Source organism: Xenorhabdus aichiensis, assembly GCF_028598775.1.
Lineage (GTDB): Bacteria > Pseudomonadota > Gammaproteobacteria > Enterobacterales > Enterobacteriaceae > Xenorhabdus > Xenorhabdus bovienii.
In genome coordinates this window covers 1-99,635 of sequence record NZ_JAQRFO010000014.1, presented here as the reverse complement: position 1 = coordinate 99,635, position 99,635 = coordinate 1, and the positions used below count along the sequence as shown (strand labels likewise).

The 99,635-nt window shown below is 42.9% G+C and carries 73 protein-coding genes and 1 pseudogene; 46 read left to right on the top strand and 28 right to left on the bottom strand.

All coding sequences use genetic code 11. The features are described from left to right. From PSI22_RS08685 to serS, 4 genes are all read left to right on the top strand, one after another. Positions 1–1,539: DNA translocase FtsK (locus PSI22_RS08685; protein ID WP_273579400.1), on the top strand; the 1,539-nt coding region annotated here is incomplete at its 5' end. A gap of 69 nt (positions 1,540–1,608) precedes the next feature. After that, positions 1,609–2,217: an outer membrane lipoprotein periplasmic chaperone LolA gene (gene lolA / locus PSI22_RS08680; protein ID WP_038201018.1), complete on the top strand. Its 609-nt coding sequence runs from the start codon at positions 1,609–1,611 to the stop codon at positions 2,215–2,217. A gap of 10 nt (positions 2,218–2,227) precedes the next feature. Continuing rightward, entirely contained in the window at positions 2,228–3,571 is a 1,344-nt protein-coding gene (locus tag PSI22_RS08675) for a replication-associated recombination protein A (protein ID WP_273579399.1), read from the top strand. Between the two features lie 119 nt (positions 3,572–3,690). Next, entirely contained in the window at positions 3,691–4,980 is a 1,290-nt protein-coding gene (serS, locus tag PSI22_RS08670) for a serine--tRNA ligase (protein ID WP_273579398.1), read from the top strand. 117 nt (positions 4,981–5,097) lie between these two features. Here serS and PSI22_RS08665 read toward each other — a convergent pair whose 3' ends face one another. From PSI22_RS08665 to ycaO, 6 genes are all read right to left on the bottom strand, one after another. After that, positions 5,098–5,904, bottom strand: a complete 807-nt coding sequence (locus tag PSI22_RS08665) for a BPSS1780 family membrane protein (RefSeq protein ID WP_273579397.1) — start codon at positions 5,902–5,904, stop codon at positions 5,098–5,100. Between the two features lie 183 nt (positions 5,905–6,087). Continuing rightward, complete coding sequence (locus PSI22_RS08660) at positions 6,088–6,909, bottom strand: BPSS1780 family membrane protein (protein ID WP_273579396.1); 822 nt, start codon at positions 6,907–6,909, stop codon at positions 6,088–6,090. 632 nt (positions 6,910–7,541) lie between these two features. After that, positions 7,542–8,282: a pyruvate formate lyase 1-activating protein gene (gene pflA, locus PSI22_RS08655; protein WP_273579395.1), complete on the bottom strand. Its 741-nt coding sequence runs from the start codon at positions 8,280–8,282 to the stop codon at positions 7,542–7,544. Positions 8,283–8,404: 122 nt separating this feature from the next. Further along, on the bottom strand, positions 8,405–10,687 hold the full coding sequence (gene pflB / locus PSI22_RS08650; RefSeq protein ID WP_273579394.1) for a formate C-acetyltransferase: 2,283 nt from the start codon (positions 10,685–10,687) through the stop codon (positions 8,405–8,407). Between the two features lie 54 nt (positions 10,688–10,741). Next, entirely contained in the window at positions 10,742–11,599 is an 858-nt protein-coding gene (focA, locus tag PSI22_RS08645) for a formate transporter FocA (RefSeq protein ID WP_273579393.1), read from the bottom strand. A gap of 322 nt (positions 11,600–11,921) precedes the next feature. Further along, positions 11,922–13,685 carry a 30S ribosomal protein S12 methylthiotransferase accessory factor YcaO gene (gene ycaO, locus PSI22_RS08640; protein WP_273579392.1) on the bottom strand — a complete coding sequence of 588 codons (1,764 nt, stop codon included), beginning with the start codon at positions 13,683–13,685 and terminating at the stop codon, positions 11,922–11,924. Positions 13,686–13,836: 151 nt separating this feature from the next. Between ycaO and ansB the strand changes: the two genes are divergently transcribed. Next, positions 13,837–14,883, top strand: a complete 1,047-nt coding sequence (gene ansB, locus PSI22_RS08635; RefSeq protein WP_254851855.1) for an L-asparaginase 2 — start codon at positions 13,837–13,839, stop codon at positions 14,881–14,883. Positions 14,884–15,397: 514 nt separating this feature from the next. On the opposite strand, the gene PSI22_RS08630 is transcribed toward ansB, so the two are convergent. Next, positions 15,398–18,457, bottom strand: a complete 3,060-nt coding sequence (locus PSI22_RS08630) for a non-ribosomal peptide synthetase (RefSeq protein WP_273579391.1) — start codon at positions 18,455–18,457, stop codon at positions 15,398–15,400. An 839-nt stretch (positions 18,458–19,296) separates the two neighbouring features. Between PSI22_RS08630 and serC the strand changes: the two genes are divergently transcribed. From serC to kdsB, 10 genes are all read left to right on the top strand, one after another. Next, positions 19,297–20,385: a 3-phosphoserine/phosphohydroxythreonine transaminase gene (gene serC, locus PSI22_RS08625; protein ID WP_273579390.1), complete on the top strand. Its 1,089-nt coding sequence runs from the start codon at positions 19,297–19,299 to the stop codon at positions 20,383–20,385. Between the two features lie 119 nt (positions 20,386–20,504). After that, positions 20,505–21,794, top strand: coding sequence for a 3-phosphoshikimate 1-carboxyvinyltransferase (aroA, locus tag PSI22_RS08620; protein WP_273579389.1), 1,290 nt, complete (start codon positions 20,505–20,507; stop codon positions 21,792–21,794). 192 nt (positions 21,795–21,986) lie between these two features. Continuing rightward, on the top strand, positions 21,987–22,673 hold the full coding sequence (gene cmk / locus PSI22_RS08615) for a (d)CMP kinase (RefSeq protein WP_038180049.1): 687 nt from the start codon (positions 21,987–21,989) through the stop codon (positions 22,671–22,673). Between the two features lie 193 nt (positions 22,674–22,866). Continuing rightward, entirely contained in the window at positions 22,867–24,540 is a 1,674-nt protein-coding gene (rpsA, locus tag PSI22_RS08610) for a 30S ribosomal protein S1 (protein ID WP_038180045.1), read from the top strand. A 72-nt stretch (positions 24,541–24,612) separates the two neighbouring features. Then, positions 24,613–24,903 carry an integration host factor subunit beta gene (ihfB, locus tag PSI22_RS08605; RefSeq protein ID WP_012987387.1) on the top strand — a complete coding sequence of 97 codons (291 nt, stop codon included), beginning with the start codon at positions 24,613–24,615 and terminating at the stop codon, positions 24,901–24,903. Between the two features lie 204 nt (positions 24,904–25,107). Beyond that, positions 25,108–27,453, top strand: a complete 2,346-nt coding sequence (locus tag PSI22_RS08600; RefSeq protein WP_273579388.1) for a ComEC family protein — start codon at positions 25,108–25,110, stop codon at positions 27,451–27,453. 35 nt (positions 27,454–27,488) lie between these two features. Beyond that, entirely contained in the window at positions 27,489–29,237 is a 1,749-nt protein-coding gene (gene msbA, locus PSI22_RS08595) for a lipid A ABC transporter ATP-binding protein/permease MsbA (RefSeq protein WP_273579401.1), read from the top strand. Then, complete coding sequence (gene lpxK, locus PSI22_RS08590; RefSeq protein ID WP_273579387.1) at positions 29,234–30,229, top strand: tetraacyldisaccharide 4'-kinase; 996 nt, start codon at positions 29,234–29,236, stop codon at positions 30,227–30,229. Before msbA ends, lpxK begins: the two co-directional genes overlap by 4 nt. A 108-nt stretch (positions 30,230–30,337) precedes the next feature. Then, the gene (locus PSI22_RS08585) at positions 30,338–30,517 is read left to right on the top strand and encodes a Trm112 family protein (RefSeq protein WP_038180020.1); all 180 of its coding nucleotides are present in this window, start codon (positions 30,338–30,340) and stop codon (positions 30,515–30,517) included. A 3-nt stretch (positions 30,518–30,520) separates the two neighbouring features. Continuing rightward, complete coding sequence (gene kdsB / locus PSI22_RS08580) at positions 30,521–31,270, top strand: 3-deoxy-manno-octulosonate cytidylyltransferase (RefSeq protein ID WP_273579386.1); 750 nt, start codon at positions 30,521–30,523, stop codon at positions 31,268–31,270. Positions 31,271–31,359: 89 nt separating this feature from the next. Here the strand turns inward: kdsB and elyC are convergent, their stop codons facing one another. After that, positions 31,360–32,166 carry an envelope biogenesis factor ElyC gene (gene elyC / locus PSI22_RS08575; protein WP_273579385.1) on the bottom strand — a complete coding sequence of 269 codons (807 nt, stop codon included), beginning with the start codon at positions 32,164–32,166 and terminating at the stop codon, positions 31,360–31,362. 153 nt (positions 32,167–32,319) lie between these two features. Between elyC and cmoM the strand changes: the two genes are divergently transcribed. The 12 genes from cmoM to PSI22_RS08515 all read left to right on the top strand — a co-directional run bounded on the left by cmoM (position 32,320) and on the right by PSI22_RS08515 (position 48,195). Then, a complete protein-coding gene (gene cmoM / locus PSI22_RS08570; protein WP_038206312.1) occupies positions 32,320–33,105 on the top strand; it encodes a tRNA uridine 5-oxyacetic acid(34) methyltransferase CmoM in 786 nt (261 codons plus the stop codon). Continuing rightward, on the top strand, positions 33,102–34,424 hold the full coding sequence (gene mukF, locus PSI22_RS08565) for a chromosome partition protein MukF (protein WP_273579384.1): 1,323 nt from the start codon (positions 33,102–33,104) through the stop codon (positions 34,422–34,424). Before cmoM ends, mukF begins: the two co-directional genes overlap by 4 nt. Next, on the top strand, positions 34,405–35,127 hold the full coding sequence (gene mukE / locus PSI22_RS08560) for a chromosome partition protein MukE (RefSeq protein WP_038180004.1): 723 nt from the start codon (positions 34,405–34,407) through the stop codon (positions 35,125–35,127). The genes mukF and mukE overlap by 20 nt, the downstream gene beginning before the upstream one ends. Beyond that, positions 35,124–39,575 (top strand): chromosome partition protein MukB, encoded by a 4,452-nt coding sequence (gene mukB, locus PSI22_RS08555; RefSeq protein ID WP_273579382.1) that lies wholly within the window; start codon positions 35,124–35,126, stop codon positions 39,573–39,575. Before mukE ends, mukB begins: the two co-directional genes overlap by 4 nt. A gap of 99 nt (positions 39,576–39,674) precedes the next feature. Further along, positions 39,675–40,265 carry a GrpB family protein gene (locus PSI22_RS08550; protein WP_238125554.1) on the top strand — a complete coding sequence of 197 codons (591 nt, stop codon included), beginning with the start codon at positions 39,675–39,677 and terminating at the stop codon, positions 40,263–40,265. A 300-nt stretch (positions 40,266–40,565) separates the two neighbouring features. Beyond that, complete coding sequence (locus PSI22_RS08545; RefSeq protein WP_273579381.1) at positions 40,566–41,201, top strand: CatB-related O-acetyltransferase; 636 nt, start codon at positions 40,566–40,568, stop codon at positions 41,199–41,201. Between the two features lie 517 nt (positions 41,202–41,718). Next, complete coding sequence (locus tag PSI22_RS08540) at positions 41,719–41,934, top strand: hypothetical protein (protein ID WP_273579380.1); 216 nt, start codon at positions 41,719–41,721, stop codon at positions 41,932–41,934. After that, positions 41,934–42,869 (top strand): aldo/keto reductase, encoded by a 936-nt coding sequence (locus tag PSI22_RS08535; RefSeq protein WP_051863150.1) that lies wholly within the window; start codon positions 41,934–41,936, stop codon positions 42,867–42,869. The genes PSI22_RS08540 and PSI22_RS08535 overlap by 1 nt, the downstream gene beginning before the upstream one ends. Before the next feature lie 44 nt (positions 42,870–42,913). Next, on the top strand, positions 42,914–43,579 hold the full coding sequence (locus PSI22_RS08530) for a 2OG-Fe(II) oxygenase (RefSeq protein ID WP_273579379.1): 666 nt from the start codon (positions 42,914–42,916) through the stop codon (positions 43,577–43,579). A gap of 60 nt (positions 43,580–43,639) precedes the next feature. Beyond that, on the top strand, positions 43,640–45,529 hold the full coding sequence (locus PSI22_RS08525) for a hypothetical protein (RefSeq protein ID WP_273579378.1): 1,890 nt from the start codon (positions 43,640–43,642) through the stop codon (positions 45,527–45,529). A gap of 43 nt (positions 45,530–45,572) precedes the next feature. After that, complete coding sequence (locus PSI22_RS08520; protein ID WP_046337188.1) at positions 45,573–46,790, top strand: ATP-grasp domain-containing protein; 1,218 nt, start codon at positions 45,573–45,575, stop codon at positions 46,788–46,790. 76 nt (positions 46,791–46,866) lie between these two features. Next, the gene (locus PSI22_RS08515; protein ID WP_155272407.1) at positions 46,867–48,195 is read left to right on the top strand and encodes a hypothetical protein; all 1,329 of its coding nucleotides are present in this window, start codon (positions 46,867–46,869) and stop codon (positions 48,193–48,195) included. Between the two features lie 47 nt (positions 48,196–48,242). On the opposite strand, the gene PSI22_RS08510 is transcribed toward PSI22_RS08515, so the two are convergent. The 10 genes from PSI22_RS08510 to PSI22_RS08465 all read right to left on the bottom strand — a co-directional run bounded on the left by PSI22_RS08510 (position 48,243) and on the right by PSI22_RS08465 (position 58,181). Further along, entirely contained in the window at positions 48,243–49,472 is a 1,230-nt protein-coding gene (locus PSI22_RS08510; RefSeq protein WP_273579377.1) for an MFS transporter, read from the bottom strand. Between the two features lie 63 nt (positions 49,473–49,535). Beyond that, positions 49,536–50,069 (bottom strand): P-loop NTPase family protein, encoded by a 534-nt coding sequence (locus PSI22_RS08505; RefSeq protein ID WP_273579376.1) that lies wholly within the window; start codon positions 50,067–50,069, stop codon positions 49,536–49,538. Continuing rightward, entirely contained in the window at positions 50,062–50,757 is a 696-nt protein-coding gene (locus PSI22_RS08500; RefSeq protein ID WP_038218472.1) for a tyrosine-protein phosphatase, read from the bottom strand. Before PSI22_RS08500 ends, PSI22_RS08505 begins: the two co-directional genes overlap by 8 nt. 2 nt (positions 50,758–50,759) lie before the next feature. Beyond that, positions 50,760–51,854 (bottom strand): aminotransferase class I/II-fold pyridoxal phosphate-dependent enzyme, encoded by a 1,095-nt coding sequence (locus PSI22_RS08495; RefSeq protein ID WP_273579375.1) that lies wholly within the window; start codon positions 51,852–51,854, stop codon positions 50,760–50,762. A gap of 23 nt (positions 51,855–51,877) precedes the next feature. After that, a complete protein-coding gene (locus PSI22_RS08490) occupies positions 51,878–53,188 on the bottom strand; it encodes a UDP-N-acetylglucosamine 1-carboxyvinyltransferase (protein ID WP_038218469.1) in 1,311 nt (436 codons plus the stop codon). A 27-nt stretch (positions 53,189–53,215) separates the two neighbouring features. Then, positions 53,216–53,827 carry a 2OG-Fe(II) oxygenase family protein gene (locus PSI22_RS08485; protein ID WP_052726082.1) on the bottom strand — a complete coding sequence of 204 codons (612 nt, stop codon included), beginning with the start codon at positions 53,825–53,827 and terminating at the stop codon, positions 53,216–53,218. Positions 53,828–53,841: 14 nt separating this feature from the next. After that, positions 53,842–54,471, bottom strand: coding sequence for a 2OG-Fe(II) oxygenase (locus PSI22_RS08480; protein ID WP_038218467.1), 630 nt, complete (start codon positions 54,469–54,471; stop codon positions 53,842–53,844). After that, positions 54,468–55,811 carry a B12-binding domain-containing radical SAM protein gene (locus PSI22_RS08475; RefSeq protein ID WP_273579374.1) on the bottom strand — a complete coding sequence of 448 codons (1,344 nt, stop codon included), beginning with the start codon at positions 55,809–55,811 and terminating at the stop codon, positions 54,468–54,470. The genes PSI22_RS08480 and PSI22_RS08475 overlap by 4 nt, the downstream gene beginning before the upstream one ends. Before the next feature lie 16 nt (positions 55,812–55,827). After that, on the bottom strand, positions 55,828–56,925 hold the full coding sequence (gene truD / locus PSI22_RS08470) for a tRNA pseudouridine(13) synthase TruD (protein ID WP_273579373.1): 1,098 nt from the start codon (positions 56,923–56,925) through the stop codon (positions 55,828–55,830). Between the two features lie 92 nt (positions 56,926–57,017). After that, positions 57,018–58,181, bottom strand: coding sequence for a serine/threonine protein kinase (locus PSI22_RS08465; RefSeq protein WP_273579372.1), 1,164 nt, complete (start codon positions 58,179–58,181; stop codon positions 57,018–57,020). Between the two features lie 439 nt (positions 58,182–58,620). On the opposite strand from PSI22_RS08465, the gene PSI22_RS08460 reads away from it, so the two are divergent. The 5 genes from PSI22_RS08460 (at position 58,621) to PSI22_RS08440 (ending at position 63,968) form a co-directional block, all read left to right on the top strand. Continuing rightward, positions 58,621–59,484: a LysR family transcriptional regulator gene (locus tag PSI22_RS08460; protein WP_273579371.1), complete on the top strand. Its 864-nt coding sequence runs from the start codon at positions 58,621–58,623 to the stop codon at positions 59,482–59,484. 161 nt (positions 59,485–59,645) lie between these two features. Beyond that, positions 59,646–60,359, top strand: a complete 714-nt coding sequence (aphA, locus tag PSI22_RS08455; RefSeq protein WP_273579370.1) for an acid phosphatase AphA — start codon at positions 59,646–59,648, stop codon at positions 60,357–60,359. Positions 60,360–60,614: 255 nt separating this feature from the next. Further along, positions 60,615–62,333: a L,D-transpeptidase gene (ldtD, locus tag PSI22_RS08450; RefSeq protein WP_273579369.1), complete on the top strand. Its 1,719-nt coding sequence runs from the start codon at positions 60,615–60,617 to the stop codon at positions 62,331–62,333. Positions 62,334–62,741: 408 nt separating this feature from the next. Then, positions 62,742–63,290 (top strand): peptidoglycan L,D-endopeptidase MepK, encoded by a 549-nt coding sequence (mepK, locus tag PSI22_RS08445; protein WP_273579368.1) that lies wholly within the window; start codon positions 62,742–62,744, stop codon positions 63,288–63,290. A gap of 45 nt (positions 63,291–63,335) precedes the next feature. Then, entirely contained in the window at positions 63,336–63,968 is a 633-nt protein-coding gene (locus PSI22_RS08440; protein ID WP_254851838.1) for an MBL fold metallo-hydrolase, read from the top strand. Between the two features lie 84 nt (positions 63,969–64,052). Here PSI22_RS08440 and PSI22_RS08435 read toward each other — a convergent pair whose 3' ends face one another. The 4 genes from PSI22_RS08435 to pncB form a co-directional block, all read right to left on the bottom strand. Next, a complete protein-coding gene (locus tag PSI22_RS08435; protein ID WP_273579367.1) occupies positions 64,053–65,243 on the bottom strand; it encodes an amino acid aminotransferase in 1,191 nt (396 codons plus the stop codon). A 244-nt stretch (positions 65,244–65,487) separates the two neighbouring features. Beyond that, entirely contained in the window at positions 65,488–66,636 is a 1,149-nt protein-coding gene (locus PSI22_RS08430; RefSeq protein ID WP_273579366.1) for a porin, read from the bottom strand. Between the two features lie 307 nt (positions 66,637–66,943). Continuing rightward, positions 66,944–68,344, bottom strand: coding sequence for an asparagine--tRNA ligase (gene asnS, locus PSI22_RS08425; RefSeq protein ID WP_038249729.1), 1,401 nt, complete (start codon positions 68,342–68,344; stop codon positions 66,944–66,946). A 206-nt stretch (positions 68,345–68,550) separates the two neighbouring features. After that, positions 68,551–69,765 (bottom strand): nicotinate phosphoribosyltransferase, encoded by a 1,215-nt coding sequence (gene pncB, locus PSI22_RS08420; RefSeq protein WP_273579365.1) that lies wholly within the window; start codon positions 69,763–69,765, stop codon positions 68,551–68,553. Positions 69,766–70,167: 402 nt separating this feature from the next. Here pncB and pepN point away from each other — a divergent pair, with 402 nt between their 5' ends. Further along, positions 70,168–72,786 carry an aminopeptidase N gene (pepN, locus tag PSI22_RS08415; RefSeq protein WP_273579364.1) on the top strand — a complete coding sequence of 873 codons (2,619 nt, stop codon included), beginning with the start codon at positions 70,168–70,170 and terminating at the stop codon, positions 72,784–72,786. Here the strand turns inward: pepN and PSI22_RS08410 are convergent. Continuing rightward, the gene (locus PSI22_RS08410) at positions 72,764–72,949 is read right to left on the bottom strand and encodes a hypothetical protein (RefSeq protein WP_273579363.1); all 186 of its coding nucleotides are present in this window, start codon (positions 72,947–72,949) and stop codon (positions 72,764–72,766) included. The genes pepN and PSI22_RS08410 overlap by 23 nt on opposite strands. Here PSI22_RS08410 and pyrD point away from each other — a divergent pair. Further along, on the top strand, positions 72,948–73,958 hold the full coding sequence (gene pyrD, locus PSI22_RS08405) for a quinone-dependent dihydroorotate dehydrogenase (RefSeq protein WP_273579362.1): 1,011 nt from the start codon (positions 72,948–72,950) through the stop codon (positions 73,956–73,958). The two genes, PSI22_RS08410 and pyrD, sit on opposite strands and share 2 nt — an antisense overlap. A 160-nt stretch (positions 73,959–74,118) precedes the next feature. Next, positions 74,119–74,670 carry a cell division protein ZapC gene (locus PSI22_RS08400; protein ID WP_273579361.1) on the top strand — a complete coding sequence of 184 codons (552 nt, stop codon included), beginning with the start codon at positions 74,119–74,121 and terminating at the stop codon, positions 74,668–74,670. Between the two features lie 253 nt (positions 74,671–74,923). Here PSI22_RS08400 and PSI22_RS08395 read toward each other — a convergent pair whose 3' ends face one another. Beyond that, entirely contained in the window at positions 74,924–76,036 is a 1,113-nt protein-coding gene (locus tag PSI22_RS08395) for a YcbX family protein (protein ID WP_273579360.1), read from the bottom strand. A 124-nt stretch (positions 76,037–76,160) separates the two neighbouring features. Here PSI22_RS08395 and rlmKL point away from each other — a divergent pair, with 124 nt between their 5' ends. The 6 genes from rlmKL (at position 76,161) to rmf (ending at position 84,169) form a co-directional block, all read left to right on the top strand. Further along, positions 76,161–78,278, top strand: a complete 2,118-nt coding sequence (gene rlmKL, locus PSI22_RS08390) for a bifunctional 23S rRNA (guanine(2069)-N(7))-methyltransferase RlmK/23S rRNA (guanine(2445)-N(2))-methyltransferase RlmL (protein WP_273579359.1) — start codon at positions 76,161–76,163, stop codon at positions 78,276–78,278. Between the two features lie 4 nt (positions 78,279–78,282). Continuing rightward, positions 78,283–80,193 carry an ABC transporter ATP-binding protein gene (locus tag PSI22_RS08385; protein WP_273579358.1) on the top strand — a complete coding sequence of 637 codons (1,911 nt, stop codon included), beginning with the start codon at positions 78,283–78,285 and terminating at the stop codon, positions 80,191–80,193. Positions 80,194–80,353: 160 nt separating this feature from the next. Beyond that, positions 80,354–81,622 (top strand): membrane integrity-associated transporter subunit PqiA, encoded by a 1,269-nt coding sequence (gene pqiA, locus PSI22_RS08380; protein WP_370689013.1) that lies wholly within the window; start codon positions 80,354–80,356, stop codon positions 81,620–81,622. Then, positions 81,609–83,273: an intermembrane transport protein PqiB gene (pqiB, locus tag PSI22_RS08375; RefSeq protein ID WP_273579356.1), complete on the top strand. Its 1,665-nt coding sequence runs from the start codon at positions 81,609–81,611 to the stop codon at positions 83,271–83,273. Before pqiA ends, pqiB begins: the two co-directional genes overlap by 14 nt. After that, positions 83,273–83,875 (top strand): membrane integrity-associated transporter subunit PqiC, encoded by a 603-nt coding sequence (pqiC, locus tag PSI22_RS08370; RefSeq protein WP_273579355.1) that lies wholly within the window; start codon positions 83,273–83,275, stop codon positions 83,873–83,875. The genes pqiB and pqiC overlap by 1 nt, the downstream gene beginning before the upstream one ends. A 135-nt stretch (positions 83,876–84,010) precedes the next feature. Then, on the top strand, positions 84,011–84,169 hold the full coding sequence (gene rmf, locus PSI22_RS08365; RefSeq protein ID WP_012987356.1) for a ribosome modulation factor: 159 nt from the start codon (positions 84,011–84,013) through the stop codon (positions 84,167–84,169). A gap of 108 nt (positions 84,170–84,277) precedes the next feature. On the opposite strand, the gene fabA is transcribed toward rmf, so the two are convergent. Both fabA and PSI22_RS08355 read right to left on the bottom strand, forming a co-directional pair. Next, the gene (gene fabA / locus PSI22_RS08360) at positions 84,278–84,796 is read right to left on the bottom strand and encodes a bifunctional 3-hydroxydecanoyl-ACP dehydratase/trans-2-decenoyl-ACP isomerase (protein WP_038249749.1); all 519 of its coding nucleotides are present in this window, start codon (positions 84,794–84,796) and stop codon (positions 84,278–84,280) included. Between the two features lie 84 nt (positions 84,797–84,880). After that, the gene (locus PSI22_RS08355) at positions 84,881–86,611 is read right to left on the bottom strand and encodes an AAA family ATPase (RefSeq protein ID WP_273579354.1); all 1,731 of its coding nucleotides are present in this window, start codon (positions 86,609–86,611) and stop codon (positions 84,881–84,883) included. A 205-nt stretch (positions 86,612–86,816) separates the two neighbouring features. Between PSI22_RS08355 and matP the strand changes: the two genes are divergently transcribed. Then, on the top strand, positions 86,817–87,266 hold the full coding sequence (gene matP / locus PSI22_RS08350; protein WP_273579353.1) for a macrodomain Ter protein MatP: 450 nt from the start codon (positions 86,817–86,819) through the stop codon (positions 87,264–87,266). Positions 87,267–87,340: 74 nt separating this feature from the next. On the opposite strand, the gene ompA is transcribed toward matP, so the two are convergent. Then, entirely contained in the window at positions 87,341–88,474 is a 1,134-nt protein-coding gene (gene ompA, locus PSI22_RS08345) for a porin OmpA (RefSeq protein WP_273579352.1), read from the bottom strand. Positions 88,475–88,896: 422 nt separating this feature from the next. Beyond that, a pseudogene (gene sulA, locus PSI22_RS08340) lies at positions 88,897–89,421 on the bottom strand (SOS-induced cell division inhibitor SulA); the annotation flags it as partial. A gap of 240 nt (positions 89,422–89,661) precedes the next feature. Between sulA and PSI22_RS08335 the strand changes: the two are divergent. The 4 genes from PSI22_RS08335 to PSI22_RS08320 form a co-directional block, all read left to right on the top strand. Continuing rightward, positions 89,662–90,285, top strand: a complete 624-nt coding sequence (locus PSI22_RS08335) for a TfoX/Sxy family DNA transformation protein (protein ID WP_273579351.1) — start codon at positions 89,662–89,664, stop codon at positions 90,283–90,285. Positions 90,286–91,015: 730 nt separating this feature from the next. After that, positions 91,016–92,227 (top strand): L-tyrosine/L-tryptophan isonitrile synthase family protein, encoded by a 1,212-nt coding sequence (locus PSI22_RS08330; RefSeq protein ID WP_273579350.1) that lies wholly within the window; start codon positions 91,016–91,018, stop codon positions 92,225–92,227. A 125-nt stretch (positions 92,228–92,352) separates the two neighbouring features. Further along, the gene (locus PSI22_RS08325) at positions 92,353–93,522 is read left to right on the top strand and encodes an MFS transporter (RefSeq protein ID WP_273579349.1); all 1,170 of its coding nucleotides are present in this window, start codon (positions 92,353–92,355) and stop codon (positions 93,520–93,522) included. 879 nt (positions 93,523–94,401) lie between these two features. Continuing rightward, on the top strand, positions 94,402–99,635 hold a 5,234-nt coding region (locus PSI22_RS08320; RefSeq protein WP_273579348.1), incomplete at its 3' end, for a non-ribosomal peptide synthetase.

Below are 99,635 nucleotides of genomic sequence, written 5' to 3'. Positions count from 1 at the left end.
TCGAGCCTGTTCCATCCATTCTTGATGCGTAATGATCAACCATTGCCAAAGCCAACAACACCGATGCCTTCTCTAGATCTTCTGACGAAACCGCCAGCAGAAGAAGAGCCCGTCGATATGTTTGCCCTTGAACAGATTTCACGTCTGATTGAAGCGCGCCTGAATGATTATCGCGTCAAAGCGGATGTTGTTGGGTTCTCACCAGGCCCGGTTATTACACGATTTGAATTGGATTTGGCTCCAGGAGTTAAAGCTTCCCGTATCTCCAACTTGTCGCGTGACCTTGCCCGCTCACTTTCTGCGGTGGCGGTTCGTATCGTGGAAGTGATTCCGGGGAAACCTTACGTAGGTTTGGAATTACCGAATAAAAAACGCCATACAGTTTATCTGCGTGAAGTCTTGGACTGTGAAAAATTCCGCGATAACCCATCGCCATTAACTATCGTTTTGGGGAAAGATATCGCAGGTCAGCCAGTAGTTGCTGATTTGGGTAAAATGCCTCACTTACTGGTCGCAGGGACAACGGGATCGGGGAAATCAGTGGGGGTCAACGCAATGATCCTCAGCATTTTGTATAAAGCGAAACCGGAAGATGTCCGCTTTATCATGATCGATCCGAAAATGCTCGAATTGTCGGTTTATGAAGGCATTCCGCACTTATTGACGGAAGTCGTCACTGATATGAAAGATGCGGCGAATGCGCTGCGTTGGTGTGTGAACGAAATGGAACGTCGTTATAAGTTGATGTCAGCTTTGGGCGTGCGTAATCTCGCCGGCTATAACGATAAGATCAAACAAGCGGAAAATATGGGGCGCCCGATCCCCGATCCTTTCTGGAAACCGGGTGACAGTATGGATGTAACTCATCCTATGCTGAAAAAAGAGCCTTATATCGTTGTCATGGTTGATGAATTTGCTGATTTGATAATGACGGTAGGGAAAAAAGTGGAGGAGTTGATTGCGCGTTTGGCTCAGAAAGCACGCGCCGCAGGTATTCATTTGGTGCTGGCAACACAGCGTCCTTCTGTTGATATCATTACAGGGCTGATTAAAGCAAATATCCCGACGCGCATCGCATTTACCGTTTCCAGTAAAATTGATTCTCGTACTATTCTTGACCAAGGTGGGGCAGAATCATTACTTGGCATGGGGGATATGCTTTATCTGGCCCCAAACTCTTCCATTCCTGTACGTGTTCATGGCGCATTTGTTCGCGATCAGGAAGTTCATGAAGTTGTCAACGACTGGAAAGCCCGTGGCCGTCCTCAATATATTGATAGTATTATCAAGGGTGGAGAAGACGGTGAAGGTGGTCTGGGATTGGATAGCGATGAAGAATTGGATCCTCTGTTTGATCAGGCGGTTCAATTTGTGACCGAAAAACGTCGGGTTTCCATTTCCGGTGTACAACGACAGTTCCGCATCGGATATAACCGAGCAGCCAGAATTGTCGAACAGATGGAAGCACAGCAGATTGTCAGTACCCCTGGTCACAATGGTAATCGTGAAGTTTTGGCGCCTCCGCCGCATGAACATTGATAAGTCACTTTTAAATGCGGTATCGGCTATTAATGCTGATCATAAATATGAATTGAAGGTATCTCGCACATGAAAAAACTGATGTTGATTGGTTGTCTGATGATGGGTGTGAGTGTGGGTACTGCATGGGCTGATGCCTCGCAGGATCTACAAGGTCGCTTGGGTAAGGTGAATAGCTTTCACGCCAGTTTTACCCAAACCGTCACTAGTAGTGATGGTTCAGCGATCCAAAACGGTGAAGGGCAACTTTGGGTCAAACGTCCTAATTTGTTCAACTGGCACATGACATCGCCTGATGAGAGTGTCTTGGTTTCTGATGGCAAAACACTGTGGTTCTATAACCCATTTGTTGAACAAGTGACCGCTAATTGGTTAAAAGATGCTGCAGGCAATACACCATTTATGTTGATTGCACGTAATGATTCTGCTGACTGGAAGCAATATAACGTTGTACAAAGTGGCAATAATTTCGAGTTGACACCCAGTAACGCAAATGGAAATTTGAAACATTTTTCAATCACTGTAACGCCGGAGGGGACTATTCAGAAATTTACAGCGGTTGAACAGGATGGACAAAAAAGTGCTTATCAATTAAAAGGGCAGCAAAATACCCGTGTTGATGAATCAAAATTCAAATTCACCATGCCAGAGGGCGTCACGTTGGATGATCAGCGTTAGTGAGGTTTAAGTGAACAATCTTTCACTCGATTTTTCACAAAATGAATTTCAGCCACTGGCCGCGAGAATGCGGCCAGTCACATTAGATCATTATATCGGTCAGCAACATTTGCTGGCGGAAGGCAAGCCTTTGCCAAGAGCAATCCGCGCGGGTCATCTTCACTCCATGATTCTGTGGGGGCCACCAGGAACGGGGAAAACAACGCTGGCTGAAATTATTGGCCATTACGCGCAAGCCGATATCGAGCGTATTTCTGCGGTTACATCTGGTATCAAAGAAATTCGTGAATCCATAGAGAAAGCGAGTCAAAATCGTAATGCAGGTCGCAGGACTATCTTATTTGTTGATGAAGTCCATCGATTTAATAAAAGTCAGCAAGATGCCTTTTTACCGCATATTGAGGATGGCACGATCACGTTTATTGGTGCGACAACCGAAAATCCTTCCTTTGAATTAAATTCAGCCTTGTTGTCACGAGCTCGTGTCTACTTACTGAAATCACTGTCGGCAGCCGAAATTGAGCAAGTGCTTTTTCAGGCTATGAATGATAAAGAACGTGGCTTCGGTGGGCAAAATATTGTGTTGCAGGACGACACCCGTCAGATGGCCGCAGAATTGGTCGCAGGTGATGCTCGTCGTTCATTGAACTTGCTGGAAATGATGTCAGATATGGCGGAAGCCAATGCACAGGGGCAACGAGTTCTGACACCGGAGTTACTGAAAGAGGTCAGCGGGGAACGGAGTGCGAGGTTTGATAATAAAGGTGATCGGTATTACGATTTAATCTCAGCCCTGCATAAATCAATACGTGGTTCAGCGCCGGATGCTGCGCTTTATTGGTACGCCAGAATCATTACAGCAGGCGGTGATCCGCTTTATGTTGCCCGTCGTTTATTAGCCATTGCATCTGAAGATGTGGGTAATGCTGACCCGCGAGGTATGCAGGTAGCCATTGCCGCGTGGGATTGTTTTGCACGAGTAGGCGCGGCAGAAGGGGAACGGGCGATTGCACAGGCCATTGTTTATCTCGCATGCGCTCCGAAAAGCAACGCGGTTTATATGGCATTCAAGGCCGCGATGGTGGATGCGCAAGATAAGCCGGATTATGACGTTCCTGCACATTTGCGCAATGCGCCTACCAAACTCATGAAGGAAATGGGATTTGGTGAGGCATACCGCTATGCCCATGATGAACCGAATGCTTATGCTGCTGGTGAAGTTTATTTCCCACCAGAAATGCGAGAGACTCGCTATTATCATCCGACAGCCAGAGGGCTGGAAGGTAAGATCGGTGATAAATTAAACTGGCTAATTGAACAGGATCAAAATAGCCAGATAAAACGCTACCGCTGATGCGATTGATACGGTAAGGTTTATGCGGTAAGGGTATATGTGTCGGCTTGGTCAATCCGAGCTGATTTCACCACTTTTTTCTCAATAACAATTTTTTCAATAACAAGCACAGGAATAGCATGCTCGATCCAAATATGCTGCGTAATGAGCTAGACGCAGTCGCCGAAAAACTGGCTCGCAGGGGTTATACCCTTGATGTGGAGACGCTGTGTAAACAAGAAGAGCGTCGTAAAGTTTTACAAGTTGAAACTGAAACCCTGCAAGCAGAACGTAATTCCCGATCGAAGGCTATTGGTGCAGCGAAAGCCCGTGGTGAAGATATTGAACCACTGCGTCAGGAAGTGAATCAGTTGGGAGAAAAACTTGATTTAGCGAAAGCTGAATTGGAAATATTGCAGGCAGAGATCCGTGAGCTTGCATTAAGAATGCCTAATATTCCCGATGATTCTTCTCCTTATGGAAAAGATGACAGTGATAATCAGGAAATTAGCCGCTGGGGCGAGCCACGCCAATATGATTTTGAAGTTAAAGATCATGTATCACTGGGTGAATTAACCAACGGTCTTGATTTTGCCGCTGCGGTAAAATTAACGGGTTCGCGTTTCGTGGTAATGAAAGGTCAGATTGCTCGTCTGCACCGTGCACTGGCACAGTTTATGCTGGATCTGCATACCGAACAGCATGGTTATCTGGAAACTTATGTACCTTATCTGGTTAACCATGAAACGCTGTATGGCACTGGTCAGCTGCCTAAATTTGGTGAAGATCTGTTCCACACCAATCCATTGGAAGAAGAAACCGGCAGCAACTATGCCTTGATTCCAACTGCGGAAGTGCCGGTTACCAACCTTGTCCGTGGTGATATTCTGGATGAAAGTGCATTGCCACTGAAAATGACGGCGCATACACCTTGTTTCCGCTCTGAAGCGGGTTCTTATGGCCGCGATACTCGTGGCCTGATCCGTATGCACCAGTTTGATAAAATTGAATTGGTTCAGATTGCCCATCCTGAAAAATCAATGGATGCTCTGGAAGAACTGACCGGACATGCAGAAAAAGTATTGCAGTTATTGAAACTGCCTTACCGCAAGATGTTGCTATGTACGGGTGATATGGGCGCAAGCGCAAGAAAAACTTACGATCTGGAAGTTTGGCTGCCAGCGCAGAATACTTATCGTGAAATCTCATCATGCTCTAATATGTGGGATTTTCAGGCTCGTCGTATGCAAGCACGTTTCCGCAGCAAAGATGACAAGAAAACCCAGTTGGTGCATACACTGAATGGTTCTGGTCTGGCTGTGGGCCGTACTCTGGTTGCAGTGATGGAAAACTATCAGCAGGCAGATGGCCGTATCGAAATTCCAGAAGTATTGCGTCCTTATATGAAAGGGCTGGAATATATTGGTTAATTACCTATTATTCTAAATAATAAAAAAAGCGCCGTGTTGGGCGCTTTTTTTATCGGTAATGATTTATATCCATCCTCTTTAAGTTCCTTTTGTAAAAAATATTTTATATTGAACCTATCAGTTTTCAGATTCTTTTGATTCTGCATAAAAGATACTACGATAAGACGTATAGTAAGCTGCCAAATAAATAGGTATGGTAATAAATAGCCCTAAGCCTAATGGGATTATGGAAAGAGTGATGGTCATATTCATTAATAAGAAAAAGATAAAACCACCAAGAAGATTTTTTTTCACTGCATTGAAACTCATTGATATAGCATCACTGAATTTTAAGCCATTAATGACAATCAGTGCAGGAGCAAACCAAGTATAAGCCAGCCCAAGGATAGAAAAAAACATTATGGCAATATAGGTCAAAATAAATATAAAGAAAATGAGAAGAACCATGGCTATATCAATCTCACTACCTTGTCCGATAAGGTAAAATTGATATATTCCTACGCTACCGATAACTATGGCTGCGAGTACTCCAACAGTTAAAATAAGAATAGTGAATATGCCGACAGCTAGTAGTGAGCCAAAATTTTTTTTGAATCCATGGAAAAATAATCCTATATTAAAACTACCCTTTTTTCTATATTCCTCACAGATAGCCATAAAACCACCCATGAATACAGGTGCAATAAATAAAGCAATGAGGTTGATAAATGGGACCAATAGGATAATGGTAAAGCAGATAAGATAAAGGAAAAGCAATAGTATCCAATTACCAAGATTGGGTTTAACTATTTCCCATGAGTTGCTAACCCATTCTATTGCGGCATTGGCTCCTACTGCACGCCCATTAAGAATAAATGTCTCCTTATCTTTGGTTAAGGAAACATTTCTCGCCCTTGAACTGAAATCAATATTTTTATTGTTCATTTTTTATTCTTCTAAAGGGTGTTATTTATTGATTTTGAGTTAAAATTAAGGTGGTTATCTTTCATTATTATTCCTTGTTATTGGTTTATTTTTTTATCTATTCAAATAGATAATAATGTTACAAGATAGAAAAAAAGCGCCGAAATAGCGCCTTTTTGCTTATCGATACTTATTAAAAATTCATTAGCTGATTAAACTAGACTTCTGTTCTTTCACTTCTTCCGTATAAAAAATACTGCGATAAGTCGTATAAAAAGTTGCCATATAGATGGGTATAGTAATAATCAGACCTAAAAAGAATGGGATCATGGAAATACCAACCAGAATGCCCACCAGTAAGAAAAACAGGAAGCCACCGAACAGGTTTTTCTTCACTGCACTCAGGCTCATTGACACCGCTTCACCGAATTTCAGATCATTAATGATAATCAGGGCAGGTGCGAACCAGCTAAATGCAAGAGCAACCATGCTAAAGATAGTTAAAACAAGGATTGCCAGCATTATAGAAGAAAGGCTACCTAGTAACAGTGCTGGATCTGGATCGGCATACTGGCTGGCTAAAATCAGTTGATATATGCTTGTACCACCAATAATGACAGCAGCGATAACACCAAGCAGGTATATACCAAAGACTAGCCCACCAACAGCAACTAGTGAACCAAATTTATTTTTGAAACCGTGGAAGAGTAACTCTATCTCAAAGTTACCTGTTGTTCTCTGTTTTTCAGCGGCAGCGATGAAACCAGCAATAAACACAGAACCAAGTAAGGCAGTAAAAAAACTGAGGAATGGAATAAATTGCAAGCCTGCAATGATAACCATATAGATGAAGGTCAGCAGTATCCACATCATTGGGTTTGCTTTAACCATTTGCCATGCATTGCCAATCCATTCTATTGCTGCTCCAGCCCCTACTGCTCGACCACCAGGAATGAATGTGTTCTTTTCTTTGGTTAGGGAAACGCTTTTTTCCCCAGAATTGAAATTGATATCTTGATTGTTCATTTTTTTCCGATTTATCTTATTGAACGATAATTGCCAAATTAATTTTCTCTACAATTATCCCATTAACACATTTTGTTAGAGAAACTGATGAATTATCATATAAAAATTACTGTTCAACAAGCATTAATTGTGATTCTGATCGGGGGATTAATATACTAATTTTGCCTGTTTTGCAGAATATACAGAATTTTTTATTTCTTTTGGTTATGCTGATTATGTATAACCAATTGATTTATTTAAAAATAAAACAAATCACTTATGTTTCGGTATGAAATATTGTATATTTTTAGATGAAAATGTTTTTGTCGGGGTAAATCTAAGTTTTAGTTTATGTATTCCTATTTAACATATGGATAATGAAAATCTCATTCTATATTTGAATGATAGAATAGTCATTTATATGTATTATTGGTTATAGTTAGTCTATGTAACTAAAAACATGACTGAAAATACCTAAATTCCATTATCTATTTTAGATAATACCAGTCTGTCGGCAGCCTGATATTATGGTGTTTTATTATATTTAATAAAAAATTAATTAATTGGTTTCTATCTGGTTATTTTTTAGAAAAATCTGGCTGCAACTCAGTGTTGAGCCAGGTTATATTAAATAAAGAAAGTAGGAAGGGGATTTAATAGATTACATGGTGCCCATAACTCACTAAAATTTCTTTTACTCGTTCCATTATTGCTTTTGAAGGAGGCTTTACTCCTTCTAATTTATATTCTTCACCCATGGCAATCCATTTATGTTTGCCAAGTTCGTGATAAGGTAATAATTCAATTTTTTCAATATTATTCATATCCTGAGTAAATTCACCAAGCATATGGACAGATTTATCATCGTCTGACCACCCCGGAACCACGACATAGCGAATCCAGGTCTTTTGATTGCGTTTTGCCAGATAGTGGGCAAATTCGAGCGTGCGATGATTGGAAACCCCGATTAGTTTTTGGTGAATTTCATCATCAAGCTGTTTTAAATCCAACATAACCAGATCGGTATCGTCCAGCAGCTCGTCAATGATGAGATCATAACGACGAACAAAGCCATTGGTATCTAAACAGGTGTGAATGCCTTCTGCATGACAGGCTCTGAACCAGTCACGGACAAACTCAGCCTGAAGAATAGCTTCTCCACCAGAAGCGGTAACGCCACCACCGGAGGCATTCATAAAATGACGATAAGTTGTCGCTTCTTTTATAAGTTCTTCAACAGTGACGGTTGTACCACCGTGGGTATTCCATGTATCGCGGTTATGGCAATAAAGGCAACGCATCAGGCAACCCTGGAAAAACACGATAAAACGGATACCTGGGCCATCAACGGTTCCGCAAGATTCAAAAGAGTGGATGTGACCAAGTACAGACATGAAGGCGTTTCTCCAAAAACTGACAGGATAATAAAGGCCCCAATTGTGAAGGGGCCTTTAGTGTATGTCATTTTATTTCAATAGAAAATAATGACATTTTTGGACAATGCTATTTTTCTTAATCATATTGTCTGGGTAAATGTACGTGTGATGACATCTCGTTGTTGTTCTTTTGTCAGCGAGTTGAACCGCACGGCGTAACCAGATACACGAATAGTCAATTGAGGATATTTCTCCGGGTTTTCCATCGCATCCAGTAGCATTTCACGGTTCATCACGTTGACGTTCAGATGCTGGCCTCCTTCGATATCTGCTTCATGATGGAAGTAACCATCCATCAGACCAGCCAGATTTGCCTTGCGTACCTCATCGTCTTTACCCAGTGCATTAGGCACGATAGAGAAAGTATAGGAAACCCCATCTTTCGCATAGGCAAATGGCAGTTTGGCGACAGAAGTTAGTGAGGCAACCGCACCTTTTTGATCACGTCCGTGCATTGGATTAGCACCAGGGCCGAATGGTGCACCCGCACGACGTCCATCAGGCGTGTTACCGGTTTTCTTACCATAAACCACATTAGAAGTAATGGTCAGTACAGACTGAGTGGGTACTGCGTTGCGATAGGTTTGTAACTTTTGAATTTTCTTCATAAAGCGTTCAACCAGATCACAGGCGATATCATCGACACGCGGATCGTTATTACCGAATTGTGGATATTCGCCCTCAATATTGAAATCAGTAGCCAAGCCATCTTCATCACGGATTGGAGAAACTTTCGCATACTTGATTGCAGACAGTGAGTCGGCCGCTACGGAAAGACCCGCGATACCACATGCCATGGTACGGTAAACATCACGGTCATGCAGTGCCATCAGTGCCGCTTCATAGCTGTATCTGTCATGCATATAGTGGATGATATTTAAAGCAGTGACATACTGTTTTGCCAGCCAATCCATGAAATGATCCATGCGAGCCATGACTTTGTCATAATCCAGCACTTCGTCTCTCATTGGCTCTTCTTTCGGGCCAACCTGTATTTTCATTTTTTCGTCCACACCGCCGTTGATTGCGTACAGCATGGTTTTTGCCAGATTGGCACGGGCGCCGAAGAATTGCATTTGCTTACCAACAATCATTGGGCTGACACAACATGCGATAGCATAGTCATCGCTGTTGAAATCAGGGCGCATCAGATCATCGTTTTCATATTGCAGGGATGAGGTATCGATAGACACTTTCGCTGCGAATTTTTTGAAGTTGATTGGTAGTTTTTCAGACCACAGGATGGTCATGTTAGGCTCTGGTGATGGCCCCATAGTATAAAGTGTGTTCAGGAAACGGAAACTGTTTTTGGTAACGAGAGTACGGCCGTCCAAGCTCATGCCTGCTAGTGATTCCGTTGCCCAGATGGGATCGCCAGAGAATAACTCATCGTATTCTGGAGTACGCAGAAAACGAACCATGCGCAGTTTCATGACCAGATGGTCAATCAGTTCTTGAGCTTCTTGTTCTGTCAGTCTGCCTGCTTGCAGATCGCGTTCGATGTAGATATCCAGGAAGCTGGACACACGACCGAAAGACATCGCTGCACCATTTTGCGATTTAACCGCTGCCAAATAAGCGAAGTAAGTCCATTGCACGGCTTCTTTCGCTGTGATCGCCGGGTAGGAAATATCACAGCCATATTTAGCCGCCATTTCTTTAATCTGACTAAGAGCGCGGTGCTGTTCAGCGATTTCTTCACGCAGACGGATAGTGGCTTCCAGATCTTCACCGTTTTCCAGTTTTTCCTGTAATGAGGTGAATTGAGCATATTTTTCATCACGCAGGAGGTCGATACCGTACAGAGCAACGCGGCGGTAGTCACCGATGATGCGGCCACGGCCATAGGCATCAGGCAAACCTGTCAGTACACCGGATTTACGGCATTTCAGGATATCAGGTGTATAAACATCGAATACTCCCTGATTGTGGGTTTTGCGATAGTCAGTAAAAATTTGTTTCAGTTTTGGGTCTAGTTCACGGTTGTAAGCTTGACAGGAACTCTCAACCATTTTGATTCCACCGAATGGAATAATGGCGCGTTTCAGCGGTGCTTCGGTTTGCAGGCCTACGATTTGTTCTAGGTCTTTGGCAATATAACCCGCATCATGAGAAATAATTGTAGACGCAACATCAGTATCAAAATCAACCGGCGCATGGGTGCGGTTTTCGATTTTGATACCTTCCATGACTTTTTCCCACAAAATATCAGTCGCTTTTGTGGCGCCTGCAAGGAATGTTTCATCACCTTCATACGGAGTATAGTTCTGCTGGATGAAGTCACGAACGTTGACTTCATTTTTCCAGCTACCCTCGTTAAAGCCTTGCCATGCTACAGAGAATTTTTCATTTAACTCGGACATGATATTTCTACCTTTTAACAGTGGAACTTTTAAGAAACCTGACGTGGAGGCGAATTAATATTTTTGGCCGCCACGTAAATACATGAACCAATAAATCAACCCAACCAATACCGCACCGCCAATAATATTACCTATCGTTACAGGGATCAGGTTATCAGTAATAAAGTGTGAAACGGTGAGTTGAGGAAATTGTTCGGGAGTGGCTCCTACTTTTGCCCAGAATTCCGTTGGGGCAAAATTTTTGATAATGATCCCGAACGGAATTAAAAACATATTGGCGATACTGTGTTCAAAGCCACTGGCGACAAACATGGCAACTGGCAGGATCAAGGCAAACAATTTATCGCTCAGGCTGCGCCCGGCATAGCTCATCCAGACCGCGAGGCATACCATCAGATTGGCCAAAATGCCTAAACATACTGCTTCAATAAAGGTATGGTGCATTTTATGATCGGCAGTCTGTAATACGTTCAGCCCCCAAGAACCATTAGCGACTGCATATTGGCCTGATTGCCACATTAAAATGACAAAAAATAGTGCGCCAATCAGATTACCGATATAAACGTTAATCCAATTTTTGAGCATTTGTGACCAGGTGATACGGCCTGTGGCTTTTGAAACTATAGTCAATACTGTGGAGGTGAAAAGATCGGCACCAAATATAACCACCAGCATTAAACCAAGAGAAAAGCCAATCCCGCCAGTTAATTTTGCCAACCCATAAGGAATAGAAGATGTTCCTGTGGTAGCTGTAATATAAAAAACAAAAGCAATGGAAATAAACACACCTGCCATGATTGCCGATAAATAAGTCACTGCGGGATGTTTATTAATTTTATATACACCACTATCATCAGCGATTTGTGCCATTACAGCAGGTGGAAATAAATTAAAAGGGTTGTCAGTTTTCATACTAACACTCTCTTTATCCTTAATTAATTTTAGCACGTAATGATAGTAACAAACGGGCATTGACCTGAATTTGACATGGATCATGTTACGCAGAAAGTCTGGGGAATTATGGGAGTCTAAATGCGACCATTGTGTTTTAATATATTGATTTTTAATGGAAAAATATTTTTTAAAATTTATAAAAATATTTTATATGAAAGATTTTTGAGAATATTAAAAACATAAAATAACAGGTTAAATTGTCATTTATTTGTTATTTTAAAATAAACTTAATTTAACCTGAATTTTACTTTTTATAATAAATAAACTTTAATGTAACAATTTATTTATTTGACCAAAACTCGCGTTTGGCTTTTTGCAGTTTTTCATAAGTATTAAGTAATGCCTGATGTGCTGGCAATGTTTTTAGCTCTGAATCTATAGACCATAGGCCGTAAAAGCCGTTTTTGCCGTCAATGGCGGCGGAGGCAGCATCGACTGTTTCCTGACCGTACATTTTGACAAAAGCCTGATGGTATTGGCTTGGGTCACGATCTTCTTCTTGGGTCAGCAGCAGCAGTGTTTGCAAACAGCGATAATAATTGGCTCGTTCAGCGGTGAAGACCGAAGCATTGAAGTCCTGTGTCCACTCAACCCAGATCAATGCCTGTTCCAGATCGTTGCCAGCCAATGCCAGCATGGATTTCAATTCACCAATACGCAGGTTACTCCAACCGTTGTCTTTACCTGCGGCGATCCCCAGTAATTCACGGACGCGGGTGAAATCATCCAGCCCTTCATCATCCAATTGTTCAAGGAAAGCAAGATATTCTGCTGGCTGCCACTGGCTATTTGGCAACGCCAGAATAGTATCACGCAGATGAGTTCCCATTGTATTATTGGCGATGTGCAAATCTTCAACCGGATAAATATCTGACATGCCAGGTACCAGAATACGGCAGGCATAAACGCCCAGATGCTCGTAATCAGCAATATAAGCTTCAGCACCCAGCGTATTGAAGATCCCCATCAGTGTGGCAAACTCTTCTTCTGTCGTGCCTTTGAAACTCCAATCAGCAAACGTATAGTCGGCATCCTGTTTGAACAGATCCCAGCTAATCGCACCGCTTGAATCGATGAAGTGAGTTTCCAGATTGGTATGTTCAGACACTTCTTCATCGTCGAAGCTTGGTGGTGTGAAGACATCCAGATCTTTCAAGCTGCGGCCTTGCAGAAGCTCGGTTACGGTACGTTCCAACGCAACACCAAAATCAGGATGAGCGCCAAAAGAGGCGAAGCAAGTGCCATTATTCGGATTGAACAGCACAACGCAAATTACCGGGAATTGACCGCCCAGCGAGGCATCGTAGCAATAAAGTGGGAAGCCTTCTGCCTGCAATTTATTGACGGATTCAACTACGCCAGGATAGCGATTCATTACGCTTTCTGGGATTTCAGGCAGGCTGATGCACTCCGCAATAATGCGGTTTTTTACATAGCGCTCAAACACTTCTGATAATCCCTGAACGCGCGCTTCGTTCATGGTATTGCCTGCGGACATGCCGTTTGAGACATACAGATTGCCGATAATATTCATCGGAATATAAACGGTTTGATTATCGGATTGGCGAGTGAAAGGCAGGGCACAGATCCCGCGTTCTTCATTGCCGGATTGCAAATCAATCAATTGACTGGCGTAGAGTTCGTTGTCAGGGTTGTAGAAATGGTGAAGGCGCTCGTCTAAAATGCCCTCTGGCAGAGAGCCATCTTCCGGCAATGGAAACCATTTTTCGTTTGGATAATGGACAAATTCCCCGTTAGCAACGGCATTCCCAAGGTAAAAATCAGCGAAAAAATAGTTTGTCGATAGACGCTCAAAATATTCCCCTAATGCAGAGGCCAATGCTGCTTTTTTGCTGGCTCCTTTGCCATTGGTAAAGCACAGTGGGCAGTCGCGATCGCGGATATGTACCGACCAGACATTGGGTACGGGATTCAGCCATGAGGCTTCTTCGATATTAAAACCAAGAGATGTCAGCTTGGATTGGAAGTGGTTAATGGAATCTTCCAACGCGGCGTCTTTGCCTGGGATATAGGTTTGCGTCATCGTTATTCACTTCAATTTTTGTTAAAGGCGGCCGCATATCATACGGCGTTTTTTTTGTCTGCTCTATCAATTCCCAAAAATTATTGTTAATTGGAGTTTATTTATTTCCAGTTTACATAATAAAATGGCTTTTTTTACAAGAGGTTAAATCATGAAAAAGACTAAAAAAACAGCAATAGCCGGCTTTCTGACGTTAGTTAGTGGTTCTGCGCTTGCTCTGCCAAACATTACCGTTTTGGCAACTGGTGGCACAATTGCCGGTGGTGGCGAGTCAGCAACTCAATCTAGCTATACTGCGGGTAAAGTTGGTATTGATTCACTGTTGAATGCTGTACCCGCGATTAAAAACATCGCTGATCTGAAAGGTGAGCAGGTTGTCAGCATCGGTTCTCAAGACATGAATGATCAGGTTTGGTTGACTCTGGCAAAAAAAATCAACGCAGATTGTGATAAGACCGATGGTTTCGTGGTTACCCACGGTACTGACACTATGGAAGAAACCGCTTACTTCCTTGATTTGACCACTCAGTGCCAGAAGCCAATCGTGATGGTTGGTGCAATGCGCCCATCAACAGCTCTGGGTGCTGATGGCCCATTAAACCTGTACAATGCTGTAGTTGTAGCGGCAGATAAAAGCTCTGCAAACCGTGGTGTTTTGCTTGCTATGAATGATTCTGTGATTCACGGTCGTCATATTGGCAAACTGAGCACAACTGAAGTTCAGGCGTTCCAGGCTATCAATAGCGGAGCAGAAGGTTTTGTTCACAATGGCAAAGTGAGTTACTACTCTGCTGCTGCACCAGAAAAAGCGCATAAAGCCGCTTTTGATGTCAGCAAACTGGATAAACTGCCAAAAGTGGGTATTGTTTATAACTACTCTAATGCTTCCGAATTGCCAGCAAAAGCATTCGTGGAAAATGGCTATCAGGGTATTGTCAGCGCAGGGGTAGGTAACGGTAATATCTATAAATCCATTTTTGATACCCTGGCTCAAGCCGCTAAAGATGGTGTGGTTGTTGTCAGATCCAGCCGTATTCCTTTTGGTTATACAACCAAGAATGCTGAAGTTAACGACAGCAAATATGGTTTTGTCGCATCAGAGCGTTTGAACCCACAGAAAGCTCGTGTTCTTCTGCAACTGGCTCTGACTCAAACTTCTGATCCAGCAAAAATTCAGGAAATGTTTACTCAATATTAATTCCTGATTTATACCCAATAGATTTCAATTTGTAGCCAACGAAGCTGTAATTTGAAAGATGAAGGATATAAAAAAGCAGAAAGACGCCTTTAATGCGTCTTTCTGTATTTAAGTTCAACATCTGATTATAATATATTTTTAATAGTTTAATGATTGATAAAAGGTCATTTATTTCCCAAAAATTATTTAAAATTCCTTATGTTTTTTGGAGGCGTCCATATCATTCATTGCTTGTATATATTCTGATGTTTTATATTCCATTAACCTGGCTTTTTATAGGAAACATTAGAAAGAACAATGTAAAACATTTTAATTCATCCATGTAATATATGATAATACTTATATGTGTGCAGAATAATATCATTAAGATAAATAAAATTATACGAAAGTGAATTTTATTTTTTGTTACTTTATATATTTAGAAAATTCTGTAACTTTGCTACTGAATAAATACTTAATTATATTTTTTGGTAATTAAAAATGATTCACTATTTCGACATTATTACTATTTGTCTTATGACAGAAAGCCTATACGTCTCCAATAAGAAAGGTAGAGTTCCAACAGATGACTGTCCATTGGTGCATATAACTTATGTATTCTCTTTAATGCTATATTTGTATTTTTTGCATCATACGCCGGCATATTTTCATACACCTCCCATCGGGTAAGCTGCCCATAAATCTTTTCAGATAGTATGGGTATCAATGGCATTAATGGATTATCCACCAGTGCGGGATCTGCTTCCAACTTCTCTAGCCACTCAGAATAATCTAACCCGTTGAGCTGATAACCACACTGATTGAGTAACTCAAAAAATTGATTAAAATCGACAGAGTGCTTATTGTCAGGAGTAACCAGATGATAAGCTCTGCCTAATCGATTGTTGTCACGAGAGATATTCAGTAAGGCTGAACTGACATAATTTACCGGAACGAATTCTCTCCGCTGGTTAACTAACAGGGGATAGGCACCTATTTCTATACATCCCTTGAGTAACCGGGCGATAGAATCGTTGGGGTTACCTGCCCCTGTCTGGCTGTCACCCATGATAAAACCAGGACGATATACAGAAAGCGGTATCCCTCTGTCTCTGGCCTGCCATATTATCCGTTCAACAACCCATTCGCTTTGTGAATATCCTGAATCATATCTCATGGCGTCTAAGTAAGGCATGATGTCGTCATCTTCATAGATTGTGGATATAGGCGACAGCAGTCCGGCAGGGCCAAACACCGCAATGGTGGAGACATAATGAAAAGATTTGACTTTTTCGCTGACCGCGAAGCGTAATAGATTCAGCGTCCCTACAACGTTTCCGGCGCGATGGGCTGAATAAGGCTGAATATAATTGACATGTGCCGCCAAATGGAAAATGACATCACATTCTACAGATAAGCGCTTATAAGTCTGTGGGTCCATTGCGAGCAGAGGCTCAGTAATATCGCCGGCAATAACCTGCAACCGGGGGAGAAATTCGTCCTGCCACACCCCGTATTGATTCAGGTTTTTCTTGACCCGAAGCAACGCTGCATCATTATCATGTGCACGTACCAGACAAGTCACCTGATTAATTTCGGGTTGTAACAACAGATCACGCAGGAAAAAAGCGCCCAGAAACCCAGTGGCTCCGGTTAATAATACTCGCCCCGTGTTTGGGGTAAGCCACGGCTGGAGGGGTTGAGACAAGGGCTGAATATCTAATGGCAGCACACCGTCCTTGAGCATAACAGTGCATATATCAATGTCTTCCTGATGATTTTGTTGGAGACTTTCCACGAGTTTTCTCGGTGTAGGGGCATCGTATAAATTCTGGACTGATAAACTGCGCTGCATTTTGCGTCTGATTTCAACGACGAGTCTGGCGGCCTGCAACGAGCTGCCCCCGGACTGGAAGAAATCACTATCCAGTGTCAGATCATAGGAATCCAGAACCTGTTGCCAAATATTTAAGATGGCAGACTCTTCTTCACTCATTTGTGTACTTGATTGGGGTAATAATTGTTGTTCTTGATTTTCTAAACATTCCTCCAGTAAGCGTGCTCTATCAATTTTACCATTGTGGGTGACTGGTATATGCCCGATAACGACCAGCTGAGGCAGCATATAGTTGGGTAAGCGGGTATTAATCCATTGAATTAATTCTTGTTTTGAAAATGAGTCTGGATCTTTAGGGACAATAAAACCGGTCAGATAAGGTTCTATGTTTTCTTTTTTGATCACACATACCGCCGCTGATTTCAAAAATTGACTTTCCAGCAACTGAGCTTCAATCTTTTCAATTTCAATGCGATGTCCGCGTAGTTTTATCTGGTTATCTGCCCGTCCCGCATACATAAAAACGCCATCAGAACGTTGCCAGCCTAAATCTCCCGTGTTATAGACTCTCCTTAATGTATTATTCTTATTAACATCCGCCACAATAAAACGTTGCGCATTAATTTCCGGACGGTTCCAGTAACCCCGCGCTAAACCAGTTCCTCCAATGTATATTCCACCTAATTGGCTTGGTGCAACAAGTTGTTGCTGGTCATCCAAAATGTAAACCTCCGTATTATTAATGGGTTTTCCAATAGGTATACTTTCTCCGGTTAGTTGGTCCAGGGTAATTTCATGGGTTGTAGCAAAAATGGTGCTTTCAGTCGGTCCATAACCGTTTATCAGATGTTGCGGAGGAGAGGATTGTAAAACCTGCCGCAGCGAATAAGGGTTGAGTGCTTCTCCACCGACCAGAAGATAACGCAGACCACGGAATGCCCAAGGACACGTACTGGCAACTAAGTTAAATAAGGTAGTGGTAATAAACATGGTGTTAACAGAAAATCGTTTTAATGCGGCCTCAAACAGATAAGGATCGATAACTGTTTTTCTGGGAATAATGACTATTGTAGCCCCATTTAATAACGCGCCCCAGATTTCAAATAAAGAGGCATCAAATGTGGGGTTGGCAATGCAAGCTATTTTGTCGGTGGCTACGAAATTAATATAATTTGTATTAACAACGAAACGGAGGATACCCTGAGCTTCAATTTCAACTGCTTTGGGTTTTCCTGTTGTTCCTGATGTGAATAAAATATGAGTCCGATGCGTTTTTCCACTATGGATATCGAGTAAGTGAACCGCATCCGTCGGTTTCAGTAAACTTTCATTCATAGTGATGAAATTTGTGGGCAGGGGGCGCTCTTGCGATTTGATATCTGTCAATGTCAGGTTGACTTGCAAATCCTGCAGCATAAAACCTAGCCTCTCATCAGGCATGGCGGGGTCGAGTGGAACGCAGCTCCCGCCAGCCAGTAAGATGGCTACTTGACAAATGATTTGCTCAATCCCAGGCTCCAACAAAATGGCAACAGGGGATTCATATTTTACTCCCTGTTGGCGTAAATAAACTGCCAGAGATTGTGCCTGCTGAGCCAGTTCACGATAACTCACAGTTCGCTCTGCGGTAATGATTGCTTTATTTTCAGGATATTCCACGGCTTTTTGTATAAAGATGTCAATCACGCTGTTATCAGTGACGTGTGTTAATCTTTCCGCGAAACTACTGGTAGCAATATTCATAACTTCTTGAATCATAATGATGTCCTCGATAAATTAGTGGCAGATTGTCTCTGTCTATAATATCACCTATAGGAAAAATCCTAATTTGTAATTTTTTTGGATAATTAGGATTAATCCTAGTGACTTCGAGAGAGAATCGCATTTACCTTTATGATGTCAATGTTATTTTTTATGGGTATTTGAACAAAAAATCAACAACCCGAGAAAGCATGCAGGAGACGAAGCCGATTGTTCATCCACTTTACAAATCAGTTCAATGTTTTGTTTATCTACATCAGTGTGGTCATAAATAATGGAAAGTCTGGATTGGGCTATTTAATATATATCTCGGAACGTCATTAAATAGCCGCAAATAGAATCAATAAAATACAACTAACCAGATGGAATATACGAAAAAATTAATTATTAATATCCAGATTATGAATCAAGATATATATTTTTGATATTAACCTTGCTCCCGCTCTGCAATTTGAAACCTATTGAGTATATATAATATTTTAGGAAAAATATGAGCGCGATAATAGCTAATTATTCTAAAATAAAATAAAATGAAAATTGAAAACTACAGAGTGTGAATTTAATACCCAATATACTTATATGAAAAGTAATCTATTTATCTTAATTTATATATTTAGCTTGTTATTTAAATGTATTTTAATCCTTAAGGTAGCTTGAAAGCGGTACCATTCTGGCTATTTTATTGGTTTTTTTATATCCATATTATTAATAACGCAGTCTATCAACCAGTTATACAATAGGTTGCAACAATCTTTTAATAACCATTGCAGCGACAGGGCGGGAATGATAAAACCAATACATCCGATTTTATTGTATCCGTTGATAGGGTGAAGTTAATGAGTCAGGTATATAATTTCAGCGCTGGTCCAGCCATGTTGCCAGCAGAAGTATTACGCCGTGCAGAACAAGAGCTTTGCAATTGGCATGGTCTGGGAACATCTGTTATGGAGATCAGCCACCGTAGCAAAGAGTTTATGGATGTTGCGGCTGAAGCAGAAAAAGATCTTCGGGATTTATTAGCAATACCTGAGAATTACAAAGTTCTGTTCTGCCATGGTGGTGCCCGTGGTCAGTTTTCGGCTTTGCCACAGAATCTACTTGGTAACAAAACGACAGCCGATTATATCGTCAGTGGTTATTGGGCTGAGAGTGCAGCGAAAGAAGCAGAAAAATATTGCACACCAAACGTCATAAATATTACGACAGAAGTTGATGGCATCAGAAGCGTGAAGCCAATGAATGAATGGGCGTTGAGCAGTGATGCCGCCTATGTGCATTATTGCCCTAATGAAACTATTGAAGGTATTGCAATTTTTGAAGAGCCTGATTTTGGCGATGATAAGATTGTGGTTGCTGATTACTCTTCAGCTATTCTTTCAGCTCCGATCGATGTGAGTCGTTACGGCATGATTTATGCGGGAGCTCAGAAGAACATCGGGCCAGCGGGAATTACAGTGGTGATTGTCCGTGAGGACTTATTGGGTAAAGCACATCAACATACCCCGTCAATTCTGGATTACACTGTGCAGGCTAAATCAGACTCTATGTTCAATACTCCGCCAACATTTGCCTGGTATCTCTCAGGCATGGTATTCAAGTGGCTGAAAGAGCAGGGGGGCTTACAGGAAATCAGCAAACGCAATCATGCGAAATCAGAACTCCTCTATCGTGCTATTGATAACAGTAATCTGTATATCAACCGTGTTGCACCACAGAACCGTTCCATCATGAACATACCATTCCAACTGGCCAGCCCAATGCTGGATGGTAAATTCCTGGAAGAAGCCTATGCACATGGGTTACACGCTTTGAAAGGGCATAAAGTTGCTGGTGGTGCGCGAGCTTCCATTTATAACGCCATGTCTTATGAAGGTGTTCAGGCATTGGTTGAGTTTATGGCTGATTTTGAACGCCGTAACGCATAATGCGCTTATCATCGGGAGGAATGAAACCTCCCGATGTGAATATTCCTCATTTATTATTCCAAAAAATTAAACCGAACATTACAAATACAACGTATTAAAAACCGGAGATCCCGCGATTTATGCAATCCCTGACGTTAAAACCTATTTCTTGTATCAATGGAACTATTAACCTGCCCGGCTCCAAAAGTGTTTCCAACCGTGCGTTGCTGCTCGCAGCCTTCGCTAAGGGAACAACTCGCCTGACCAATTTGTTGGACAGTGATGATATCCGCCATATGCTTAATGCTCTGACAGCACTCGAAATTCCCTACCGTCTGTCAGACGATCGTACTTGCTGTGAAGTTGATGGTATTGGGGGAACTCTCACAGGAAAAGGTGCGCTGGAGCTGTTTTTGGGCAATGCAGGAACGGCCATGCGTCCGTTGGCTGCGGCATTGTGTCTGGGAGACAGTAACAATGTAGTGCTGACAGGGGAACCTCGGATGAAAGAGCGTCCAATTGGTCACTTGGTGGATGCATTGCGTCAAGGCGGAGCAAAAATTGATTATCTTGAACAGGAAAATTATCCGCCACTGCATATCAAAGGTGGGTTTTCGGGGGGAAAAGTTGTCGTTGATGGCAGTGTTTCCAGCCAATTTCTGACAGCTTTGCTGATGGCCGCACCATTGGCGGCGAATGATACAGAAATTCATATTCAGGGTGATCTGGTTTCTAAACCTTATATTGATATTACTCTGGCGCTGATGAAAAGTTTCGGTGTGACGGTAGAAAATCACCAATATCAAATTTTTCATGTTAAAGGGCAGCAGCAATACCAATCACCGGGGCATTATCTGGTGGAAGGGGATGCTTCGTCTGCTTCTTATTTTCTGGCAGCCGCTGCGATAAAAGGTGGCACGGTTCGCGTGACAGGCATCGGTAAGAATAGCCTGCAAGGCGATACAAAATTTGCTGATGTGCTGGAAAAGATGGGAGCGACGATTCGTTGGGGTAATGATTTTGTGGAATGTGAACGTGGCACATTGATGGGTGTCGATATGGACATGAACGCTATTCCTGATGCCGCTATGACTATTGCGACAACAGCGCTGTTTGCTCTGGGTGAAACTGTCATTCGCAATATTTATAACTGGCGGGTAAAGGAAACGGATCGTCTCAATGCAATGGCGACTGAATTACGCAAGATTGGGGCTGAGGTGGAAGAAGGGCATGATTACATTCGTATCGTTCCGCCACAAAAGCTCAATCATGCTGAAATTGAAACCTATAATGATCATCGAATGGCGATGTGTTTCTCGCTGGTTGCACTTTCGGATACACCAGTGACGATCCTTGATCCAGGCTGTACGGCTAAAACATTCCCAGATTATTTCAATCAGCTTGAAAAACTGAGTCAATACATAATGTAATCAGGGATTGAATCCATTTCAATGGTTTACTCATGGTGAAAATCGTCAGGTAATCATGATGTGCTTATTCCACTCATCTGCGGAGTGCGTATAATAAGAGATATTTTACTGTTCATTAATTGAGCAGTTTTCTGCAATCGGTAGATGACCCGTTTGTTGTGCGGAAAGCGCTATGCGAAAAGGAGGAAAATAATGGTGGCGATAGCCTCAGTAATAACCGTTGATGGGCCAAGTGGTGCTGGCAAAGGAACACTCTGTCAGGCACTGGCTGAAGCACTGGGTTGGCAATTACTTGATTCAGGTGCCATTTATCGTGTATTAGCACTGGCAGCCATTCACCATCAGGTGGATATCCAATCCGAAGACTCACTGGTTCCTCTGGCTGCAAATTTAGATGTTCGTTTTATGCCTGCCAATGGCAAACTCAGGGTCATCCTGGAAGGCGAAGATGTCAGCAATGAAATCCGTACTGAAGCCGTTGGCAATACGGCTTCACAGGCGGCAACATTTCCTCGTGTCCGTGAAGCACTGCTTCGTCGGCAGCGGGCTTTTCGTATCGCACCGGGGTTGATCGCTGATGGGCGTGATATGGGGACGGTGGTATTTCCTGATGCGCCAGTGAAAATTTTTCTCGATGCCAGCGCGGAAGAACGCGCCCGCAGGCGCATGTTACAGTTGCAGGAGAAGGGTTTTAGTGTTAACTTTGACCGCCTTTTGTCCGAGATACAGGAGCGGGATTTCCGTGACCGTAATCGGGCCGTTGCGCCGTTAGTGCCTGCACATGATGCATTGCTCTTGGATTCGACCAGCATGTCTATCGAAGAAGTGATTGATAAGGCCCTGACTTATGCGAAAAACGCGCTGGCACTGCCTGCGTAATTGTTGTTTTCGCATGTTGCACTCTTGCAACAGTGCACCAAGAAGATGTATATAGAATCCTGGTATGTGGGCAGTCAAATATGCTGGCATACCAAAGCACCTTGTAACAGGGAATAGTTGCGAGGCATGTAAAACAACCCCATTCGGCCGGATGCTAGATGGACGTTAATTTAAAACCTTGAAGATCATTAACATGACAGAATCTTTTGCTCAACTCTTTGAAGAATCCCTACAGGTTATCGAAACTCGTCCAGGTGCCATTGTTCGTGGTGTCGTCGTTTCTATCGATAAAGACGTTGTATTGGTTGATGCAGGTCTGAAATCAGAATCTGCAATTCCTGTAGAACAATTCAAAAATGCTCAGGGTGAGCTGGAAATCCAAGTTGGCGATGAAATCGACGTTGCTCTGGATGCGGTAGAAGATGGTTTCGGTGAAACTATCCTGTCCCGTGAAAAAGCAAAACGTCATGAAGCATGGCTGATGCTGGAAAAAGCATACGAAGAAGCTGAAACTGTTACCGGTGTTATCAACGGTAAAGTCAAAGGTGGCTTCACTGTAGAACTGAACGGTATCCGTGCATTCCTGCCAGGTTCACTGGTTGACGTTCGCCCAGTTCGTGATACTGCTCACCTTGAAGGCAAAGAGCTTGAGTTCAAAGTCATCAAGCTGGATCAGAAACGCAACAACGTAGTTGTTTCCCGTCGTGCCGTTATCGAATCTGAAAACAGCGCAGAGCGTGATCAGCTGTTGGAAAATCTGCAAGAAGGCATGGAAGTTAAAGGTATCGTTAAGAACCTGACTGACTACGGTGCATTCGTTGATCTGGGCGGCGTTGATGGCTTGCTGCACATTACTGATATGGCTTGGAAACGTGTTAAACACCCAAGCGAAATCGTCAATGTGGGCGATGAAATCACAGTTAAAGTACTGAAATTCGACCGTGAGCGTACTCGCGTATCTCTGGGTCTGAAACAACTGGGTGAAGATCCATGGGTAGCAATCGCTAAGCGTTACCCAGAAAGTACTAGACTGACTGGTCGCGTAACTAACCTGACTGACTACGGCTGCTTCGTTGAAATCGAAGAAGGTGTTGAAGGTCTGGTACACGTTTCAGAAATGGATTGGACTAACAAAAACATCCACCCATCCAAAGTTGTTAACGTTGGTGACGTTGTGGAAGTTATGGTTCTGGATATCGATGAAGAACGTCGTCGTATCTCCCTGGGTCTGAAACAGTGTAAATCTAATCCTTGGCAGCAATTTGCTGAAACTCACAACAAAAACGACCGCGTTGAAGGTAAAATCAAGTCAATCACTGACTTCGGTATCTTCATCGGTCTGGACGGCGGCATCGACGGCCTGGTTCACCTGTCTGACATCTCCTGGAACGTTGCAGGCGAAGAAGCAGTTCGTGAATACAAGAAAGGCGACGAAATTGCTGCTGTAGTTCTGCAGGTTGATGCAGAGCGTGAGCGTATCTCTCTGGGCATCAAGCAACTGGCAGAAGACCCATTCAACAATTACCTGTCTGTAAATAAGAAAGGTACGATTGTTAATGGTAAAGTGACTGCAGTTGACGCAAAAGGTGCTACAGTTGAATTAGCTGACGGCGTTGAAGGTTACCTGCGTGCATCAGAAGCTTCTCGTGACCGCATTGAAGATGCAACTCAAGTTCTGAACGTTGGCGATGAAGTTGAAGCTAAATATGTTGGTGTTGATCGCAAAAATCGCATAGTCAACCTGTCTGTTCGTGCGAAAGACGAAGCTGATGAAAAAGACGCTATCGCTTCTGTGAACAAACAAGAAGATACGAGCTTTGCTAACAACGCAATGGCTGAAGCTTTCAAAGCAGCTAAAGGCGAATAATCTAAGTCAATAACATTGGGTGATACCTCGGAAACGGTGGTATTACCCGATACGGTAGTTTAGGGAGGTATTATGACCAAGTCTGAATTAATCGAAAGACTTACTGAGCAACAATCTCACATGCCCGCTAAAGCCGTTGAAGATGCAGTGAAAGAAATGCTTGATCATATGGCAGAAACATTGGCCGCAGGTGAACGAATTGAAGTTCGTGGATTCGGCAGCTTTTCTCTTCACTACCGGGCTCCGCGTGTGGGTCGTAACCCCAAAACTGGCGATAAAGTTGAATTGGAAGGTAAGTACGTTCCTCACTTTAAACCAGGTAAAGAGTTACGCGATCGCGTGAATATCTATAGCGACAGCTAAGATAGAAGTTATTACTTAATTGCTAACGGCACCTTAGGGTGCCGTTTTTTTGTGATTATTTTCGCATTATTTTGTCGTCTTTTCTTGACCGACGAACTAATTTGCGAAGTGATTCTATATTAGTACTTATCTGTCTGGTCGCAGCATAAATAATGGAATAGGCTTGTCTGTCTGAATGGAATATCAGCGCAGAGGCGTAACCGGATGTGGCCTATCATTTTTTTCCCCTTTACTTGTATTCTCTCCATTTGGCGAAAGCAGCTGTTTATTATCAGTCTGAATCAGGCTGCTATAGCAATTATTCTGGGAATGATCCCCTTATTATTGCTTGCTGAATTACCTCAGCAGAGGGAAATTTATTTCCTGATTGGGCTGGCATTTTGTTTATGGTTTGTTCCCTGTAAATCCGCTCGAATAACTTCGCTGATGCTATGGGCATTTATTTTTGGGTGTTGGCATGGTCATCTGATATTGAACCAAATCACTTATTTCAGCGAAACCTCCCGTTCTGCAACGGTCATGATTGAGAGCGTATCTTTAGGTGCTGAGAAGAATAATGCGGAAGAAAAAGAACGTTATCGGATCCGATTAATTGAAAGTGATGGAAAATATATTTTCCCTGCTTTATTTGCATCGGTACTATGGAATTCTCCTGAATCGCTGTGTGCTGGCCAGATATGGCAGGTCACAATGAAACTCAGGCCGGTTCATGCTCAATTGAACCATGGAAGCTATGATAGCCAGAGATATGCACTTTCTATTCGTCAGCCACTTAATGGCAAAATAACTAAGGCGAGGTTACTGAATGGTCAGTGCAGTTTTAGGCAAGATCTGATAAATAAACTGGTGCCAGAAATCCAACCATTGAAACATGCAGGTATCGCTCTGGCTCTGACCTTTGGTGAAAGGAAGTGGCTGGATCAACAAACCAGACTGCTGTTGCAGCAAACGGGCATTGCGCATCTTATGGCGATTTCAGGGTTACATATCGCAATGGCCAGTTTATTCGGCTGGAGCCTTGCCAGGGGCATTCAGTTTTTCTTTCCGGCAAGGTGGGTGAGTTTTCGTTTCCCGCTCCTCATGGGTTGGTTGACCGCGGTGTTATATGCTTGGCTGTCAGGCTGGGGGATTCCGGCTGTTCGGGCAATATTAGGATTAACACTTTGGATTTATCTACGGTGTAGAAACCGGTTTTGTTTTTCATGGCAGTGGGCTTTATGGAGTGCTGCCCTGATTTTACTGTTTGATCCGCTGGCAATCCTTTCTGACAGCTTTTGGCTCTCATTTACTGCGGTGATGGCGTTGTTATTCTGGTTTCACTGGATGCCCTTACCCGAGGGTATCCGTTATGGCTGGCGGTGGGGTTGGCTACGTGGGCTGCATATGCAATTGGGAATGATGCTAATGTTGTTGCCGTTGCAGCTTTTGTTGTTTCAGGGGCTGAATATTGCATCATTGGTTGCTAACTTATGGGCTGTACCGATAGTCTCTTTCTTGTCTGTGCCTCTGGTGATGTTGGCGTTATCCTGTTTCTTTCTTCCTGTTATTCAGCCAATTTTGTGGCAGTTGGTTGATTACAGTATTGTACTCGCTTTGGCGCCTTTGCAGGTTTTAACACATTCATGGTTTGAAACAGGGCATTTCCCTATCTTTATAACGCTTGTGGGGTGGTTTTTTGTCATTTTTTGGCGTTTGGGCTGGTGGAAGTCTTATAAATGGCTGTTAGGTGTCGCGATTGGAATTATTGTCTGTTATTTAAAACGCGATGATGAATACCAATGGCGTTTTTCGATGCTGGATGTTGGACATGGTTTGGCAGTGGTCATTGATAAGGGAGGAAAGGCAATCATTTTTGATACAGGAAACCGTTGGGAAACGGGGAGTATGGCAGAAAAAGTCATTGCACCTTATTTGCGTTGGCATCGTTTGACACCAGAACAGATTATTCTCAGCCACGATCATTTGGATCATACAGGTGGAGTGGAGTATCTGAGAGGAAAATATCCTGATATTCAAATCAGGAGTTCTTTGATCGAGCAATCACATTTGCCTTGTATTCGTGGTGAGCAATGGACCTGGCAGGAATTAACGTTTCGGGTCATCTGGCCGCAAGAAAAAACAGCGGTTGTCGGTAATAATCAATCTTGTGTGATCCGCATTGATGATGGTAAACACAGTCTATTATTAACAGGTGATTTGGAAAAACAGAGTGAATACCGCTTAGTCAGTCTTGAGCGAGAACAGCTGAATGCAACAATATTGCAAGTTCCTCATCATGGGAGCAATACTTCGTCCACAGCGGTATTTATACGCACAGTCATGCCTAAATATGCATTAACTTCGGTTGCCCGTTATAGCCCGTGGAAGTTGCCTTCAGTGAAAGTACAGGAACGTTATAAAAATGCTGAAATTCAATGGCATAGCACTGCGGTTTCCGGCCAGATTACCGGTTATTTCTATCGTGATCACATTAAATTAGCAGGTTATAGACAACACATAATGTCACGGTGGTATCATCAGTGGTTTGGTATTCATCGCGATCATGAGTAGAATGACCCGCTATTTCTTTTGGTTTTGGTAACTCAATAATGAATGATAAAGACCTTTCTACCTGGCAGACCTTCCGCCGATTGTGGCCGCTCATCACACCATTTAAGTTAGGGTTGGCAGTGGCGGCGATTGCACTGGTTATAAATGCTGCTGGTGATACATTGATGCTTTCTTTGTTGAAACCTTTACTTGATGAGGGTTTTGGCAAGGCAGACATGAGCGTATTGGAGTGGATGCCACTGGTTGTTATCGGGCTGATGCTTTTGCGTGGCATATCGGGTTTTATATCAAGTTATTGTATATCTTGGGTATCTGGCAAAGTTGTCATGCAGATGCGCCGTCGTCTGTTCACCCATATGATGGGAATGCCAGTTTCCTTTTTTGACCAGCAATCTACGGGGACATTGCTTTCCCGCATTACATACGATTCAGAACAGGTTGCTTCTTCTTCTTCCGGCGCGTTGGTGACAGTTGTCAGGGAAGGAGCATCAATTATCGGCCTGTTCATTCTGATGTTTTATTACAGTTGGGAGCTTTCTCTGATCTTGATTGTCATTGCTCCGATTGTCGCTCTTGTTATTCGTCTTGTTTCGGTACGTTTTCGTAATATCAGCAAAAATATGCAGAACAGCATGGGAATGGTGACAACCAGCGCAGAACAGATGCTGAAAGGGCACAAAGAAGTTTTGATCTTTGGTGGTCAGAAGATTGAGACTAAACGTTTTAACAAAGTCAGTAACCATATGCGTCAGCAAGGCATGAAAATGGTGTCGGCGTCGTCTATTTCTGACCCCATTATTCAGTTAATTGCCTCTTTTGCTTTAGCGTTTGTCCTGTATGCTGCCAGTTTCCCGGAAATTATGGGCGCACTGACTGCGGGTAAAATCACCGTGGTATTTTCATCCATGATCGCCCTGATGCGCCCACTGAAATCGCTGACTAATGTTAACGCACAATTCCAGCGTGGTATGGCCGCTTGCCAAACATTATTTGCGATTCTGGATATGGAGCAGGAAAAAGATGAAGGTAAGCTGGAGCTGAAAAAAGCAAAAGGTGATCTTGAATTCCGTAATGTCACATTCTGCTATCCAACCAAAGATCATCCTGCGCTGAAAAGCATCTCAATGACCATTCCTAAAGGTAAAACTGTCGCATTGGTGGGGCGTTCTGGTTCAGGAAAATCGACGATTGCCAATCTTCTCACTCGTTTTTACGATATCAATGAAGGCGGCATCATATTGGATGGGCATGATCTGCGTGAATACTCATTGTCTTCACTGCGCAGCCAGATAGCGCTGGTATCGCAGAATGTCCATTTGTTCAATGATACGGTCGCTAATAACATCGCTTACGCCAGCGAAGGAAAATTTAGCCGTGAAGAAATTGAACGAGCCGCGGAAATGGCCTATGCGATGGACTTTATCAAGAAACTGGATCAGGGTCTTGATACCATGATTGGTGAAAATGGTGTCCTGCTTTCAGGCGGGCAACGTCAGCGTATTGCCATTGCCCGTGCGTTGCTGCGTGATTCCCCGATTCTTATTCTGGATGAGGCAACCTCAGCACTGGATACTGAATCTGAGCGCGCCATACAAGCGGCGCTGGATGAATTGCAGAAAAACAGGACTGCTTTGGTCATTGCCCATCGCCTTTCTACCATTGAAAATGCGGATGAAATTATCGTCGTTGAAGACGGTTTTATCGTCGAAAAAGGTAATCATTCGGTTCTGTTGGAAAAAGATGGCGCGTATGCCCAATTACATCGGATGCAATTTGGTCAATGATTGAACGCATATGGTTCGGCCGTTCATGGCTTTACATCTTGCTATTGCCACTGTCAGCCCTTTATGGGCTGATAAGCGGTCTGCGTCGTTTAGGCTATAAACTGGGATTGATCCGTTCTTGGAAAGCGCCTGTACCTGTTGTTGTCGTGGGTAACTTGACGGCAGGAGGGAATGGCAAAACACCAGTCGTCATTTGGCTGGTTGAACAATTGCAGCGAACAGGCTATCAGGTTGGTGTTGTTTCTCGCGGTTATGGCGGGAAAGCGGAACATTACCCACTGTTGGTAACAGGCGAAGTGACAACGGCACAAACGGGAGATGAGCCAGTTTTGATTCATCGCCGTACTGGTGCACCTGTTGCGGTCGCACCGAAACGCACCGATGCTATCAAGGCGTTATTAACGAATTTTCCCATCGATATCATCATCACCGATGATGGTCTCCAACATTATGCCTTACAGCGTGATTATGAAATTGTGGTTATTGATGGTATCCGTCGCTTCGGTAATGGCTGCTGGCTACCGGCAGGGCCGATGCGGGAACTCGCTGGTCGTCTAAATACGGTCAATACCATTATTGTTAATGGAGGAACACCGGAAGCAGGCGAATTGCCCATGACGCTAAAAGGTGAACTGGCGATTAACCTGCTGACGGGAGAATCGCGTCAGGTCAGTAATATTCCCAATGGGGTGGCAATGGCAGGTATTGGTCATCCACCGCGTTTTTTTGCAACTTTGCAGCAGTTGGGAGCTGTTTTGCAGGAAACACACGCTTTTGCTGATCATCAATCTTATGATAAAACTCAATTGTCGGCTTTGACCGATGATGGGCAGAATTTGCTGATGACAGAAAAAGATGCAGTTAAATGTTTCGAATTCGCGCAGCCTAATTGGTGGTATTTACCGGTTTCTGCACATTTTCCAGAAGAAAAAGAGCAAAAAATACTGGATGAAATTTGTGCTTTACTCCCTAAAGTGAACATGCGTAGATAATCTTGGTAAATCATCACAACATTCAACAAAATAACAGAGTTAACGGTGATACATTGCTTGTGGTATTCTGAACCGCATTAAATTCGAAGCCCGTCATTTGGGGGATATATGGATCACCGTTTACTCGAAATCATTGCTTGTCCGGTATGTCACGGTAAGCTTAATTACGATAAAGAAAACTTTGAACTGATTTGCAAACTTGACCGCCTCGCTTTTCCCGTCCGTGATGGCATTCCTGTGCTGTTAGAAAATGAAGCACGCGCCCTGCCAGCAGAGGAAGAAAAATAATTCATGTTTACCGTTATCATTCCAGCGCGTTTTGCTTCAACTCGCCTGCCCGGAAAACCGCTGGCTGATATTCATGGCAAGCCAATGATTGTGCGTGTTATGGAACGGGCCATCCGCTCCGGTGCCAATCGGGTGATTGTGGCGACAGATAACCAAGCCGTTTTTGATGCAGTCACTGCCGCAGGCGGTGAAGCTTGCATGACAAGTGCGCATCACCATTCAGGTACAGAGCGTTTAGCTGAAGTCATTGAGCAATACCAATTTGCTGATGACGAGATCATCGTGAATGTTCAAGGTGATGAGCCACTTATCCCAGAACAAATCATTAAGCAGGTCGCCGATAATCTGGCAGAAAGTGATGCTGGAATGGCAACACTTGCAGTGCAGATCCAAGATGCAGAAGAAGCATTCAACCCTAACGCTGTAAAAGTTGTGATGGATGCGCAGGGCTATGCGCTCTATTTCTCACGCGCCACGATTCCGTGGGAACGTGATCGCTTTATGCAGTCAAAAGAAACAGTTGGGGATAACTTCTTGCGTCATATCGGGCTTTATGCATATCGGGCAGGATTTATCCGTCGCTACGTGCAATGGGCGCCAAGCCCATTGGAAAGCATTGAGATGCTCGAACAACTGCGGGTGCTTTGGTACGGTGAGAAAATTCATGTCGCGAAAGCGCTACAAGCGCCAGGTGCAGGGGTAGATACACCTGAAGATTTGGAAGCGGTCAGAAAAGCCTTTGCTGAGTGTTGAACACGTTATCCGGTATAACAGTCAAAAGAGAATGCCGCGGAAGCGGCATTCTCTTTTTTCAGTATGATTTTGGCTCTCACTGTTTTCTATTAAGAGTTCTCTGATTTCTCGGTTGTTGCCTCTTTATTTACTGGCTTTATTGCCTGCCAGATTTTACCCAGCGTTTCATACCAAGCTCGTTCCGTATGTGAAAAATAATAGGCGGATGGAATGTATTTTTCCCATGCATACAGTGGAGTTGTCACAGCCAGTTGATTGGCAGGGCCTGCGATAGGGTGCATACCACGCCGTTCGAAGAACTTGAGCGACCGTTCCATATGATTGGCGGAAGTGACCAGAATAAAAGGTTGTTGCCCAAGCACTTTTTCAACTTCAGCAGCTTCTTCTTCCGTATCTAAAGGTTCTCTTAATGCAATCGTGTCTTCTACAGGAATTCCCAAAGATTGTGCTACCATAGCAGCGATTTCGGCACTACTGATTGAATTAACGCCTTTACCACCCGTGAAAATCATTTTAGTGCCAGGATTAAGGTGATATAACCGAATACCTTCGGTGACTCTGGGCAGACTATTACTGATAAGGTTGGCACTGGGCGCCCATTGTGAGTTGTAAGTGAAACCGCCACCGAGAACAACAATGTATTTTACGGGGGCAGTATATGCTTTGTCAGGCTCATAGCGTTGAACATACTTCCCTTCGACAGGAAGTAAAAGTTTGTCAGCAATCGGCTGTAAACTAAATAAAAGTAGCGCAAGCCAACTCAGTGACAGTATGGCTTTACCCGTTTTTTGCCAGCGGGTGAACCACAGTAATAGCAGGGCTGTCAAAGAAACAAGAATAATCAAAGGCAAAGGCATTAATAGCGCGCCAACATATTTTTTAAGCAGAAATAACATTGATTGGCCTTGGTTTGGTGGAATTATAGCCGCCTAGGGTCGAATTTAGGGCTAAAAGTAGTGAATTCAATGATTACTGTGCCAAAATAACAGTAGCCAGCATTATTACTCAATAAATAAATTAAACTTAGCTTATCAGTGAGGCAGTTTTTCATGCGGGATCGCAATTTCGATGATATTGCAGACAAATTTTCACGTAATATTTACGGCACAACCAAGGGTAAAATCAGGCAGGCCGTTGTCTGGCAGGATATCAACGAATTGCTGAATCATTTACCTCAGCGCCCTCTGCGCATTTTGGATGCGGGAGGCGGTGAAGGAAACATGGCTTGCCAATTGGCTGAATTAGGCCATCAGGTCATATTATGTGACCTCTCTGAAGAAATGATCCTGCGGGCGAAATGTAATGCACAAGAGCGGGGTGTTCTCCATCAGATGCAATTTATCCAAAGCCCGGTACAGGATATTGGTCAACACATTAAACAACCCGTCGATTTAATTCTATTTCATGCCGTATTGGAATGGATCACTGACCAAAAAGATGCGATAGAAACATTGGGGGAGATAATAACACCCGGTGGAGCACTTTCATTAATGTTTTATAATGCTAATGGACTGGTCATGCGTAATGCCATATTGGGTAACTTTCATTTGGCAACGCCAAATATTCAGCGTCGCCGAAAGCGTTCTTTATCGCCACAGAATCCATTAGTACCCGAACAGGTATATCAGTGGCTTATTGAACTCAATATGGAAATAACAGGCAAAACAGGCGTCAGGGTTTTTCACGACTACCTACAAAGCCGCCAATTACAGAATACAGATTTTCCGGCGTTGCTTGAACTTGAACAACGTTATTGCAGACAGGAGCCCTATATCAGCCTGGGGCGTTACATTCATGTGATGGCACGCAAGCCGACTTTAAAGAGTGAATTATGAGTGAATATTCCCAGACTGTTCCTGAACTTGTGTCCTGGGCCAGAAAGAATGATTTTTCGATTTCGTTGCCACCGGAACGCTTGGCTTTTTTGATGGCAATCTCAGTGCTGAACAGCGAACGTTTTGATGGCGAAATGAGCGAGGGAGAGTTGGTTGATGCGTTCCGTGAAGTTTGCAAAGGTTTTGAACAAACGTCAGAGGCGGTTGCTGTCCGGGCGAATAATGCCATTAACGATATGGTACGCCAAAAGCTGATTAACCGCTTTACCAGTGAATTAGCGGATGGTAATGCTATCTATCGGTTGACGCCATTGGGTATTGGTATCAGTGACTATTATATTCGCCAGCGCGAATTTTCCACGTTGCGTCTTTCCATGCAGTTATCCATTGTTGCCAACGAACTGCATCGGGCGGCTGAATCTGCTGAAGAAGGCGGCGATGAGTTCCATTGGCACCGTAATGTTTTTGCGCCGCTCAAATATTCTGTCGCTGAAATTTTTGACAGCATCGATATGTCACAGCGTACTATGGATGAACAGCAAAACAGCGTAAAAACAGACATTGCTGCACTCCTCAACCAAGATTGGCAGGCTGCTATCGCTAATTGCGAGCATTTACTGTCTGAAACGTCAGGCACATTGAGAGAGCTCCAGGATACACTGGAAGCTGCTGGTGATAAATTACAGGCCAATCTACTGCGTATTCAGGATGCTAATATGGGCAGCGGTGGCTCAGAATTGGTAGATAAACTGGTTTTTGATCTGCAAAGTAAACTCGACCGCATTATTAGTTGGGGGCAACAGGCTATCGATCTCTGGATTGGCTATGATCGCCATGTTCACAAATTTATCCGTACCGCTATCGATATGGATAAGAACCGCATATTTGCTCAACGTCTCCGCCAATCTATCCAACACTATTTTGATCATCCGTGGGCGCTGACCATCGCCAATGCAGAGCGTTTGCTGGATATGCGCGACGAAGAACTGACATTGCGCAATGAAGAGGTAATGGGAGAATTACCGCCAGACATGGAATATGAAGAATTTAGTGAAATCAACGAACAATTGGCCGAGATAGTGGAGCAGGCGCTGGCGGTTTATCAACAGGCCAAGCTTCCATTAGATTTGGGGGCAGTACTGCGCGATTACCTTGCTCAATATCCACGCAACCGCCATTTCGATGTGGCGCGTATTCTGGTGGATCAGGCAGTACGGCTGGGCGTTGCAGAAGCGGATTTCTCTGGGTTGCCAGCGGAATGGTTAGCGATTAATGATTACGGAGCCAAGGTGCAGGCACATGTCATCGACACATATTGAACAATTTATGCCAGTCAAACTGGCTCAGGCATTATCCAACACACTTTTTCCTGAATTAGACAGCCAGCTTCGTTCAGGGCGTCACATTGGGATGGATGATCTTGATAATCATGCTTTCCTGATGGATTTTCAGGAGGAGCTGGAAACGTTTTATGCTCGCTATAATGTTGAGTTAATCCGTGCACCAGAAGGTTTTTTCTACCTGCGTCCGCGCTCAACGACGCTGATCCCTCGATCTGTCCTGTCTGAAATGGACATGATGGTAGGTAAAATCCTGTGTTACCTCTATCTCAGCCCAGAACGTCTGTCCAATCAGGGAATATTTACCTTTCAGGAACTGTATGACGAGCTATTGTCGCTCGCTGACGAAAGTAAGTTGATGAAATTGGTGAACCAACGTTCGACAGGTTCCGATCTGGATAAACAAAAACTACAGGAAAAAGCACGGACTTCCCTAAACCGCCTGCGCCGTTTGGGGATGGCCTATTTCCTGCAAAATGACAGCAATAAATTTACGATTACTGAAACGGTATTCCGCTTTGGTGCAGATGTACGCAGTGGTGACGACCCACGCGAAGCACAATTACGAATGATCCGTGATGGTGAAGCGATGCCGGTGGAAGGCAATTTATCGCAGGAAGATAATGAACACGAAGAAGTATCAGAGCATTCAGCAGAAGGTGCGGAGGATAAACAGTCATGATTGAACGCGGTAAATTTCGCTCACTGACGCTAGTTAACTGGAACGGTTTTTTTGCCAGAACGTTTGATCTTGACGAACTCGTGACCACCTTATCCGGTGGTAATGGTGCAGGTAAATCCACCACGATGGCAGCGTTTGTGACAGCGTTGATCCCTGACTTGACGCTGCTTCATTTCCGAAACACCACGGAAGCGGGCGCAACCAGTGGCTCCCGTGATAAAGGTTTGCACGGTAAACTGCGTGCCGGGGTCTGTTATTCCACGCTGGATGTCGTTAACTCTCGCCACCAGCGGATCATTGCGGGGGTTCGCTTACAGCAGGTTGCCGGGCGTGACCGCAAGGTTGATATCAAACCATTCATGATTCAGGGTGTCCCTGCATCGGTACAGCCAACGCAGTTATTGACCGAAAATATCGGCGAACGTCAGGCGCGAGTTCTGCCATTAAATGAGCTGAAAGAGCGCCTTGATGAGATGGAAGGCGTTCAGTTCAAACAATTTAACTCTATCACCGATTACCATTCCCTGATGTTTGATTTGGGAGTGATTCCAAAACGCCTGCGTTCAGCCAGTGACCGTAGTAAGTTTTACCGTCTGATAGAAGCATCGCTATATGGTGGTATTTCCAGCGCTATTACTCGCTCATTGCGTGATTACTTACTGCCAGAAAACAGTGGCGTTAGAAAAGCGTTTCAGGACATGGAGGCGGCACTGCGTGAAAACCGCATCACGCTGGAAGCAATCCGCGTTACCCAATCTGATCGCGATCTGTTTAAGCATCTCATCACGGAAGCGACAGCTTATGTTTCTGCTGACTACATGCGTCATACCAATGAGCGACGTACCCATCTGGATGAAGCCTTGGCCTTGCGCAGTGAATTGTTTGGTAGCCGCCGTCAATTAGTGGCTGAACAGTATCGCCATGTTGAAATAGCACGGGAGCTTACGGAACAGAGTGGTGCGTCTTCTGATTTGGAGATGGATTATCAGGCGGCTAGCGATCATCTGAATTTAGTTCAGACGGCCATGCGTCAGCAGGAGAAAATAGATCGTTATCAAGGCGATATTGAAGAGCTGACTTATCGGCTGGAAGAACAGACTGAAGTTGTCGAAGAAGCGAAAGAGTTACAGGCAGAATATGACGCCGTGTCTGAGGCGGCTGAACAGGAAGTTGATGAATTAAAAAGCCAGCTTGCTGATTACCAGCAGGCGTTGGATGTTCAACAAACTCGCTCGATCCAATATCAACAGGCGCTGCAAGCACTGGAACGTGCCCGTGAGCTTTGTCAGCTCCCTGATTTATTGATAGAGAATGCTGATGAGTGGCAGGAAACCTATCAGGCCAAAGAACAACAAGCGACTGAAACCTTGCTGGCGCTGGAGCAGAAGCTAAGTGTGGCAGATGCTGCCCATAGTCAGTTTGAGCAGGCTTATCAACTGGTGAAAAATATTGTTGGTGAGGTGAGCCGTAGCGGAGCATGGCAAAGTGCCCGTGAAGTACTGCGCGAATGGCCATCCCAACGCCATCTGGCGGATCGTGTTCAGCCTCTGCGTATTCAATTAGCTGAATTGGAACAGCGCCTGAACAGCCAGCAAAATGCAGAGCGCTTACTGGGGGAATTCTGTAAGCGCCACAACCAGCAATATCAGCCGGAAGATTTAGAAGCGTTGCAGGGCGAATTGGAAGCCCAGTTGGAAGAGTTAAGCCTGAATGCCAGTGAAAGCGGCGAGCGCCGTATGCAGATGCGTCAGCAACTGGAACAACTTAAGCAGAAAATTCAGGGATTGACAACACGTGCACCCGTTTGGCTGACGGCACAGGATGCATTGAACCAACTTTGTGAACAGAGCGACGAAACGTTCGAAAGTGCCAATGATGTCACTGAATACATGCAACAATTGCTGGAGCAAGAACGCGAAACTACCGTCGAACGTGACGATGTAGCAGCACAGAAACGTGAGCTTGAAAAGCATATTGAGCGTTTGAGCCAGCCAAGTGGTGCCGAAGACAGCAGATTGCTTGTATTAGCGGAACGTTTTGGTGGTGTTTTGCTGTCAGAAATTTATGATGACATCACCATTGATGATGCACCTTATTTCTCCGCATTGTACGGGCCAGCCCGTCATGCCATAGTTGTGCCGGATCTTTCGTTGGTAAGTCCACATCTGGAAGCACTGGAAGATTGCCCGGAAGATCTCTACCTGATCGAAGGTGATCCGCAATCCTTCGATGATAGCGTTTTAGATTTCGAAGAGCGGAAAAATGCTGTTTTGGTGAAATCATCAGATCGTCAGTGGCGTTATTCCCGTTATCCTGACGTTCCGCTGTTTGGAAGGGCTGCAAGGGAAAATCGTCTGGAAATACTGAACTTTGAACGTGATACGCTGGCAGAACGCTATGCAACGCTTTCGTTTGACGTCCAGAAAATCCAGCGTGCTTATCAGGCTTTCAGCCGTTTTGTAGGCAAACATCTGTCAGTTGCATTTGATGACGATCCAGAAGCTGATATTCGTAGTTTGAATCAGCAGCGAACTGAACTGGAGCGCGAACTCTCTCAATTTGAAGCGCAGACTCAACAGCATCACCAGAAACTGGCTCAGGTAAAAGAGAGTCTGTCAGCGCTGAACCGCCTGATCCCACAAATTACCCTCTTGCTGGATGAAACGCTGATTGACCGTGTGGAAACGGCGCGTGAAGAAATGAGTGAAGCACAAGATTCGGCTCGTTTTCTGCAACAACATAGTCATGCACTGAACAAACTCGAACCGCTGGTTTCTGTCCTGCAAAGCGATCCACAGCAGCATGAGCAGTTGAAGCAGGATTATGAGACGGCGAAGCACACCCAGAATAAAGCGAAACAGCAAGCTTTTGCTTTGACGGAAGTGGTGCAGCGTCGCGCACATTTCAGCTATAGCGATTCTGTAGGAATGCTCAGTGACAACGCTGATCTGAATGATAAATTGCGCCAGCGCCTTGAACATGCGGAGTCTGATCGCAGCCGTGCCCGTGAACAATTGCGTCAGCAGCAATCACAATACGCCCAATTTAATCAAGTATTGGCCTCATTGAAGAGTTCCTATGACACTAAGCAGGATATGTTGAAGGAACTTGAGCAGGAGATGAGAGACATCGGTGTTCAGGCCGATCCGAATGCAGAAAGTCGTGCCCGTGAACGCCGCGATCAGCTTCACGCTGCCTTGAGCACCAATCGTTCCCGCATCAACCAGCTTGAGAAACAGATCGCATTCTGTGAAGCCGAAATGGAAAACCTTCAGAAGAAATTGCGTAAATCTGAGCGTGACTATTATCAGAAACGTGAGCAGGTAGTTTCTTCGAAAGCCGGCTGGTGTGCTGTTATGCGGATGGTGAAAGACAATGGTGTCGAACGTCGCCTCCATCGCCGCGAACTAGCCTATATGAATGGAGATGAACTGCGTTCAATGTCGGATAAAGCGCTGGGGGCATTGCGTCTGGCGGTGGCAGATAATGAACACCTGCGTGATGCACTGCGTTTGTCTGAAGATCCCAAACGTCCAGAACGTAAAATTCAATTTTTCGTTGCTGTTTATCAACATCTGCGTGAGCGTATCCGCCAAGATATTATCCGTACCGATGATCCGGTTGATGCCATTGAACAGATGGAAATTGAACTGGCTCGTTTGACGGAAGAATTGACGGCGCGTGAACAAAAACTGGCGATCAGTTCCAAGAGTGTGGCCAATATCATTCGCAAGACGATTCAGCGCGAGCAGAACCGTATTCGCATGTTGAATCAGGGATTGCAGGCTGTTTCTTTTGGTCAGGTAGGAGGAGTGCGTTTGAACGTCAATGTACGTGAAAGCCATTCAATCTTGCTGGATGTGCTTTCCGAACAGCAGGAGCAACATCAGGATTTGTTCAAGAGCCAGCGTCTGACTTTCTCGGAAGCGATGGCGAAACTTTACCAGCGTCTGAACCCACAAATTGACATGGGGCAGCGTTTACCGCAGACCATTGGTGAAGAATTACTGGATTACCGTAACTACCTCGAATTGGACGTTGAAGTCAACCGTGGCTCTGATGGTTGGCTCAAAGCTGAAAGTGGAGCATTGTCTACGGGTGAAGCCATTGGTACAGGGATGTCAATTCTGGTTATGGTCGTGCAGAGTTGGGAAGAGGAATCACGGCGTCTGCGTGGTAAAGACATATCACCATGCCGTCTGTTGTTCCTTGATGAAGCGGCGCGTTTGGATGCGAAATCAATCGCTACGCTGTTTGAACTGTGCGAACGTTTGCAGATGCAGTTAATTATCGCAGCGCCGGAAAACATCAGCCCAGAAAAAGGTACAACGTATAAATTAGTACGTAAAATATTTAATAATCATGAACATGTACATGTCGTTGGTCTGCGTGGTTTTGGACAGGATGCTCCGGCCATTGAACAGCCTCAACCCATCTTGGAAGAGTAATTCTGGCGTTGGGTGATGTTTCTATCGTGCAAAGAGGTCATATTGGATATGATCTCTTTTAATCCATTGGGTATAGATAGAAAAATAAGGAGTGAATTAATGATAAATCCTAAAGACATTATCTTTTTTCCAGAGCCAGATCCTAATGAAAATCCTTGGGTGCATGGTAAACCTGCTGAAGAGGTGATAGGTGTTGTGGCATATAATCCTGAATGGGTAGTTACATGGCAGCAACTCTCTGCATCTATCAAGAAAGCACTGGGAAACATTGTCTTGCATATTGAGCACGTTGGTTCAACCGCAGTTCCTGGTCTTGCAGCCAAGCCGGTTATTGATATCGATCTGATTGTGCTAGATCCAATTCAGGAACAAACTTATGTTCCGGCGCTGGAGCAGCTTGGTTATGACTTAACGGTGCGTGAACCGAGTTTTTATCAACATCGCTGCCTACGGTTGGCAAAACCACGAGTCAACCTTCATGTTTTTGGTCCAGATTGTCCTGAACACATTCGCCATATTTTGTTTCGCGATTGGCTCAGAGAACATCCTGAAGATTGTCAACGATATATGGCTGCGAAGATAAACGCCAAAGATAATGTCAGTCAGGTAATGCACTATAATCAGAGAAAAGAACAGGTTGTACGTGAGATTTACCAGCGTATATTTCAAAGCCAGGGATTATTGTCATAATTTCTGACTGTTATGCTGACATTGTTATATTTTGTTAGTGCTCATTCGGGTAAAACAAACAGCCATATTGCTTTGGAAAAATTGACGTATTTATTGTCATTCTAAAACCATCTCCTACGGAGATGGTGATCGTTCCTGTGGAGTTATGTCAGTAGGTTGTTCAATCATGGGGAATAAATATTATAAATCTCTATCATAATATAATCTGGTAAAATTCAGCATGAATATGACTTTAAGAGAAATTTCTCTTAAAGTGGATAAACTGAGCTATCCTTTTACTATTTTTTTGGATAATTATTTATGAGTGGAAACCAAAAACATTGGTCACAAGTTGAGTATTTACATTCAACAGTAACCAACCCCAATATAAATATTAAAGGCACGCACAGTTATTATAGTCACTGTTGGAGTGATAGTTTTGAGAAGAGTGTTGTTCGTTATCTTTATGGTGATGAAATCAGTCTTGGGTGGGAACCTTTAGGTGTCGTTGATAAGCTTTACATAGGAAATTATGTCTGTATCGCATCAGAAGCTGTCATTCTGATGGGAGGCAATCATACTCATAGAATGGACTGGTTTTCTGTCTATCCTTTTTTGGAAGGTATTAAAGAATCCTACCAACATTCCGGTGATACGATTTTGTCTGATGGGTGTTGGATTGGTATGCGTTCAATGATCATGCCTGGCGTCACGATTGGAGAGGGAGCGGTTGTTGCTGCGGGGAGTATTGTCACGAAAGATGTTTCTCCGTATACCGTAGTGGGTGGAAATCCTGCCCGATTCATTAAATATCGTTTTGAACCCTCTGTTATATCGAGATTGTTGGCGTTAAAAATCTATGATCTGGATGAAGAGATGGTGGAAAAATTACTTCCTTATTTGAAAGGAGATGATATAGACTCCCTTGAATCAGCTTATTATTCTATTAATCAATAACAGATTGTTTGTTGACATATTTTTACCCTAAACGAAAAATCGTCAAGAAAGGCGGTTTTTCGCAGATCAAGTTGCTGCTTTGTTGGTTGCGTTCATTCACACCAATCATAGAGTTATCTATACTCCTGAGGATTTCCTCACTTGCCGTCACGCTGCAATTTGAAATCTACTGGCTATAACACCTATCTTGCCTATTAAACTCTTAGTTAATGACCATCAAAAAAATCTAATTGCTTTTGTTGAAATTAAACGTCATTGTTAATTGAAAATATATTTTACATGATTCATGTTAAGTAAGTAAGTAAGTAAGTAAGTAAGTAAGTAAGTAAGTAAGTAAGTAAGTAAGTAAGTAAGTAATAAGTAATAAGTAATATTATTATTGACTTGATTCGTTTCTAATTAATTTTAATTCAATAAATATCATTAATGAAAAATATTACCTATTTATCTGGCATAAATGGGAAGTGAAAATTGGATATTGAAAAAATTTTATATTAACGAGAATGAGAGTTGATTTATGAAAAATACAACGAAAGATGTGAATGATCTTCTGGATGATTTAGTTTCTAAACCTGAAGTGCAAGCTCGCTGGGAAGATGTCCCTGAGCAAGTAATGCAAGAATATCAACTGACACCTGCACAATATCGAGCGCTTTCTGAAGGAAATATAGATGCCCTGATCAATGAAGGATTGGCTGATAGACATGTCCAGCAAATGAGGGTTAGTTGGTAATGATCGACTATAGTTCACGTTTCCTGAAAACCTCTGGCTTGTGGGTATCCCGATTGGCTGTCGGGAGCAGTCATTTTGGTTTGGGAGTCAGTAGAAAAGAAGTCATGCATATTGTTTCCACGGCGTTGGATATTGGTGTGAATTTCTTTGATACAGCAGACGTTTACGGAAAAGGTGAAAGTGAAATAGCGCTGGGTAGGGCGTTATATGGGTATCGGCATGATGTTGTTATCGCAACAAAATTTGGTCATGATGAAACGGCAAGGGGGGCAAGCCAGACCGTAATGACACAATCCCTGAACAACAGCTTGAAGCGGTTGAATACAGATTATATCGACTTATATCAGTTACATGCACCGGATTTATCAACTCCTATCGAAGAAACTATCTCAACTCTTCAAGCATGGGTAAAAGAAGGAAAAATTCGAAGTTACGGTATTTGCAATGTGAAGTCATCAGAAATCAAACATTACTGCTGTACCGCACAGACAATGGGAGGCGCTTTACTGACTAGCGTACAAAATCCCTTGAATATACTGAACTACCCAGATTATGAAGAAATAAAGCCTTCTCTTAAGGAATTTCAGCTTGGCTTGTTGGCCTCACTTCCTTTGGCTCGTGGGCTGCTGGGAGGACATTATCGTACTGTGCTGGATGTTCCCTGTACGCATCCATTGTCTGGTTATAAAGGTCTTGGTTATCGCAATATTCGGACAAAAAATGCAATCGGCCGACTGATGCATGCTGCAAAACAATTAAATCGTCCCCCGTCCGTATTGGCACTGGAAGTGATACTGGCAAGCGAAGATCTAGTTTCCGTTCTGGTTGGGATCAGTAATTCCAATCAGCTACTTTCCCTGATTGATCTTAATCCATCATTGATTCAGCAAGAAACGATTGATTATCTCCTTGGGCGACGCCCAGAGCTGGGTTAAAGGTGTACCAAAAATTAATTCATTATTTATTGGAGGTCTATTAAATGGCTGAAGTGCTTAATCTAAACGCTTTAAAGAGAATGAAACTCAACCATGATCCTTCACCGTGGGCAATGTGTGATAACACATTTCAGAAAACGATCTCGGCTGATATGTTTCCGGTAAGCCACTGGACTTACCATTCACAGCGCAAACTCGCAGAGGCTCTTGGCAAGACAGGATCAGATGAATGGTATCAACATAACGTAAAAACCCGTCCTCTTTTGGAATTAGGTGAAACAGAGCCTTACGCACCCGATGAACTGGCAGATATCTGGTTGGTGGTGGCGGAGGATCTTCTGTCAGATGATTATCGTGAATGCATCAGTGATGTCAGCGAATATGATGTTAGTAAATTACAGTTTCAAGCACATTTTTGGGAGTTTGGCCCTGGTTCTTTCTTTCAACCTCATGTGGATAAACCCCATAAAATAGTTACCCATTTGATGTATCTGACGGACGATTGGGTTCCAGAAATGGGCGGATGTCTGCAATTGCTACGCTCTGCTGATCCAAAAGATGTTGTTGTTGAAATTGCTCCGAAAAAGAACACCTCAGCGATTATTCGCAGAACAGATTCAGCTTGGCATGCTGTCACATCAATTCCCAAAGAAATGCAGTCAGTGAGAAAGGTCTTACAAGTATGGTTCTGGGATAAGCCGGTTGTCTGATAAAAATTACCAGTATGGTCGTTGGGCTAACAACGACTCTAATCAGTTTGGAATAGTCACATGATAAATTGGCTGAATACACTTTCTGAATATGATGATGCGGTAGCTTCTGGCTCAGGAATCCCAATTATAAGGCCAGAAAAACCCTCGCAAGAAGCGCGCTGGCATCAGGTGATGGCTGAAATGTATGCAGAGGAATTTCGCATAAGCCACAACAAGGATGTCGCAATATTGAACATTGGCGAAAATACGGACTCTATGGCCTTATTATATACAAAAGTCATGGGCTATCGTGTTATCCCAGTTAACGACATTCATAACATAAAATTGCTGATACAGGAGATTAGCGAAAAAGATATTCTTATCATAGCAATGGCGTATGAACTGAAAGTAGGTTTGGTTGCCAGCATATTGGAAACGGTCGCTCAGGCTGGAAAAAACATAGGTTTTCTGTGTGGAAGAGATCTATCCAGCCTTAGCTATTTAGTGGCTAAATCATTGCTTCAACCTTCACTTTCAGAACAGCGTGAATGCTTGATCGATGCCCCAAAACACAAATATACAAATGATGAAAACGATCTTGAGCAACTCATTCTTTTGCTTTCCCAGCCATCAATGCTGAAAACAATCAGAAGCCATGGTGAAGGGAGTCATGCAAAATTGCCTTCACTGACCGTTTGTGGGCTGTTGGAAGAAACAGAATTTCCTCTGATGCCTTCGTGTGGATGCTCAAGAATGGCGCGGCGGTGTAAACGTGCTCATGGAAAAACACACGTATTTTATGGTCTGGATATTCGGGCTTATGTCATTAACTATATTTGTTGTAATGGCTTCAATATTGCAGAGGAACTTTATCCCTCCCCAGTATCAATGACACTGGCATTGACAGAAGGATGGTCAGCCGCTGTTTTGGCACCTATCCGCCCATTGATCGCTCCTGATTATCTTTTGACGCTATTTAGACAGATGGCACAAGAAAAAGTACCGCTTGGGCAAATCGCGGCTGCACTTAATGACGCTTGTGCTGCATTAGGACAGCCTTTTACCTTTGTGCTTCTTGGTGATCCGGCTTTACAGTTGGCGTTACAAGATGTAAGCCAGCATCAACCGGCAGATAAATGTGACCGTGTGGAAACAGAAACAACCTGCGGAGCTATTGGATGGATTAAGGCTGTATTGGAAGAAGGCATTCATGGGCATCGTTTGCTGCGATCCATTGATGCGTGGTTAGGCCGCACTGTGGTTGACAAGTTATCCAGCCTGCGCGAGAAGCTGACAAATATTGAACGGATGGCACTATTTACCCTGAAAAAACAAGAAGTTGTTTATAATCCAGATGATTATAAACAACTCTTGCGAAATAATGCACTTATCCAAATCTTAATTAGCCAGTGGGAAAAAATACTAGTTTCTTTATTGCATGAAGGCCGTGAAAGTTTTGATGCTTTTGATTTGCTTCATTATGATCAACTGCTCAATGTGGTGAGAACAGCCGAACCATGCCAGCGGTGTGGGACACCGATAGAAATTTCTTTATTCGGTAATTCAGAGGCAACGACGGGAAGCAGTGAAACTTATCTATGTCGGGTGTGTGGCCCGCTTTCCGCTCATCGTCACGGAGGCATTTACCTGGAGAATCTGACGGAAATCTTGAGCGCCCGGCAAGGAGAGAAGGTGGCGGCTAAAATACGGCTCTATGTTCCTCATTCTGACAATCCGGTCTCTCATCGAATACATCTCGAACTGCGTGGATATGATAAATCCACGGGGCAATGTTTTGCTTCTGAAATAAAAACAACGGAATTACGGCATGACGATGTCGTAATATTTGATATTAAATTGGATGAAAATCAGGGATGTGATTTGCACAGTATTCGGGTTATCGCTGTATCTGGTTTTAATATCGCTTTTCTCCGTATTCGTTTGGCTTGTTTACCCAAGCAGCCATAGGAAGAATATTTTTTATATCATCAAATTACGGCAGGGAAATATTATGAGAGTACTTGTTCTCAATCGTCGCCCTATTGTAGAAAAAATCGCATTATGGTTTGCCCAGACAAATGCCGAGGTTTTTCTTGTAACACCGAAAGTATTGATGCCGACATCGGCAAATTCATCTGATAGGGGGCATCAATATTTCAAGGAAATTTATTCTGTTGATAATTACGATTCACCTGCTGTAAATGAATTGATTATGAAGGTAGTCGAAGAAAAACATATTGACCGCATTGTTTCCGCAACAGAAATTGACGTATTACGCGCAGCGCAGGTGCGCCGAAAAATGGGTTTAATTGGGCAGGATGAAGTCTCGGCACTCTCTTACCGTAACAAATGGATCATGAAATCTCGGCTCCAAAAACATGGGATACCGGTTGCTAGAATGCAGCAAGTCGTTGATCGGCAGTGGGTTGAGGAGTTTGCCCATAAATACGGTTTTCCTATCGTGATTAAACCTGTAGAGGGGGGTGGATCGGTTGGTGTTCAGATCATTCACCATATCGGGCAGTTACAGCACATCGATTTCGAGCAATTGAAACAAGGTTACCTTGTTGAAGAATGGATTGAAGGAGAATTTTTCACCATTGACGGGTTAATGAGAAATGGCATGATGCTTCACTGCTGGCCTTCGCGTACGACTGCCAATTTTTCGGCCGTCAGTGGGAATTCCACGCTGCTGAGTTGGATGTTATTAGCGGATGATCCTCTGACAGCGCAGTTATCCACTCTGGTGTCACGAGTTATCATGGCTCTTCCGCCTACACCTGATACTACGGCATTTCATGCTGAAGCCTTCTTTTGTGAAAAGACACAGCGTCTTGTTTTGTGTGAAATTGCATGTCGCCCAGGAGGAGCAGGGCATGTGCCTGTCTATGAAATGGCATTTGGCTTGAATTTGTATAAAGAAACTTTGCTGGGCCAAGCGGGATTGTGCTCACAGGAAACCTATCGAGATGTTTATCCTCACGCTATGGCGGGATTTGCTTGGTTTCCTCCCAAAGAGGCGATTTTTGGCTATGCTCCTGAAAGCTGCCCTGTTGACGGCATCAATGGCTATCAGCTTATGGCGTGTTCCGGCCAGCGTTATCAATCACCTCACTCCATATCTGATCACATCGCCAAGGCGTTTGCTTTGCAGCCAGTTGATTGTGATCCGGCTAAAGTGATTACCGAGGTTGATGTGTGGTGGAAAACAAATGTGATCTGGAATTAAGTCGGTAAAGCAAAAGATAAAGGGGCTGGATTCGACTAATAAGTGCAATTTTTCACACTTTATGGATGGGAATGAAATGACTAAGCAACTGATATCAGATAATTGGTTCACTGAAATTACCAAGGCTCTAAAGGAATATTGGCAGAACCGTGAGGTTGGTTTTCTTATCGATTACTCAGATAATCTGGATACACTGAAAGCCCTGATGTTTGAATTACAAACATGTGGCGCCAAAATAAAGGCAATAATATCTGTATCAGATGAGTCTTGGCGCCCCAAAGGGGTATTGTGCTGGCATATTGTGAATATTAATCAACGCCCCCTGAAAGAGATATTGGAAAACCAATGTATGAGTATAAAACATTGGTTAGACAAAATAGATCCAGAAAGAAATATCACTTTTTTAGGGGGTGTCAGATTACCGCTTTCTCAATTTGCAGACCGACCTGTTTATGGTTGGCAGAAACCCGAATGGGCGCAATTTGAAGATAAAATCTATATTGATGACAGCCTTCGTCGGTGGGGAATTAATACACCTGCTTATCAGATCATCGATCCTAATATTAATGATGCAGTGGCGGCATTTCACCTTCTCAATAAAGGAAAAGGCGTAATATTGGCCATTGATGGCTCGGAGTCATTTAGCGCAGGGGCAAATGGTTTGGCTTGGATCAAGGATCATCATGAGATTGCCCATGTTTTGGATAAATTCCGCGATAAAACCAGAAAACTTCGGGTAGCTGAATTTATACAAGGAATTCCGTGCAGTATTCTTGCGATGGTACTGCCAAATGGTGTTGCTGTTTTTGATCCGATAGAAATACTGACCGTCTTTGAAAAAACGACCAACCATCTGCTGTTTTGTGGATCATCTAATCGCTGGCAATCAGGAAAAGCAGAGGATGTCATGCGTCACTGTACGCGTCTAGCAGGGCAGAAACTTGCAGAAGAAGTCGGCTATCGCGGTATTTTCAGCCTTGATGGGATATGGACAGGCAGCGATTTTTTTGCGACAGAAATTAATCCGCGCCATGCTTCTGGATTGGGGTTACGTCGTGCAGCCCCTATGTTTCCTTGTTATCTATTTAACCGGGCGGTTCAGGAAAATAGCCCTTTTATTATGAATATCGACTCCGTTCGAGTAGAAATGACATTACGTGGTATGGTACGAAATTATTCAGGCCAAGATATTATCATATTAGATAAAGATGAAAAACAGCAAAGAGTAATAGAAATTGAAGCCAATGATAATATGATTGTGCTTGGTGTTCCTTCTGAAGGAATCGATGCACTTATTCACTGTTCACTGAATCAGGAAAAATTGCTTGGCAATATTGTTGCTGAACTGGCTAGCAAAGTTTCTGATCTCGATTACATTAGTTTTGTCAACCGTGATATAAACTAATGGTATATATACCCAATCAAATGATTTTTTGATCATAATCACGCAATTCAGAGAATGATGGCTCTGTCGCTTTGATATTTATTGAGAATAAGAAATCCGATGCCAGCCAATGTAACATATAATATGATACTTCCCCATAATAAGGTGGTGGAAAAACTGAGAAGTTGAGTGAATAACCAGGGTGCAACGACGGTTGCACCGCCAAATGCAAATTGGAGAATGGAAGAATAACGCCCTTCATAACCAGAGCGGGAAAACATTAATATTGCTACACCTATCTGCGCGCCGAGAATGGCTTCAGAAAGACTAAGCAGAATGGTCACGATAAAAATTAAGATAAATTGTAATAAAAGATCGCCATTAAGAAAGAAAATGATGCCATACGCCACAGTTTGTAAAAAACCTGACCAGGCCAGTGATTTCAGACAACCAAATTTATTGCTTAATCTTAATGCAACCTTCTGAAAGCAGGGAATACCGAAACACAGCCCTGTAAAAACAAAAACAGCAAACCAAGAGGGAAGGGCGCGTTCAATAAGGAAATAGTAAGGTAATACAATCTCAATGCTTTTTCCTGCTAGTAGCAATATGCCAACCAAAAAGACGAAAACCAGGTATTTTTTATCGTTAATGATCGAAAAAGATGAAATTTTCATCTTGTCTTCCTGAACCGCTTCTTGAGTGTCTTCGTTAATTTTCTTGGCTGCTTTTTGAGTGATCATGAAAATAATCATTCCTGAAATAAAATAACCGAGTGAATTACCCCAAATTATGAAGTCAGCAATATTATTAGACATTCCGTCCTTGCCAATAAAGAACATGGATAGCAATGCACCGCAGCCAAGCCCGATATTTCGGCAACTGTTTATAATGGCAAATACATTGAGTTGGGTATTTTTAGCAGGAAATAGTGTCCTTATTGCGGCTGGATTGGCACACCAGAAAATACGTTCACCAATTGAAACAAACATAACAATAACGGCTATCTGCCACGGTGTTGAAACAACCATCATCCAAGGAAAGGCAATAAATCGCAGTAGGCTTCCTATCAGGGTTGAGTGGGATGGCCCCAATTTATCAGCCAGTAAGCCTGCTGGGAAACCAGCAATGAGCAGGGCTATTATGGCACCGATTGTCATTGCCAGGCCAACTTCTACAATGTTTAACTCCTGAACCAACACTAAGTAAAAAATTGCTATGGGTCGCCAGATCCCACCGCCCATACTACCGATGGCCATTGCCACTAAAAACAGGCGTCCCTGAATATTCAGCGCCATGATTGTTTTCCTCTAATCCAATTAATGAGTGGTAATATTCCAAACGTAGATGAAGATATTTATTTAATGATTGAGTTTGTAATATTTAGCCATGTTATTTAAAAATTCTTCTACTTGCGCCCATGAGGTGAGACGAATATAGACGCCATTAAAATCGGCCAACAATAATTTGTCTTTTTTAAATTGGTGTTTGCGATAGTTCAGGATTTGACGAAAAAAATTTAAATTCACTTTTTCGTGGCAGCCAGAGGCCATATCTGGTCTTTGCTTTCCATACCACTTAAAAACACGTTTTACTGCCTGAAATAAACAAACATAGGTTGGCATATAGAGATGAATGACTGTATCTGCTTTCTTTAAGCGTTGTGACAAACTGGAACCATAATTGCCATCAATAATCCATCTTGGTTTATTCGTTAAGAGTAACAATTTCTGTTGCCACTCTTCTGCTGAAGGAGCAACCCATCCTTCACACCAATATTCTTTATCAAGATGAAATAGAGGAATGGAGCAAATATCATTCAATCTTTTGGCAAAAGATGATTTTCCTGCTCCCGGAGAGCCAATAATTAAAATACGATGCATATCATTAATCATGATCATTCCTGTTTAGTTCAGTTATTTTTCTCCATTTATCAAGTAGAGGAATAATCGTATGCCCCAATAATTCATAACGACGGGCTTGAAGATGGTTGGGAACACCGTTTCTTTGTGCTTTATCTTGAATCAATTGATATTGACGACGGAGGAATCTGGCAGATAAAGCAAAATCATGTGCGATGTCTGCGGTAGAAAATTTGAGTTGATAGAGAACCGCAGCCGCTACAAGCCCTGTACGATCTTTTCCCAGACTGCAATGGAGTACAACATTGCCAGCATGGAGTAATTCTGTCACTGTTTGTGCAATGGACCATGCTGCCGTACTCATGGTGAAATAAAGATCGACATAATCAGATTGTTTGACGATATGAGAAAGATGGTTTTCTGGTGGTTTAAATCGAATGGGGAGAGCCAGATATTTTATTATTTCAGGAAGATCATGACTATTGAATTGCGGTTCATATTCTTCAGGTGTACGCAAATCTACCCAACTATTTATGGGTAATATCCCAGATAATGTATTTAAACTGGCCTTTTCTTTCCCTCGTTGTATACCACAACGGATAAGTGTTCCACGACTATTGTTATCGGTATGGTTGGTACGCAATATTCGCCCATTCAGGATATCAGCATGATGTATCGGGCAAATGCACAGTTTATTGACATGGTTGAAATGTGTTCTCATTGTTATTCACTATATTTATATTCCGAAGGGAAAAGTTGTTTGAGGAATTTCACCATCAATGCCAATTCACCAATACCAATCCTGATGTATCCATCCATTCTTTCTTGTGAACTCATATTACGGATGTAAAATCCACCCAAGGCTGCTGTTTTCACCAGTTGAGCAGGACTGTCACCACAGATTTTGACATTAATGAAATTGGCACCGGAAGGAAGGATCTGCCAATTCGGGCGTAGTTTCATTATGGTTCCAATGACATATTCCCTTGCCTGAATAATGGATTGGCAGATTTGTTTGATTTGGTATTCCTTTACCAAAATACCTTGGAGTACTGCCCAAGCGCTTCCTGAGATAGCGGCTTCCGTTCTTTCTTGAGACAAAATATCAATAATAGTTGGAGAAGCTATCACGGCGGCGATACGGGCACCTGCTAGGCCGTAGCCTTTTGAGAATGAACGAACATAGATGATATGTTCAGGCTGGCCTAAAACGGCTAAATGATCAATGTTGCCAAATGCTATGAAACACTCATCAATGACCAGCAAATGACCCTGTCGTATACAAGAGTTAGAAATCGCTAATATTGTTTCATCATCAAATTCTATGCCCGTCGGGCTATTGGGATTTGAAATGGCAACAATGGATGGCGGTGTAGTTTGAATGGTGTCCAATAATGTTTTGAGACAGAAATTCTCAGTACACTGATCATTGAAATAAATCGGTAATATGTTGATCTGATTAAGATTGGCATGATCAATCCAACCAAAATAGTTAGGTATTGGAATAATTAATCTGCCTGTTGTACGTGCAATCAGACGCAATATCAGGCCAATGGCAATATCTGATCCTGGAGTGAAATAAATACAGGAAGAATCAATCCCCAGCATTTTTGCAGCACGGTTATGCTCAATTTGTGGGTAAGGATAAAACTGGTGTCGCTGTGGAGGAATATCAATATCCTGTATCATCTTCGTCAACGCTGTATGATGTAATTCACCACTGCGCAAGTTTGTGCCATGCTCCAGAAATTCTCTTGTGCGAGAAGGGCGCTCAGGGGCCAGAGGCAATGGATAATTGATTGATGTTATATCTGCCATTTATACACTCCATAATTAGAACGTTAAACCTTGGCTCCCAATAACCGCAGTTGCCCCAACAAGTCGGGATAGCCTCTTTCAAGATGATCAACACCGCCTATTTGCGTTTTGCCCGATATCTGTAAAGCTGCGATAACCAAAGCGGCGGCACCACGCAAATCGGTAGCATTCACTGTTATGCCACTTTTGCCGGGGACACCGGGCATAATTTCTACAGTTCTTCCACTGCGTATGATTTTTGCCCCCATTTTTTCCAATTCTTCGATGTATTGAAAACGCTTAACCCAAACCTGCTCGGTTAGGCTACCGCCCTGCTCAGACGCCATCAACAAAAGAGCCATAAAGGGTTGATTATCACTAAATATTCCGTGGGAAGTGACTTGAATATCCAATCGGGAAGCTGGGGATACATGAGCGATGGAGAGATTATTACCCTGCCATTGAAGCAGATAACCCAGTTTCTCCAAACAGGCAATTTCAGCGGAAAGCCCTGTTTCAATGTGCTTCCGCGATACGTTGGTAATGGAAATTGGCGCGTGGCAGTAAGTCGAAAGCGTTAGATAAGTCATTACTTCGATCAAATCAGGCCCGATAGTAGTTTCAAAACCACCCGCTTCAGGTTTCCCTTCAATAATGATTCGGTTTTTTTCCCACTGTATGGCAACTTGCTGACATTTTATTGCTTCCACTAATGCCACAACGTCCGGTTTAGGATAGGGATTGATAATTTCACTGATACCTTCAGCTCTTGCTGCACACAGCAATGCTGCTTTGGTTGCGCCAGAATAAAGTGGGCCGGTCAGTTTGTCCGTTCCTTCTTCAGGGACGGCAAAATCAGCCATATCGATTCGGGCAGAGGAGAAACGCTGTGCAGTTGCTTGAATAATATTTCCTTCTGCTTTTACTGTAGCCCCGAATCTTTGCAAAACAGAGCATAATTGTTCAATTGGCCGTTCTCCTTCTTGCCCTCCTCCAATTTTGCAACCACCGGTTTCACCTAATACAATATGGCCGGTACGGGCGAGTAATCCAGGAGCAAGATACCAGGCTCCATGAATCAAAGCGCTTAAATCGCCAGGGATATTGCTATTGTTCAAGCTGCGGGGATCAATATACATGGCGCGCTTTTCTGGCTCATACACTATATCGGCGCCAAGCAATTGACCGATTTTTCCCAATATCCTGATATCTGCAATATCAGGCACATTTTTGATCAAAGATGGTTGATTTGATGACAATGCCAGGCTGAACAACGGGGGAAATGCATGCTTAAATCCTGATACCTGCACTTGGCCTGATAATGGACTGCCACCAGTGACTTCAATCTTGTGCATTTTATTTCTCCAGTTCTTATGTCAATGTTAGTTAGAAATAAAAACAGCAGTTAGCACGCGACGATAAGTCCCGACAGGCGCCGTATCAGAGACGGGTGTCACCATATGCCATGAATGGTCTGAGCGGTGCAGAATAGCTGATGTGTTCAGTTCTGGTGGAATTTCGCGATCAACATCTTGTGAATCGTCAGAACGTAAAATACGCAGACATCCACCCCAGTCAGATGACCAATTCCGGTTGAAGTTAAAGATTTGAGTGACTATTTTCTCCGGTTTATCCGTGTGTGGACCTAACCATTGGGAAGAACGGTAGCGCCATAATGTTAAATTCAACATCGTCGAGCCGAGGTCTTTTCCAATGAGTGCTCCCATCCGATCTCTATATTGATCGCTTCGCAGATATTGAATGAATTCATGCCATATCGGAGAAAGTGGGGTATCTTTTTCAAGCTGTAATGTTTCTAGACTGTACATTTTTTTATCATTGGGTTCTCCCGCTATTTTCTCAGCAACAATAAAGCCATTATCAGGAAAAGTTTCCATCAAGCTATTTGCAATATCGTTGTGAATAAATGGTGATACTATTCCCCAGTGATAAGGGGTATCCGTCAATGTCTCAGGCAGTAATAAATTAAACATGGTTTTTGCTATCCTTATTTATTATCAGAACTAACGTAATGAAGAAGGAGCGCGCGGCGTGCATGTTGTGAACCGGATACCACTTTACGAACACTGTGCCAAGAATATGGGGAAGGCAGGAGGATCACTGAACGATTAGGAGCAGGAGCTACCGTTTCCTTTATATCATCAGGATCGGAAGAGCCGAGAATAAGTAATTCTCCTCCCTCTATGGCACCGGTTGGAAAATAGAGGGTCTGGGTGATGACTTTATCTGTGCGATCACAATGGGGAGCCAGCCAGCAATTTTCATGATAAATGGTAAAACGCACATGCAGATGGGTTTCTGTGAGATCACGCCCCGTCAATGTTGAAGAATAATTGCGATAACCTTCACTCAGAATGGTTATCAACATAGATTTCCAGGCCGTTGTCAGGTTATTCCATGTATCCAAGACAGGGACACCATTATCAATGGCCAATAGATCCCAAGTGCTATAGTATTTTTCATCACCTTCTTCACGATGAGATTTACGATAACCGTTTTGTGGGAATTCTGACTGTAACCGTGCGAAAACTTTTGGGGATAAAAAACGATCGGAACAGAACCATTCAAACGGCTCTTTTTTTTGCTTAAAATCGGGGGAATATCGCCGGATATTCATAGGGATCCTCCTGATGTTTGATCTTTCTCATCTGTTACCTGTAACGCTATTTTTTTCATCACTTCAGTCGGGCGATCTTTGTCATTGGCAAATAGCAATGAATAGCCTTTTAGGCGTTCCATGGGTGATTGGGGTGTTTCATGGAAGATTTGGCGGTTGTATTTACCGACTTCTGCAAGTGAAGAGCCTTCGTGCAGTTCATTATAAGGGGTGTAGACGGTTGGTCGGACTCTAGCGCCTTCTGCGATCAACCATTCAATTGTTTTGATTGAAGCCTCCATCGTATCGCCAGGTAATCCAAGAATAATGAATGCGTTGATTTCTATTCCATTATGTTTGGCGATTGCCAATAATTCTTGAATCTTGGCTTCTGTATTCAGCTTTATTCGTGGCAATTGTAAATTTTGCGAAACCGAAATGGTTTCTACACCAAGGCTGATTCTTATACAGCCAGCTTGCGCCATCAGTGCAATCAATTCCTCATTCAGGTGATAAAGTGTGGTAACGCATTTCCATTTAACAGGTAATTTCAACTCGATGAACTTATGACATAACTCTTTTACCCATCGGCGATTCAATGTAAAAGTGGGAGCATAAAAAGAGATGTAATCAAATGGCTGAATCTGTTGTTGGTCGGTTATATATTTAATCACGCGATCAACTGAGAGCCGCCGTTCACTTTTTCCCTGCATTGATGGTACATCACAAAATTCACAACCAACCGGGCACCCACGGGCGACAGGAATAACGAGTTCACGTCGATCAGGAATACCACAGAATTTATTCAAATCGTTTTTATACATTCGATCATAAGCGGCGTAGGGGATTTCCAGTGTATCGGGTAATATCCACTCTTCCGGGCTTAACATATGGCCGGCATTACCTTGTAAATAACCCTCTGGTGTTTTCACTATAAGGCCGGGAATACTGCCAGTATTAGAGCCATAATTTAAAAGAAAAGATTCGACACTGCTTTCATAATCACCACTGAAAGCAATACCTTCAAAGCCAAATTGTTTGAACCAGTCAGGAACCTGTTTTGAAAGTCGCCCGAAAGTAAACATCTTTACCTGCGGCAAAATTTCTCGACAATACATGACAGTACGGTCAAACCCATCTACTGCATCAAAATCATTAAATAAACCAACAAAATCATAACCTTTTGCCAATTCTTTGGCTAAATCATGCCAAGTCAGATTAAGTGTGCCACCGTCTAGTGCCGTGACTTGCCAAGATGGATTTTTTTCCCTGATATAAGTTGCGACTTGAAATAAAGGTAGGTGATGACCTGCATTAAAATAGGAAGGAATATAGGGCGGGATCAGTAATAATATACGCATGTGCAAATCTCCTATGCTAAAGAGTGGTATGAGCATTTGCTAAATAGACAAATTGGCAGATTGCCATCGTTGCGTAACAGCCGGATGGAAGAAAAAACTCTACCGTCAAACTGGAACGATCAGGAAATTCATGATCATCAGTGAGTTCGACAATTTTTACATAGGTATGAACAACTGTAGGACGCAGGCTTTGCTTTTCTGTTTTTTTTCCATCAATGATTTCAATCCGGCTAAATGGATACCAGGGCATCGCTGCTGCAAATGCCATAATGTCAGAATAAGAATTGGGCAAAATATAGGGTATTGATGAGCGTATCACCCGTAACCCTTCATGATCTCGTTGGAATTCTTGTGCCACAAGATGGTTCCATTGATAAGATCCGTAAGAAGCGTAATAAAAAGAGAGCCGTCTGGGATCTAATTGATGGAAAAAATTGACTGGCTTGCCTTGCCATTTTTGGGCTGCCTGTGCTTCTGGAGAAGCCGATTCACGTACTAATAATAACGCTTTTTCCCATTCTCCTTGATGGAAAGATTGCCCAATAAGATGTGTGGTAGATGGCCCTCCGGGTACACCAAACCGTTGTGTATCATAATAATTAATAAAAGCATGGTTGTGTGATGATTGTTTTGCCAATGTATGAGCAATATGATTATGTAAATTACGGATAACAACACGAAAACTATTACCTACTAACTGGCCAATCTTTATATTTTCTTCAAAATAGCCAATTTTATGTAATGAGAGCCATTTGCCTGATGCCATATCTAAACGGGAATTGATGGCATTGATATCTACATTATTCGGTAAGGATTGAATAGAAATCCTCTGGCTTGTTACTCCATCTTCATCTTTTAATCCGGCATAGCCAATATGATTTTCCGGTATTTCTAATATGTTGGAAATGTTCGTAATTGCTTCAGATGTTGTCATGCCTTCTTTGCATAATTGGAAATGCCAGATCTGTTTTTTCATAGAAGGTTTATAGAATTTCGGTACCTCTTCAACTAAAAAATCTTCGGGTACTCTTTTCAAAAAATACTGAAAGTCTCTGTTATGAAAGGAGGTTGGCGATTGTTTTAAAAATGATGTGTTGAATTCTATGTTATTCATTGGAATATTCCCGATTCTCTAGGTATGGTTTTTATATCCATGACAAAAATAAGATTGTTTATGCATTACTGATATGCAAAGAATATTATTCTTTAACATAAATAACTTTCTGCAGGGAAATAATCTTCAAGATTTCCTTCTCGCCAAATATCGGTTGTCGCACAGTGTAATCCTCCACCAAAAGGATATGCGTTCCGAAAAGGAATGGGGATGATCTCAAATCCTAATTTATCCAATTGTTCCATTTGATGAATTTCGGTTTCTTCAACACATACTGTTTTTTCATCAAGTGACAGGAGATTCATTGAAAGCCATACACTCGAATAGCATAATGGCGGTGATTGGCTATGTGCTGGGGATGCAGCTTCAATAATTTGCCAGTCATTATGGATAAAGAACTGTTTAAATTCAGGTAATAAAGGTCTGACTGGATTACTTAAGATCAAACCAGGGCGCAAAGGCAGTAAGGTACAATCAATATGACTTGGAAAAGGATCACTAGGAAAATTGATTGGATGAATACGATAATCAGAGAAATGACGTTTTAGCCAATCAACCCCTTTCATATTAGTGGTAAAACCATGTTGTACGAAAAGATCTTTCCCACATCGGAAAATATCAGCTGCTTCAAAAATAGGTTCTTCTTCTGTTGTGACAAATTCTTTTTTCTTCACCCATTCCTTTCGGGTTTTCATGCTGATTGCTTCCGATAAATAACCATGCCGATAACTGGCATCTGATAGTCGGGGGCGTGGTGCCGATTCGTGTCGCATTCCTCCATCTTCTTTCAAATAAGTTGAAATAAGCGGTCGATAACATAAGTATTCAAAAAAACGGGATCTGAAACTCATTGTTGCTTCAAGAATTTCCCGCCCAACAGTAATCAGCACGTCTCTTGGTGGCTGGCAACCAAACATTGTTCCTTGAGTGAAATCAGGGGTTTGCACAGGAGAATTGAAATCCAAGGGTGTTGGACGATCAACGCGTATTCCACGCGAGGTTAATATTGATGCTAATCCATCCAGTTGCTTATTGGCTGCGTCAATTGATTCTTGGCTTCTTGGTCCATAACGCCCACGCATATCCGAATTTTCTGGAATACGTGCCATAAATGCGGGTTCTGGCGGAGGAATACAAGCATTATCAGCACGACCAACAATAACATGTCGTAATTTTCCCCATTCTGTATGGCATTCAACATGGGTTGGTGAGTTATTTTGTTTCTGATGTTCATTTCTATGAACAGAATTTGTCACGATATACTCCTTCAGTAAAAACTTCTAGTTATTATAAAAATTGATTGATTAATATATTTATTTTAAAAATAAATTATGATTGTAAATTATTTTTAACTAACCTCTTATTTATCTTGTTTTATAAAAAAATACCAGCTTGGTAATATTTCTATTTTAGGTATTATGAATCTTTTGTAATAATATTTTTTTGCAATCAAAAGATAAGATGATTTTGAGTTTAAAAATGATATCTATCGTTGTTAAAATCAATTCAAATTTTATTGAGTTTGATTAATTAAAAGTTAAACCAATAGATGTTTTTTATTGGTTTTATACAAATTAAGATAGTCTAGTGAAAAGGATAATTTAGGCTTAAATCACCAACTTGACACCTCAGTATAGATTATATAACCTTACATTTCATAATTGTTAAACCTTTGTTTTTAATGTGTGAGGTGTTATGATTTTATCAAAAAAAATAAATCATTTTTTGAGTGTTGCCGAATGCGGATCTTTTAAAAATGCGTCTAAAAATATTCATATAAGCCCACCTGCACTATGTAAAAGTATTGCTGACATTGAGGATACATTAGGGTTCAAGTTATTTAATCGCTCTAATGTAGGTGTGACTTTGACAGAAGAAGGCGTAAATTTGTATAAATATTTACTACCAATACGTGATGATGTTGAAAATATTAAATCAAGTTTACCAACCATACTAACAAAAAAAGAAATAAAAGTAGGAACAGACAGTTATAATCAGGCGTTCAAGAAATTGTTAAGTAAAATTATTGAAAATGAATATGTTGATCTATTGAGTGAAATGTATTATTTTGATGAACATAGAATTAAATTACTTTCAGGGGAATTGGATTTTTTTATCTCCACTCATCCACCAATAGAAGATAAATTAGAACGAATTACATATAAAGTACATGAACGTGAAACTGAGGTATTTATCATATCAAAATCGTTATTTAATAAAAATAATTCATTGACTAATGTGGTTCGTAATGAAAAAATGATACTCCACTCTGGAACAACAAAGCATCCATGCTTTGATGAAATGTTGAAATACAGAAAAGAACATAAAATTAATACTCAGATGTTGGTTTTTCCTGATATAAGTCATATTATAGAGTTTGTTTGTTTTGGTATCGGGTATTCAATAATCAATAATTCTATTTTAAATGTAGATTATTTAAATAGCGTTGGAGTTAAAATCATCCCAAATACATTATTTTCGTCTGAGACATTTAGTTATATTTATTATTTAAAAAGAAAAGAATTAGAGCTAAGAAAATTTATTAATTATTTAAATTGAATCTCCTTCTGTATAATAGGTGAACTGTTTTTTACACATAAAAAGTAATAATTACATTCACAGAAATAACATTAGATTATTGTGCGGTATATCTCATTTTGATTCGATAAGAACATTTATTATTTCACGTTGCTGTAATCAATATAGAGTAAGGAATAACAATGCGGAAAGTGACGTTAGCATTAAGTGCGATTGCACTTGCTTTTGGCCTGAATGGTATGGCTCAGGCAAAAATGTTTATGCCTGAGCAGGTTAGCTCAGGAGTAACAACCGTAGATTTGGCCCAGCGTCAGGCTGTGCATTGGGTCTCAGTAGCGCAGATTGATAAAAGTTTGCAGAATCAGCCCCCCATTGCTGTAGGGTTTGATATCGATGACACTGTATTGTTTTCCAGTCCTGGTTTTTATCGTGGTAAATTGAAATATTCACCAAATGATAATAGCTATCTGAAAAATCCGGCATTTTGGGAAAAAATGAATAATGAATGGGATGAATTCAGTATGCCGAAACAAATCGGTATTGAATTGGTTCAGATGCACTTAAAACGCGGTGATGATATTTATTTCATTACAGGGCGTACAGAAACCAAAACAGAAACCGTCACTAAATATTTGCAGGAAGGGTTGCACATTCCGGCCGATAAAATGCACGCCGTTATTTTCGCAGGTGATGAGCCAAGTAAGAATGATAAAGTCAGTTGGATGAAAAATCATAAACTGAAAATCTACTATGGCGATGCAGATGCTGATATTGCTGCTGCGCATGAACTGAATATCAGAGGTATTCGTATTCTGAGAGCATCAAATTCTTCTTATCAGCCCCTGCCTAAAGCTGGTCGCTTTGGGGAAGAAGTAGTCATTAAATCCGAGTATTAATCTGAAAAATTTTACAGAATGAATTTTAGTTAGAGGCACTTAAGGTGCCTTTTTCTTTTTTAGTGCTAACATAAGCTAATTTATTATAATAAAAACTTTTTTTTACCCGAGGTGACTGGCTATGATGATATGCTTCTATCTTAATAGATAATTATGTATATAATTACCACTATTCTTTCTCGATAAAACAAGTCTACCGATAATTAAAATAAGTCATTGGATAGCTGCATGCATAATAAGGTAAGGTGAGGTCTTATGGCGAAGAACACGGTCAGGTTACTGAAAGTTTCTTTTATCTGTAGTGCGTTGGCGGTATCAGAGGGAACCTTTGCAAGTCAACAAAATGGACTGATAGTAAATGATACCCAACAATTTTCAGAGGAACAAAAAAAGAAAGACGTAGTTGCTTCACCGGATCAGATTATTCCTATATCTGCAGTGAATTCTATTGAAGCAAATCGAAAACAGATACAAAGTTGGTTGCCGAAACAAGTAAAACCAATATTCATTGATCGTTTGGCAACGTTATATGCAGTCAATAAAATGAAACCGCTATGGCAAGATAAAAATATGGTTCAACAGTTTGAACAGCAATTATTTGAACTATCATTGGCCGGGGTTCAACCCCAGTTTGGAAAGTGGCTGACTCAACTTCATTCTGCTGAATTAAGTGATATGGGGCGTGATATTATTTTATCAGATGCCATGTTGGGTTATCTGCATTTTGTCAATAATGTTAAGAGAAAAGGGGAGCCGTGGTTATACAGTAAAAATTCTTATAAGCTTGATTTACCGCCTTCTGATTTAATTGATAAATGGCAACAGCATATTACTGATAATCATGTGCTTTCTTACATCACTGCATTGTTACCAGATAACCCTATGTATAAAAATATGCGTAAGGAGATGCTGAAACAATTGGCTGATAAACAGCAGTGGTCTGAATTTTCAATGAAAGGAACATTAAGACCGGGACAAAATAGTGAAAGTGTTGTGGCGTTAAGGGAAATATTAATTCGTTCCGATACTTTGGATTCGTCAACAGTCAAACCTGAAAACAAGGTTTACAATAAAGAATTAGTGGCTGGCGTAAAACGTTTTCAAGCTTTACATGGGTTATCGGCTGATGGTGTTATTGGGCAGTCGACGAAAGCATGGCTGAATACTACGCCACAAACCCGCGCTCGAATTATGGCATTAAATATACAGAGGTTGCGTATTATTCCCGGTAATATTCCTACAGGTATTTTGGTCAATATTCCCAACTACTCATTATTTTATTACCTGGATGGTAAAGAAGTATTGAATTCTAAAGTCGTTGTCGGGAGACCGAGCAGAAAAACGCCTATCATGAGCAGTGAGTTGAATAATGTGGTGATTAATCCACCGTGGACTGTTCCTACCAGTATGACACGGAAGGATATTGCACCTAGAGCAATGCGTGACCCTAGTTATTTTCGTAGTCGTGGTTATACCGTTTTTTCCAGTTGGAGCAATGATGCCAAGGTTATCGATCCTTCATTAATTAACTGGGAAGTGACTACGCCAAATAATTTTCCTTATCGTATACGGCAGGCACCTGGTCCAACTAATTCACTAGGGCGTTTTAAGTTCAATATGCCAAACTCAGAAGCGATTTATTTGCATGATACGCCAAATCAGGCTTCATTTGGCCGGGAAATGAGAGCGGTCAGTTCAGGTTGTGTACGTGTTAATAAGGCTCCTGAATTGGCTAATATGTTGTTGGGGAATGCAGGTTGGAATAAGGATCGGGTAAGTAATTCCTTAAAAACATGGACAACAGCATATGTGAATATTCCGAAGAAAATTCCGGTATTTCTCTATTATCAAACGGCTTGGGTTGATGAAGGAGGAGTGCCTCAATATCGCGCAGATATTTATGATTATGATATGAGTGCCAGAGAGCAATCTGAGCTTTTATCCGAGATCCTGGCAACTCGAAATGATTTATAATTTCCTATAATTCATGAAAGAAGAAAGTTTAAAATCAATATCTGTACAGTGAGGGAAATAGCGCTATTTTCCTCACTGTTATTTTCTCCTTATCCTGTCTTTTGACTCTATTTTTCCTCATGATTACCTTTTCTTAATGTGATTTTTTCTCTGCTATTGATAAATTTATCATGATTCAGATGGATAAAATTTTGTAATAACACGACATCGTTAATATTTCATCTATGTTTAATATTATTTGCATTATGTTAGATTGGTCACAATTACTGACTGGTAAATTTACAGTAATATACAAAAATTATTGAAACTACTTTTTGTTTGTTGCTGTCTTATTAGTCGGTTAAACTCAATGAGTCATCTAGTTTAGAAATTATTAATACATCATAGAATAGCAAGGCATATTAATCCATGAATGATATTGACTATAGCCGCCGAAAGTGGCTCGGTGTAGGTGCAGCTGCGTTAGGGTTAAGTTTATTGCCTCAACATGCATTGGCCGCATTGACAACGCCACGTCCTCGAATTTTACGTTTTGATAATTTGCACACGGGGGAAACACTCAAAGCAGAATTTTTTGATGGTCGTCGTTATAACAAGTCAGAATTGGCTCGTTTGAATTATTTATTCCGCGATTATCGCCAAAATAAAATCAAATCTATTGATCCGAAACTGTTTGATCAGATTTATTTATTGCAGATGATGATAGGAATAAATAAACCTGTTCAATTGGTGTCTGGTTATCGTTCATTGACGACTAATAATATGTTGCGTCAGGCTGGCGGTGGTGTAGCAAAGCATAGCTATCATACCCGTGGGCAAGCAATGGATTTTCATATCGATAGTGTTCAGCTCGCGCATATTCGTAAAGCTGCACTGAAGATGAGAGCGGGGGGCGTTGGGTTTTACCCAAAGAGTAATTTTATTCATATTGATACAGGCCCGGTCAGGACGTGGTAATCTTATTATCAGGCATTTGTCTTGATCGTGGAGTTAAACAATATAATGAATTACCACATTATCCCTGTAACTACGGTGATGCAAAATTGTACGTTGATCTGGTGTGAGGAAACGCTGGAAGCGGCAATTGTTGATCCCGGTGGTGAGGCTGAAAAACTTATTTCTGAAATAGAGCGACGTGGACTGAAATTAACGCAAATTCTGTTAACTCATGGCCACTATGATCATGTTGGCGCTACTGTTGACGTTGCCAAACACTTCAATGTTCCTGTTCATGGGCCACATAAAGCAGATGCTTTTTGGATAGAAGCGCTGGAAGTTCAATGCCAGATGTTTGGTGCTGAGGCGTGTCCATCTTTTACACCAGAACGCTGGTTGGATGAAGGGGATACATTGCAGATTGGTAATATCGAATTCTCTGTTTTGTATTGCCCAGGGCATACACCAGGGCATATCATCTTTGTTAATCATACCGATAAATTAATCTCAATGGGAGATGTGTTGTTTAAGGGCAGTATTGGCCGTACGGATTTTCCGGGTGGTAATTATGATGATTTGATTCAATCCATTAAAGAAAAAGTAATTCCATTAGGTGATGATTTCCACTTTATTCCCGGACATGGGCCGATGTCAACATTGGGTCATGAACGTAAAACTAATCCATTCCTGCAAGATTGATTGATGCGTTTTTAATTGTTCGGAAGATAAAAGCCGCTTTTTCAGCGGCTTTGTGATTGAGGGAGATCTTGGTACTCAGAAAAACTAGAGTACTGCAACAATAGCTTCACACAGAGGAACCATGTTCTCCAGTGTTAAGCCCGCTACGTTAATGCGCCCAGAGCTGACCGCATAAATACCGAATTCTTCACGCAGACGGTCAACTTGTTCTTTAGTCAGACCGCTGAATGAAAACATACCATTTTGGCTAATAATAAAGCTAAAGTCTTGTTTCGCACCCTTTTCCTGCAAGGTGTTCACAAACAGCTGGCGCATACGACGAATGCGTTCACGCATAGTCGCCAGTTCTTGGATCCATTCTGCTTTCAGTTCGTCATTGGACAGAATTGTAGTAACAACAGAAGCGCCGTGTGCTGGTGGGTTAGAGTAGTTAGTACGAACAATAGATTTCGCCTGACTGAATGCTCTTTCTGCGGTATCGCTGTCAGTTGCAACGATGGTGCAGGCACCTACACGCTCATTGTACAGGCCAAAGTTTTTGGAGTAAGAGCTGGCAACGATCAGTTCATTATGGTTTTTGGTAAAAATACGCAGGCCTTCTGCATCTTCATCCAAACTTCTGGCAAAACCCTGATAAGCGAAATCAAACACGGGCAGCCAGCCGTTTGCCGCAGATAAATCTGCCAGTTTCTGCCACTGTTCAGCCGTTGGATCGATACCGGTTGGGTTATGACAGCAACCGTGAAGCAGAACAACATCACCCGCTTGAGCTTCAGACAGGCTAGCCAGCATGCCATCAAAATCCAGAGCGTGTTTTTCTGCATTGTAATATTGGTACTCGCGGATTTCTAACCCAGCGCTAGAGAAAACGCCTTTATGGTTTGGCCATGTTGGATTACTGATCCAGACACGTTTTGCATTGGTCTGTTTAGCAATAAAATCAGCAGCAGTGCGTAGTGCACCGGTTCCGCCTGGGCTTTGTACCGTACGGGCACGTTTGTCAGTAATGATAGCGCTGGTGTTGCCGAAGAGCAGTTCCTGAGTGACGCGGCCAAATTCAGGTAACCCACTAATCGCCAGATAATTTTTGGTGGTTTCGTTTTCCAGCAGGAACTTTTCTGCTTTTTTAACGGTGGTCAGGACAGGGGTTTTACCAGTTTCGTCTTTGTAAACACCGATACCCAGATTGATTTTATTTTCACGAGGATCAGCTTTAAAGCTATCCGCTAAACCAAGAATAGGGTCGGCAGGTGCTGCTGTAATTTTTTCAAACATTTTTTTGATTCCAAGACTCGGAGAGTTAAGCCCAAAAAATAAGTTATACACCGCTCAGGGTAACCTCAAGGCACTCGTTTGCCAACAATTTGTAGCAAAAAGAAGACAATCTTGTGAAGTAGTTTACGGAGTGAAGAAAATGTCATAAAAAACAGTAAAGTAAAACGTAAAAAAGCAGCGCCTAAGCGCTGCTTTTCAGAGATGGTTCTGTTTAACTTTGAGCTAAACAATTCATCAACTGTAATTAGAACTGGTAAGTCAGACCTACACCGAATACGTTGTCAGTGCTGATACCTGCGTCTCTAGTGAACTCATTTTTGTTCAACAGGTTGATTTTGTAATCAACGAAAGTAGACAGGTTTTTGTTGAAGTAGTAGTAAGTACCGATAGAAACGTATTTCATCAGGTCGTGGTTGCTAGAGTATTTTTTACCATTTGAATTGTCAATACCAGCATCATCATTCAGGTCTTTACCTTTAGACTGAACATAAGCCAGAGATGGTTTCAGACCGAAGTCAGAGAAATAATACTGGGCAACTAATTCAACGTTCTGAGTTTTGTTAGCGATGTTTTTGCCGAGCGTGCTTTTATCTGCGCCAAATCTGGTCATGTTACGGGTTTCACCGTACAAAGCTGCCAGATAAACGTTATTGGCATCATATTTTGCACCGATATCCCATGCTTCAGCACGTTTACCTGATGCTTCAGAGACTTTCTGGTCTTTAGCACGCGCAGAGTTTGAATAACCAGCACCCAGAGTGATACCGTAACCGACATCATAAGAAGTAGACAGACCGTAGCCATCACCGTTAGCTTCTAAACGCTTACGCTCGTTGATGGTATTTTCGTGGTTTTTGGTTTGATATTGCAGAGCAAAGTTCAGGCCATCAACCAGACCGAAGAAGTCATTGTTACGATAAGTTAACAGGCCAGTAGAACGACCGGTCATGTAGTTGTCAGTTTGAGCCATGGAATCGCCACCAAACAGAGGCAGAACGTCAGTCCATGCAGCAGTATCATAAACTACACCGTAGTTACGGCCGTAATCCAGTGAACCATAGTTGGCAAATTTCAGACCAGCGTACGCCAGACGAGTTTTATAAGTGCTGCCTGATGCTTCGGTGTTGTTAGATTTCCATTCGGTTTCATAACGACCAAAGCCAGTCAGCTGATCATTGATCTGAGTTTCGCCTTTAACGCCCAGACGTGCACGGGAATCATCACCATGTTCTTTGTCTGCTTTGTAGTCTTTAGACTTACCGAACATATGACGAACGTCTACTTTACCGTAAACGTCGATTTTGTTGCCGTCTTTGTTATAGACTTCAGCCGCGTTAGCTGTACCAGCGACCAGCAGAGCTGGGATTACCACTGCAAGAAGATTGCGTTTCATTATTATTACCCTCATTGGTGTTATGTTGACACCGGCCACTACCAGAAATAGAACACTAAAAATTTTTGGAACTATTTATGGACATTGAGTGTCTTATTAGTCGGCGACCAGTGTTCCATTGGTAATGAATTTTATCTACCCTCAAAATGCTACAAAATCGAATAATTGGTAACAATTTGTAAATAGATATTTCAAAATGTAAATTTTAGGGAACTTTTTTCGTATGGTTTGAACCATAAAATGAAAAAAGCCAACTTTCGTTGGCTTTTCAATGGATTAATTTTTGCCCAATTATTGAGCTGATTCATTAGAAACTTGCGTTTCTTGGTGTCCGTGGGAATGGAATAACATCACGCACGTTGGACACGCCAGTCACATAAGCGACCAGACGCTCGAAACCTAAACCAAAACCCGCATGAGGAACGGTGCCGTAACGGCGTAGATCACGATACCACCAGTAATCTTCTTTATTCAGCCCCATTTCTTCCATACGCTGATCCAGCATATCCAAACGCTCTTCACGCTGAGCACCACCGATGATTTCCCCGATGCCCGGTGCCAGAACGTCCATGGCTGCAACCGTTTTGCCATCTTCATTCACTCGCATATAGAAGGCTTTGATATCTTTTGGATAGTTTTTCATGATCACTGGTGCTTCGAAATGTTTCTCCGCCAGATAACGTTCATGTTCTGATGACAGATCAACGCCCCAGAAAACAGGGTTCTCGAATTCCTGTCCACAATTTTCCAGAATTTCAATGGCATCGGTGTAATCCAATTGAATGAAATCGGAATCAACAAATTTCTCTAAACGGCTGACAACTTCACTGTCAACGCGTTCTGCAAAGAATGCTAAATCATCCGCACGCTCTTCCAATGCTGCTTTGAAGACATATTTCAGCATCTCTTCGGCAAGACTGGCGATGTCGTTCAGATCGGCAAAAGCCACTTCTGGCTCAAGCATCCAGAATTCTGCCAAGTGACGGCTGGTATTGGAGTTTTCAGCACGGAAAGTCGGGCCGAAGGTATAGATTTTGCTTAATGCACAGGCGTAAGCTTCGCCGTTCAACTGACCCGATACGGTCAGGAAGGCTTCACGTCCGAAGAAATCTTTGCTGAAATCCACGTCGCCTTTATCGGTACGTGGCAGGTTTTGCAGATCCAATGTAGAAACGCGGAACATCTCGCCAGCGCCTTCGGTATCCGATGCGGTAATCAGCGGGGAAGAGACCCAGAAAAAGCCTTTCTCATGGAAAAAACGGTGCAGGGCTTGTGACAGTGTATGGCGAACGCGAGCAACCGCACCAATCAGGTTTGTACGTGGGCGCAAGTGTGCGACTTCACGCAGATATTCGATACTGTGGCGTTTGGCCGCCATTGGGTAAGTATCAGGATCGTCTATCATGCCGACTACAACCACGTTGGTGGCTTGCAGTTCAAAGCTTTGGCCTTTGCCTTGTGATGCCACGACTGTACCGGTGATTTCCACAGAACAGCCAGTGGTTAAATGCAGAACTTCATCCTGATAATTAGGTAAATTACTATTAACGACGGCCTGTACTGGATTAAAGCAGGAACCGTCATAGACGGCGAGGAACGAGATACCAGCTTTAGAATCTCTCCTTGTACGTACCCAACCGCGGACGGTGACTTCGCTGTCAACCGGGACGCGGCCTTGCAGTACATCGACTACAGGCGCAACGCTCATAAATTTCTCTCTTCTTTATATAGTGAATTAGATAGTTAGATAGATTTACCGTAAATGCCCCATCAGGAGCAGATCGTCTATCTTACTTGCCATCTCTCAGGAAACAAGCAGAAATTTTGAGTCTAAACGGGGAAACACAGGGAAAAGCGGCTTTTTACTTGCTTAACCAGCATGGAACTGGTTAAGCAAGGGACAATTAGCGAAGATTATACCGCTTTTTCTATGTAGGGAATGTCAAACGCTCTACGTAACCTATCGACAAACTCATCATCTTCACAGATGGTTTTTCCGGGGCTGTCCGAAAGTTTTGCCACTGGTTTGCCGTTGCATTCCACAAGTTTGATAACGATATTCAGTGGTTTTACCCCCGGAATATTGCAGGTCAGCCGAGTGCCAATGCCAAACATGACGTTGATTCTCTTGTGGAAACGGCGATACAGGTTCAAGGATTTCTGCAAGTCCAGACTGTCCGAAAATACCAGTGTTTTCGTCATTGGGTCGATACCCAGTGATTGGTAGTGGGCAATCGCTTTTTCACCCCATTCGATAGGATCACCGGAGTCATGGCGCAGGCCTTGGTAGGCGGTAGCAAAGGGTTTGTCAAAATCCCGCAGGAAAGCATCCATGGTAATGCAATCTGTCAGGGCAATGCCCAGCTGAGCTGGATATTCATTCAGCCAAGTTTGCAATGCTGCTCGCTGGCTGTTAGCAAGCTCCGGGCTAATCTGCTGATGAGCTTGAAACCATTCATGAGCCTGTGTACCAAGAGGAGTCAGACTAAGCTGTTCTGCCAGTTGGTAATTACTGGTTCCGATCAGATAAGGGAAATTGTTTTTCAGCTCATTGACGATGGCATACTGTACTTCGTGTGAAAAACGACGGCGGGTGCCGAAATCCATCAGTTTGAAACCGGCCAGATCGATATTTTTTTCCGCCGCGTCTTGATGGAATAGCTCAATCAGTTTCCTGAGCTGGCTGACGGCCACTTCCGGTTTTATTTCCGGAGAACGGTGGCGATGAACCAGTTCGCTAATCAGTGCCAATAAAGGGACTTCCCACAGGATAACCTCATGCCATAAGCCTGAGATACGGATAGCTAGTTGCCCTTCATCGGTAACGGATATTTTGACTTGTTCAGGATTAAAACGGAATGATTTGAACCAGTTCAGGTAATCCTCTTTAAAGAACGGAAGGCTGGCAAGATAATTAGCTTCACGTTCTGTCAGTGTTAGATCAGCCATCATGTCAATCTGATGGCGTAACGTCTCGGCATATTCGCCGAGCAGTTCATCACCACGGCAGCGAAATTCCGCAACGACAGGAATATGCCTGTAATGGTGGTACACTGCTTGCTGCATATGAAATTTATAGGCATCAGTATCAAGCAGTGATTTGATAATCGGGGTAGCGTCTAAAGTCATGGCGCGTTAGGCATCCTCGCGGAGCATATTCGTGTCTGCTAAATCGATAAAGTCGGAAGAGTATACCGTGATTATTTTGTTATTAAAGCCACATAACCGTATATATTTTTCCAGACAGTAACGATTAAGGTTAATCCATTTGCAGATAATATCATGTTACATGAGATATGAGATGACAATTCGCACGAAAGCACTAATATCCTGCTTACATCATTTACACCTTTATTTAATAATTGAGTAACATCCGAAAAAAGAGATTTCATGATTGAAAGGATGGGATCTCTATGGCAGCGTTAGAGATTAGAAAGTTTCTATGGAAACGAAGTATGCTTGGCATCTTATGACTGAAGTTATACAGATGTTATTAAATATGTCGGTTAAAAGTAATGAAAAAGGTTCCCTATGACACAACAGCGACTCGTTAAACATCGTCTGGATTATCAAGCACCAGATTACACGATTACGGACATTGATCTCGATTTTGATCTGCATGCCGATAAAACAACTGTGACGGCAATCAGTCAAGTAAAACGTCTGAACCATAATACTACGCCATTGATTTTGGATGGAGACAATCTCACGCTGAAAAGCATTCATATTGACGATAAAGCGTGGGAACATTATCACGAGCAGGATGGCAAATTATTCATTGAGCAGTTGCCAGCCCAGTTCACCCTGACAATTGTGAATGAAATTTATCCATCAGCAAACACGGCGCTTGAAGGGCTGTATATATCTGGCGATGCTCTATGTACTCAGTGTGAGGCAGAAGGTTTCCGCAATATCACTTATTATCTGGATCGGCCGGATGTTCTGGCTCGTTTTACTACCCGTATTGCAGCAGATACATCCAAATATCCATACCTACTGTCCAATGGTAACCGCATTGAACAGGGAGAACTGAGTGATGGCCGCCACTGGGTGAAGTGGCAAGATCCATTCCCAAAACCCGCCTATCTGTTTGCCTTGGTTGCGGGAGATTTCGATGTCCTGCGTGATACTTTTGTTACCCGCAGTGGCCGCGAAGTCGCGTTGGAGTTGTTTGTTGACCGAGGTAATTTGGATCGCACCGATTGGGCCATGACATCGCTGAAAAATTCGATGAAGTGGGATGAAACTCGCTTTGGTTTAGAATATGACCTTGATATTTTCATGATCGTAGCCGTTGATTTCTTCAATATGGGCGCGATGGAAAACAAGGGGCTGAACGTTTTTAACTCCAAGTATGTTCTGGCAAAAACCGAAACCGCGACAGACAAAGATTATCTTGGCATTGAAGCCGTGATTGGCCATGAATACTTCCATAACTGGACAGGAAATAGGATCACGTGTCGTGACTGGTTCCAGTTGAGCCTGAAAGAAGGGCTGACGGTATTCCGTGATCAAGAATTCAGTTCTGACTTGGGTTCACGGTCTTTCAACCGTATCAATAACGTGCGTGTCATGCGTGCGGCTCAATTTGCCGAAGATGCCAGCCCGATGGCCCACCCGATCCGTCCTGACCAAGTGATGGAAATGAATAATTTCTATACGCTGACCGTCTATGAAAAAGGCTCGGAAGTGATTCGGATGATTCACACGCTGTTGGGAGAAGAACAATTTCAGGCGGGGATGCAGCTTTATGTACACCGTCATGATGGCAGTGCAGCAACCTGTGATGATTTTGTTCAGGCAATGGAAGATGCTTCAAACGTCGATTTGACGCTATTCCGCCGTTGGTACAGCCAGTCTGGGACACCGATACTGACCGTTCGTGATGAGTATGATGCAGAAAAACAGCAGTACACGCTGCATGTCAGCCAGATGACACCGCCAACGTCCGACCAGAAAGAGAAACAGCCGCTGCATATCCCTCTGGACATTGAGCTTTATGATGAGCACGGCAGTGTGATCCCATTACGCCGTGATGGTCAGCCAATACATCATGTTTTGAATATCATCAATGCAGAACAGACGTTTGTGTTTGATGATGTGCCATCATTGCCTGTTCCTTCTTTATTACGTGAATTCTCTGCGCCAGTGAAATTGGATTACCCATACAGTGATACACAACTGGCATTTTTGATGAAACATGCGCGTAATGAATTCTCCCGCTGGGATGCAGCACAGTCACTGCTGGCTAATTATGTGAAACTGAATGTTGCCCGTTATCAACAATCCCAGCCATTGGAATTGCCAATACATGTGATTGATGCTTTCCGAGCAGTATTATTGAATCAAGATATTGATCCGGCATTGGCAGCACAAATCTTGACCTTGCCGTCTGAAAATGAAATGGCAGAATTGTTCACGGTGATTGATCCGAAAGCTATTCATGATGTGCTTCATGCAATAACGCGTGGATTGGCCAACGAAATGGCGGATGAATTCACTGCGGTTTACCACAGTATTCACACAGGTGCATACCGAGTTGATCATCAAGATATTGCGAAGCGGGCTTTACGCAATACCTGCCTCTATTATCTGGCCTTCATTGATGACAAGGAACAGGTGGATGAATTAGTGGCGGCACAATATTATCAAGCTGATAATATGACCGATACCGTCGCAGCGCTGTCTGCCGCTATGTCTGCTGAGTTGCCTTGCAGTTACCAATTGATGGATGAGTTTGAGCAACGCTGGCATCAGGATGGCCTGGTCATGGATAAATGGTTTGCCCTACAGGCGACTAATCCCGCTTTCGATGCACTTGATAAAGTACGTAGCTTGATGAACAACCGTTCTTTCAGTTTGAGTAATCCAAACCGGGTTTATTCGTTGCTGAGAACGTTTTTCGCTAATAACCTTGTAGCCTTTCATGCTGAAGATGGCCGTGGTTATCAATTCCTGCAAGAAATTTTGACTGAATTGAACAGCCGGAACCCGCAAGTTGCGTCACGTTTGATTGAACCGTTGATTCGTTGGAAACGTTACGATGAGGCACGCCAGTCTTTGATGCGTGCTACTCTGGAGCAGTTGAAAGTGTTAGAAAACTTGTCTGGTGATTTATTTGAAAAAATCACCAAGGCGCTTGAGAACTGAGTTGTCGTTTTTCCTCCGGCGTTGGCCGGAGGATGTTTGCCAGCAGCCAGCAAGTTGAAAAATATCTTCCCGCACATTTACATTTTGACAGGATCTCTTTAAGATGCTCGGCGCTTATTTCACAGTCGCCCCGACCTGTCATTACGCCCGCAGGAGATTGCATGTATTATTCGCTACTACGGAAGGCATTGTTCCAGCTTGATCCCGAACAGGCACACGAGCTTACTTTCCGCCAGCTCAAACTTGTTACCGGTACTCCTTTCGAATTTCTTATCCGCCAGTCAGTTGCCACTAAACCCGTCACTTGCATGGGCTTATCTTTCAAAAATCCTCTTGGCTTGGCCGCAGGCCTTGATAAAAACGGTGATTGCATTGACGCATTTGGTGCAATGGGTTTTGGTTTTGTGGAAATCGGAACGGTAACACCGCGTCCACAGGTTGGAAATGACAAGCCAAGATTGTTCCGTGTTGTTGAAGCGGAAGGCATCATCAATCGAATGGGTTTTAATAACCTTGGTGTTGATAATTTGGTTGAGAATGTCAAACGGGCAAAATACGATGGGATTATTGGGATCAATATTGGCAAAAATAAAGATACCCCAGTAGAGAATGGTAAAGACGATTATTTAATTTGTATGGATAAAATTTATCCTCACGCAGGTTATATTACGATTAACATTTCGTCACCCAATACTCCAGGTTTGAGAACGCTACAGTATGGTGAAGCGCTGGATGATCTCTTATCTGCGATTAAGAATAAGCAAAGTGAACTTCAGCAGAAATTCCAAAAATATGTTCCGATTGCTGTGAAAATTGCACCAGATCTGGCAGAAGAAGAATTAATACAAGTTGCAGACAGTTTAATGCGCCATCGTATTGATGGCGTTATTGCTACTAATACCACACTGGACAGAAAGCTCATTGAAGGGCTGAATCACTGTCAACAGGCTGGTGGATTAAGTGGTCGTCCTGTGCAACTGCGCAGTACAGAAATAATTCGATGCCTTTCTCAAGAATTAAAAGGTAAAATACCCATTATTGGTGTTGGGGGAATTGATTCCCTAGTTGCGGCTAGAGAAAAAATGGAAGCAGGCTCTTCTTTGATTCAGATATTTTCTGGTTTTATCTATAAAGGGCCAAAACTAATCAAAGATATTGTTAATCATATCTGAATATTTGCCGCAATTCGGAGTTGGGGGTTTATTTCTACCCTCAACTCGTCTATATTTTGTCTGATAGATTAATTTTTTTATCATTTTTTCTGGTTTTCCACTATGGTAGTGTTATTTATTTTGAACCAAACAAGCTATTTTGAGCATAAAAGGGTAATCAATGAAAATTAGACCTGATGATCAGTGGCGCTGGTACTTTGATTCCGAGCACAGTCGTGTCATGCTCGATCTCGCTAATGGTATGGTTTTTCGTTCCCGTTTCCCTGCCAAAATGCTGACTGATTATGCAATAACAATGGAAGAAATGCCTTTTTCTGTCGATGATGCAGCACTTTATTATGCTTTCGAAGAACATTTCCGTTGTATTAATATTGCATCAGAACTCCGAGCTGAATTAGCACTGAATGGCGTGGTTGCATTTCGTTTTATGAAACCACAAATGCCAAAAAGCTGGTATTTCTCCAGTTTCTCTGTAATGACAAAACCGGAACAGGGGGAAATTGTTCAAGTTCGTTTACAGGATTGCGGTACTGAAGTGCTATTCATGGTGGCAGAAGTCAGTGATAGCGCCAGCTTGTGTTTATTAGCACAACAAAAATTAGAACTTAGTGATCGAGTGATGAATTTCTGTGATCCAATTAAGATAATGAATGACCGTTTAATGCTTTATACTGAACCCACTCGAGAAACGATATATGGCAGAGCGATTTAATATATTAAGCCATTTTGTTAATATCACTTGTCATTTATCACCACTCAACAGTAACATTCAGAACATTTTTTGTCTAAATTGAGTCTTTGATCTTAAAATATTTTTCCTGTCTTAGATTTTTCAATGACAGTCCACGTTGAAACGATCGGTATAGCTGAATGCCAGTACTATTGGATATAAAAAATCAGGCCGATGTTTTTATCCATACAGCCTGATTAGCTATGTAAATATAAATAATATATATTATTTATATTTAGTTTAATTCAATAACCAAATCATTTTGGGGAATACAGCTACACGCCAGAATTTTCCCATTATCTTTGATAGCGGTCGATTTTAATGGTGACACATTACCTTCAATCAGAGATATTTTACAGGAACCACAAATTCCCGCGCGGCATGAATAGGGGATTTTAATACCTTGTTTTTCCAACTGTTCTAAAATAATTTGCTGATTATTTCCAGTAAAACGCTGACCATTGAATTCAATTGAAATAGCTTGCTCAGCGGCTTTCTGTATATTCAAATCTTTTGCTTGCTCACCGCTGCCATATTCACGAGGTATTTTCTTTTCTAAAATAGTAACGTTATCACCTACGCGAATAATCCCACTATTGCGGGCAATGGCATTCTGTCCAAAATCAACTGCGCCATTCTCTTTGGCAGTTCTGAATGATTGCAATGTGGCCAGTGGTTCGCTTTTCGGATTTTTACGACCTTTTTCAGGACTTACCGTAGTCAAAATACAGCGTTTACATGGTCTTGGCAGGTCAAAAATAATATCGCCGATCTGGATAGTCTGCCAGCTATCTTCTTCGAAAGGTGCCGCGCCTGTCACGACAATATTGGCACGGAATTGTTCTATTTTGATACTGGCGGGACAGCGTTGCTGCAACGCATGAAAAGAAGCTTCATTAATAATTAAATAGGGAAGACCATCAGCAAATGACAATGAGATATCAGGGAATGTCTTCACTCGTCGGGTTAATTCTTCACTGAGCCAGCGAAGTTGCACAGATGTATCAAAAAAGCCACTCAGCCAGGTATTCACCTCATCGGGAGCGATCAACGCAGTAAAATGATCACCCCAAACCTCAGTAGGATGGCGTTCTTCTTTAAAATCGCTGTAGAGTACCGTTGCACTTTCCCCATTAGGCGCTCGCAAGTAAATACCGTTGTTGAGCATGAAAGGGGTAAATAGTACCAATTGGGGATACTGGCGAGCAGTCATGAAGGTGCCGTCTGTTGTGGTAACCATGAAGTTGCGATCAAACATCAAGCCACTTTCACCGGTAAGAGAGTGTGAGAGCTGCAACCCACGCATTGATTTCACTGGGTAAGTATAGAGACGTGACAGAGTTATCATCCAGTATCTCCAAAAATATTTTTTATTTTTTGATAAGGTGTGCAACTTTATGACATGTGGCTGGTATTAGCTATAATGTGCAGCAATTTTTTTTGGTGGTGGACTTTCTGTGGTGAAAAATAACATGAACTCTCTCTTTGCCAGCACGGCACGTGGGCTGGAAGAATTATTAAAAAACGAATTGGAAATGCTGGGAGCGCAATCCTGCAAGATTGCCCAAGGTGGGGTTCATTTTCAAGGTGATGATCGAGTGATGTATAAAAGCTTGCTCTGGAGCAGGCTGGCATCACGTATCCTGATGCCGCTTAACGAATTCAATGTTTATAGCGATTTGGATCTCTATCTTGGGGTTCAATCTATTGACTGGAGCGAGATTTTTTCAGTCGATAGCACATTCTCAGTGCATTTCAATGGCACGAATGAGGAAATCAGAAACACACAATATGGCGCACTGAGAGTGAAAGACGCCATTGTTGATAGCTTTGTACGTAAAGTAAATCAACGTCCTGATGTTGCCAAACAACAGCCGGATATTCGCATTGATGTTTTTCTGAACAAAGAAAAAGCGACACTGTCGCTTGATTTGAGTGGAGAAGGGTTGCATATCCGTGGCTACCGTGATTTGGCTGGTCAAGCTCCGCTGAAAGAAACACTTGCTGCGGCGGTTGTTTTGCGCTCTGGCTGGAAAGCGGGAACGCCGCTGATTGATCCGATGTGTGGTTCAGGAACATTGTTGATAGAAGCGGCAATGATGGCAGCAGATGGTGCTCCGGGTTTGCACCGTCAACATTGGGGGTTTACATCATGGCTGAAATTCGATCAAGAAATCTGGCGTGAAATAATGGCTGAAGCGCAGGTACGTTTCCGTAAAGGGCTACAGGAAACGACTTCTCGCTTTTTTGGTTCGGATATTGATCGTCGGGTCATGGATATGGCTCGCTCAAATGCCCGCAGAGCAGGCGTTGCCCAATTAATCCAGTTCCAACAAGGGGATGCGAGTAAGCTGGAAAATTCGCTGCCGGAGGGCGTTGTGGGAACAATACTGAGCAACCCGCCTTATGGCGAACGTCTTGAAAGTGAGCCAGCACTGGTTGCCTTGTACAGCATATTTGGACGAATAATGAAAAGCCGCTTCCCAGGCTGGCGTCTCTCATTATTCAGTGCTTCGCCAGAGTTGTTGAGCTGCTTGCAATTGCGCGCTGAACGCGAGTTTAAGGCTAAAAATGGCCCGCTGGATTGTGTCCAGAAAAATTATCAACTTTCGGACAAACCGCAATCACTGGATGCCGGTATTGCAGATGATTATGCTAACCGTTTGCGCAAAAATGAGAAGAAACTCAGTAAGTGGGCGAAGCAGCAGGGCATTGACTGTTATCGTTTATATGATGCGGATTTACCTGAATACAACGTTGCGGTTGATCGTTATGCAGACAAAGTCGTCGTTCAGGAATACGCGCCGCCTAAAACCGTAGATGCCAACAAAGCCCGCCAACGCTTATTCGATGTGATCAGTGCAACCATGAATGTGCTCGAATTATCATCTAATCAACTGATCCTGAAAACCCGCCAGCGTCAAACAGGCAAAAATCAATATGAAAAAATGGCCGAAAAGAAAGAATTCTTTTTGGTGAACGAATATGGTGCAAAATTCTGGGTCAACTTGACGGATTATCTGGATACCGGTCTGTTTCTTGATCATCGTATTGCCCGCAGAAAATTGGGTGAAATGAGCCAAGGGAAAGATTTCCTTAACCTGTTTGCCTATACCGGTTCAGCAACGGTGCATGCTGGATTAGGCGGTGCGAGGTCTACGACCACGGTGGATATGTCCCGTACTTATCTTGAATGGGCAGAGAAGAATCTACAGGCTAATGGCTTGTCTGGACGCCAGCATCGTTTGATTCAGGCTGATTGTTTGGGATGGCTGGCGCAAAGTCGCGAGCAATTCGATTTGATCTTTATCGATCCTCCGACATTTTCTAACTCTAAGCGAATGGAAGACTCATTCGATGTTCAGCGTGATCACATTACATTGATGAAACAGCTTAAGTGCTTGCTTCGTCGTGGTGGAACCCTGATGTTCTCCAACAATAAGCGAGGTTTCAAAATGGACTTTGCCGAACTTGAGAAATTAGGGCTGGTTGCGGAAGAAATCACAGAGAAAACGGTATCTCAGGATTTTGCCCGTAACCGCCAGATTCATAACTGCTGGCTACTGCGTCACGCTGGCGAGGAAAAATAATATTATGTCATTGATTAATCTCTCCGGTGCCTGGTTATCATTCAGTGATGCGCCACTGTTGAATGATACTGAACTGCATATAGAAGAAAACGAAAGAGTGTGTCTGGTTGGTCGCAATGGAGCAGGGAAATCAACCTTGTTGCGCGTACTGGCAAAAGAGCAGCCATTGGATGATGGCCAGGTTATTTATGAGCAGGATTTGATTGTTGCCCGTTTACAGCAGGACCCACCCCGTGATGTGGAAGGCACGGTATTTGATTTTGTGTCGGAAGGGGTAAAGGAACAGGCGGATTGCATCAAGGCATTTCATCATGCTTCCCGTCTGGTGGAAACTGATCCTAGCGACAAGAACCTCAATCGGCTAGCAGAATTGCAGGAAGTGCTGGATATTCAGGGGCTTTGGTTACTGGATAGCCGGATCAGTGATGTCTTGAAACAACTTTCTCTGCCAGCAGAAGCAAAATTGTCCTCACTTTCCGGAGGCTGGCTGCGCAAGGCTGCATTGGGAAGGGCGTTAGTCAGTTCGCCTAGAGTTCTGTTTCTTGATGAACCAACAAACCACCTTGATATTGATACGATTGAGTGGTTGGAAAATTTTCTGAAAGACTTCAACGGAAGCCTTGTTTTTATTTCCCATGACCGCTCATTCATTCGCAGTATGGCAACGCGCATCATTGATTTAGATCGCGGGAAACTGACTTCATGGCCAGGAAATTACGATAAATACCTTGAAAGTAAGGAAGAGGCATTGCGGGTTGAAGAACTACAAAATGCCGAATTTGATAAAAAGCTGGCTCAGGAAGAAGTCTGGATCCGTCAGGGTATTAAAGCACGACGTACCCGTAACGAAGGGCGGGTCAGGGCGTTGAAAGCGTTGCGTGTAGAGCGTTCCGATCGCCGTAATGTTATGGGTACGGCGAAAATGCAGGTCGAAGAAGCGACACGTTCCGGTAAAATCGTGTTTGAAATGGAAAATGTGAATTACCAGATTGGTGATAAAACATTGGTCAAGAATTTCTCGGCGCAAGTTCAGCGTGGCGATAAAATTGCTTTAGTTGGGCCAAATGGTTGTGGCAAAACGACATTATTGAAACTGATGCTGGGAGATTTGTCGTCAGAGAGTGGGCGCATTCACTGTGGAACAAAACTTGAAGTGGCTTACTTTGATCAGCATCGTGCCGCATTAGACCCGGACAAAACGGTCATGGATAACCTTGCAGAAGGCAAGCAGGAAGTGATGGTGAATGGACGTTCCCGTCACGTACTGGGTTATTTGCAGGACTTCCTTTTCCATCCTAAGCGAGCGATGACGCCTGTGCGGGCTCTCTCTGGCGGTGAACGTAACCGATTGTTGCTGGCACGTCTGTTCCTGAAACCGAGCAACTTGCTCATCATGGACGAACCTACCAACGACCTTGACGTTGAAACGCTGGAATTACTCGAAGAATTGGTTGATGGCTATACAGGCACGGTAATTTTGGTTAGCCATGATCGTCAATTTGTTGACAATTCCGTGACTGAATGCTGGATTTTTGAAGGCAATGGCGAAATCAATAACTATGTAGGGGGTTATTACGATGCCCAACAACAACGGACGCAGACTATCTCCCTACACCAGTCTTCAGAGAAAAAAAACAGTATCGAGACGAAGGCAGTAAAGTCTAAAGAAACATCTAAACGGGCAAGTAATAAGATAAGTTACCATTTACTGCGAGAGTTAGAACAACTACCATCATTATTAGAAACATTAGAGGAAGAAATAGAACAATTGCAATCCCAGGTCGGTGATTCTGAATTCTTCAATCAACCACACGCAATCACACAAAATGTTCTGAATGAATTGGCAAATAAAGAGCAAAAGCTGGAAAAAGCTTTTGATCGCTGGCAGGAACTGGAAATGATAAAAAATGGATGATGGCTGCTGCCTATTTCCAATAAATTTCAATTTGCAGCGCGGCAGTAAGTGAATAAATCCCCCGGGCGCATAGATCACTATGTGGCTGGGGTGAGTGAACGCAGCAGCAGTTTGAAAGATCAAGAGTATGGCCTTGTTGATTTGCTACAGGAGAAACACTTTGTGTTCCAATAATCATCAGCATGACAAGCTGGTTTTGTGTCCCCAGTGTGACATGCTGGTGGCCGTGCCTAACTTGGAACAAGGGAATAAAGCGGCTTGCCCACGATGTGAGACTTTGCTGACAGCAAAGTGGAAAGAGCCACGTAATCAGCCAACAGGCTATGCAGCGAGTGCATTATTGATGCTGTTCCTCGCCAGCCTCTTTCCGTTTGTTAGCATGAATATCGCGGGTATTGTCAGTGAAATATCGCTGCCTCAGATCCCGAAAGTGATGTTTAGCGAAGACTATTCAAGCATAGCAGTGTTTTTCCTGATTTTTGTTCAGCTCGTACCTGCATTTTGCATGGTCGTCATTATTCTCTTGTGTCAGAACATTAAGATGGCGCGTCGCTTGAAAATTGAGCTGGCGCGTATTTTGTTTCAGATGAAAACCTGGTGCATGGCAGAGATCTTCCTTGCAGGAGTGTTGGTTAGCTTTGTCAAGTTAATGGCTTATGGCGACATTGGTATTGGGTTGAGTTTCCTGCCTTATTGTCTATTCTGCCTGTTTCAGGTCAGAGCATTTCAATGTCTTGACAGACACTGGTTTTGGAATGAAATAGAGCCAGCGCCTGAAGTGTGTATACCTTTACAGGCAGGCAAACCGGGTTTGGTGCAAGGTGTCAGGCTGTGCCAGTGTTGTACCGCTATCTTGCCAGCCCAGCAGCCGCAGTGTTCCCGCTGCCATACTACGGGACACGCCCGTCGTCGCCACAGCCTTCAATACACTATGGCTCTATTGATAACATCCGTCATACTTTATATTCCAGCGAACCTGCTGCCGGTTATGGTGACTCAGGCATTGAGTAGCCATATTAACTCCACCATTCTGGAAGGCATTATTCTACTTTGGAGCACCGGTTCTTACCCGGTTGCAATGGTTATTTTCATCGCCAGTATTATGGTGCCTATACTGAAAATGCTGGCTATCAGTTGGCTATGCTGGGATGCGAAGAGTCAGAGCAGTCATGATTCTGAAACGATGCATTTTATCTATGAAATGGTCGAATTTGTCGGGCGCTGGTCCATGATTGATGTTTTCGTTATTGCGGTGCTATCAGCGCTGGTTCGCATGGGGCAGTTTATGAGTGTCTATCCTGCCACCGGAGCAGTCCTGTTTGCTCTGGTTGTTATCTTGACGATGTTTGCGTCAATAACATTTGATCCGCGCTTAACTTGGGACAAAGCCAATCATAAATTTGAGTTACAGAAAAATGAGGAGTCGTAAGGTGACGGATAAAGAAGAAGATCTGACTCAGGCTAGAATCAGTAAACTCAAGAGTTGGTCACCTGTATGGATTGTGCCAATTATCACTGTGCTTATTGGCGCCTGGATATTGTTTTATCATTTCAGTCATCAAGGGCCTGAAGTGACATTGATAACCTCTAATGCTGAGGGCATTGAGGCAGGCAAAACCAAAATAAAAAGCCGTAGTGTTGATATCGGTGTGGTTGAACGAGTGTCACTGAGTGATAACTTAGGCCAAGTTATCATCAAGGCTCGTCTGAATGATGGCATGGAGCGGCTATTATACCAAGATACTGCGTTTTGGGTCGTTAAACCTCAAATTGGCCGTGAAGGTATTTCTGGCTTGAGTACATTATTGTCCGGGGTATTTATTGAATTACAGCCAGGCAATCAAGGCGGTGAAGAGAATCAATTTTCATTACTGGATTCACCTCCGCTGGCGTCTCCTGATGCAAAAGGTGTGCGTCTGGTCTTAATCAGTGAAAAAGCAGGGCAGTTAACTCCCGGTGACCCGGTGCTATTTCGGGGGTATCGGGTAGGTTCGGTTGAAACCAGTACCTTTGATCCCAAATCGCGGTTGATACGCTACCAGATTTTCGTCAATGCACCCTATGATGGATTGTTGACCACGAGTGTCAGATTCTGGAAAGACAGCGGTGTTGCCTTCGACATGTCCTCACAGGGGCTACGGGTCGAGGTTGCATCATTATCCACTCTGTTTGGCGGCGGTGTCAGTTTTGATGTACCGAAAGGCTGGGATTTGGGCAACCCGGTTAAAGAAAAAGAAACTTTCAAACTTTATGACAGTGAGAAAAATATCCAAAACTCACTCTATACAGAGCATAAAAACTTGTTGTTGTTCTTCTCTGATTCAGTTCGTGGCTTGCAACTGGGAGCACCAGTCGAATTTCGCGGCATACGGGTGGGAACTGTGGCAAAAGTGCCTTTTTACACTGAAGGCGTTAGACAGCGGCTTGATAATGACTTCCGTATTCCCGTATTGATTCATATTGAACCTGAGCGTTTTGAGAAAGAGATTGGTAGTGGTTTTGATACTGATAAGGAACTTGAGGAAATTATTGCGCGCGGCCTGAGAGCCTCTTTAAAATCAGGAAACTTACTGACAGGGGCATTGTTCATAGATTTGGACTTTTACTCCAATGAGGAAAAATGGACAGGTCCATATGAAATCGCAGGTTATGATATTTTGCCAACAGTAAGTGGTGGGTTGGCTCAAATCCAGCAAAAAGTCATTATGGCACTGGATAAAATCAATAATATGCCGATTGAGCCCGTATTTGTGCAAGCTACCCGGACATTAGAAGAAAGCCAGAAAACCATCAAGGCAGCTCAAAAAACAATGGATGAATTAAATCGCATCCTTGCGAGCAAAGAAACTCAGGGGCTCCCCAAAGATATACAAAATACACTGCAAGAATTAAACCGCAGTATGCAGGGTATTCAACCTGGATCTCCAGCTTACAATAAGCTGATCGATAATATGCAACGGTTGGATCAAGTCTTGCGTGAATTGCAACCTGTCTTGAAGACGCTTAACAATAAAAGCAATGCATTGGTATTTGAAGCTGAAGAGATGAAAGATCCTGAACCCAAAAAGGCGCGTAAGTAATGAAAAAGTTGATGTTAAGATTGGCGTTTTTTATTTCTGTTAGTGTTTTTGCTGTTAGTAGCGTGTTTATTTCAGGATGCAGCAGTAGTCAGCCGCAAAAAACTTATTACCAGCTACCGACTTTGACGGGTACATCACAGGAAAGCAGATTAGGTGTCAAAGATAAACGACAATTATGGGTAAAAGGAGTGACTCTTGCTGATTACCTTGCATCACCGGGTATAGTTTATCAAACAGGGGATGTGATCTATATCAATGCCTCGAATCACTTGTGGGCTAGCCCATTAGAACAACAATTACAGCAGGTTTTGATCACGGAACTAAGCGCGGCATTTCCACAAAGACTCGTTGCCGGACAACTGCTGGAGAAAAATGCGGATACACTGGATATCACAATAACCGCTTTTCACGGGCGGTATGACGGAAAGGTGATGATTCAAGGATATTGGATGTTATTTAATCAGAATGGCGTGATTAAGCGGCCATTCAATCTTGAGTTGAAACAGAAAATAGATGGTTATGCTGAATTAGTACGCACTTTGGCAACAGGTTATCGTCAGTTGGCTCAATCCATCGCTAGTCAGATAGCCTCTCCCGTCTAATTGGTATGGTGTATTCGACATTTCTATGAACATCTTTGCTTGATCTTCGCTGCATATAAGGGTATCACTTAGAACCATGTGGATGAAAAACGATCATTGTTTTATTTACATGGTAACAAGGTGAGGAAGTAAGGCATGAAAAGACAGAAAAGAGACCGTTTGGCACGAGCACTTTCCAGAGGTTATCAAGCTGGAATTCACGGACGGCCGCGAGAGAATTGCCCTTATCATTCATTGGATGCGCGTTCACATTGGTTGGGTGGCTGGCGTCAAGCGATGGAAGACCGTGCTTGACGATAAGTAAGTTTGGTTAATAACTCGATTCATTAGGATAATCACCTCCGCCACAGTAGCGGAGGTGATTAGCACTGGAAATAAGCGTTCGCAGCCAATACGAAATTGTCAAAAGGCACTGGTGTCCTTAAATAATCCTACCTTCAAATCCTTTGCGGTATAAATCAGTTTACCGTCTACCAAAACTTCACCATCAGCTAGCCCCATAATGAGCTTACGGTTAACAATTCGCTTGAAATTAATGCGATAGGTGACTTTTTTTGCCGTTGGTAACACTTGGCCAGTGAATTTAACTTCACCCACCCCAAGCGCACGGCCTTTACCTTCACCACCGATCCAGCCAAGGAAGAAGCCAACGAGCTGCCACATAGCATCAAGGCCGAGGCAACCTGGCATAACGGGATCATTGACAAAATGGCAATGGAAGAACCACAGCTCAGGATTAATATCTAACTCAGCTTCGACATAGCCTTTATCGTAGGCACCCCCGGTTTCTGTCATTTTTATGATGCGATCCATCATCAGCATATTGCCAGAAGGCAGTGGTGGGCCATTTTCACCGAATAACTCACCTTGTCCAGAGGTTTGAAGTTCTTCTTTTGTGTAGGACTCTTGCTTGTTAAACATATTTTTGGATAGCCTTTTAATTATGTAAGGCCAGAGGATAGCGTACACTTGTACGCTGAACAACTCCGATCAGATGATACTGAATTAACCTAACCAGCGCAGAAACCAAGGAAGCTTAGGCCGCTCTTGACTATTAGCCTGTGTAATGCGTTCGTATATAATGGCTAACAAGTGTTCTTTTTGTGGATCGTAATAGGGAATACCTGTCAGAAGTGATGCGGCTTCAGAGACATGCTCAACCGTCCAGATATGGAATTGCCCATTTTTTACCGCGTCAATAATGTCTTGATTCAGACACAGGTGTTGCACATTGGACGTTGGGATAATCACGCCTTGCTTACCTGTCAGCTCCCGGTAGTTACACAAACGGAAGAAACCTTCAATTTTTTCATTGACGCCACCGATGGGTTGAACATAGCCAAATTGGTCTACAGCCCCTGTTACGGCAATTTGCTGATCAATAGGCTGTTGTGACAGAGCGCTGATCAACGCACACAATTCAGCCAGTGAGGCGCTGTCGCCATCAACTTCGCCATAAGATTGTTCAAACACAATAGAAGCAGAAAACGGTTGTGGCTGATCCAGTTTCAATTCAGAAATCAAGTAAGCCTGCATAATCATCATGCCTTTTGCATGAATATTGCCGCCTAGCTCCACTTTACGTTCCACATCAATAAATTCACCGTCTCCTAAATGAGCAACACAACTGATGCGGGAAGGTTCGCCCATCGGATCTGGATGCCCTGGATATTCGAGCACGGATAACCCATTGATTTGGCCAATCACTGAGCCTTGTGTACGGATCAGTATCTGACCTTTCAGAATTTCGTCTATGCTACGTTCAGCCAAATAGCCATGACGCCAGAGACGATTGTCTTCCGCTTGTTGCATCGAATGCGATGTGATTTGATTTTCCTGTTGGTAAGTGGCGGCTGTTTCCAGTTTTTGTTGTAACCACTGAATATCCAAAGGTAAGCTGAGTTGGTCTTCAGTATAACGAACAGCTTGCTTGAGCAGTTCAGGCCATGCATCAGCGCTTAATGGAGGCAATGTTTGCTGCTGAATTATTTTGTTAACATAGCGGCACCATAGCGCTAGATCATCTTCTTCATGAAATGGCATATCCAACTCAAATTCGCCATACAGGGCATTGCTGGCCAATTCTGGCTCAAGAGCGTGTAATTCCTCAAGACTCAGACGATCTCCTACCAGAACGAGCCGTAAATTCAACGGCATTGAAGGTACAGGCAGGGGTAGTGAGTGATTCTCATTGTGTGATAGCCAATCAAAACGGCGCTGGATAATCATCTGCTTGAGACGAACCCACATTAATGGCTGAGAAAGTAGGGTACGTAGAGGCAAAATCAGGACACCGCCATTGACCTGATGGATAAGGCCAGGTTGTAGCTGAAGCGCACCTTGATGGGTGTAGATGTTGCCGAATAATTGCTCCGGTTCAATCCATTCGCGATAAGCAACCCGCTCAGTTGGTGCAAAGGAGCCTTCACCAGAAGAACGCCAAGTAATGGTTTGGTGTTCTATCTGATAGTAACCACCGATTTTGGGATGACTTTCCGGCAGTAAAGTTGAGATAGTATCAGATAAATGAGACAGGTAAATATCACTCTCATCAGCCTTTAATAACATAAAAGGCTGACGCAGATCGGCCTGACAAAAGAGGGTTAGCCCATTGTGTAACCTAGATTGAATTGCATCCATAGTGACGGGTGCCAATTCAGCGACAGAATTGAAGAGTGCTTGATAAGGCGTACTGTTTAGCTGTAATGCCTGCCAGTCTAATTTTATATTCGTCAAAGTGATAGCTACATATAGTGAAAAGGGAAACATTTATTATACAAGATTAGGCAATGAACCGACATGTCATAATCTTTGAAAGGCATGACATTTGAGTTAACTCATTAATTATCTGTAAAATATTCTAATATCCTGTGTTGCTGTGAGCAATTAAGGGAAATAATTGCTATGCTTAATTTAAGTTACGCTGTCACTGAGAGATGAAATGAAATATCAACAATTGGAAAATCTGGAATGTGGCTGGAAATGGGCTTATTTGGCGAAAAAATATCGTGAAGGTGAGCTAATTACTAAATACATTGAAAAGAGTGCTGCGCAGGATGCGATCAATGAGTTGATGCAGTTAGAGCGTGAGCCAGTTAAGGTACTGAAATGGATTTCGCGGCATATGAACCCAGATTTATCCAACCGAATGAAACAGACGATTCGGGCGCGGCGTAAACGTCATTTTAATGCGGAACATCAACACTCGCGAAAAAAATCCATCGATTTGGATTTCCAGGTTTGGCAGCGGCTTTCAGCTCTTTCCCGACGTCGTGGCAATACTTTATCTGAAACGATAGTGCAATTGCTGGAAGATGCAGAATATAGAGAAAAATATGCCCATCAAATGTCGAGTCTAAAGCAGGATTTGGAAGCTATTTTGGGGAAATAAGAGCCATAGACAGAAACAATAAAACCCCATTTTGACATGGGGTTTTTAATTAAATATGGAGGGCAGTATAACGATTACTGTGCCGCTTTTGGCTGAGTAACGATTTCTTTAGTACCCTGAATATTGATAACTACACGGCGGTCTGGAGCCAGACAGTCGATGAGTTTAGCGCGACCTTTGATGTGATCGCATGTAGAGCCAGTGACAGAGCTTTCTTTGCCACGGCCTTCTGCTTGGATGCTGGCTGCTGGGATGCCTTTAGCTACCAGATAATCAACAACGGATTGAGCACGTTTCTGGGACAATGGCAAGTTATACTGCTGGCTACCGATGCGATCAGTGTGGCCGATTACCAGAACTCTGCCTTGATTTGGGTCAATTTTGGCCAGTTGGGTGTAGAGGTTGTCCAACTCTTGTTTACCTTCTGTTTTCAACGTTGATTTGTTGAAGTTGAACAGAACGTCAGAGCGCAGAGTAAAGCTCTTGTTTTCAACAGTTGGTGAAGGTGCAGGCGTTGGAGCTGGAATAACGGGAGCAGCAGGTACAACGACAGGAGCTACGTCATCTTGACCGAAACGATAAGAAACGCCAACGCTCAGCATGCCGTTATCTGGACGGGCACCGACACTGGCTGCATCGCCGATGTTGTTGACCCACTGGTAATCCAGGCGGGTTGCCAGATCTTTGGTCAGGGCGTATTCAACACCAATGGCAGCCAGCGGAGAAACACCTGTGTCGTGGTTTTTCAGTCTGCGCTGATCTTTATCACCTGCACCACCTAATGCGTTAGCATTATAAGTAGCGGAAGAGTCTGCGCGCCATACCATACCACCCAGGCGAGTATAGACATCCAGATTATCCATAACTGGGTAGCTCAGTTTAGCCGCCAGTTGAACGCCTTGAGCACGGAAAGCACCGTTGTTAACGCTGCCTTTATATGCCATGCGACCCAGCCAGTCATAACCCAATTCAAAACCCAGATATGGGTTTGCCTGATAACCGACATAGGCACCTGCACCCAGCTGGTTTTTGCGAGTAGGGCCGTTACCGATTTGGTTATCGTATCCATTGCCGTAAAAATTTACGTCATGGTACTGAGACCAACCCAGCTTAGCACCGGTATACCAGGTGTTATCCTTTGGAGCTGCTTGAGCAACAGTTGCGAAAGCTGCCACTGCCACTGCTACTGCGATAGCTGTCTTTTTCATTTTACGCCTCGTTATCATCCAAATAGGCAATTGGCCTTAAAAGCCTTATTATTAGCCATTGGTTAAAATGTCTAGTTAAGTATTTGTACTTCTATCAGTAGATGCGTCCCGAAATATAAGGACGGCTAGTACAAATCTAAACTGAGTAAAGTCTACAACGAACTTAAAAACTTACAAGTACACTGTGACTCGTGACACAAAATTTTTAATTTCATCTATACAAATTCTGAATGTTTTTGACGAACATTTACAATATTGACAGCATCAATGTATTGATTTCCATTGAAAACAAGGATAAGTGGCAGCAGTAGCTTATTTTTTATAAAAGAAATTGGGATAAATCCTAATTCCAGTCAATGATAGTAAACAGAATAAATTTGTAATCTGTTTACTGGCGGTTTGAAATGATGAGCCGAGTTTTATGGGCGCATAATAAATCCCAATGCCGTACCTTTCTGAGCGGCCAGTTGTAGCTTCTGTACGTCATACTCAGATAGCTCTGGTAGCCAGCCCAGTACTACACTGTAGTTGCCACTTGCCAGAGCCTTTTCCATGGCATCAATTGATGCAACAGGACGGATTTGATTTAACTGAACGACTTTATCCAAAGGTAAACCAGAACTCACCAGCCACTGACGACTCAATCTTTTATTAGGTGTGACCCAGAGTAACCAACGATTTTCATGCCCGGATTGACGGAGCAAAGGAAGCAGAAGGTGATTGATAGCTGGCTGGTGCTCACAGTAGTTCAGTTCACTGACCATTCCTTTTACCATTTGTGAATCATATTGGGATGATTCGATAAAAGATAGCCGACTGGCAGTTGTGATACTTGTTGTTTTGTCTATTTTGAGAACTGGACAACCGTCTGTTTTTTGTTCTTCCTCCATTCCGCTAGCTGCCGTTTTCTTCTTAATAAGATATCCCCAAGATGATCGAATGCCCATAATGTTCCTCGCCATAATGAACTGTATATTTATACAGTATATCGCCACTTGCTTAAAAGCAAGCCTATTTTTTTTCAAAGCGCTTCGCAAAAATTTACATAAAACCGTTTTTTTCTGACTTAACGATTGGCAGTTGGAAACAGATTGCGTATGGTTTTAATTACTTGTTCTTGTTATCTATTTTGCTAATAAAAACATGAGAAAAATATTAGTTAGGATATAATTCATGGAGTGATAAAAATGTTTTTATCTGGGGCGCGTTTTGCTCAATTGAAACACGGCGTATCTTCATTGGGAAAACTTAAGAAAAAATCTCAATTTGGTGGGTTTGGGTTGTTACTTGATGGGGTTTTGTTTGCCATTAGCTCAGATGGCGAACTTTATTTACGAGGAAATAGTCATGCTGAGGTATTATTTAAAGCCAGAGGCATGGAGAAATTTATTTTTTCAAAAAGGGGCATTCCCGTGACTTTACGGTACTACCGGGTTAATGAGTCACTTTGGCAGGATCAAAAGCAGTTGTTTGAATATGTCAACTTAGCTTATCAATATACAATGGCAGAAATTATCGATAAGCAAAAAATGCCTCTTAGGCTAAAAGATCTCCCTAACTTGGGAATGACTTTAGAACGTCAACTATGGAAAGTCGGCATATCTAAAGTGGAAGAGTTGCACATGCTGGGAGCAAAAGCGACTTATCTTAAGTTACAGCAACACAGGAAACAGACGAATGTCAGCATATTACTTGCGTTGGCTGGTGCGATAGAAGGTTGCCATGTTGCCGTATTACCAGAGAAAGTCCGTGATGATTTACTCCTCTGGCACAAGGAATTGGATCACTGTAGTTCGGGTTATCATTCTTGATGAAATTTAATCAATAGGGGCATGGCCCCTATTCAGATTGGCGCGTTTCTCTGCCTGTAGAGCCATTACGGCTGTAATACTAAGTCATAAAGGTATTTCTTAATGAAATGAATTTTTATTATTGTCAATTTGGACGCTACTGCATGCTCGATTAAGAATAATAACAAAAAAATATTACATATTTTAATATTTATAAATCCTTATTCATTCTGAATAAATAATATTCTATTTTATTTAATGTTAGATTTGTAATGATAATTATTAATTTATTGAATTTAAATAATATATTGATATGCAATGTGGTTTAAGTTAAAAATAAATCAGATCTAAAAATATATATTTCGTTTTTTTTGGGGGTTTAATTTATTAATCTTTATGGGGATGGAATGTTTTTTATAAGGTTTTAATAAATAAAAAACTATATAAATGATAACTATCATTTTCCGGATAATGATATAGGCCCTCTTCGTTATTTTTCGTTATTCTTTGTTGTGTTTCTTTATGTCAGAGCTCGGTTTCAGAATCATCATTTTCGCTCAGGAGAATAGGAAAACTGGAGAAAAACGTTGTGCAGGTATGTCTGGCTATATAATCAGCAACTGACTCAGTTCGCATTGAGAGTTAAAATTCCTTTTTAGATGATAAAGAAGTGCTAGAAGCTAAATACAGAGTTATTCAAAAATCCATACATCTTTACGGGATGTACCTATAATTTACTTAGGAAGAGAAATTGAAAAATATATCTGTTAGCACAAACGGTTCAATCATTGAAGATTCACTCATGTTCGGTCAATTTGGATGGCCAGAATATGAACCTAATATGACATCTAATGGCCATTTAATTTCATCCGATTTACGAAAAATATTACTTGATCAGTGCTCTATTTCTAAAACATTGCCATCTGAACAGTGGTGGAAAGAGAAGCGAAAAAAAGACTTGCCTTTGCACTTCCTGGTTCGGGATTATCTCAATCATCCAGCCATCCAGTTTAATTCCCGAACCCTTTTTTCATCCTGCGTAGAGACGTTAGAAAAGATCAAGTCCAGTATAAATGAGAGAAGAGAAATCGATATTCTTCTCCCTGTCTTCTGCGTTATTAGCAATTGGCAGAAAAGACATGATATTACCTCTTTAACCATGGCAGAAGAGGTATCCTTGCTACATCTTGCGAAAATTTCAACCTATCTTGAGGAACATACAGGGGTCAGAATACGTTTCAAAATTCTTTCAGATGCCACATTCTATGCCGGGATTTTTGGTGATCCTATGGCTGCGGCAGAACAATATATAAAGGATCTGGAAGAGTTCACTCAATTAAATAAAATCAATGAAGTCGTTAATATTCTCGATATATCTAAGATAGTTTCATTACTTCAGGATAATTATGACCGTGCCTTTCCAGAGCATCTGAAAACCTTCACATTGAATCCATCTTTGGGAATTAGTCATGAGGAAGCCATTCGTTTCAATGCAAGCGTCGGGAGCACGGTCAACATATCAGATCTATCTCTGACATATAATCAAAGAAAGGCTATATTTTGTGATTCTATTTTCCCTGATTCGGAGATAAAGCATGAGATCATGAATAGAGTTCACACTGCCTTCGTTCATTATAGAGCTATGAAGGAAACAATGGCTAGTATCCGATGGGAAAATACGCTATTTCCTAATGCAATCCGAGCCACTATCCATCATAAGACAATACCATTAATGGGTGTCAGGATATATCCTGGTTACAAGAGCCATTCACCCAATCTTCCCTATCATGGTATTGCAGTTATTGAAAATCGGAAGAATGTCTGGCAAATGAGCATTGAACAAGAAATTCACCAACATGGCAAACGACTAAGGATTATTAATAATCGGGGAGTGAGTGACTTTTATGTAGATGCCGATATTTTGGAGAATATGGCGGTTTTGTTGCATAAATTGAACTCTTAGCAGAAATCAGTATAAGACGTTACCCTATGATCTAACATATCAACATTGAAGAACACCCCTTAATACGGGAGTAACAACTTAACAATGTGGAATATGTGCTCATATCGCTTATCAGAGGGCCATCCATGCGTAACCTTATCTTCATTATTTTGGGGAATATCACATTAGAAAGTGCGGTACCGCTACTTTTTACTGTTGGGGGACTGGCTGGCCTGCATCTTGCTCCATTGGCCTGGCTTGCGACATTGCCTATTGCGATACAAATGGCTGCTGGAAGTGTCTGTGCAATCCCATTTTCGAACTTGATGGCACGTTACAGCCGCAGAACCGGATTTATTCTGGCTAGTATGGCAATGATATTTGGTGGACTTGCTTCAGCGACGGCTATTTATTCAGACAGTTTCGGGCTTCTGCTCGGTGGGCATTTCCTGATTGGCATCTCGATGATTGGTATTAATTTTCTACGGTTTGCCGCTGCTGAAAGCGTTCCAAAAAACCGGGCTGCAACAGCAACCTCTTTACTGCTGGCTTCTGGAATAATTGGTGTCATTATTGGAAGCGAGCTCTATGGGAGAGGAGATAGCTTGGGCTTCGAACTTCCATTCATCGGGATATACATGATCGTGTCCGTTATCGGAGGATGTGCAGTTCTTGCTTTTGCTGCACTTGATGGTGGTCTTAGATGTTCTATTAATCAACAAACAGAAGCTGACATTAGTAAGGCATCAGGATTTTCACTTATTGCCACAAATCGCCGTTTGTTTTTTGGAATTGCGACAATGGTGTTAGGTCATGCAATCATGCTGATAGTCATGTCGACTGCCTCGATTGCCTCTATAGATTATGGTATTGGAAGTTCAGAAACGGGCATATTAATTGGTGTTCATCTTGTAGCTATGTTCGCTCCCGGTGTTATCACCGGTATGCTTATATCAAGAATGGGGGCGAATCGTATTATTCTCTTGGGGGCTATCTTGTATCTTGTCGGTTTTCTGATAGGGCTTACCAATGAAGCAGCAATGGTTATTATCGCAGCTCCGCTGATTTTTGCTGGATTAGGGTGGAACTTTATGTTCTTAGGGGGAACTCATATTATCAACAGTATGCCTGATGGTATTAATAAAGCCCGTGTCCAAGGGGCGAGTGAAACGCTTCTGGCCTCGGTATCGACTGTATTTGCGCTTGCCTCTGGGGGAATTTACGGGGCACTTGGTTGGAAAGGGCTGATTTTTGTTGTCACAACGATGACATTGCTGACTATAGCATTACTTTGTATTCGTGTACTTTTGAGATAGAATGTTGTTGATCAATCGGACTGACTTCTCTCCGGTAACTCATTCAGTACGACATAGTTTTTCTTATCACCACTCCATTTTTGTGTAAGCACATCTATTTCAGTGCTCATTTCCTCATAATTATTCCTCTGTCAAAGAGGTAAAGTCACTCAGGTAAATTAATTAAAATATCCCTCATCTGTAAAAAAATAATCCCACAATTTATGAATTATATAGTAATAAAATAATTTGGAATAGTAAGGTAACTAATAAGGGAAATATATGATTTATTATAACAATAAAATACTATAATAATGAGTGAAATTATAATTTATCATTTTTAAATAATAGTAATTATTTCGTTTGGTATTCTAAAGTAATTAAAAAACGCACCCATATTAAATAAAAAATAATATAGACTTCAATCAAAATAACAATCAATATTACAGTTAAAAGAAATTGTAGTTATAGTGTTCTTTATTAACAAATAAAGAGTGTTAAATAAAGAATAATGAATAATAACTGGCATTAAAATGGTGAATAAATTGAATATAATCAAATAGGTACTAATAGTGAATTAATAAATATATGAATAAGATCACATCAGTAATGGGTGTTTTTAACCACTAAGGCTGATAGGTATTAACTATTTTTGTATAAAGGAGAATGCTGAAAGATTGCGAGAATCGCTATGGTGATACAACGATAGATAATACCGAAACCCATTGAATTCATATGATAGCGTGGGCTAAAAACAGGTAAAAGAGTTAGGTGTGGGACAGTGGATTACATTAATACCAAAAAATTAATTACTGAAGGTTAGGTGTAGAGCTGAAATCTACTCGTTTGTGTCATAGAGTACAAGTAACTTGCGAACGGAATGCATTCGTATAATTTATTATGAGAACATCTGAAAGCTCGTTGAACTCGAACTTATATAATCTTCATCCCGCTCAAGAGGATGTGTTTTACGAGCAGGCACTCTATGAAAATAACCCACTACACAACCTCGGTTGGTATACGTTGATAGAAGAAGATGTTGATATAGTAACTTTTCAGCAAGTGTGGAATTTACTACATCAACATATTGATATGTTACGGTTACGCATATCGGTTAATGCGGATAATGAAGCTATACAATATATCCAAGATCAAGGTGTACCTGAAGTAATCATATTTTATGATGCTGCAATGCAGCCTGATCCTGAAAAAAAAGCACATCTTTGGATGCAGCAGCAAATAGATCATCCTATAAATTTTTTAAAGGAAACTCCATATCAGATTTCATTGATTCGTATGACAGATGAAAAATATTATTTTTTCACTATATTCCATCATATTATGATTGATGGTGTAGGATTATTTCGACTCCATGAATATGTTAATAAATTGTACGAATGTATTAAAAATGGAACATCAATAGCTTGGTTGTCAGAAATTCCGCAATATTTAGATACAATAACTAAAGCAAGGGAATATCTAAATTCTTCTCATTACGAAACGGATAAAAAATACTGGTGTGATTTTTTAAAAGAAAATGAAATATACCCTTTAACTCCTTGCTATCAAAATACGGGTAGTGGTGTTGGTTCGCTAACATTACCTTCTGCGATGACATCAGATTTACGTATTTTTTGTAGAGAAAATAATACTAATGTGTTTGCTGTCTTTTCGAGTCTGGTCATCATCATGATGGCAGAACTGACGGGGCAAAAAGAATTGACATTTAGTACTATCACACACGGAAGAAAAAGAAGGTTAGATAAGCATGTCGTTGGGATGCATGCAAATATTTACCCAGTGCATTGTCAGATTTCACACTCGCTAAGTGTGATTGAACAGATTAAATTAATAGACTTATCGCATAAAAATAGTTATCGCTACTGTAAATTTCCTCACTCTCACCTTATTCGAATCGCTAATAACTTTGGGATTCCTTTACCTAATTTATTTATTTTCTACGATCGATTTTCAGAGTCAGCATCTGAAGTCACTCAAAATAAATATAATCATATAGAAGGAGCCGCTAATATTTATCCTATCGTTTTTCGATTCAAGGACTATGGCGGCACTGATCAGGAACTAAAAATAAATATAAATTATTTGCAGGCGTATTTTAGTGATCAGGATGTAGGGAAAATATTTGAACGTTTGAAAAATTTATTTGCTGCGTTGATTAAAAAACCTTCTTTATTAGTCAATGAATTGCCTATTTTATTAGAACAGGAACGTCACACTCTACTGCACACTTGGAACCAGCCCGATGCGCTGTATCCACAAAATCAAACCCTGCAACAGCAGTTCGAAGCCCGTGCGGCCGCCATGCCGGATAACGTGGCGCTGGTATTTGAGGGAGCAACGCTGACTTACCGCCAGTTGAATGAGCGGGCGAACCAACTGGCCTTTGTGATCCGCGAGCACTATCAGCAACGACACAATCAAGCGATGCCGGCAGATACGCTGGTGGCACTGTACTTGGATCGCGGTCTGGAGATGGTCATCAGCATGCTGGCAGTGCTGAAAGCCGGGGGAGCTTATGTGCCGATGTCCCCGGAACATCCGCCGGAGCGGATTCAGTTTATTTTGGAAGACACCCAATCTCCGTGCGTGGTGACTCAGCAGCGGCACCTGACGACACTGAGTGAATGCACACAAGTTCTGATTGACCAGCCGGCACTGATAGCGGCAGATGACCAAGCGGTGACGGTTGATCGGCCAGTGGACAATCCGGTGCCGGTGAGTGGGGCCGCTGATCTGGCATATGTCATTTACACCTCAGGAACGACTGGGCAGCCAAAAGGCGTATTACAGACTCATCATAATGCTGTGCGTTTATTTGCTACCACCCAAGGGGATTATCAATTTGATCAACATGATACTTGGGTTCTTTACCATGCCTATACCTTTGATTTCAGTGTCTGGGAATTATGGGGAGCATTAATATATGGTGGGCGTTTAATTATTCCAACAGTCGATTGCACGAAGGATTTTGTCAGCTTTAGCCGCTTGTGTTCACACCAAAAAGTTACCGTTCTGAATCAAACTCCAGGCGCATTTTATGCTTTTATTGATGCCTCGTTGAGTATTGGCGCTAAATTTCCCTGTCTTCGATATGTGATCTTTGGAGGAGATAAACTTAATCCTGTTCAGTTGAAGCCCTGGTGGGACAGTTATGGAGATCAATCACCAACCCTTGTCAATATGTATGGGATAACAGAAACAACGGTACATGTTACCTATCAGAAATTAATAAAAGACGGCGCTATAACGGCATCCTGCATTGGACGACCGTTAAATGACATGCATGCCTATGTTTTGAATGACTCAGGTCATCTCGTACCTATCGGTGCCCCAGGGGAACTGTACATCGGGGGCGCGGGGCTGGCTCGTGGGTATTTGAACCGGCCGGAATTGACCGCCGAGCGTTTTGTGGCGAACCCGTTTGCCACGGCCGAAGATCAGGCGCGCGGCTACACCCGCCTGTATAAAACCGGTGATCTGGTGCGCTGGCAGCCGGACGGCAATCTGGAATACTTGGGACGCAATGATTTTCAGGTCAAGATCCGCGGCTACCGTATTGAGCTGGGGGAAATCGAAAGCGCGCTGGCCTTGCACCCGCAGGTGAAACAGGCGGTGGTGATTGACTGCGAGTATGAGGGCCACAAAGCCCTGGCGGCGTATCTGGTCACGGACGGGGGGCTGTCGGATGAAACCTTGATGACGTACCTGTCCGCCCGCCTACCGGACTACATGGTGCCGGCCAGCTTTACCCGGATTGAGTCGGTGCCCCTGACCCTGAATGGCAAACTGGATCGCCGGGCGTTGCCGGCGCCGATGTGGGGAAACCGGGACGATTATGTGGCACCGCGTAATGCGCTGGAAACTCAGCTGTGTGCTGTCTGGCAGGCGGTCTTGGGGCTGGAGCGGGTCGGCATTGAGGATAATTTCTTCCGGATCGGGGGTAATTCCCTTATCGCGATTAAGCTGACAGCCGCCATTCGCCGTGTTCTGGCCGTGGATGTTTCTCTGGCACAGGTGTTTAGCTTGAAAACCGTTGCCGGGCTGGCTGCACAGATGGGACAGCAGGCCTGCACGGTGATCCCCCACGTTGAACTGGCGCGCTACCCGCTGTCATTTGCTCAGGAGCGAATGCGGTTTATCGAACAGTTTGAGCAGGGAACCCATGCCTATCATGTTCCTTACCTGGTGCAACTGGATGACGAAGGCTGCCTGTCTTTGCTGGAAACGGCCATTAATCGGGTGGTTGAGCGCCATCCGGTGATGAAGACGGTCTACCGTAATGACGACGAGGGGCAGGCCTACCAGCAGGTACTGGAAGGTAATCTGGTTCTCCGGTCACAGTCTTGTGAGGCGTTTGACGTACTCCTGCAAGCGGTGCGCACTGAATTGGCTACTCCGTTCGATCTGACGGCAGAGCCGGGGCTGCGCCTGTGTCACTACCGGGTGGCCGAACATCATTATTTATTGATGATGTGGCACCATATTGCCATTGATGGCTGGTCCGTCGATATTTTTATGGATGAACTGGCGGAAATTTACTCTGCCCTGCGGGAAGGCCGTGATAGCCCGCTGCCGCCACTGGAAATCACCTATGGGGATTATGCCAGATGGCAGCGTGACTATTTGCAGGGCGAGGTGCGTGAACGCCAGCTGGCCTACTGGCAGCAGACTCTGGCCGGTTATGAACCGCTGTCTTTGCCAACGGACCGGAACCGGCCGACACAGGTGAATTATCAGGGCCGGGATTTCAATTTTGCGCTGGGGAGCGGGCTTTCGGATCAACTGAGGGCGCTGGCAAAAACGCAGGAAACTACCCTGTATACCGTTCTGCTCAGTGCGTTTTACGTCACGCTGGCAAAACTGTCCGGCCAGAACGACATCGTGCTGGGAACCCCGACCGACAGCCGGCACCATGCGCAAACCCAGCCGCTGATTGGGATGTTTGTCAACTCACTGGTCTTGAGGGCGCAGCTTGAGCCGGCCGGCAGCGTGGAAACGCTGATTAAACAGACCCACGCAGTGATTGCCCAGGCCAAGGCCCATCAGGACATGCCGTTTGAGCAATTGGTTGATGCGCTGGAGATTGAGCGCGACACCGCCCGCCACCCTATTTTCCAGGTTATGTTTGGGGTACAGAATTTGAGTGAGGGCGGGCAAAGCAGGGCAAACCTGCCGTTTAGCCCGGTGAAATTGGCCGGGGTTTTATACAGCCCCGCCAAGTTTGACCTGAGTCTGTTTATGGCCGAGGAGCAGGCCAATATTGCCGGTGGCATAAATTACGCGGTAAGTCTGTTTGACGAGTCCTCGATAGCGCGGATGGCCGATATCTATCAGCGGGTATTGGCGGCGTTTGTCGCCGATCAGAAGCAATCTCTGGCCGGGCTTGATGTGTTGTCCGCGCAGGAGCGTCATACCCTGTTGCACCTCTGGAACCAGACTGACGTGCCGTATCCGCAGAGCCGGACGTTGCAGCAGCAGTTTGAGGCTCAGGTGGTCGTCACACCGGATAATGTGGCACTGGTGTTTGCCGGGGAAACGCTGACTTATCGCCAGGTTAATGAACGGGCAAACCAGCTGGCGGTTGTGATCCGCGAACGTTATCAGCAGCAGCGTAATGCGCCGATGCCGGCAGACACGCCGGTGGCTTTGTACCTCGATCGCAGCCTGGAGATGATCATCAGTATTCTGGCGGTACTGAAAGCCGGGGGCGCCTATGTGCCAGTGTCCCCGGAATATCCGCCGGAGCGGGTCCGGTTTATTCTGGCCGACACCCGGTCTTCATGTGTGGTGACTCAGCAGAGGCACCTGACGGCGTTGGGGGAATACACGCACACACTGTCACTGATCGCGGCGGATGATCCGTCGGTGACCGCAGGCCGGCCAATGGACAATCCGGTGCCGGTAAACGGAGCCACGGATCTGGCGTACATCATCTACACTTCAGGAACGACCGGTCAACCGAAAGGGGTCATGCTGACGCACCAAAGCGTCATGAACCGCCTATGCTGGATGCAATCCCGATATGCCTTAAATGCGGCGGATAACGTGCTGCAAAAAACCCCTTATACCTTTGATGTTTCGGTGTGGGAACTGCTGGCGGCTAACTGGGTCGG

Bases quoted from the DNA above. Each gene is read 5' to 3' on its own strand.
- PSI22_RS08385 (WP_273579358.1), top strand. From the start codon at position 78,283: ATGTCATTGATTAATCTCTCCGGTGCCTGGTTATCATTCAGTGATGCG.
- PSI22_RS08515 (WP_155272407.1), top strand. From the start codon at position 46,867: ATGACTAAGCAACTGATATCAGATAATTGGTTCACTGAAATTACCAAG.
- PSI22_RS08485 (WP_052726082.1), bottom strand. From the start codon at position 53,827: ATGTTTAATTTATTACTGCCTGAGACATTGACGGATACCCCTTATCAC.
- rlmKL (WP_273579359.1), top strand. From the start codon at position 76,161: ATGAACTCTCTCTTTGCCAGCACGGCACGTGGGCTGGAAGAATTATTA.
- ansB (WP_254851855.1), top strand. From the start codon at position 13,837: ATGAAAAAGACTAAAAAAACAGCAATAGCCGGCTTTCTGACGTTAGTT.
- PSI22_RS08475 (WP_273579374.1), bottom strand. From the start codon at position 55,811: ATGCGTATATTATTACTGATCCCGCCCTATATTCCTTCCTATTTTAAT.
- PSI22_RS08430 (WP_273579366.1), bottom strand. From the start codon at position 66,636: ATGAAACGCAATCTTCTTGCAGTGGTAATCCCAGCTCTGCTGGTCGCT.
- pqiB (WP_273579356.1), top strand. From the start codon at position 81,609: ATGAGGAGTCGTAAGGTGACGGATAAAGAAGAAGATCTGACTCAGGCT.
- serS (WP_273579398.1), top strand. From the start codon at position 3,691: ATGCTCGATCCAAATATGCTGCGTAATGAGCTAGACGCAGTCGCCGAA.
- asnS (WP_038249729.1), bottom strand. From the start codon at position 68,344: ATGAGCGTTGCGCCTGTAGTCGATGTACTGCAAGGCCGCGTCCCGGTT.
- ihfB (WP_012987387.1), top strand. From the start codon at position 24,613: ATGACCAAGTCTGAATTAATCGAAAGACTTACTGAGCAACAATCTCAC.
- PSI22_RS08435 (WP_273579367.1), bottom strand. From the start codon at position 65,243: ATGTTTGAAAAAATTACAGCAGCACCTGCCGACCCTATTCTTGGTTTA.
- rmf (WP_012987356.1), top strand. From the start codon at position 84,011: ATGAAAAGACAGAAAAGAGACCGTTTGGCACGAGCACTTTCCAGAGGT.
- PSI22_RS08395 (WP_273579360.1), bottom strand. From the start codon at position 76,036: ATGATAACTCTGTCACGTCTCTATACTTACCCAGTGAAATCAATGCGT.
- ompA (WP_273579352.1), bottom strand. From the start codon at position 88,474: ATGAAAAAGACAGCTATCGCAGTAGCAGTGGCAGTGGCAGCTTTCGCA.
- PSI22_RS08550 (WP_238125554.1), top strand. From the start codon at position 39,675: ATGATAAATCCTAAAGACATTATCTTTTTTCCAGAGCCAGATCCTAAT.
- PSI22_RS08510 (WP_273579377.1), bottom strand. From the start codon at position 49,472: ATGGCGCTGAATATTCAGGGACGCCTGTTTTTAGTGGCAATGGCCATC.
- cmk (WP_038180049.1), top strand. From the start codon at position 21,987: ATGGTGGCGATAGCCTCAGTAATAACCGTTGATGGGCCAAGTGGTGCT.
- pflB (WP_273579394.1), bottom strand. From the start codon at position 10,687: ATGTCCGAGTTAAATGAAAAATTCTCTGTAGCATGGCAAGGCTTTAAC.
- matP (WP_273579353.1), top strand. From the start codon at position 86,817: ATGAAATATCAACAATTGGAAAATCTGGAATGTGGCTGGAAATGGGCT.
- ldtD (WP_273579369.1), top strand. From the start codon at position 60,615: ATGGCGAAGAACACGGTCAGGTTACTGAAAGTTTCTTTTATCTGTAGT.
- lolA (WP_038201018.1), top strand. From the start codon at position 1,609: ATGAAAAAACTGATGTTGATTGGTTGTCTGATGATGGGTGTGAGTGTG.
- PSI22_RS08585 (WP_038180020.1), top strand. From the start codon at position 30,338: ATGGATCACCGTTTACTCGAAATCATTGCTTGTCCGGTATGTCACGGT.
- PSI22_RS08600 (WP_273579388.1), top strand. From the start codon at position 25,108: ATGTGGCCTATCATTTTTTTCCCCTTTACTTGTATTCTCTCCATTTGG.
- PSI22_RS08520 (WP_046337188.1), top strand. From the start codon at position 45,573: ATGAGAGTACTTGTTCTCAATCGTCGCCCTATTGTAGAAAAAATCGCA.
- PSI22_RS08630 (WP_273579391.1), bottom strand. From the start codon at position 18,457: ATGATTCAAGAAGTTATGAATATTGCTACCAGTAGTTTCGCGGAAAGA.
- mukB (WP_273579382.1), top strand. From the start codon at position 35,124: ATGATTGAACGCGGTAAATTTCGCTCACTGACGCTAGTTAACTGGAAC.
- cmoM (WP_038206312.1), top strand. From the start codon at position 32,320: ATGCGGGATCGCAATTTCGATGATATTGCAGACAAATTTTCACGTAAT.
- rpsA (WP_038180045.1), top strand. From the start codon at position 22,867: ATGACAGAATCTTTTGCTCAACTCTTTGAAGAATCCCTACAGGTTATC.
- focA (WP_273579393.1), bottom strand. From the start codon at position 11,599: ATGAAAACTGACAACCCTTTTAATTTATTTCCACCTGCTGTAATGGCA.
- aroA (WP_273579389.1), top strand. From the start codon at position 20,505: ATGCAATCCCTGACGTTAAAACCTATTTCTTGTATCAATGGAACTATT.
- serC (WP_273579390.1), top strand. From the start codon at position 19,297: ATGAGTCAGGTATATAATTTCAGCGCTGGTCCAGCCATGTTGCCAGCA.
- PSI22_RS08545 (WP_273579381.1), top strand. From the start codon at position 40,566: ATGAGTGGAAACCAAAAACATTGGTCACAAGTTGAGTATTTACATTCA.
- mukF (WP_273579384.1), top strand. From the start codon at position 33,102: ATGAGTGAATATTCCCAGACTGTTCCTGAACTTGTGTCCTGGGCCAGA.
- PSI22_RS08325 (WP_273579349.1), top strand. From the start codon at position 92,353: ATGCGTAACCTTATCTTCATTATTTTGGGGAATATCACATTAGAAAGT.
- PSI22_RS08495 (WP_273579375.1), bottom strand. From the start codon at position 51,854: ATGGCAGATATAACATCAATCAATTATCCATTGCCTCTGGCCCCTGAG.
- PSI22_RS08535 (WP_051863150.1), top strand. From the start codon at position 41,934: ATGATCGACTATAGTTCACGTTTCCTGAAAACCTCTGGCTTGTGGGTA.
- pqiC (WP_273579355.1), top strand. From the start codon at position 83,273: ATGAAAAAGTTGATGTTAAGATTGGCGTTTTTTATTTCTGTTAGTGTT.
- PSI22_RS08335 (WP_273579351.1), top strand. From the start codon at position 89,662: ATGTTTTTATCTGGGGCGCGTTTTGCTCAATTGAAACACGGCGTATCT.
- mukE (WP_038180004.1), top strand. From the start codon at position 34,405: ATGTCATCGACACATATTGAACAATTTATGCCAGTCAAACTGGCTCAG.
- elyC (WP_273579385.1), bottom strand. From the start codon at position 32,166: ATGTTATTTCTGCTTAAAAAATATGTTGGCGCGCTATTAATGCCTTTG.
- PSI22_RS08540 (WP_273579380.1), top strand. From the start codon at position 41,719: ATGAAAAATACAACGAAAGATGTGAATGATCTTCTGGATGATTTAGTT.
- PSI22_RS08410 (WP_273579363.1), bottom strand. From the start codon at position 72,949: ATGCAATCTCCTGCGGGCGTAATGACAGGTCGGGGCGACTGTGAAATA.
- pflA (WP_273579395.1), bottom strand. From the start codon at position 8,282: ATGTCTGTACTTGGTCACATCCACTCTTTTGAATCTTGCGGAACCGTT.
- PSI22_RS08530 (WP_273579379.1), top strand. From the start codon at position 42,914: ATGGCTGAAGTGCTTAATCTAAACGCTTTAAAGAGAATGAAACTCAAC.
- lpxK (WP_273579387.1), top strand. From the start codon at position 29,234: ATGATTGAACGCATATGGTTCGGCCGTTCATGGCTTTACATCTTGCTA.
- fabA (WP_038249749.1), bottom strand. From the start codon at position 84,796: ATGTTTAACAAGCAAGAGTCCTACACAAAAGAAGAACTTCAAACCTCT.
- PSI22_RS08500 (WP_038218472.1), bottom strand. From the start codon at position 50,757: ATGAGAACACATTTCAACCATGTCAATAAACTGTGCATTTGCCCGATA.
- PSI22_RS08460 (WP_273579371.1), top strand. From the start codon at position 58,621: ATGATTTTATCAAAAAAAATAAATCATTTTTTGAGTGTTGCCGAATGC.
- pyrD (WP_273579362.1), top strand. From the start codon at position 72,948: ATGTATTATTCGCTACTACGGAAGGCATTGTTCCAGCTTGATCCCGAA.
- mepK (WP_273579368.1), top strand. From the start codon at position 62,742: ATGAATGATATTGACTATAGCCGCCGAAAGTGGCTCGGTGTAGGTGCA.
- truD (WP_273579373.1), bottom strand. From the start codon at position 56,925: ATGAATAACATAGAATTCAACACATCATTTTTAAAACAATCGCCAACC.
- PSI22_RS08505 (WP_273579376.1), bottom strand. From the start codon at position 50,069: ATGATTAATGATATGCATCGTATTTTAATTATTGGCTCTCCGGGAGCA.
- PSI22_RS08665 (WP_273579397.1), bottom strand. From the start codon at position 5,904: ATGAACAATAAAAATATTGATTTCAGTTCAAGGGCGAGAAATGTTTCC.
- pncB (WP_273579365.1), bottom strand. From the start codon at position 69,765: ATGACTTTAGACGCTACCCCGATTATCAAATCACTGCTTGATACTGAT.
- PSI22_RS08440 (WP_254851838.1), top strand. From the start codon at position 63,336: ATGAATTACCACATTATCCCTGTAACTACGGTGATGCAAAATTGTACG.
- PSI22_RS08660 (WP_273579396.1), bottom strand. From the start codon at position 6,909: ATGAACAATCAAGATATCAATTTCAATTCTGGGGAAAAAAGCGTTTCC.
- PSI22_RS08480 (WP_038218467.1), bottom strand. From the start codon at position 54,471: ATGAATATCCGGCGATATTCCCCCGATTTTAAGCAAAAAAAAGAGCCG.
- PSI22_RS08400 (WP_273579361.1), top strand. From the start codon at position 74,119: ATGAAAATTAGACCTGATGATCAGTGGCGCTGGTACTTTGATTCCGAG.
- PSI22_RS08525 (WP_273579378.1), top strand. From the start codon at position 43,640: ATGATAAATTGGCTGAATACACTTTCTGAATATGATGATGCGGTAGCT.
- aphA (WP_273579370.1), top strand. From the start codon at position 59,646: ATGCGGAAAGTGACGTTAGCATTAAGTGCGATTGCACTTGCTTTTGGC.
- kdsB (WP_273579386.1), top strand. From the start codon at position 30,521: ATGTTTACCGTTATCATTCCAGCGCGTTTTGCTTCAACTCGCCTGCCC.
- ycaO (WP_273579392.1), bottom strand. From the start codon at position 13,685: ATGACGCAAACCTATATCCCAGGCAAAGACGCCGCGTTGGAAGATTCC.
- pepN (WP_273579364.1), top strand. From the start codon at position 70,168: ATGACACAACAGCGACTCGTTAAACATCGTCTGGATTATCAAGCACCA.
- PSI22_RS08490 (WP_038218469.1), bottom strand. From the start codon at position 53,188: ATGCACAAGATTGAAGTCACTGGTGGCAGTCCATTATCAGGCCAAGTG.